Annotated in this window: 115 protein-coding genes and 1 tRNA gene (1 of these 116 cut by a window edge); 54 read left to right on the top strand and 62 right to left on the bottom strand. The window is 55.2% G+C overall.

Annotation, left to right across the window (positions count from 1 at the left end; genetic code table 11):
• Nucleotides 1-101 precede the first annotated feature (101 nt).
• Nucleotides 102-767, top strand: a complete 666-nt coding sequence (locus FAES_RS08640; protein WP_015330824.1) for a response regulator transcription factor — start codon at nt 102-104, stop codon at nt 765-767.
• A gap of 19 nt (nt 768-786) precedes the next feature.
• Here the strand turns inward: FAES_RS08640 and FAES_RS08645 are convergent, their stop codons facing one another.
• Nucleotides 787-2,754 (bottom strand): sensor histidine kinase, encoded by a 1,968-nt coding sequence (locus FAES_RS08645; RefSeq protein WP_015330825.1) that lies wholly within the window; start codon nt 2,752-2,754, stop codon nt 787-789.
• Nucleotides 2,755-2,875: 121 nt separating this feature from the next.
• Here FAES_RS08645 and FAES_RS08650 point away from each other — a divergent pair, with 121 nt between their 5' ends.
• The 4 genes from FAES_RS08650 (at nt 2,876) to FAES_RS28890 (ending at nt 6,033) form a co-directional block, all read left to right on the top strand.
• On the top strand, nt 2,876-3,412 hold the full coding sequence (locus FAES_RS08650; protein ID WP_015330826.1) for an outer membrane beta-barrel protein: 537 nt from the start codon (nt 2,876-2,878) through the stop codon (nt 3,410-3,412).
• Nucleotides 3,413-3,467: 55 nt separating this feature from the next.
• Complete coding sequence (locus tag FAES_RS08655; protein ID WP_015330827.1) at nt 3,468-4,046, top strand: porin family protein; 579 nt, start codon at nt 3,468-3,470, stop codon at nt 4,044-4,046.
• Between the two features lie 124 nt (nt 4,047-4,170).
• Nucleotides 4,171-5,115 (top strand): TolB family protein, encoded by a 945-nt coding sequence (locus FAES_RS08660; protein ID WP_229364452.1) that lies wholly within the window; start codon nt 4,171-4,173, stop codon nt 5,113-5,115.
• Between the two features lie 36 nt (nt 5,116-5,151).
• Nucleotides 5,152-6,033, top strand: coding sequence for a YfaP family protein (locus FAES_RS28890; protein ID WP_015330829.1), 882 nt, complete (start codon nt 5,152-5,154; stop codon nt 6,031-6,033).
• 77 nt (nt 6,034-6,110) lie between these two features.
• Here the strand turns inward: FAES_RS28890 and FAES_RS08670 are convergent, their stop codons facing one another.
• The 7 genes from FAES_RS08670 to FAES_RS08700 all read right to left on the bottom strand — a co-directional run bounded on the left by FAES_RS08670 (nt 6,111) and on the right by FAES_RS08700 (nt 13,629).
• Nucleotides 6,111-6,890, bottom strand: coding sequence for a glycoside hydrolase family 25 protein (locus tag FAES_RS08670; RefSeq protein ID WP_015330830.1), 780 nt, complete (start codon nt 6,888-6,890; stop codon nt 6,111-6,113).
• 154 nt (nt 6,891-7,044) lie between these two features.
• Entirely contained in the window at nt 7,045-7,284 is a 240-nt protein-coding gene (locus FAES_RS08675) for a hypothetical protein (protein WP_015330831.1), read from the bottom strand.
• 130 nt (nt 7,285-7,414) lie between these two features.
• Nucleotides 7,415-10,144 carry a family 78 glycoside hydrolase catalytic domain gene (locus tag FAES_RS08680; RefSeq protein WP_015330832.1) on the bottom strand — a complete coding sequence of 910 codons (2,730 nt, stop codon included), beginning with the start codon at nt 10,142-10,144 and terminating at the stop codon, nt 7,415-7,417.
• A gap of 99 nt (nt 10,145-10,243) precedes the next feature.
• Nucleotides 10,244-10,879, bottom strand: a complete 636-nt coding sequence (locus tag FAES_RS08685; protein WP_015330833.1) for a peroxiredoxin — start codon at nt 10,877-10,879, stop codon at nt 10,244-10,246.
• A 143-nt stretch (nt 10,880-11,022) separates the two neighbouring features.
• Nucleotides 11,023-11,556 carry a DUF4890 domain-containing protein gene (locus FAES_RS08690; RefSeq protein ID WP_015330835.1) on the bottom strand — a complete coding sequence of 178 codons (534 nt, stop codon included), beginning with the start codon at nt 11,554-11,556 and terminating at the stop codon, nt 11,023-11,025.
• 95 nt (nt 11,557-11,651) lie between these two features.
• Nucleotides 11,652-12,320 (bottom strand): response regulator transcription factor, encoded by a 669-nt coding sequence (locus FAES_RS08695; protein ID WP_015330836.1) that lies wholly within the window; start codon nt 12,318-12,320, stop codon nt 11,652-11,654.
• Nucleotides 12,298-13,629 (bottom strand): sensor histidine kinase, encoded by a 1,332-nt coding sequence (locus FAES_RS08700; RefSeq protein WP_229364559.1) that lies wholly within the window; start codon nt 13,627-13,629, stop codon nt 12,298-12,300. The genes FAES_RS08695 and FAES_RS08700 overlap by 23 nt, the downstream gene beginning before the upstream one ends.
• A 323-nt stretch (nt 13,630-13,952) precedes the next feature.
• Here FAES_RS08700 and FAES_RS08705 point away from each other — a divergent pair, with 323 nt between their 5' ends.
• Together FAES_RS08705 and FAES_RS08710 are read left to right on the top strand one after the other, a co-directional pair.
• The gene (locus FAES_RS08705) at nt 13,953-14,435 is read left to right on the top strand and encodes a hypothetical protein (protein ID WP_015330838.1); all 483 of its coding nucleotides are present in this window, start codon (nt 13,953-13,955) and stop codon (nt 14,433-14,435) included.
• Between the two features lie 74 nt (nt 14,436-14,509).
• Nucleotides 14,510-14,583: transfer RNA gene (locus FAES_RS08710), tRNA-Ala, on the top strand.
• A 359-nt stretch (nt 14,584-14,942) separates the two neighbouring features.
• Here FAES_RS08710 and FAES_RS08720 read toward each other — a convergent pair.
• Complete coding sequence (locus FAES_RS08720; protein WP_015330839.1) at nt 14,943-15,722, bottom strand: IS5 family transposase; 780 nt, start codon at nt 15,720-15,722, stop codon at nt 14,943-14,945.
• A 146-nt stretch (nt 15,723-15,868) separates the two neighbouring features.
• Between FAES_RS08720 and FAES_RS08725 the strand changes: the two genes are divergently transcribed.
• From FAES_RS08725 to FAES_RS08740, 4 genes are all read left to right on the top strand, one after another.
• Entirely contained in the window at nt 15,869-16,444 is a 576-nt protein-coding gene (locus FAES_RS08725; protein WP_015330840.1) for a site-specific integrase, read from the top strand.
• Nucleotides 16,445-16,484: 40 nt separating this feature from the next.
• Nucleotides 16,485-16,919 (top strand): hypothetical protein, encoded by a 435-nt coding sequence (locus tag FAES_RS08730; RefSeq protein WP_041257685.1) that lies wholly within the window; start codon nt 16,485-16,487, stop codon nt 16,917-16,919.
• A gap of 240 nt (nt 16,920-17,159) precedes the next feature.
• Nucleotides 17,160-17,963 carry a hypothetical protein gene (locus FAES_RS08735; protein ID WP_148289324.1) on the top strand — a complete coding sequence of 268 codons (804 nt, stop codon included), beginning with the start codon at nt 17,160-17,162 and terminating at the stop codon, nt 17,961-17,963.
• A 124-nt stretch (nt 17,964-18,087) separates the two neighbouring features.
• Nucleotides 18,088-18,408 (top strand): hypothetical protein, encoded by a 321-nt coding sequence (locus FAES_RS08740; RefSeq protein WP_148289325.1) that lies wholly within the window; start codon nt 18,088-18,090, stop codon nt 18,406-18,408.
• A 77-nt stretch (nt 18,409-18,485) separates the two neighbouring features.
• Here the strand turns inward: FAES_RS08740 and FAES_RS30325 are convergent, their stop codons facing one another.
• From FAES_RS30325 to FAES_RS08755, 4 genes are all read right to left on the bottom strand, one after another.
• The gene (locus tag FAES_RS30325) at nt 18,486-18,650 is read right to left on the bottom strand and encodes a hypothetical protein (protein ID WP_158408755.1); all 165 of its coding nucleotides are present in this window, start codon (nt 18,648-18,650) and stop codon (nt 18,486-18,488) included.
• 8 nt (nt 18,651-18,658) lie between these two features.
• Complete coding sequence (locus tag FAES_RS08745) at nt 18,659-19,504, bottom strand: hypothetical protein (RefSeq protein ID WP_148289326.1); 846 nt, start codon at nt 19,502-19,504, stop codon at nt 18,659-18,661.
• 197 nt (nt 19,505-19,701) lie between these two features.
• Nucleotides 19,702-20,301 (bottom strand): C40 family peptidase, encoded by a 600-nt coding sequence (locus tag FAES_RS29540; protein ID WP_015330842.1) that lies wholly within the window; start codon nt 20,299-20,301, stop codon nt 19,702-19,704.
• Nucleotides 20,302-20,430: 129 nt separating this feature from the next.
• Complete coding sequence (locus FAES_RS08755; protein WP_015330843.1) at nt 20,431-22,599, bottom strand: Tex family protein; 2,169 nt, start codon at nt 22,597-22,599, stop codon at nt 20,431-20,433.
• A gap of 782 nt (nt 22,600-23,381) precedes the next feature.
• On the opposite strand from FAES_RS08755, the gene FAES_RS30005 reads away from it, so the two are divergent.
• On the top strand, nt 23,382-23,795 hold the full coding sequence (locus FAES_RS30005; RefSeq protein WP_015330844.1) for a hypothetical protein: 414 nt from the start codon (nt 23,382-23,384) through the stop codon (nt 23,793-23,795).
• Here the strand turns inward: FAES_RS30005 and FAES_RS08760 are convergent.
• The 3 genes from FAES_RS08760 to hisG all read right to left on the bottom strand — a co-directional run bounded on the left by FAES_RS08760 (nt 23,728) and on the right by hisG (nt 27,544).
• Nucleotides 23,728-25,206, bottom strand: coding sequence for a hypothetical protein (locus FAES_RS08760; RefSeq protein WP_148289327.1), 1,479 nt, complete (start codon nt 25,204-25,206; stop codon nt 23,728-23,730). The two genes, FAES_RS30005 and FAES_RS08760, sit on opposite strands and share 68 nt — an antisense overlap.
• A gap of 85 nt (nt 25,207-25,291) precedes the next feature.
• Entirely contained in the window at nt 25,292-26,566 is a 1,275-nt protein-coding gene (gene hisD / locus FAES_RS08765) for a histidinol dehydrogenase (protein WP_015330846.1), read from the bottom strand.
• Nucleotides 26,567-26,683: 117 nt separating this feature from the next.
• Nucleotides 26,684-27,544: an ATP phosphoribosyltransferase gene (gene hisG / locus FAES_RS08770; protein WP_015330847.1), complete on the bottom strand. Its 861-nt coding sequence runs from the start codon at nt 27,542-27,544 to the stop codon at nt 26,684-26,686.
• A 208-nt stretch (nt 27,545-27,752) separates the two neighbouring features.
• Between hisG and FAES_RS08775 the strand changes: the two genes are divergently transcribed.
• Both FAES_RS08775 and FAES_RS08780 read left to right on the top strand, forming a co-directional pair.
• A complete protein-coding gene (locus FAES_RS08775) occupies nt 27,753-32,057 on the top strand; it encodes a T9SS type A sorting domain-containing protein (RefSeq protein ID WP_041257689.1) in 4,305 nt (1,434 codons plus the stop codon).
• Between the two features lie 305 nt (nt 32,058-32,362).
• Nucleotides 32,363-33,892, top strand: coding sequence for a DEAD/DEAH box helicase (locus tag FAES_RS08780; protein WP_085950708.1), 1,530 nt, complete (start codon nt 32,363-32,365; stop codon nt 33,890-33,892).
• A gap of 161 nt (nt 33,893-34,053) precedes the next feature.
• Here FAES_RS08780 and FAES_RS08785 read toward each other — a convergent pair whose 3' ends face one another.
• Nucleotides 34,054-34,521, bottom strand: coding sequence for a hypothetical protein (locus FAES_RS08785; RefSeq protein ID WP_015330850.1), 468 nt, complete (start codon nt 34,519-34,521; stop codon nt 34,054-34,056).
• A gap of 193 nt (nt 34,522-34,714) precedes the next feature.
• Nucleotides 34,715-35,821, bottom strand: coding sequence for a tetratricopeptide repeat protein (locus FAES_RS08790; RefSeq protein ID WP_015330851.1), 1,107 nt, complete (start codon nt 35,819-35,821; stop codon nt 34,715-34,717).
• A gap of 125 nt (nt 35,822-35,946) precedes the next feature.
• Between FAES_RS08790 and FAES_RS08795 the strand changes: the two genes are divergently transcribed.
• The 3 genes from FAES_RS08795 (at nt 35,947) to ispF (ending at nt 38,554) form a co-directional block, all read left to right on the top strand.
• On the top strand, nt 35,947-37,182 hold the full coding sequence (locus tag FAES_RS08795) for a M16 family metallopeptidase (protein WP_015330852.1): 1,236 nt from the start codon (nt 35,947-35,949) through the stop codon (nt 37,180-37,182).
• 151 nt (nt 37,183-37,333) lie between these two features.
• The gene (locus FAES_RS08800; RefSeq protein WP_015330853.1) at nt 37,334-38,014 is read left to right on the top strand and encodes a hypothetical protein; all 681 of its coding nucleotides are present in this window, start codon (nt 37,334-37,336) and stop codon (nt 38,012-38,014) included.
• 60 nt (nt 38,015-38,074) lie between these two features.
• Complete coding sequence (gene ispF, locus FAES_RS08805) at nt 38,075-38,554, top strand: 2-C-methyl-D-erythritol 2,4-cyclodiphosphate synthase (RefSeq protein WP_015330854.1); 480 nt, start codon at nt 38,075-38,077, stop codon at nt 38,552-38,554.
• 101 nt (nt 38,555-38,655) lie between these two features.
• Here ispF and FAES_RS08810 read toward each other — a convergent pair whose 3' ends face one another.
• Nucleotides 38,656-39,963 (bottom strand): amidohydrolase family protein, encoded by a 1,308-nt coding sequence (locus tag FAES_RS08810; protein ID WP_015330855.1) that lies wholly within the window; start codon nt 39,961-39,963, stop codon nt 38,656-38,658.
• Between the two features lie 154 nt (nt 39,964-40,117).
• Nucleotides 40,118-43,225 (bottom strand): amidohydrolase family protein, encoded by a 3,108-nt coding sequence (locus tag FAES_RS08815; RefSeq protein WP_015330856.1) that lies wholly within the window; start codon nt 43,223-43,225, stop codon nt 40,118-40,120.
• A gap of 594 nt (nt 43,226-43,819) precedes the next feature.
• On the opposite strand from FAES_RS08815, the gene FAES_RS08820 reads away from it, so the two are divergent.
• Nucleotides 43,820-44,566, top strand: coding sequence for a hypothetical protein (locus FAES_RS08820; RefSeq protein WP_015330857.1), 747 nt, complete (start codon nt 43,820-43,822; stop codon nt 44,564-44,566).
• Between the two features lie 104 nt (nt 44,567-44,670).
• Here the strand turns inward: FAES_RS08820 and FAES_RS08825 are convergent, their stop codons facing one another.
• From FAES_RS08825 to FAES_RS08860, 8 genes are all read right to left on the bottom strand, one after another.
• Nucleotides 44,671-45,264, bottom strand: coding sequence for a bifunctional nuclease family protein (locus tag FAES_RS08825; RefSeq protein WP_041257691.1), 594 nt, complete (start codon nt 45,262-45,264; stop codon nt 44,671-44,673).
• Nucleotides 45,265-45,392: 128 nt separating this feature from the next.
• Nucleotides 45,393-46,688 (bottom strand): DUF3570 domain-containing protein, encoded by a 1,296-nt coding sequence (locus FAES_RS08830; protein WP_015330859.1) that lies wholly within the window; start codon nt 46,686-46,688, stop codon nt 45,393-45,395.
• Nucleotides 46,689-46,716: 28 nt separating this feature from the next.
• On the bottom strand, nt 46,717-46,947 hold the full coding sequence (locus tag FAES_RS08835; RefSeq protein WP_015330860.1) for a DUF4266 domain-containing protein: 231 nt from the start codon (nt 46,945-46,947) through the stop codon (nt 46,717-46,719).
• Nucleotides 46,944-47,921 (bottom strand): FAD:protein FMN transferase, encoded by a 978-nt coding sequence (locus FAES_RS08840; protein ID WP_015330861.1) that lies wholly within the window; start codon nt 47,919-47,921, stop codon nt 46,944-46,946. Before FAES_RS08840 ends, FAES_RS08835 begins: the two co-directional genes overlap by 4 nt.
• The gene (locus tag FAES_RS08845; RefSeq protein WP_015330862.1) at nt 47,890-48,342 is read right to left on the bottom strand and encodes a thioredoxin family protein; all 453 of its coding nucleotides are present in this window, start codon (nt 48,340-48,342) and stop codon (nt 47,890-47,892) included. The genes FAES_RS08840 and FAES_RS08845 overlap by 32 nt, the downstream gene beginning before the upstream one ends.
• 6 nt (nt 48,343-48,348) lie before the next feature.
• Nucleotides 48,349-48,855, bottom strand: a complete 507-nt coding sequence (locus FAES_RS08850; RefSeq protein ID WP_015330863.1) for a (2Fe-2S)-binding protein — start codon at nt 48,853-48,855, stop codon at nt 48,349-48,351.
• 164 nt (nt 48,856-49,019) lie between these two features.
• On the bottom strand, nt 49,020-49,982 hold the full coding sequence (locus tag FAES_RS08855) for an electron transfer flavoprotein subunit alpha/FixB family protein (protein ID WP_015330864.1): 963 nt from the start codon (nt 49,980-49,982) through the stop codon (nt 49,020-49,022).
• A gap of 127 nt (nt 49,983-50,109) precedes the next feature.
• On the bottom strand, nt 50,110-50,847 hold the full coding sequence (locus FAES_RS08860) for an electron transfer flavoprotein subunit beta/FixA family protein (protein ID WP_015330865.1): 738 nt from the start codon (nt 50,845-50,847) through the stop codon (nt 50,110-50,112).
• 222 nt (nt 50,848-51,069) lie between these two features.
• Between FAES_RS08860 and FAES_RS08865 the strand changes: the two genes are divergently transcribed.
• The 3 genes from FAES_RS08865 (at nt 51,070) to FAES_RS08875 (ending at nt 53,251) form a co-directional block, all read left to right on the top strand.
• Entirely contained in the window at nt 51,070-51,399 is a 330-nt protein-coding gene (locus FAES_RS08865; protein WP_041257692.1) for a tetratricopeptide repeat protein, read from the top strand.
• A 107-nt stretch (nt 51,400-51,506) separates the two neighbouring features.
• The gene (locus FAES_RS08870; RefSeq protein ID WP_041257693.1) at nt 51,507-52,613 is read left to right on the top strand and encodes a mandelate racemase/muconate lactonizing enzyme family protein; all 1,107 of its coding nucleotides are present in this window, start codon (nt 51,507-51,509) and stop codon (nt 52,611-52,613) included.
• Between the two features lie 47 nt (nt 52,614-52,660).
• The gene (locus tag FAES_RS08875) at nt 52,661-53,251 is read left to right on the top strand and encodes a GNAT family N-acetyltransferase (protein ID WP_015330868.1); all 591 of its coding nucleotides are present in this window, start codon (nt 52,661-52,663) and stop codon (nt 53,249-53,251) included.
• Nucleotides 53,252-53,319: 68 nt separating this feature from the next.
• Here FAES_RS08875 and FAES_RS08880 read toward each other — a convergent pair whose 3' ends face one another.
• Nucleotides 53,320-54,225: an AraC family transcriptional regulator gene (locus FAES_RS08880; protein ID WP_015330869.1), complete on the bottom strand. Its 906-nt coding sequence runs from the start codon at nt 54,223-54,225 to the stop codon at nt 53,320-53,322.
• A 207-nt stretch (nt 54,226-54,432) separates the two neighbouring features.
• On the opposite strand from FAES_RS08880, the gene FAES_RS08885 reads away from it, so the two are divergent.
• From FAES_RS08885 to FAES_RS08895, 3 genes are all read left to right on the top strand, one after another.
• Nucleotides 54,433-55,317, top strand: a complete 885-nt coding sequence (locus tag FAES_RS08885) for a sugar phosphate isomerase/epimerase family protein (protein WP_015330870.1) — start codon at nt 54,433-54,435, stop codon at nt 55,315-55,317.
• Nucleotides 55,318-55,368: 51 nt separating this feature from the next.
• Nucleotides 55,369-56,484, top strand: a complete 1,116-nt coding sequence (locus FAES_RS08890) for a Gfo/Idh/MocA family protein (protein ID WP_015330871.1) — start codon at nt 55,369-55,371, stop codon at nt 56,482-56,484.
• 121 nt (nt 56,485-56,605) lie between these two features.
• A complete protein-coding gene (locus FAES_RS08895) occupies nt 56,606-60,433 on the top strand; it encodes a PVC-type heme-binding CxxCH protein (protein WP_041257694.1) in 3,828 nt (1,275 codons plus the stop codon).
• 2 nt (nt 60,434-60,435) lie between these two features.
• Here FAES_RS08895 and FAES_RS08900 read toward each other — a convergent pair whose 3' ends face one another.
• On the bottom strand, nt 60,436-64,596 hold the full coding sequence (locus FAES_RS08900) for a T9SS type A sorting domain-containing protein (protein ID WP_041257695.1): 4,161 nt from the start codon (nt 64,594-64,596) through the stop codon (nt 60,436-60,438).
• Between the two features lie 328 nt (nt 64,597-64,924).
• Between FAES_RS08900 and FAES_RS08905 the strand changes: the two genes are divergently transcribed.
• The gene (locus FAES_RS08905; protein ID WP_015330874.1) at nt 64,925-65,857 is read left to right on the top strand and encodes an alpha/beta fold hydrolase; all 933 of its coding nucleotides are present in this window, start codon (nt 64,925-64,927) and stop codon (nt 65,855-65,857) included.
• A gap of 73 nt (nt 65,858-65,930) precedes the next feature.
• Here the strand turns inward: FAES_RS08905 and FAES_RS08910 are convergent, their stop codons facing one another.
• The 7 genes from FAES_RS08910 to FAES_RS08940 all read right to left on the bottom strand — a co-directional run bounded on the left by FAES_RS08910 (nt 65,931) and on the right by FAES_RS08940 (nt 71,696).
• A complete protein-coding gene (locus FAES_RS08910) occupies nt 65,931-66,818 on the bottom strand; it encodes a sensor histidine kinase (protein ID WP_015330875.1) in 888 nt (295 codons plus the stop codon).
• 173 nt (nt 66,819-66,991) lie between these two features.
• Entirely contained in the window at nt 66,992-67,486 is a 495-nt protein-coding gene (locus FAES_RS08915) for a hypothetical protein (protein WP_015330876.1), read from the bottom strand.
• 63 nt (nt 67,487-67,549) lie between these two features.
• Complete coding sequence (locus FAES_RS08920) at nt 67,550-68,086, bottom strand: RNA methyltransferase (protein ID WP_015330877.1); 537 nt, start codon at nt 68,084-68,086, stop codon at nt 67,550-67,552.
• Nucleotides 68,087-68,182: 96 nt separating this feature from the next.
• Nucleotides 68,183-69,202 carry a response regulator gene (locus FAES_RS08925; protein ID WP_015330878.1) on the bottom strand — a complete coding sequence of 340 codons (1,020 nt, stop codon included), beginning with the start codon at nt 69,200-69,202 and terminating at the stop codon, nt 68,183-68,185.
• A gap of 11 nt (nt 69,203-69,213) precedes the next feature.
• A complete protein-coding gene (locus tag FAES_RS08930) occupies nt 69,214-70,512 on the bottom strand; it encodes a sensor histidine kinase (RefSeq protein ID WP_015330879.1) in 1,299 nt (432 codons plus the stop codon).
• An 11-nt stretch (nt 70,513-70,523) separates the two neighbouring features.
• Nucleotides 70,524-71,357 (bottom strand): universal stress protein, encoded by an 834-nt coding sequence (locus FAES_RS08935; protein WP_015330880.1) that lies wholly within the window; start codon nt 71,355-71,357, stop codon nt 70,524-70,526.
• 12 nt (nt 71,358-71,369) lie between these two features.
• Nucleotides 71,370-71,696 carry a hypothetical protein gene (locus FAES_RS08940; RefSeq protein WP_015330881.1) on the bottom strand — a complete coding sequence of 109 codons (327 nt, stop codon included), beginning with the start codon at nt 71,694-71,696 and terminating at the stop codon, nt 71,370-71,372.
• Nucleotides 71,697-71,725: 29 nt separating this feature from the next.
• Between FAES_RS08940 and FAES_RS30730 the strand changes: the two genes are divergently transcribed.
• From FAES_RS30730 to FAES_RS08955, 4 genes are all read left to right on the top strand, one after another.
• Nucleotides 71,726-71,860 carry a hypothetical protein gene (locus tag FAES_RS30730; protein ID WP_262493774.1) on the top strand — a complete coding sequence of 45 codons (135 nt, stop codon included), beginning with the start codon at nt 71,726-71,728 and terminating at the stop codon, nt 71,858-71,860.
• 57 nt (nt 71,861-71,917) lie between these two features.
• Nucleotides 71,918-74,596 carry a DNA mismatch repair protein MutS gene (mutS, locus tag FAES_RS08945; RefSeq protein ID WP_015330883.1) on the top strand — a complete coding sequence of 893 codons (2,679 nt, stop codon included), beginning with the start codon at nt 71,918-71,920 and terminating at the stop codon, nt 74,594-74,596.
• Between the two features lie 120 nt (nt 74,597-74,716).
• Complete coding sequence (locus tag FAES_RS08950) at nt 74,717-75,271, top strand: YMGG-like glycine zipper-containing protein (RefSeq protein WP_015330884.1); 555 nt, start codon at nt 74,717-74,719, stop codon at nt 75,269-75,271.
• A 76-nt stretch (nt 75,272-75,347) separates the two neighbouring features.
• Nucleotides 75,348-75,800, top strand: coding sequence for a YybH family protein (locus tag FAES_RS08955; RefSeq protein ID WP_015330885.1), 453 nt, complete (start codon nt 75,348-75,350; stop codon nt 75,798-75,800).
• An 85-nt stretch (nt 75,801-75,885) separates the two neighbouring features.
• Here FAES_RS08955 and FAES_RS08960 read toward each other — a convergent pair whose 3' ends face one another.
• The 5 genes from FAES_RS08960 to FAES_RS08980 all read right to left on the bottom strand — a co-directional run bounded on the left by FAES_RS08960 (nt 75,886) and on the right by FAES_RS08980 (nt 80,899).
• Nucleotides 75,886-76,701 carry a lytic transglycosylase domain-containing protein gene (locus tag FAES_RS08960; RefSeq protein WP_229364453.1) on the bottom strand — a complete coding sequence of 272 codons (816 nt, stop codon included), beginning with the start codon at nt 76,699-76,701 and terminating at the stop codon, nt 75,886-75,888.
• Between the two features lie 164 nt (nt 76,702-76,865).
• Nucleotides 76,866-77,585, bottom strand: a complete 720-nt coding sequence (locus FAES_RS28900; protein WP_051054050.1) for a hypothetical protein — start codon at nt 77,583-77,585, stop codon at nt 76,866-76,868.
• An 85-nt stretch (nt 77,586-77,670) separates the two neighbouring features.
• A complete protein-coding gene (locus FAES_RS08970) occupies nt 77,671-78,579 on the bottom strand; it encodes an SPFH domain-containing protein (RefSeq protein ID WP_015330888.1) in 909 nt (302 codons plus the stop codon).
• Nucleotides 78,580-78,751: 172 nt separating this feature from the next.
• Nucleotides 78,752-79,552 carry a hypothetical protein gene (locus FAES_RS08975; RefSeq protein WP_015330889.1) on the bottom strand — a complete coding sequence of 267 codons (801 nt, stop codon included), beginning with the start codon at nt 79,550-79,552 and terminating at the stop codon, nt 78,752-78,754.
• Between the two features lie 183 nt (nt 79,553-79,735).
• A complete protein-coding gene (locus FAES_RS08980) occupies nt 79,736-80,899 on the bottom strand; it encodes an acyl-CoA dehydrogenase family protein (RefSeq protein ID WP_015330890.1) in 1,164 nt (387 codons plus the stop codon).
• Nucleotides 80,900-81,273: 374 nt separating this feature from the next.
• Between FAES_RS08980 and FAES_RS08985 the strand changes: the two genes are divergently transcribed.
• Both FAES_RS08985 and FAES_RS08990 read left to right on the top strand, forming a co-directional pair.
• Nucleotides 81,274-82,587, top strand: coding sequence for a UDP-glucose dehydrogenase family protein (locus FAES_RS08985; protein WP_015330891.1), 1,314 nt, complete (start codon nt 81,274-81,276; stop codon nt 82,585-82,587).
• A gap of 111 nt (nt 82,588-82,698) precedes the next feature.
• Entirely contained in the window at nt 82,699-83,679 is a 981-nt protein-coding gene (locus FAES_RS08990; RefSeq protein ID WP_015330892.1) for a UDP-glucuronic acid decarboxylase family protein, read from the top strand.
• 205 nt (nt 83,680-83,884) lie between these two features.
• Here the strand turns inward: FAES_RS08990 and frr are convergent, their stop codons facing one another.
• From frr to FAES_RS09010, 4 genes are all read right to left on the bottom strand, one after another.
• Entirely contained in the window at nt 83,885-84,445 is a 561-nt protein-coding gene (gene frr / locus FAES_RS08995; RefSeq protein ID WP_015330893.1) for a ribosome recycling factor, read from the bottom strand.
• A gap of 116 nt (nt 84,446-84,561) precedes the next feature.
• On the bottom strand, nt 84,562-85,302 hold the full coding sequence (pyrH, locus tag FAES_RS09000; RefSeq protein ID WP_015330894.1) for a UMP kinase: 741 nt from the start codon (nt 85,300-85,302) through the stop codon (nt 84,562-84,564).
• 186 nt (nt 85,303-85,488) lie between these two features.
• Nucleotides 85,489-85,737 (bottom strand): hypothetical protein, encoded by a 249-nt coding sequence (locus FAES_RS09005; RefSeq protein ID WP_015330895.1) that lies wholly within the window; start codon nt 85,735-85,737, stop codon nt 85,489-85,491.
• A 22-nt stretch (nt 85,738-85,759) separates the two neighbouring features.
• A complete protein-coding gene (locus tag FAES_RS09010; protein WP_015330896.1) occupies nt 85,760-87,196 on the bottom strand; it encodes an NADP-dependent isocitrate dehydrogenase in 1,437 nt (478 codons plus the stop codon).
• Between the two features lie 94 nt (nt 87,197-87,290).
• Here FAES_RS09010 and FAES_RS09015 point away from each other — a divergent pair, with 94 nt between their 5' ends.
• Nucleotides 87,291-88,217 (top strand): LysR family transcriptional regulator, encoded by a 927-nt coding sequence (locus tag FAES_RS09015; protein ID WP_015330897.1) that lies wholly within the window; start codon nt 87,291-87,293, stop codon nt 88,215-88,217.
• Nucleotides 88,218-88,228: 11 nt separating this feature from the next.
• On the opposite strand, the gene FAES_RS09020 is transcribed toward FAES_RS09015, so the two are convergent.
• The 4 genes from FAES_RS09020 to dusB all read right to left on the bottom strand — a co-directional run bounded on the left by FAES_RS09020 (nt 88,229) and on the right by dusB (nt 92,058).
• Nucleotides 88,229-88,726: a biotin/lipoyl-containing protein gene (locus FAES_RS09020; protein ID WP_015330898.1), complete on the bottom strand. Its 498-nt coding sequence runs from the start codon at nt 88,724-88,726 to the stop codon at nt 88,229-88,231.
• Between the two features lie 100 nt (nt 88,727-88,826).
• Nucleotides 88,827-89,963 (bottom strand): hypothetical protein, encoded by a 1,137-nt coding sequence (locus tag FAES_RS09025; RefSeq protein WP_015330899.1) that lies wholly within the window; start codon nt 89,961-89,963, stop codon nt 88,827-88,829.
• 99 nt (nt 89,964-90,062) lie between these two features.
• The gene (locus tag FAES_RS09030) at nt 90,063-90,986 is read right to left on the bottom strand and encodes a DMT family transporter (RefSeq protein WP_015330900.1); all 924 of its coding nucleotides are present in this window, start codon (nt 90,984-90,986) and stop codon (nt 90,063-90,065) included.
• Nucleotides 90,987-91,065: 79 nt separating this feature from the next.
• Nucleotides 91,066-92,058 carry a tRNA dihydrouridine synthase DusB gene (gene dusB / locus FAES_RS09035; RefSeq protein WP_015330901.1) on the bottom strand — a complete coding sequence of 331 codons (993 nt, stop codon included), beginning with the start codon at nt 92,056-92,058 and terminating at the stop codon, nt 91,066-91,068.
• Nucleotides 92,059-92,258: 200 nt separating this feature from the next.
• Between dusB and FAES_RS09040 the strand changes: the two genes are divergently transcribed.
• The 3 genes from FAES_RS09040 (at nt 92,259) to FAES_RS09050 (ending at nt 94,324) form a co-directional block, all read left to right on the top strand.
• Complete coding sequence (locus FAES_RS09040) at nt 92,259-93,215, top strand: CPBP family intramembrane glutamic endopeptidase (protein ID WP_015330902.1); 957 nt, start codon at nt 92,259-92,261, stop codon at nt 93,213-93,215.
• An 82-nt stretch (nt 93,216-93,297) separates the two neighbouring features.
• The gene (locus tag FAES_RS09045; RefSeq protein WP_015330903.1) at nt 93,298-93,510 is read left to right on the top strand and encodes a hypothetical protein; all 213 of its coding nucleotides are present in this window, start codon (nt 93,298-93,300) and stop codon (nt 93,508-93,510) included.
• Nucleotides 93,491-94,324 carry a phosphatidate cytidylyltransferase gene (locus FAES_RS09050; RefSeq protein WP_015330904.1) on the top strand — a complete coding sequence of 278 codons (834 nt, stop codon included), beginning with the start codon at nt 93,491-93,493 and terminating at the stop codon, nt 94,322-94,324. Before FAES_RS09045 ends, FAES_RS09050 begins: the two co-directional genes overlap by 20 nt.
• A 2-nt stretch (nt 94,325-94,326) precedes the next feature.
• Here the strand turns inward: FAES_RS09050 and FAES_RS09055 are convergent, their stop codons facing one another.
• Together FAES_RS09055 and FAES_RS28905 are read right to left on the bottom strand one after the other, a co-directional pair.
• On the bottom strand, nt 94,327-95,673 hold the full coding sequence (locus FAES_RS09055; RefSeq protein WP_015330905.1) for a tyrosine-type recombinase/integrase: 1,347 nt from the start codon (nt 95,671-95,673) through the stop codon (nt 94,327-94,329).
• 7 nt (nt 95,674-95,680) lie between these two features.
• Nucleotides 95,681-96,676: a LexA family transcriptional regulator gene (locus FAES_RS28905; RefSeq protein WP_051054051.1), complete on the bottom strand. Its 996-nt coding sequence runs from the start codon at nt 96,674-96,676 to the stop codon at nt 95,681-95,683.
• 157 nt (nt 96,677-96,833) lie between these two features.
• On the opposite strand from FAES_RS28905, the gene FAES_RS09065 reads away from it, so the two are divergent.
• The 19 genes from FAES_RS09065 to FAES_RS28910 all read left to right on the top strand — a co-directional run bounded on the left by FAES_RS09065 (nt 96,834) and on the right by FAES_RS28910 (nt 106,633).
• On the top strand, nt 96,834-97,118 hold the full coding sequence (locus FAES_RS09065; RefSeq protein WP_015330907.1) for a transcriptional regulator: 285 nt from the start codon (nt 96,834-96,836) through the stop codon (nt 97,116-97,118).
• Nucleotides 97,119-97,233: 115 nt separating this feature from the next.
• The gene (locus FAES_RS09070; RefSeq protein ID WP_015330908.1) at nt 97,234-97,524 is read left to right on the top strand and encodes a hypothetical protein; all 291 of its coding nucleotides are present in this window, start codon (nt 97,234-97,236) and stop codon (nt 97,522-97,524) included.
• On the top strand, nt 97,521-97,826 hold the full coding sequence (locus FAES_RS09075; RefSeq protein WP_015330909.1) for a hypothetical protein: 306 nt from the start codon (nt 97,521-97,523) through the stop codon (nt 97,824-97,826). The genes FAES_RS09070 and FAES_RS09075 overlap by 4 nt, the downstream gene beginning before the upstream one ends.
• A gap of 4 nt (nt 97,827-97,830) precedes the next feature.
• Entirely contained in the window at nt 97,831-98,010 is a 180-nt protein-coding gene (locus FAES_RS09080) for a hypothetical protein (protein WP_015330910.1), read from the top strand.
• Nucleotides 98,007-98,219: a hypothetical protein gene (locus FAES_RS09085; protein WP_015330911.1), complete on the top strand. Its 213-nt coding sequence runs from the start codon at nt 98,007-98,009 to the stop codon at nt 98,217-98,219. Before FAES_RS09080 ends, FAES_RS09085 begins: the two co-directional genes overlap by 4 nt.
• Nucleotides 98,216-98,659 (top strand): hypothetical protein, encoded by a 444-nt coding sequence (locus FAES_RS09090; RefSeq protein WP_015330912.1) that lies wholly within the window; start codon nt 98,216-98,218, stop codon nt 98,657-98,659. The genes FAES_RS09085 and FAES_RS09090 overlap by 4 nt, the downstream gene beginning before the upstream one ends.
• Entirely contained in the window at nt 98,656-99,918 is a 1,263-nt protein-coding gene (locus tag FAES_RS09095) for a hypothetical protein (protein ID WP_015330913.1), read from the top strand. Before FAES_RS09090 ends, FAES_RS09095 begins: the two co-directional genes overlap by 4 nt.
• The gene (locus tag FAES_RS09100; protein WP_148289329.1) at nt 99,863-100,567 is read left to right on the top strand and encodes a hypothetical protein; all 705 of its coding nucleotides are present in this window, start codon (nt 99,863-99,865) and stop codon (nt 100,565-100,567) included. The genes FAES_RS09095 and FAES_RS09100 overlap by 56 nt, the downstream gene beginning before the upstream one ends.
• Complete coding sequence (locus FAES_RS09105; RefSeq protein ID WP_015330914.1) at nt 100,567-101,076, top strand: hypothetical protein; 510 nt, start codon at nt 100,567-100,569, stop codon at nt 101,074-101,076. The genes FAES_RS09100 and FAES_RS09105 overlap by 1 nt, the downstream gene beginning before the upstream one ends.
• A 32-nt stretch (nt 101,077-101,108) precedes the next feature.
• Nucleotides 101,109-101,726, top strand: coding sequence for a DUF4494 domain-containing protein (locus FAES_RS09110; RefSeq protein WP_015330915.1), 618 nt, complete (start codon nt 101,109-101,111; stop codon nt 101,724-101,726).
• 58 nt (nt 101,727-101,784) lie between these two features.
• Nucleotides 101,785-101,994 (top strand): hypothetical protein, encoded by a 210-nt coding sequence (locus FAES_RS09115; protein WP_015330916.1) that lies wholly within the window; start codon nt 101,785-101,787, stop codon nt 101,992-101,994.
• A 45-nt stretch (nt 101,995-102,039) separates the two neighbouring features.
• Nucleotides 102,040-102,432 carry a hypothetical protein gene (locus FAES_RS09120; RefSeq protein WP_015330917.1) on the top strand — a complete coding sequence of 131 codons (393 nt, stop codon included), beginning with the start codon at nt 102,040-102,042 and terminating at the stop codon, nt 102,430-102,432.
• A complete protein-coding gene (locus FAES_RS09125; RefSeq protein ID WP_015330918.1) occupies nt 102,429-102,650 on the top strand; it encodes a hypothetical protein in 222 nt (73 codons plus the stop codon). The genes FAES_RS09120 and FAES_RS09125 overlap by 4 nt, the downstream gene beginning before the upstream one ends.
• 4 nt (nt 102,651-102,654) lie before the next feature.
• On the top strand, nt 102,655-103,707 hold the full coding sequence (locus FAES_RS09130; RefSeq protein ID WP_015330919.1) for a DNA-methyltransferase: 1,053 nt from the start codon (nt 102,655-102,657) through the stop codon (nt 103,705-103,707).
• Nucleotides 103,708-104,100: 393 nt separating this feature from the next.
• Nucleotides 104,101-104,451, top strand: coding sequence for a hypothetical protein (locus FAES_RS09140; protein WP_015330920.1), 351 nt, complete (start codon nt 104,101-104,103; stop codon nt 104,449-104,451).
• A gap of 48 nt (nt 104,452-104,499) precedes the next feature.
• Nucleotides 104,500-104,904: a hypothetical protein gene (locus tag FAES_RS09145; RefSeq protein ID WP_015330921.1), complete on the top strand. Its 405-nt coding sequence runs from the start codon at nt 104,500-104,502 to the stop codon at nt 104,902-104,904.
• Between the two features lie 59 nt (nt 104,905-104,963).
• Complete coding sequence (locus FAES_RS09150) at nt 104,964-105,716, top strand: hypothetical protein (protein ID WP_015330922.1); 753 nt, start codon at nt 104,964-104,966, stop codon at nt 105,714-105,716.
• An 80-nt stretch (nt 105,717-105,796) separates the two neighbouring features.
• On the top strand, nt 105,797-106,021 hold the full coding sequence (locus FAES_RS09155; RefSeq protein ID WP_041257699.1) for a hypothetical protein: 225 nt from the start codon (nt 105,797-105,799) through the stop codon (nt 106,019-106,021).
• A gap of 42 nt (nt 106,022-106,063) precedes the next feature.
• Nucleotides 106,064-106,633: an NUMOD4 domain-containing protein gene (locus FAES_RS28910; protein ID WP_051054052.1), complete on the top strand. Its 570-nt coding sequence runs from the start codon at nt 106,064-106,066 to the stop codon at nt 106,631-106,633.
• Nucleotides 106,634-106,687: 54 nt separating this feature from the next.
• Here FAES_RS28910 and FAES_RS09165 read toward each other — a convergent pair whose 3' ends face one another.
• The 10 genes from FAES_RS09165 to FAES_RS09210 all read right to left on the bottom strand — a co-directional run.
• Nucleotides 106,688-107,167, bottom strand: coding sequence for a D-Ala-D-Ala carboxypeptidase family metallohydrolase (locus FAES_RS09165; protein ID WP_015330923.1), 480 nt, complete (start codon nt 107,165-107,167; stop codon nt 106,688-106,690).
• Nucleotides 107,168-107,172: 5 nt separating this feature from the next.
• Complete coding sequence (locus FAES_RS09170; protein ID WP_015330924.1) at nt 107,173-107,625, bottom strand: hypothetical protein; 453 nt, start codon at nt 107,623-107,625, stop codon at nt 107,173-107,175.
• Nucleotides 107,626-107,627: 2 nt separating this feature from the next.
• On the bottom strand, nt 107,628-108,107 hold the full coding sequence (locus FAES_RS09175) for a hypothetical protein (protein WP_015330925.1): 480 nt from the start codon (nt 108,105-108,107) through the stop codon (nt 107,628-107,630).
• 20 nt (nt 108,108-108,127) lie between these two features.
• Nucleotides 108,128-108,454 carry a hypothetical protein gene (locus tag FAES_RS09180; protein ID WP_015330926.1) on the bottom strand — a complete coding sequence of 109 codons (327 nt, stop codon included), beginning with the start codon at nt 108,452-108,454 and terminating at the stop codon, nt 108,128-108,130.
• A gap of 36 nt (nt 108,455-108,490) precedes the next feature.
• Nucleotides 108,491-109,927, bottom strand: coding sequence for a hypothetical protein (locus FAES_RS09185; protein ID WP_015330927.1), 1,437 nt, complete (start codon nt 109,925-109,927; stop codon nt 108,491-108,493).
• Nucleotides 109,914-110,711, bottom strand: a complete 798-nt coding sequence (locus tag FAES_RS09190; RefSeq protein ID WP_015330928.1) for a hypothetical protein — start codon at nt 110,709-110,711, stop codon at nt 109,914-109,916. Before FAES_RS09190 ends, FAES_RS09185 begins: the two co-directional genes overlap by 14 nt.
• 58 nt (nt 110,712-110,769) lie before the next feature.
• Nucleotides 110,770-111,915, bottom strand: coding sequence for a hypothetical protein (locus tag FAES_RS09195; RefSeq protein ID WP_015330929.1), 1,146 nt, complete (start codon nt 111,913-111,915; stop codon nt 110,770-110,772).
• Between the two features lie 62 nt (nt 111,916-111,977).
• Nucleotides 111,978-112,805: a hypothetical protein gene (locus FAES_RS09200; RefSeq protein ID WP_015330930.1), complete on the bottom strand. Its 828-nt coding sequence runs from the start codon at nt 112,803-112,805 to the stop codon at nt 111,978-111,980.
• Nucleotides 112,806-112,880: 75 nt separating this feature from the next.
• Nucleotides 112,881-113,231 (bottom strand): hypothetical protein, encoded by a 351-nt coding sequence (locus tag FAES_RS09205; RefSeq protein WP_015330931.1) that lies wholly within the window; start codon nt 113,229-113,231, stop codon nt 112,881-112,883.
• Between the two features lie 27 nt (nt 113,232-113,258).
• Nucleotides 113,259-113,731, bottom strand: partial view of a hypothetical protein gene (locus FAES_RS09210; RefSeq protein WP_015330932.1) — the 3' portion only. 1,492 nt of this gene lie beyond the right edge of the window; only the last 473 of its 1,965 coding nucleotides appear in the window; the start codon falls outside the window, past its right edge; its stop codon occupies nt 113,259-113,261.

Here is a 113,731-nt window from a genome sequence, read left to right on the forward strand (position 1 = left end):
TCCCACTCAGCGCTGAGTGGGACTTTCCTTTTTGTATATTGGTAGCTGTTTTGGTGAATAATAAATTCACTAAATGCTTCTATCCTAATCTACTCATAATCATGTACACGTATCCCGTCCGCGTCCTGCTGGTGGATGATCACCCCATTGTGCAGAGCGGGCTCAGTTATGAACTTGGCCGCTCTGCTGGCTTACAAATCGTTTGCGCAACACAGACCGTAGATGAATCACTGACGCAGCTTCGACAGGATGCTGTCGATGTCGTGCTCTCGGACCTCTATCTGGGCGATACAACTACGGGCATCCAATTGATGCTACAACTGCGTGAACTGGGCATCTCCTTACCGGTGCTAATCATGAGCTCCGATGAAAAACCCGCTACAATCAGGCAGGTATTGGGGGCTGGGGCTGCGGGTTTTTTGAGCAAGCGTAGCACCCCTGCTGACTTTGAACAGGCTATTCGCTGGGCTGCTAATGTCGATCGCCTGCCCGATCCGTACATTGCTCCCCACGACCTACGGCTGCGCATGCATCAGCTCACGACGCCCCCACGCCCCCAGCAAGCTACGCAGTTGCAGCCGCTAACCCGGAAGGAGGTGGAAACGCTACGGGCTTTTGGCCAGGGGCTCGAACCGAAGGAGATCGCTCATGAGCGGCGGGTGGCCGTAACCACCGTCTATTCTCAGCTTAACATGGCTCGCGAAAAGCTTCAGATTCATCACGATGTAGAGTTACGCAATTTTGCCATTCGTCATTTGCTTGAATAAGCCTGTACATCAATCTGGGTCATGACTGTCTTTCACTGTCCGGCCCGACAGGCAACTCAACGACGACCCGAGTGCCGCCGCCCGCTAGCAAACCGATCTGAAATTGACCCATAGCCTGCTCGACCCGCCGCCGAATAGTGGAGAAAGCACGGCTGTCGGTTAGTTTAGTTTTAGCCACTCCGATGCCGTTATCCTCCATCTTAAGCAGTACGAGCGTCGACGTAGGGCAACGTACCTGAAGGCTGGCCTGCGAAGCCTGTGCATGCCGCAACACGTTCTGTAGCAGCTCAAAAGCAATGTTGTAGAGGGCAAACTGGGTGTTAGGTGGTAATAGTTGAGCTTTAGGATCTACATAGAGCCCGAAGGATGTGGTCGATACCAGATTGAGTTCGTCAATAAATGATGTAAGCGCAGGAGCCAATCCGCCCTGGCGGCTAAACTCGTCGGGCATCAGATTGTGGGCAATTAACCGAAATCGTTGATGTGCCTGTAGCAACAGGTGTTGAACAGACTGAATATCATCGGTTGAGATCGCCGGTTGCCGGCTCAGCCCATCGAGCCGAAGTTGCAGGCTGAACAACATGCTGCCAAGGTTATCGTGGAGGTTGTCGGCCACAGTGCGACGCTCATCGATACGGGCCAGGAGGCGAGCTTCAGTCTCCTGGCGTTCCCGTTGCTGGCGTTCCTGTTGGTTAAGTAATGCCGCTTCTCGTTGCTGTGCCTGCGCAACGCGCCGTTCATGCCGTTCGCGTCGCGACTGCGCAGCAATGCCCAGCGTGAAACAACTGATTTCAAGCATGGTGCCGCCACTCAGTGCCATGGCGCTTAGGTTGCTGCTCATGGCTGTCAGTAAGCCAGAGCGGCTTAAAACAAGCAGTAGGCCACCCGATAGCAAAGCCCCCGTACCAACTACATAGTAGATAGCCCAACGCTGCCCTTGCCAGACAACATAGCAGCCCAACGCAAACATGGTCAACATAATGGGTGTACCCTGATAAACTAGCAGCGCCGCTCTTGGTACCCACCAGTCGGGGAGAGACAAGGCAAATAGCGTGATATTCAGCAGGCCTAACCCGATAAACACCCGATGCCAAATGGGGGCCGTCTGGCGAAGGGCAAACAGTTGATTGAAAAAATAGAGGTAAGCAAAAATCCACAGCGTGAAAAAAAGATTGATGCCATGGGAGAGCAGCCAAGGACGCTCAGGCCACAGATAGCGCATGCCCAGCCCTACTCCCCGGCTTGTCTCATAAAGCAGGTAACTGGCTACCATAAGCCCTACCAATAAATAGCGGCGTTCGCGGGTGAAGCCATATAGCAGCAAATGAAGTAGCAGTGCCAGCAGTGCAAAGCCCGAGTAGATGCCCCAGCCGTAATGAAGCAGGATCGTATAAGTATCGAAAGCAGCCTCGCGCCAGATCGTCAGGGGCAGGTATTGCAGCCCCATCTCGTTGCGGCTATGGACGTAGAGGGTGAGTGTCTGACCCGGACGTACCGGCATGGTAAACACGAAATGGGGATGAGGTACCTCCCGACGATCGCCCAGACTGCACGAGGTAGACCGATGCGTTTCCAACACTCGCCCTGTGCTGTCAAGAACAAATAGGTCTACAGAGGTAGCTATCGGAAATGCATTCTCTAAAAAGAGGATTTCACCCGGTTTTTGATTGGGACCCACCACGCGGATACGTACCCGTAACCAATAATCGTCGAGGGTGTAGCCCGCGTTAGGATACTGCGTATTCACGAGCCGAAAACGCGGACTCACGGCCGGGCTGATTACGTCGTGTAACGTCAGGCGGCGAGAAGAGTCGGCCAGCCACTCGGCCCAAAGTCCTGTCTCAACGTGCATCTGGCTGCTGTCGATGACCAACACTGGTTGAGCCGTCAGACGATGGGTCCATAACCCGCTGATGAACAGTAGGAACAGGCCCTTCCAGAAGGTAAATGACGACGGCATGGTGTGTGTGGCTAGGAGTGCAAACATAGGGCGCAGACTTACCCGAACCGCCGCAAAAGTCACTTAGTGTATCGTAATTATTACGATTTTTTGGTAACCATCTGGTGTGAACCTTTGAAGCGTTGTTAAACCGCTTCTATCTCATACCATGAAAAAAATAGTGTGTCTTACCGCCAGCTTGTTGGCGGCCCTGACGGGCTTTGCCCAGTCTGAAAACTACCGCGCTTTCAAGGTCGACATCACCACCGGCTACTCGAAATCAAGCCAGAGCGGAACCGGTAACAACGGAGGTATCAATTTCTCGATCGAGCCTAAGTACAACATCACCGACAACATTGCGGTGGGCGTGAAGGTAGAAGGCGCCGTGCTGGCGTCTGCCGAAAGCAGCGGGATCACAGCCCTGGCCATCGTGCGGGCTACTCAACTCACGGGTGAATATTATGTTGGCGAAAGCACCGTGCGGCCCTACGTTGGTCTTGGCCTGGGGCTTTACAAGGGCTACCTGTATCTGTCGGATAGCGACGAGTCGGAGCTGATCGCTGGCGAGACCAGTCAATTCGGTATTGCCCCACGGGCAGGTTTACAAATCGGGCACTTCCGGCTGGGGCTCGAATACAACCTTGTAAAAGACAGTAACTACTTCTCGTTAAAGATCGGCACAACTATCGGCGGCGGGCGCAAATAACGTATCTGGCCTGCGGTACTGTGCGTTTACAAGACCCTGATAACTACCTGATTTCATGAAAACGATACTACTCTCTTTTGTGCTCCTAATAAGCATGAGCACGCTGACGCATGCCCAAATTTCCAAACGCTTTGGGATAGTCGGTGGACTCCACTCGGCGTCGATCCGGTCCACGGGACTGGATAGTAAGTTCGGCTTCCATATTGGCGGGGTGGCTGAGCTCGCCATCAACGATAATGTCTTGATCCGCCCCCAACTGCTTTATAGCACCAAAGGGGCCAGCGTGAGCGCAGGTGGGCTCACCTACTCGATCAACCTGTCATACATCGAGATCCCTATCCATGCTGTGTACAAGGCCGAGGTTGGAACGGGTAAGCTCTTCGGCGGACTAGGGCCCTACATCGGTATTCTGGCTGGTGCCCGTGATTCCGATGGGGATGAAGTCGACGGCCTGAAAACAGTGGACGCGGGCCTTAGCTTGCTGGGTGGGTACGAACTGACTGAGCAAAAAATCAGCGTCAACCTGTTCTACAACACGGGCTTCACCAACATCGCTACCAATGCCCCCCGCACGGGCTCAAGCAACACCAACAGCACATTCGGCTTATCAGTCGCTTACTTCTTCGGTGAGTAACCTCCTCTTAATCAGTCGTATTCTGATAATTCTGTGAAGCATCCAGCGCCATCTGCACCGATCAGGTGGCACTGTTTTTCTTCTGAAAAAATGGCAATAGAGTCTTAATCAATCGAATCAGATGATGAAAATTTACACGTACAGCCTGCTCTTTTCCTGCCTGGCGACCGCTGCATTAGCCCAGAAAGGGCCGGTGGCCCCATCGGCAACGGGTAACGCCGAAGGCCTCATTCGCGAAACCGTCGATGCGGGTCAGGAATTTTACCCGCGCGTAAGCCCAGATGGCAAATCGCTGCTCTACAACAGTCTGGAAAAGACAACGTATTTCACGGTTTCAGAGACGGGCAGTCTGACGACCAAAACCGACAAGAAATTCAGAATTATTAAAAAGGAGATTGGATCGCCGGTGACAAACCCGCTTGTGGTTGATGCCGCCTATCCAACCTGGCTGCCTGATGGATCAGGTATTATTTTTTCCTACATCAAGCCCATGCGCCCCGTCATTGCGCGGTCGAATGGGGCCGGGGTTGGCCTGAACTATATCTCGCAGGGCGAAATGGGCGAAGATGATGCTGAGCCGGTCATCAACCGCGACATGAGCCAGATCTTCTTCACCACCTTCATGGGCAAGAGCCGGATGATCTGCTCGATGGATGCCAAAGGTGGCAACTTCACCGTCCTGACGGAAGGCGGGCACCTGGCGCTGAATCCCAATGATAACACGAAGATCATTTACAACGGCCGTGTGGGTAAGGTGGTACAGGTGTTTACGCTCGATTTGAAGACGGGCCAGAAAGCTCAACTCACCCAGGGCGATTACAACAATAAAGACGGGGCCTTTTCGCGGGATGGTAAGTACATCGCGTTTGTGAGCAATCGCGAAAATCCGAAGAAGAAGAACCATCACCTGTATATGATGAAGGCCGATGGGACTGAGTTGGTGCAGCTTACTCAGGGCGACACAGACGAGGGCGACCCCACGTTTGGCCCGGATGGTACGATCTACTTCTACTCCAACGCCGATCGGAACTACAACATCTGGAAGGTAAAGCCCCGCTCAACGCGCTAACTGACGCTACTAGTAGCCTATAACTACCCGCTAATTATGCAAACTCTCTCCACCTTCGGCAGTACCAATCGCTTCTGGGTGATACTATTCGCCATCTCGCTGGCCCTGCTGGCGGGCAGCTGTAAAAAGCCCGCCGACGTTTTGCCTGCCGAGATCGACCCGGCCAACGCATCCTTGTTGAGTCAGGTACTCATCATGCCTTCAGGAACGCAGACCCAGGCGGGCGACGCCCCTTCCCCAACAACTAGTAGCGGTACGCCCGTCGTGAACTCGCCCTACACCACGGTGATCTCATCCAACGGTAGTACGGCACCACTCACTTACACCTATCAGAACGTGAGTGGCAATTTGGCCGGTTGTTACGTACAGGTCGTGGGCGCCGATCGGTACTTCCGCATTCCCTACGGCAGTAATTCATCGGCCAGCGGTCGGTTGTCGTTGCCGGTAGGTATTCCGACCAACGTATTGGATGGCCAATTCACGCTGGCATTCTGTGTGTACGACGCAAATGGCCGGGTAAGTGCCCCGGTAACGGTAACTATCAACGTGCTACGTCTGGGCACTGGTGCCATTCAGGTGAGCTTGTCGTGGGATGACGACACCGATCAGGATTTATACGTAACGGACCCGGCCAATGAGATCATCTCGTATAGGAATACGTCGTCGTCATCGGGTGGGGCGCTTGATCGGGATGATACAAGCGGCTACGGTCCCGAGAATATTTTCTGGACCCAAAATGCGCCTGACGGCAGGTATCAGGTTCGAGTAAATGCCTACAGGGCCGCCACACAAACTAACTTCTACGTGACGGTTAGCTACCCCGGTGGGTCGAAGTCATTTACGGGTAATACCTCGTTCAACGTCCGAACGGTCAACGTGACCACGTTTACCAAGAGCGGTAGCACTATTACGTTTTAGGCTGTCGACGCTGCGGAAGCGGGTAAGTACCGTGTAAGGGGGCTTGAGCTGTCAGGGCTTGGCTCCCTTAAAACGGATCACAGCGTCAGCTCGTTGATCCGGTCGGGCTCCATCACGAAGGTATTGATGTCGACGAACCCGCGAATACCACGTACCCAGCCGTTTTTGTTATGCTGCCAGATGTACAGCTTATCGGCGTCATAGCGATTCAGGTCCGACTTGGAGTAATCGGCAATCCAGAGCGGATACACGTCGAAATGCTCTTTGATGAAGCGCTTATACAGGGTTGCGTTGGTGTAGATGATGGGCCGGATGTTGTATTCGGCTTCGATCGCATCCAGAAAAACCTGTAGGTCGGCGATGATCTTATCGTCAGGTACGTTGTTGGTCACTTCAAAATCGAGCACGGGCGCCAGATCGCCGGGTTTTAGCGAAACTCGTTTGATGAAGTTGTTGGCCTGTTTGATGGGGTCGCGGGTGGGGTGGTAGAAGTGATAAGCCCCCCGCTGCAATCCCACGCGCTTGGCTTCTTTCCAGTTTTTGGCAAAGGTGGGGTCGCCCAGCGTAGCGCCTTCGGTGGCTTTGATAAACACAAACTGAAGGCGAACACCGCCCGTGTTCATGGCGGCGACCCGGTCCCAATTGATGCGGCTGTTGTGCCGCGACACATCCAGCCCATGCACGGTGTAGCGCGTCGGGAATTTGATGCCGTAGGCCTCCACGAACTGCCATTGCATGGTATCGGCCGGCCGCGTGAGTCGCCAGATAAGCAGCCCGCTCACCAACAGCCCCAAACCAAGCCAGATAACGCGTTTGTAGTGATGGTAGATAAAGCGGAATAACGTGGATACCTTCATGCGGGGGATACTGGTCGGGCTTGAGGCGTCGAACTACCGGCGCGTCGGGCCTTACAAACATACGAAAAGCAACGGGCGCGGAGCGAAGGCCGGTGGGTAGTTGGCTACCCCGTGACCTTCACTCCGCGCCCGTTATACGTTGGGCCCGCTGTGGCTAGTCTGACCCTTCCAGTTTCACGACCTTGTTATACAGGCCCAGAATCAGGATGGGAGCCGCCCACTGACCAATCAGCAGCGCCTCATGACGTTTGCCGTTGGCGAAGCAGGCCGCCGCCGTTGCGAGTGCGCCCAGACCACCCCACAGAAAAACATCGGAGGGGAGCTTGGCGGTTTGCTGTTCGATAGCCTCCGCTACGGGGCCTTCATCGTGCTTGGGATTCAGGTTCTTTGGCATGACGTTGAGAAATTAGTGTACGTCTGCCTAACAGGGTGTGCTGGCAAATGTTTGAAAAACTACATGATCTATAGTCTAAAATTACTTTTCTATGGCCAACTCAGAATTACCCTCCCGCTGCCTTAATCCGTTACTTGCTCACGTCGAACCGATACGTACCTGAACCCACTTCAACCGTAACGTACCCAGCCGCTGTGTTGCGCACGGGCACCGACAAGGCCTGCCCATTCTCGCGAATCTGTGCGGCCGATTTAGCCGGAATCGATACGAGCGCGGTGGTGTTGGCGGGCACCTCCACGTTCATCACCACATTACCGTTGGTCGTCGTCCAGCCCGACTTCGCCTGTCCGTAGGGCGTTTGCAGGGTGGCTTCGGCCTGCGTCAGGCGGGGGTCGAGGTGCGGGCGGATGCGCAGCTGGCGATAACCCACCTGCTGCTCGTCGGTATCGAGGCCCGCTGCCACGCGGTACATCCAGTCGCCGATGGCCCCATAGGCGTAATGGTTGTAGGAGTTCATGCCCGGCGTCTGAAAGGTGCTGTCGGGCTTAATCCCGTCCCAGCGTTCCCAGATGGTGGTGGCGCCCATCTTCACCGGATACAGCCACGACGGGTACGTTTCCTGCAGCAACAGATCGTAGGCGACGCTGTCGTGCCCAAAGCGGCTCAGTACGTGGCACAGATAGGGCGTACCCAGGAAGCCCGTGGTCAGGTGGTTGCCATACGATTTGATGTTGTCGACCAGCCGTTGGGCGGTAGCGGCCCGCTGCGATTCGGGCAGCATATCAAACTGGAGCGCCAGCACATGTGCCGTCTGCGTATTCGAAAGCAAGCGGCCACTGGGCGTCACATACTCCTGCCGGAAGGCCGCCTTCACCCGATCGAGCAGGGCCTGGTATGTTTTTACGTCGTCGGTTTTGCCCAGCACCTGCGCCGTTTTTACCAGCAGCTGGGTCGAATGTGCGAAGAAGCACTGGGCGATCAGGTATTTGTCGGTTACGGCCGAGCGCCCATCATTGTCGTCGAACGGCCGGTAGAAAAGCCAGTCGCCGAAATGGAAGCCGCTGTTCCAGAGCGGTCGCCCGTTTTCGTCGGTTTTGCTTTGCTTGGTCATGTAATCGACCCAGGCTTTCATGCTGGGGTACTGTGTTGCCAGCAACTGCCGGTCGCCGTAGGCCAGGTACATATCCCAGGGTGTAATCGTGGCCACATCGGCCCAGCCCGCACTGCCCGAGGCCCCCGCGCCCAGCACGTTGGGCACCACAAACGGCACCGACCCATTGGGGAGCTGATCGGCCGCTACGTCGCGCAGCCATTTGCTGAAAAAGGCATTGACGCCAAAATTGAACGCCGCCGTGCGCGAGAAAGCCTGCGCGTCGCCTGTCCAGCCCAGCCGCTCGTCGCGTTGGGGACAGTCGGTGGGTACGTCGAGGAAATTGCCCCGTTGCCCCCACTGGATATTGTGCTGTAGCTGATTGAGCAGCGCGTTGGAGCTGGTGAACGTACCCGTGGGCGTCATGTCGGAATACAACGACACCGCCGTGAAACTGGCCGGATCGATCGTGGCGATGCTTTGGGCGTCGCCTTCGACGCGTACGTACCGGAAACCCTGCCAGGTGAAGTGGGGCTCAAACAGTTCAGGCTGGCCCGTACCGCCTAACACATACGTGTTCTCGCATTTGGCCGCCCGTAGGTTCTCGGTGTAAAAATTGCCCGCCTTATCGAGCACTTCGGCGTGCGTCAGCCGTACCTGACTACCGGCTTTGCCCGTGGCCCGCAGCATGACCCAGCCAACCAGATTCTGCCCAAAGTCGAGTACCTGTTCGCCTTTTGGCGTGCGAATCAGTTTGGGCATGGTGAAGGTTTCGTGTTTCCGAACCGGCTCGTTCACCGTCGTAACGAGGTGGTTTTTGGGGTAATCGGCCACCACGACCGGATGCCAGTCTGATGCGCTGTAGCCCGCTGTAGCCCAGTTGGGTTTGTCCATGCGGGCGTCGACGAGTTCGCCATGATACACCTCCGAGTGACGAACTGCCCCCGTCGATGACTGCCAGCTTCCATCGGAAATGACCGTATCGGTGCTGCCGTCGGTGTATGTAATTAGGAGTTGGAACAGCAGCGCAATGTCGGACCCGTAATGATTACGGGCGTTCGACCAGGCTAGATTGCCCCGATACCAGCCGCTGCCGAGCATGACGCCCACGGCATTCTGACCGCTCCGCAGCAGGTTCGTAACGTCGTAGGTCTGGTATTGCAGGCGTTTGTTGTAGCTTGTCCAGCCGGGGGTCAGGTAAGCGTTACCCACCCGCTGGCCGTTGATCTGCGCTTCATACATGCCGTGGGCAGTGATGAAGGCCGTTGCTGAGCGAATGGCTTTTTTGGCGGTAAAGGCTTTCCGAAGCAGCGGCGACGGCTGACCGGCCGTGTCGGCGGGGTTGGGGCCGATCCAGCGGGCTGTCCAGTCGGCGGGGCTGAGCAGGCCGACCTGGAACGTACCTGGCCCACTCCAGGCTGATGGCTTGCCGGTTTGGTCCCACACACGTACCTGCCACTGATACCGGCCGCCCGAGGTCAACGGTGCGCCTTTGTAGCCAACGTGCACCGACGAATCGGAGGCCACTCGCCCCGATTGCCAGGCAGCCCCTTTAGCCAACGAGGCCTCAGCCGGGCTGACCCGAATTTCGTAGGCCGTCTGTTTGGTGTTGCGGGTGGGGGAGGTCAGTTGCCAGCTTAGCCGGGGTTGCGGGGTCCCAATGCCCAGCGGATTCGTGAGGTTTTCAACCCGGAGCTGAGATACGGTGGATTGCGCGGCAACCAAGCCCGTCAAACCGGCACCGGCAAGGGTAAGTAAGAGCGTACGCATAGAAAAGAGTAGGGAGCAGTCTGACAAATGCCCGAAAGGTAGACAAGTCTATCTTCGTTTCGTCCTACTCCTTCCTACTCTTGAGGCCTAAAGCCAAACTTACTTATTCGGCTGCGGGGTTTTGCGCAGGTATGGTTTTACGAAGGTCACGCCCTTGGGAAATTTCTCCTCGAGCTGATCATTGGAGACGGCGGGCGTCACGATCACGTCTTCGCCTTCCTGCCAGTCGGCGGGGGTAGCAACCGAGTAAGTGGCCGTCAGTTGCAGCGAATCGATCACGCGCAGGATCTCGAAGAAATTCCGGCCCGTGCTGGCTGGGTACGTTAGTGTCAGCTTGATCTTCTTGTCGGGACCAATGATAAACACCGACCGAACCGTCGCTTTCTCGCTGGCATTGGGGTGGATCATGTCGTAAAGGGTAGCCACCTCGCGGTTTTCGTCGGCGATCAGCGGGAAGTTGACCGTCGTGTTGTTGACCTCGTTAATGTCCTTCACCCATTCGTGGTGCTGATCGATGGGGTCAACACTCACGGCAATCACCTTCACGCCGCGTTTGGCAAATTCATCGCTGAGCTGCGCCGTACGGCCCAACTCGGTGGTGCAGACAGGCGTAAAATCGGCGGGGTGCGAGAAAATCATCCCCCAGGAGTTGCCAAGCCATTCGTGGAAATGAATCGGGCCTTCGGTGGTGTTGGCCGTAAAATCAGGAGCAATGTCGCCTAATCGGAGTGACATGGTTAAATCTGTTTAGTGTTGTTATTCGATCAACTTAATAGGGTAAACTAGAAACGGAAAAACCGGTTGTTCACCGGCTTCCTATTTGTTGTAAACGTAACGAAGGGGTAAGGCGAAAGGGTTCCGAAACAGATCGCCACTGGCTAATTTGCCTTGGTACTGTCTTTCTTCGTGCGGAACTCGGGTGGTGCCGGGGGACGTATGCCGCCCACTTCGCGCTGCATGTCGTCTTTGCTGGTCTGATATAAGGCCCATTGTTCGGGCGTCAGAATCGGTTTCAGCTTCGTCTCTTTATCCTCGTTATACATCATCATGGCATCCCGGATCTGCTTATTCTGGGCTTCGCTGGGTTTACCGCTGCCGTTCAGGGCCACAATTTCCTTGATGGCTTCCTGCTGCTGCTTGCCGTATTCGTTGTTAAGGTCTTTTACGGCCTTAGCCTGCTCTTTGGTCAGGTTGAGCTTTTCCTTGAGCCATTTGGTTTCGCGGTTGGCCAGTTCGCCGGCAATGTTGGGTACGTTGGGTTTAAAATTGGCCTGCGATTGACCCATGCCCATGCCACCCATACCCCCACCCATGGGGCGGCCCATGCCTCCCCCATAATATTGAGCGAAGCCCGTGGCGGTGGCGGCGATAAACAGCCCGGCCGACAGGGCCAGTAAGCCGAAGATTTTCATAGAAGCTACGTTACGATTGTGGGTACGAAATAAGGTATTCCTTATGAAAAAGGCATAATAGCCGTAACCATCATGCCTTTTTCATAAGGAATACCTTATACTAGTTTGTCTTCAACGGCCATGCGCACCAATTCGGCGGCATTACGCACCTGAAGCCGACGCATCATGTTGGCGCGGTGGTTATCGACCGTCCGAACGCTGAGCTGCAGCTTTTCGGCAATGAGCCGGCTGCTAAGCCCCTCGATGAGGTAGCTAAGGATCTCTTTCTCTTTTTTCGAGAGCTTCGAACGGCGGGTTTTGCCAACCGTTGCGTTGGGATCTTTCCGCATCTGCTGCATGTAGCCGTTCAGGATAATGGTGGCTACCGGCGAGCTGAAGTACTTCTCGCCCGTGGCTACCGTCTTAATGGCTTTCATCATCTCATCGCTCGACGAATCCTTCAGGATGTAGCCGAGCGCGCCGGCCTCAACGGCCCGCAGGATGTAGTCCTCGTTGTTGTGCATCGACAACATCAGGATCTTCACGTTTTTATACGAACGGGCCACCTGTTGGGCCGTCTGGATACCCGACATACCGGGCATCGAAATGTCGAGTAACAGTACGTCGGGCAGAGTGCCGTCGGTCTGGTGCTTTTTGAGTTTTTCGAGTGCTTCTTCGCCGTCGTTGGCTTCGTCGATGATATCAATACCATCACCTTGTTCGAGCAATAAGCGAACCCCGTCGCGAACAATGGCGTGGTCGTCAACCAACATTAATTTGATCATAATCGTGAGCAATTAATTGTGAATGATACGGAATATTGACTGAGATTTTGGTGCCCTCTCCGGGCGTTGAGTGAATTACAAAGGTACCGTTGAGCAGTTTTATTCGTTCATGCATATTGTGCACACCCTGTCCGTGTGGTTCTTTAGTTAGACGTTGCGTTTTAAAGCCGAGGCCATCGTCCTCAATAGTAAACTGTATTTGTTGGTTCTGTTGTTGCAGGTGAAGGCGAATGTGGCGGGCTTTCCCGTGCCGGATTGCGTTGGTAATCGACTCCTGCGCAACCCGATAAAGGGTAATTTCAACGTTTTGGTCAAGCGGAAGCGGGGCACTGTCAAACTCCTTATCAACCGTATACTCAATCTGAGCCGATTCAGCTGATTTTTGTTCGGCCCGGTTATGGGATTCGGCCAGCCGCCGCAGGGCAACCGACAGGCCAAAATCACTCAACACGCTGGGCATCAGATTGTTTGAGATCGAACGGGTTTCCTGAATCGTTTGGGTGATCAGATTTTTTAGGGTTGCTAAATTCACTTCGTCGGCGCGGCCTTTCGACAGTTTAACTTCCAGCCCTTCGATCTGAAGTTTTATGGCCGTGAGCATCTGCCCTAATCCATCGTGTAGCTCGCGCGAAAGACGTTTACGCTCTTCTTCCTGACCAGTAATCAGGTAGGCCGTTCGGCTCTTCTGCGCGTCGGCCTGCTCCTGAAGTTGCCGCTGACTAGCTTCATAAAGCTGCTGCCGCGCCTTTTTTAACGATTTGTTAAGTGAACGGAGTTTTCGGTTAACATCAGCGGTACGTTTCTCGGCAATAATTAACCGTGATAGGGTCTGCCGGAGGCGGTCAACCGCAGGCCGGAAAACAAACCAGCCGATACCGGCCAGAGTCAGTAGGGTAAGTATGTGAAAAATAAGCTCAAGTCGTTGAAGGCGAGTTAGTTTATAACGAAGCTCGCCGGTATACTGCCGGATAACAGCGTCGATTTTTTCCAGAAATAACGACTCGTTAGCCAGCAATAAGGCAATACTGGCTTTCGCCTCGGGACTTTTCATTTGCGCCGGGCCGCTGATCTTAAGTAGCTGATTAAGACTGACTTGTAGAGCAATAAAGTGTGGGCTGACCGCTTTGTAAAGGCGATTGACGGTGTCGCTGTTGCTGATCGAGCGGGTTGACGTAACGCCGTCGGGGCCGAGTACGGTACCCTGTCGCCCCGCGATGTGGTATCGTTCGAAGGTTTTGAACAGGCTGCCCAGCTCATTACGGGCGCTGACAAAAAGCACGGAATCGTGCTGATTGGCCAACTGAAGCACTTTTTTGGCAATCTGCTGGCTTTGATTTCGCTGGAGAGCCGTGTAGCGAATCACCCATAGCTCGTCCTGGAACTTATCAATCTGCCACTGCGTAATCACTTCAGCAACTGTCAGCAACAGCGCCAGACTTAGCAACGTGGCTACGTACAACTTTGTTAATTGAACGGGTGTGGTCATCAGACCTTCATGTTAATCGTTGAGTAAAGCTGCTATTGCCAAATTCAATGTGTATTGGTTTCTTGTAAAACTAACAAATATTGTAGTTTTACTAATTCATTAGCTGAAAAACTTACTTACTCATTGTCTAAAAAACTTACTTAAGTATGATGCGTCTCATTGTCTTTCTGTTCATCGGCAGTCTTAGCTTGGTAGGTTTTCGCCCGGCCCCCATTGCAACCACAGTAACACCGTCTGCCGCTGATCCTGTCAAACTGTCATGGGAAGCCCTGCGCGACGTAACGTTCAAAAAGAAATGGTACGCCGAAGAGTCGGTATATATGCTTTACCCAACTTTTGGCCCAACAGTTCAGAAAATGAACGGAAAACCAGTGGAATTAACTGGTTATGTACTCCCCGTTGATCTGGAATCGAATGTGTATGTACTGTCGGCCTTTCCGTATTCAGCCTGCTTTTTTTGCGGCGGGGCTGGCCCAGAGTCGGTTGTTTCGCTCAAATTCAAGAAGCCGGGTCGCAAATTCAAGACCGATGAACGCCGCACATTCCGGGGTACGTTGAAACTGAACGCCGACAATATCTACGAACTGAATTACATTATCGCTGACGCTGAGATGGTTGACGCGTCGTAGGCCAGTTAGCCCCACTTTTTTTAGAAGAAGGGCTTGACTCATGCCGCCGAATCGCACATCTTTGCACCCGCAATGGGGGATTAGCTCAGTTGGCTAGAGCGCTTGCATGGCATGCAAGAGGTCATCGGTTCGAATCCGATATTCTCCACTAATAGCAGTATTTTAAGTCACAAGGCCCAAACCGAAAGGTTTGGGCCTTGTGCGTTTGTACTATTCCAACCACCGTAATTTTAACTCTAAAATGGCACTACTACCGACCATTATAGACGATCTAACAGAGTATCTTGAACGGAAACAGGCGTATCTAAGGCCCGACAGCTACAAAGTGTATAGATACTTTGGCGTAGAGTTTACCGCGTTCCTTCAACAAAGCGGCCTTACTGATCTACCAACCAAAAAGTTTAAACCGGCCAACTGCGAACAATACAAACAGTACATACTGAAACATCATAAAGACCCCTGTACGCGAAACAATAAAATTGGTATGCTTAAGAGCGTGTTGGGGAATTATGTTTGGTGTTGGACTTGAATGCGCTGCAACATAATCTGGATGTTGGCTAGATACAGCCAGTTGACCGAATAAGATACCGTGTATTCGTAATCTTTGACGATCCGGCGGAAAAAATTCGTCCAGCCAATGCTTCGCTCGACGACCCAGCGCCTGGCAACCGGCACAAAGCCCCGCGCCGATTCAGGCCGCGAGGCTTTCGCAAAGTCGATGCCCCACCCGGCTAGATTCTTAGCAAACACGCCGTTGTAGGCCTGATCGCCAAAGATCTTTTCTAACCGCTCCTCGCACCGCCACAACATGCTGACAATGAGTGGTACAGCTAGGGCGCCGTCGTGACCATTAGCGGCATCTGCATCAGCGACCCACAACCGCCCTTGTGTATCCACCACATAGGTACGCTTGCGGCCATTGACCAGTTTATGGCAGTCTTTTCCTCGGTGTTCAGCGATCATAGGGCTTAATTTAACTGACTGTGTGTCAATACACAGAACTGAAGGCAGTGGATCCCGACCCGCTTGCTGACGGTCGAGTTGATTGACTGCTGCGTTGATCCGCTCGAACAAATCCGCCTTCTTCCACTGGTCAAAGTAGTAGTAAACGGCTTGCCAATGCGGCCAAGTAGGCGGGAGATTACGCCACTGACAACCGGTCCGCAACAGCCAGAAAATGCAATCCAAAATCTGGCGCAGGTCATGTTTGCGCTTGCGTTGCAGGTTGAAAAAAGGCGAAATTGCCGCCCACTGGTAGTCAGTCAGTGGTGTCCACTGAGGAGTCATCGTTTGTAAGCTTGGTCGCTACAAAGTTGACCTGACTACCAGCCTTTTGCTATTTCCCAACACGCTCTAAAACGTTCTGCAACTTTCTGACAGACGAACCCGATTTTGAACGTTTCGACGTTAGCCCGGCCCGGCGTATTAAGTTCGTGCCAACTCAAGAAAGCAATTTGCACGAACCATACACCGACGAACAGGTGAGTTTGATCTTTGGGAAAGTTATTGAGCGGCAGGATTATTACCTGTTATTGTTTATCTACTTCATTCATTACACATTCAGTAGGCCGGGCAAAGAAGTAAGATTGATGAAGGTTGGAGACCTAAAACCTAACGCGGTGGTAATACCCGCCCAGCACTCCAAGAACAGGCGCGTTAAAAGCCCAACGCTAACCAAACCCATACAAGAACTGATTGACTTTTTAGGGGTTCGGAACTACGCTAACCACTTCTATATTTTTGGCTCGGAAGGAACGCCCGGCCTTATACCTGTGGGGAAAGGATGCTACTACCACCGACACAAAAAGATTCTTGACGAATTGGGCATAATTGGCAAATACACGCTCTACGGATGGAAACACAGCGGTAATATCAGAGCGATACAGCTAGGAGTAACAGATGCCAGTTTGCAACTACAGAACGGCTTTACAGAGCGCCGAACATTAGAGATTTACCGGCGCAAGCTGTCAGCTTATTATAACAATGAGATAGCTGAAAAATTTGTATAATTTATTTCTAACCTTTTTGTTAGTAAAAAAATCAACCACCATGAAACTAACAAAATCCCTTTTCTCCCTTGCCCTCATATCCCTTGCGGTAGCGGCTTGTAAATCGACTGACCCTGACCCGCGCACGCAATACGTAGGCACCTACAAAATGGCTTTTACAGATGTGCTACAGAACAGATCAAGCGGCGCAACAGCCAACTATCTAAGTACCGGCACCCTAAACGTAAAATTAGGCGCTACACAGGCCGAACTAATACTGACTGAACGTAGTACCTACCCTGTGCAGGTATCTGGCAACACATTCACGATTCCGGCCTTTATAGACATACAGAGCATTGCAGGTAGTAGCGTAGCGTTCACGGTCTCCGGCACTGGCAGTTTCAGCCCCAACGGCATAACGGTAACATATACCGGAATGTCAACTGTAAACAACCAAGCTATTCAGTTCAGCACAACCGGCACAGGAACCAAATGATTAACGGTTGAACGGTACTTACTAATAAATCGGTGGAAAGTTGTTATTGGTGTAGCCAATCTGTGTGAATAAATAATTTGTCGGAGATAAATACATCCAATTAAAAAATGATGCTTATTTGTAACCCTAAGATACAAATTGTGAACTGATTTTTATTTGTAAAGAGAAATGACTAACACCGACAAAAAGACAACTTTCCACTTGTTCAGATACCAAATAGTGCCAAAGAGTCAGCATAAAATGAATCTTTTTGATAGAACTTATACGCCAGAAGAATTAAAAGCGATTAAGAATAGAATATTTGCGGAAATTATAGCAACTAAACAATATTTTGCCAGCCTTACAAGAAAACAACTTTATCATAAATTTATTTATCTTGATGGTAAGGATGTTTTTGCATTTCAACTTGGAACTAGAAAAACTGTTGTTTTACAAAATGAAGAATTTAATATTAAGTATGAACAAAATCACCCCAATGTATTAATAATTATTGACAACAGGCCACACGTACAAAAGATTGCGATAAGTGTAAATGAAGAAGCTTTTTCATCTCCTCAAGTTGTAGCTAATATTTTGCAACTAAATTTTAATGTTTCACTAGATAAATACAGTTTACAGATTTCTGTCAATCCAATATTAGACCGAAGGGATTTCTGGCAACTAATAAAAAGCTATGAAGATAGAATAACGTCACTAAGGTTTGAGATTATTAAACCAAACATGACTAATATTTCTAATTCTCTATCAGAGGGATTAAAAGAATTGGTCACAGCAACAAACAGCTTTAAAACACGACTTGATTTAAATGCTCCTGAAAGAGCAACCTTAGAAAACCTAAATGAAAAAAACATAGCTTTAGCGGGTATTGCTGATTATTCTATCGAAGGCGGAAGCACAGAAATAAGTCTTAAAGTGAAAGGGCTAAGGAGTTATATAAAAACGGATGGAACTGTGCGTAAGGTTTCTATAGACGAAGCTGAAATAAAAGGAACGCCCGATAAAATTTCAACAATCTTTCAAAAAATACTTAGCAATGGAGATTAAGATTTACAAAATCGGAGCGTACATAGGCTTGTCCGTAATTCTAAATTTTATCTCAAACTATTTGGAAAGTGATTACCTTATAAATTTTTTGAAGGATAAAATTGTAGAACTGTTAATTACACTGATGGCAATTAACACCGCCACATCAAGTATTATTGTCTCAAAAATTGAAGAAATATCAAAAAAGTATAGGGTGAACTTAGACCCTTCAATAAAAGAGGTAAAGAGTTCTACAATACTTCAAATATGGCTCGTGGTTTTTGCAGTAATGACGCTTATACTATATAAAAGCAAAGTAATTATTGCACACTTTCCAGATACATACGAAAGTTGTCTCAATATCACGCTACTCACTATATTCATATCTGCCATAGACATACTAAGGGATACAGGGTTAGCAATTTTTATAATTAATGAAAAAACTTCAAAAAAAGAAAACGCTTGAACTTCATAAACATAAATATTACTCACAAAAAACCCCTACGGCAATGCCATAGGGGTTTTTAATTTCCAACCTGAAAATTAAGACTGTTGCCGTTCGCGGCGCTTTTCTTTGATGTGGTCTAACAGATCGTCAAAAAGATCATCTGCCAGATTGATAAGGAAATCAACCAGCTTGTTAAGAAACCAATGTTTGCGTTTCGCTGGCTGTGGTACTTCGTTCAAGATTTGTTCTTTGTTATGCATGGTGAACATTAGTTGAAGTGAATCAATAAACTACCGTCTGCCTGATTGACATAATCAGGACGCTTTCTTTCCTCGTTTAAATAGACCAACGCGGCCAACAAAACGAACCAACGGAACGCCCCTAATCCTAGCTTTTTAAGGCCTAATAGAACCACCAAAATAGCGCCAGCACCGAACAAAAAAATCTTTTCCGATACCAGCAAAGCGGCGCGGCTGATAGGGCTTATAAAGCCATTGTACAGATAGAATCGTATGCTTTGCCCGGCCCTATCATTGGCGCTCAATAAAGCGTCCGGCAAAACCAAATTATACCCATCTACAGCCAGCGGTAAAAAACTGTTGTGCCTGTCTGTGTCGCTAGTACGTTGAAAGAAATTAAGAGACTGTACATCATACAATGAATTACCTGATTGTACGGGGTGAGAATGCCAGCGCAAAGGAAAACCGCCGGAACGCAAGCAATCCTGTATTACCGCCCGGTAACGTTCGCCGTTTGGGCTATATGCCAGGTTAGCCCGTTCGGGTGGTAATTGGTTGGCAATTTCGACAACCTGAGAAACAATTAACAGGCGCTTTGTAGGGTCAGGATAGGCATACAAAAACCCGCCTGTTTCAGCCGATTTATTATACAGTGTAGCCAGCGTAGCTAACACGTTGCCCGTTATCAGAATATCTAAGGGCGTTTGTAGAATATAGGTTTCCCGGCCCTCTGTTACGATAGGCCGGAAAAAACCTAATTCGATTAGTTGCTTAACCATTTTTACGCTGCAAAAAAATGATTGCCAGCACTGCCAATACAACGAATACCCAAACCCGGTTTTGTGGGATTGGTGCCGCGTTGAAATTGGCTTCATCGGTTCTTATAATTAGGGCGTTACGCCCTTGCCGCTGTTAGTGAGAAATCCGATATTCTCCACAACAAAGCCGCCGATCGATCTGATCGGCGGCTTTTTCGTTGTTGACCGGTAGAGGGGATGTTTACTGAGCGGTAGCCAAAACTTGGCTCCTCATAAGTCGGATTTGGGTTGTATATGCCTGGGTGAGGCCGCCGTTAGAACGGACGCAAGGCCTTTACAAAACGGCCCTTGAAATAATTGGAGTACAGATTGTCCTCACGGACACCGCGCGATGACGAGGCGTGAATGAAGCGAATGTCGTTGGTCGCCCGCACTTCCGTAACGATGGCTACGTGCGATACGTACCCCTCTTTACCACTTTCCGGCACGAAGAAAACGAGGTCGCCCGGCCGGATGTCACTCACCTCAATCTCATACCCTACTTCCGACTGCTGCCACGAGATACGGGGCATCTTCAGCCCGACCGACGAAAACGCGGCGCAAACTAAGCCTGAACAGTCGATACCGTCGTAGCCATTGCCGCCCGAACGATAGGGGGTGCCCGTATAGGTTCGGGCCTGATTGATTACTTCGCTGACGTATCGGCTACCATACGTGCGGGAGTCGACTGTGCGGAGTGGGGCTGCCGTTTTGGTGGCTTTAGCCGTGGCGGTAGGTCGGACTGCCGGGCGGCGACTTGCCGTTGACGCCGTGTTGCGACTGGATGACGACGAGGAGGAGAAGAGCGGGCCGGTTGACGAGCAGGCAGTAGTGAACAGCAACAGGCCCGGCAACAGCCAGAAACGGTACGGCATAAGACGGGGGTAAGGGTGTAGGGCCGACCGTCGGTGGTAGACGTCCAGCCGCCGAACTAGGAGACAGAGGACGTTCACCACTGACGGGGAACCTGACTGGTTATTCGACAAAATCCAGCGGCTAACCTATCAAATTTTCATCGATAACGCAATGCGCTTCCGATTCGTATCGACTTCCAGCACTTTCACCCGAACGGTCTGGTGTACCCGGACCACCTGATTCGGGTCCGAAACGTACCGGTCGGCCAGTTGAGAAACGTGCACCAGGCCATCCTGCTTCACCCCGATATCAACGAACGCCCCGAAGGCGGTAATGTTGGTTACAACGCCCGGCAGTACCATGCCTTCGTGCAGGTCGGCAATGGTTTTAACTCGCTCATCATAGGCAAAGACGGTGAGTGCTTCCCGAGGGTCACGCCCCGGCTTATCGAGCTCCGCCAGTATATCGGTGAGCGTGGGTAGCCCCACGGTAGCGGATACGTACCTGTCGGGTTTGATTTGTTTGCGCAGGTCGGCTTTCTGCACCAGGTCGGCGACCGAGCAGCCCAGATCGGCCGCCATCCGACCTACCAGTTCGTAGCGCTCGGGGTGAACAGCCGAGTTGTCGAGCGGATTCTTGGCGTTGGCGATGCGCAGGAAGCCAGCCGCCTGTTCGTAGGCTTTGGGACCCAGCCGGGGTACCTTCTTGAGTTGTTCCCGCGAGTGGAAAGCGCCGTTCTGCGCGCGATACGTTACAATGTTCTGCGCCAGTTGCGGCCCCAGCCCCGATACGTACTGCAGCAGATACGCGCTCGCCGTGTTGAGTGACACGCCTACGGAGTTCACGCAACTTTCGACCACGTCATCGAGGCCTTTTTTGAGCGCGTTCTGGTCGACGTCGTGCTGGTATTGCCCAACCCCAATTGACTTAGGATCGATCTTAACCAGTTCGGCCAGGGGGTCCATCAGCCGCCGCCCAATACTGACGGCACCCCGCACGGTGACATCCTTATCGGGAAACTCCTGCCGGGCCACCTCAGACGCCGAATAGATGGATGCACCCTGCTCGCTAACCATCACCACCGGTTTACCGAGGTTCAGGCGCTGCACAAAGGCCTCTGTCTCGCGCCCGGCCGTGCCATTACCAATCGCGATGGCGTCGATCTGATGCGTCTGCACGAGCGTCTGCACGGTCTGGGCCGCGCGCTGCTTTTCGGCCTCTGACGCAAATAAATTCAGCACTGTTTCGGTCAGTAGGTTGCCCTGTGCGTCGAGGCAAACCGTTTTACAGCCCGTGCGGTAGCCGGGGTCGATGGCCATCACCCGTTTTTGACCCAGCGGCGCACTCAGCAGCAACTGCCGCAGGTTGGCGGCGAAGATGCGGATTGCCTCTTCGTCGGCTTTGTCTTTTGAGCGGTTGTCAAACTCCGTTTCCAGGGCAGGCCGCAGTAGTCGTTTGTAACTGTCTCTGATTGCCAATGCCACCTGGTCTTGGCTGGCTTTATTTCGGTCCGCTGTTTCGGCTCCGGCGTAATGCTGGCCTAGAAACTGCCGGTCGAGGCGATCGAGCGCTGCCTCTTCGTCGGGGGCAATACTGACGTTCAGGATACCTTCGGCCTCCCCACGGCGCAGTGCCAGCAGGCGATGGGAGGGAACGCGCCGCAGCGGTTCGGCAAAATCAAAGTAGTCTTTGTATTTCTGCCCATCGGTTTCCTTGCCTTTTTTCACCGTTGATCGGATAATGGCTTCGCGCTCAAATAGAAGCCGGATCCGCTGCCGGGCATCGGCATCGTCGCTGATTCGCTCGGCAATGATATCGCGGGCTCCTTGCAGGGCGTCGGCTACGGTGAGGGGAGCCTGTCCCGCTTTGGCGGGGTTATCGCTAATATAACGGCGGGCCGTCTGTTCCGGGTTGGGATCGCGAAGGCTAAAAATGCGGTCGGCAAGGGGTTCGAGGCCCCGTTCTATGGCCATCATCGCCCGGGTTTTTCGTTTTTGCTTGAAAGGCAGGTAAAGGTCTTCCAGTTGAGTAAGCGTGGTGGCGCCTTCCAGCTTCTGACGGAGGTCGGCGGTTAGTTTGCCCTGCTCGGTAATGCTGCTGAGAATGGCGTCGCGGCGTTTATCAAGGGCCAGTAAAGCCTGTGCCTGATCGCGGACGGCGGCAATCTGTACTTCATCGAAGCCGCCAGTGGCCTCTTTTCGATAACGGGCGATGAAAGGGACCGTTGCGCCGTCAGCTAACAACTGAAGGGTTTGGGTTACCGATCTGACAGGCAGATTAAGCCGGCCAGCAACTAGTGAATCGTAGGAAATAGGCATCGAACAGAGAACGTGTAGCTGCGAAAGGGGGGCAGCGTTCAAATGCCAAAATTAACCGGCCAGCCGTATTCAGAAGGGTCTGTTTCAAATTAGCGGCTTAGCTATCAAAAAATATGCCAACAGTAATTTATTCATCATATGAAGTAAATGGATGGGTCCAAGGCTGGTGATTAAGTACTAACTATCAAAAAGTCTATTTTTATTCACGAGCCATTCAAACGTTTTTAGCTGTATTTTCTTGATAATTTTTGTTTCCGGGTAACCGTCAGGATACAGTTAGACTGCGCTTAGTAGCTCGCTATAACTATGAATAGTTTAATGATAAATTAAATAAATTACATGAAAATTCAATCATTTAGCGATTTATACGTACTCAGGCTACTTTAATTTTCTGTCAATGGGGTGTTTACTATCTATGAGTAATTTCTGCTAAGTGTTCTGCTTTAAATGTAACTAGCTGATTACTATGTACATTGATGGCATATTATTTGACGAAGGATTTGTCATACATCCAACTTTATATCTATGAGAAGAGCCTATACGTGCAGCGAACGCCCTGTTCGTCTTTCCGCCGCCACTATGTCGCTACCAGCGAGCAGGCGATCCTAAGCAGCTACGCCAACGTCTGCTAATTCACTTCCCAGTTAACGGGTCAATCTCTTTCTGAAGGGTTTTGCGTGTAGCAAATCACTCAGATCCTTTGTGTTTCATTAAGTAGCTCTGCCGGGCTAATGGCGACGCTTTAATTAGGCGGAAGGGCTGCTCCATACCTTTATCTAACCATGACAGAACAACTAAAACAGTGCATTCTATCCTACCTGAATTTGCGTCGATCACTGCTCTGGACGCTTCGAGAAATTAACCATCAGCGCGCCGACTGGTACCATGATATTGGCCTGACAGCCGCGATCAAGCGCCAACGCGAACGGGATGCCAGTGGCTGGAACTTCGCTGAATTACAGCAAATTGCCGATTGGACCGGGGCGTCGAAACAGCCCATCATCTTATTAAAAAGCAAGCTGGTCGATGTGCCAGGTCTGGTCGCCCGGATGCCGGTACATGACCGGCAACGGTTTTATCAGAAGTGTAATATGGATTTGCAAAAGCTCAATGTTCGGGTCCACAATATCAACGCCTGGAAGCTGGATGAGCTGGAGCGGATTGTGAAATATATCGACGAGGTAGGTCAGCGTTAATAGCCGCCTGCAGCGCAATCAGGTCGGGCTCGGGTTTGTAAATCCGGGCCCGACATTTTTTTAGAATACGACCGGACGAAGTCTGAAGTTCGGACGACGTATATAAGGTGGCGGTTTCGTGTTTCAGCCAACTGATCAGGCCCGTTATTTTCTGCTTATGCTGCAAAGCCAATTGCTGAGGTTGATAATAGACCGTTAAGCAGAAGACAGCTAGTAGTCCCAGGCGACCAAAGGAAATAACCGCTCGAGACGTAGGCACGTCGCGCAACAAAAAGGTCGTGTAGAGCCCAATAGTGATCATGGCCGACAGCAACTGGTACCGAGAGTTGAAAGCCGTGTTGACACCGATGCGACAGCGAGAAAAAGCGATGAGCAGGTCGACCGCGAAGAACAGTGCAATGAAAGTATACACTAGTGGGTGCCGACGAGCGTACCCACTCAGCGTTAGATAGCCGAAGTAACCCCAGCTAACCAAACCGATGGCGTAGCAAATCGCCAGATTCAACTGCCAAAGTGTAGGGTTGGTCCAAGGCACCTGAAAGCTGGCTCCCGGAAAGGAAACGGCAAACCGCACAAATACGCTGCCATGATCGCGCAGCAAGGTAAGCGGCTGCTGGCTAAGGGTCGTTGGCTGATAACCGTGAAGGTAGGCGATCATAATTAGCGCGGCGCTTACCAGCCAAACCAGGCAGACATACCACCGCTGGTGTAACAGCAACAAGAGCAGACCACCCGCCCACGCCAGTGCACCGCATCCGAATGAAAAGGTGGCAATGACAGCGCAAGCAGTGCCTATCCCTAACCAACGTACCTGGCTCCAGCCGTTACCTCGTTGGAGTTGATGCAGGCTTATAAGCGTTAAGGTCATGCCGAGGAGCGCCGGGTAAGACTGAGACCCGCCTGATACAAACAGGTACGTCTCCCAGGTATTCAGGCTAAACAGCAGCAGTACGAGCGGTAGCAACCGTTGCGGACTTAGCCGGACACCGCATAAGCGAATAAACCACAAGACTGCCCAGAGCAGTCCGGCCAGGAAAAGACTTTGCCACAACAAGAGTTGACGGAAATTGGCCTCGCCCAGCAGGGAATAGTTCAGCAGTGCCAAGAGTCGGCTAACGACAATCCGGTGTTCGTTGTGCTGGCCCAGTAACAAATCGAACCGACGAGCTGGGTTGGCCTCATAGTCCAGCAGAAACTGGAGCGTGGCCTGATAATCATCGGATACAGGTACGTTGATCGCATATTGATTGAGTACCCAATAATAGCTAGTCAACGCTATGACAATCAGTACGATTGACAGTAGAGTCGTCCAGAAACTAGCTGTGTTTGGCCAGTGGATGCGAGCACGCCACGAAAGGCTTGATGGTGTTAGGATCAGCATCGTTATCTTGGTTAAGCAAGCATCAAACAAGCTATGAAAAATCGTGCCTGTATCTGCTTACACCTTATTTGGTAACGATGCTGATTAGTAAACGGTCGTAAAGGGCGTTTTATAGTTACATGAGCGAGGCCAGCCGGATGCTGACCGCCCGCTTGTGCGCGTCGAGCGATTCGGCCTCAGCCATGGCTTCAACTACCGGCCCCAGTCCCTGTAATCCCTGCGGCGTAATCGACTGAACGGTTATTTTCTTCACGAAGCTGTCGAGTGATACACCGCTGTAAGCGCGGGCAAAGCCGTTGGTCGGGAGGGTGTGGTTGGTCCCTGAGGCGTAGTCGCCCGCTGACTCCGGGGTGTAGTTGCCCAGGAAGATCGATCCGGCATTGGTGATCTGCTCGGCTACCGTTTCGGCCTCGGCGACGCTCAGGATCAGGTGCTCAGCGGCATACTGATTCAGTAGCTCGACCGCGTCGGCCGACGTATCAACCAGAATGGCTTTGCTGTTGCCAATGGCTTTAGCCGCCAGGTCGCGGCGGGGGAGACGGCTCAGTTGGGTATCAAGCACCAGATTGACCGCCGACAGGAGTTTCTTGCTGGTCGAAACGAGCAACACCTGGCTGTCGGCACCGTGCTCGGCCTGCGACAGCAGATCGGCGGCAACGAAAGCGGGCACGGCCGTATCGTCGGCGTAAATGGCTACTTCGCTCGGGCCGGCGGGCATGTCGATGGCCGTTCCTTCTTTCGCCACCAGCATCTTGGCCGCGGTAACAAACTGGTTGCCTGGCCCAAAAATTTTGTACACCTGCGGGACGCTCTCGGTGCCATAGGCCATGGCTGCAATGGCCTGCGCCCCACCGAGGCGGAAGACCTTCGTGACACCCACCAGTTTGGCCGCAAAGTAGATGGCGGGGTGGTTTGATGGCGAACACAGCACCACTTCGCGGCAACCCGCCAATTGCGCGGGCACCCCCAGCATCAGTACTGTGCTGAACAGCGGAGCCGTGCCGCCGGGGATATAGATGCCCACTTTGTCGATACCCACGCTGCGCCGCCAGCAGGTTACGCCCGGCATGGTTTCGATTTTCTCGATGGGTTGCTTCTGCGCTTCGTGAAACGTGCGGATATTCTGGTAGGCCTGCCGGATAGCTGCTTTCAGGTCGTCGCTCAACTGAGCTTCGGCCGCGTCGAGTTCATCCGCGGAAACGGCCAGTCCGGTTGCTGAGAGGTCAATCTGATCAAAGCGGGCAGCCAGTTCGATCAGGGCGACGTCGCCCCGCTCACGTACCTGCGCCAGAATGGGGGCCACAACGGGTTCGATCTGCGCGGATGACTGCGTTGGGCGAGCCAATAGACGCGGCCACTCGGCCCGGTCGGGAAAGGGAATGATTTGCATCTCGCTCTTACGAGAATGGACAATGTATAATGCACAATGTACAATGGGCTTGCTTTTGCAACGTACCTACGCAGTACGGGGCCATTGTACATTGTGTATTATACATTGTCCATTCAATTAATTGATCATTTTCTCAATCGGGACGACCAGAATGCCCTCGGCACCGGCGGCGCGGATGGCTTCGATGTTTTCCCAGAAGGCGTTTTCGTTGATGACCGAATGCACCGAGCTCCAGCCTTCCGTGGCCAGGGGCGTTACGGTGGGGGCCTTCATGCCGGGCAGCAACTTGGCAATGGACGGAATCGCGTGGTTGGGGGCATTCAGCACAATGTATTTATTGTTCTTGGCCGCCTGCACGGCGTTGATCCGGAACAGCAACTGATCGAGGAGCGTCTGCTTCTCGGCGGGCAGGGCCGGGTGCGCGATCATGATGGCCTCCGACCGGAAGATCGTTTCTACCTCTTTGAGCCCATTGCTCAACAGCGTGCTGCCCGAGCTGACAATGTCGCAAACGGCTTCGGCAAGCCCAATGCTCGGCGCGATCTCGACGGATCCGCTGATTTCATGAATCGCCGCGCTGACGCCCTGTTCGGCCAGGTACGTACCCAGCAGGCGCGGATACGACGTAGCGATGTTTTTGCCATCCAGGTCGCGGATATCGGTGTAGGCTTCGCCGCGCGGAATGGCGATCGACAGGCGGCATTTGGAAAACCCCAGCCGGTGAACGGTCGTTACGTGCCGGCCCGTTTCGACGGCTACGTTTTCGCCCACGATACCGAGGTCGGCCACGCCGTCCTCAACATACCCGGGGATGTCGTCGTCGCGCAGGAACAAAAATTCCGCCGCGAAATTAGACGAAACCGATTTGAGCTTGCCCGTACCGTAGTCAAAGCGAATACCGCAGGCTTTGAAGAGTTGATATGAATCTTCGCTCAGCCGCCCCGATTTCTGGAGCGCAATGCGAATAGGTGATGCCATTGGGTGAGGTGGTCAAATTTGCGGGTGCAAAGATAGCGGTAAAACCGGAGGAAGGTGAGGATAGAAGCCGCTTGAGCGCGCGAAAGCGTCGGCGACTGATTGGCTGTGTTCTGAGCCGTTACCTTTTCGGATGAGAACAGATGAAAGAAGACTTGCCCCGCGAGGTAACGTACCGGACTTTATTCAGCTTTCTACCAGTTCATCTGCGATGAAAACACGCTACTGTTTTCTGATTGTGTGGCTACTGTACCTGATGCCAACCTGGCTTTGGGCACAGTCGATAACGCTTACTAATCAACAGTTTATTAACGTGTGCGCCGGTTCAGCAGTGAGCGTATCTTTCGCCACCGCAGGTACGTTTGACGCTGGTAACACGTTTCGAGTGCAGCTGTCGAGCGATTACGATCAGCCGTTTGTTGACCTGCCAGCTACGTTCAGCACCAGTTCAGCCACGTTTACAGTGCCTGCTTCGGCTACGGCTGGCTCGAATTACCGGTATCGGATCGCGGCGAGCGCACCCAAGGTACAAAGCCCCGCCAGCGCCGTCACTTTTCGCGTCAGCCGGTTTGCTGAAGCTGTTCTAATGGCTGGTCCGGCGGATAGTTTGCTTCTGAACCCCTACACCGCCCGGTCTTTAGCCGTGCAATTTACGGGTGGTTCGGCTTATACACTGACTACGCAGAATGATGAGGTATTTGTTGGGAATTATGATCCTTTGCTGCCCAGTTCGTTACCGGTATTTCCAGCTCAGACGACTACCTACGCGCTGAAAAGCGTACGCAATGCCTGTGGGCTAGGGAAAGCTAGCGGTAGCGCGACTATCCGGGTCAACGCGGTGGCTATTCAGTCGATATACAGCCCCGACAGCCGATTGTGTGCTGACCAGCCAATTCCCATTTATTATTCGTCCGAAAAACCACTACCGCCCAACAGTACGTTTGAGGCGCGCCTCTACGATGCCCGCAACCCGAGCCAGTCCATACCCGTTTCGGTGAGCGAAACGGCCAGCCCGCTGATGGTGACCATACCACGGACGCTGCCCCCCGGTTGGTCGTCGAGCTACCGGATTTACCTGTATTCCAAGCTGGCTGGCGTAGCCTTTTGGTATCCCAATTCGGAACTGGATGAAATTGGACGAGAACCGGTTACCCCCCGGCTGTCGTTGTCTGGACCTGCCAGTGCGCCGTTTGCCGGGGAGACGTCGGTGGTGCTCAGCTACTCGACAGCACCGCTCGGAACCGTGATGCTGAGCGATGGGCGACAAGCTACTATCGCTGGCACAGGTTCACAGAAACTTACGATACAACCAACGCGCCCAACCGCCTACAGCATTGTTGACTTTACAAACACCTGCCGGGTGGAGCCTACCTACGGAAATCGAACGGTCGTTGTACAAACGGCTCCTGGTTTCCGGGTCGATTCGCTGTCGAGTTATACGGCCTGCGTTGGTCAGCCGATAACCCTCTATTACACGGCTTCGGCTGGTTATAATAAGCCACTACCGGCTCAGCTACGCATCAAAGCCGGCTATCTGGCGTGGACTACGGCTACGGTTACACGGCCCGGGCAGCTAACATTTACGGCGGCTCCCAGTGATTATTCGGCAGTCACCTCGCCAACATTACAACTGCGCGACGCCGCGACCGATAGCCTGATTATGGGGGCTGATCTGGGTCTTCTGGTCAAAACGAAACCTGTTTTTAGCTTGTCGTCCCGCTTTATTGTCGGCGAGGAAGAGCCGGGCCCGAACGTACTGTTGGGAACGGTGATGCGGGCGGGCAGCGAACTGATGACGATCTCCTTGTCGACGGGGAACCAGTATGTGGTGTCCAACAAATACAATGGCGTATCGCTTCCTGTGTTCGTAACAGAGACCACGACCTACTCGGTGGTCGCGACCAGTAACGAATGTGGCACCGACAGTACCCGATCGGCGTCTACGATCACCGTTCGCAGGGCTGCCCCGGCTACGCCCGCCCAGATCCGGCTGGAATCGGCGATGCTGACCGACCCAGCCAGCCGATCGTTTGCCAGCCGACCATCGCTTTGCCCCGGCAGCGTGTATCGCTTCAGCGGCTTTACAGCCGGTACGTTTGGTGCCGACAATCAGTTTCTGCTTGAGGTAGCCGATAGCACCGGCAACTTTACGGCACCGCCAGTTATGACGAGTTCGTCGGTGGCCTCGTTATCGATGGTGCTACCTAATCCGCTGAAACCAGTTCGGGTGCGCGTGTCGTCAACAAACCCGATTGTCAGGAGCAATGAGGTTGTTCCGCTCAATTACTACACGCCCCCCAACGCGGAGTTGACGTTTAGCCTCCGAAATGGAATTAGTCAGGCAAACTCCATAACCTTGGCGACGGGCCTGCCTATCGAGCTAACGTATAAGATCACGGGCGGAAACGCTCCCTTTCGCTACGAAGGGCTCGACGGTACCCAACGCCAGTCTTCCTTTTTCATCACGCTGACGAGCCGGCCTGACAGTAGCGGGGTATATGGTATCCGCCGGTTGACAGACGCCTGCGGAATCGATGTTCGCCGGGTGCCCACCGTGCAGGTAACGACGGAAGCCCCCGACCTACTGACCGGCAGCGTCGCACCTGTGTGCACCGGATGGCCCGTCCGTATCCCGTTTGTGTGGTTAGCGACGCCTCCCCAGTCGGTCACCTACACCGTGCAGGGGTCGATCGACCAGTTCACCTGGCACCCGTTGCCGACGACGAGCGAAGCCAATGCTGTGTTGACGCGTTTTCCGGCCGAATGGGGCAACCAGTATGTTTATTATCGGATTTTGGCTAGCAACAACGGCTCGACAGTGATCGGGTCAGTCAACACGGCTGTGGTGTATGGTGTGCCGACGGGCGTGCTGATGACCGGTCCTAACCAACTGACCAGCGTCAGCCTGGAAGTGGGTGACTACGCCTATGTTTCGTTTCAGAATCATTCGATAAACAATTTGCTTGATGAGCTTACGGTGCTTAATCAGTTGACTAACGAAGCGACGCTGATCAGGTTGGGTACGTTTAACCGGTATGGTATTACTACACCAGGCACTTATAGCCTTGTCTCAGCATCGAATCAGTGTGGATACGGATCGGGGAGCGGGGCCATTCGGGTTGTTCGGAAACCAACGTTAAGCCAGTTCGTCACTAATAAAACGGCTTACTGCGCGGGGGAAACCGTTGCGGTCACTTATGCGGCAGCCAACCTTACGCCCGACAATTCGCTGTCGTTGTACCTGACCGATGGCCGGGCTACCAAAACGCTGCTAACACAGACTACCGTGGCTTCAGGTATGTATTCGTTTTCGCTAAGCCCGACAATGACGCCCGGCTCGTATTCGCTGGTGTATGAATCGGCCCTACCGGTGGAGCCGTTGAAGCAGGTAGCGCCATTTACCATACAGAACCCGCTCAGTCTCACGCTGGGGCCAGCCCGTGCCGTAGTCTATGCCGACGCCGTCCCGACGTTACCGCTGGCGGTCAATGCCAACGCGGGGCCCTACAGCGTCACCCTCAGTGCACCCGGTGGAGTGTCGGCACTGGCGGGTACGTATACGTCGGTGCTGCCGTTGTCTCGGGTAGAGACAGGTACGTATACGTTGCTGGCAGCAGCAAATCAGTGTGGGGTGGGGCACGTAACAGGCTCGGTGTCGGTTACCGTTTTGCCATTGGCCACCGTGCGTATCGAGGTCGACCCAAAAGCGACTACTCCGTTTGGCCTGTTGTGTGTGGGCAGGACGTACACCTTACCCATTTCGACCAGCGGTACATTTGGGGCCAATAACGCCTTTACCGCCTACCTGACTGACTCGACGGGGGCAACCCGATTGACGCTGCCTACAACGAGTAAAGGCGACATGCTGACGATCACGGTGCCTGCCAATGCACCCGTAGGAGAGGGATATCTGCTGCGGGTAGGAAGCTCCGAACCGGCTCATGTAGGAGCCTCATTGCGTAACGTCGTTCAGGTTCGCGCTACGCCGACGGCTATACTGACGGGTGACAACACGATTATGAAAGGCGATTCGACGCGACTGTCGGTATCGATGACCGGGGTGGGTCCGTGGCAACTCACCATCGCGGATGCACAGGGTCCCCGCTCGTTCATTGCTACTCAGAGCCCGTACAGCCTGATAGTCCGGCCCGACACGACGAGCGGCTACCGACTGACTGAAGTGCGCAATAGCCAATGTGGGGTGGGTACAGCCAGTGGAACCGCCTTGATCACTGTCTCGCGGCTGCTGGCGACTGAGCCGTTGGCCGTGCAGATACGGGTGTGGCCTAACCCCACGGCTGGTACATTGCAGGTGGCGGGCGACGTACCCAACGATGGGGCGGTGCAGCTTTCGCTGCATACCCTGCTGGGTACGTTGGTGCAGACGGTTGGGGTGCCAGCCAGGAACCGTCAACTACGCCATACCGTCGACCTGAGTCAGTTGCCTAGTGGGCTCTACATCCTAACGGCCGAACAGCAGGGGCGCAGTAGTCAGTTTAAGATCGTAAAGCACTGATGCTAAATCGACAGCGGTGCGTCGGTAACGCGTTCTGACCCGGAGCAGGGTCAGATGCCAACATACGGAGATACCCACGGAGGATAATTAACAAGGTGGCATTGTATCTGTCGTTTTTCGGCTAAATTGCAGATAGACAGCCGGTAAAGGCGCCGGAACGGCTTTTGTGTTACCTTTGTTTCATAAGTAAGCGGTTAGCTGGCCGGGAAGAAGAAGGTCAGCGTACTCATAACTTTTTCAACGCTGCAACCTTGACATTCCAAGACTTTAACCTCCACGACGACCTGCGGGCGGGCGTGGATGCCATGAATTACAAGCAGGCCACCCCTATTCAGGAACAGGCCATCCCGCTCATTCTCGACGGCAAAGACCTGATAGCCTGCGCCCAGACCGGCACCGGCAAGACGGCGGCCTTCCTCATTCCGCTACTCGACCGGATTGCCCACGCCAACCACGACCATACCAGTACGCTCGTGTTGGTGCCTACGCGCGAACTGGCTAAACAGATCGACGATCAGGTGGAAGGGTTTAGCTACTTCGTATCGGCGACCAGCATCGCCATCTATGGCGGCGGGAAAGGCGACGAATGGGACAAGCAACGCCGCGCCCTTGAAACCGGGGCCGACATCATCATCGCCACCCCGGGACGTTTGCTGGCACACATGCAATTGGGCTACGTCAACTTCGACAAGCTCGATTACCTCGTGCTCGATGAAGCCGATAAAATGCTCGACATGGGCTTCTCCGACGATATTTTGAAGATCGTCAAGATTCTGCCCACGAAACGTCAGACGTTGCTGTTCTCGGCTACGATGCCCCCCAAGATTCGCTCGTTTGCCGATCGTATTCTGCAACAGCCCGAAGAAATTCGGCTGTCGGTGTCGAAGCCCGCGGCGGGTATCGATCAGCAGGTGTATCTGGCGAAAGATCACCAGAAACTACCGTTGCTCGAGCACCTCATGGGCCAGATGGACGTGAAGAGCATGGTCTTGTTTACCTCGCGCAAATCGGAAGTGAACGCCATCGTGCGGGCGCTGGCCAAACGGGGCTATCAGGCCAAAGGCATCAGTTCCGATCTGGAACAGGAAGAGCGCGAAATAGTGCTGCGTGAGTTTAAAAACAAGCAGCTTCAGATCATCGTCGCCACCGACGTGCTCTCGCGCGGGATCGATGTGGATAACATCACGCACGTGGTCAACTTCGACGTACCCCGCGACGCCGAAGATTACGTACACCGCATTGGCCGGACGGCCCGCGCTTCAACTACCGGCACGGCGATCACGTTTGTCAACGAGGCCGACATGAACAAACTGGGCCGGATTGAAAAGCTCATTGAGCGCAAACTCGACCGGCTGAGCGTGACCGAAGAACTAGGACTTGGCCCGGCACCCGTGGCGGGCGTCCGCGATGAACCAGGCCCTTTCAGCCGGAGTCGCGATGGTCGTGGTCGTCCAGGAGCGGGATCGGATCGCCGGGCAGGCGGTCGGGGTCGCGACGGTCGGCGATCTGGCGGCGAACGGTCGCCTCGTCTAGAAGCGTCGGTATCAAATGAGAGCGCCGTAAGCGCAACCCCCGAAGCCAACCCGACTGTAGACGCGACAACGCCAAACGAGCAACGTACCCGTAAGCGCAACAACCGCCGTCGGGGCCAACGCCCGGCGGGTGAGCCAACTGCCGCCCACGCTACCGAAGCCGGTGCAGACGCGACGGTGGAAGGAGCCGCTAACCGGCCCGAGGGCTCGACCAAGCCCCGCCGCAAAAAGCGCCGCCGTGGCCCTCGCCCCGAAGGCGCTACCGTGCCTGCGCCGTCTACCACCGAAGCGAACGCTGCGTAATTAGCGAAGTCAATTAAAAAAGCAGCTGGGTCAATCGAAGGTGTCAAACCCCGATTGACCCAGCTGCTTTTTTGATACACCCGTGTAACTGGCGAATGGCCGTCGACACCGTGTTGGGTTGGGCTGGACCAACTATTGCCAACACATTATTTCTCGATCATCTAGGCCATTCCCGACATCGTCGCTATGAAATAGTTTGACGCATACACACCGAGCATCACGAGCAATCTGTTCTGCGGTTTCTCCTCGTACGCGATGTCGTAGCTGTAGTCGAACCGACTCCAATTGAATTTTGGATCGAGCTGGAGCACCTGTTCTTCATTCTTGTTTTCGATAACGAACTTGTTGTAGAAGAGGCCTTTGGCTTTTAGCGCAAATTCCTCTCCATCCTGAAATGCAAAAATGATTTGGCCATGCCAGTTCATTTTTAAGTTGGCTACGTCTACCCCGGCTTTTGTTACAGTAATGGTGGTGCCGAAAAGCCCGGTGGGCTTAACAGCATATACATTAGCATCTGCCATCTTGATGTCAACGGCGAGCGAAAACAAATTGTCGTAAATCAGCTGCCCGATCAGCTCTCCATTTTCTGTGACCTGCACGGTCTTTCTATCTGTCGATGTTGCTTTCATTTGTCGAGCGAAATTGGCTGGTTAACTTCGTTAGATCCTTTGGTAATAGCCAGTAAATCAGCAGCATACAAACTAACTCTGTGCGTAGTTTATACTCGTTTACTCCTTGGAATTGGGATAGGCGGCGTCTGCACGACAACCACTGGCAACCATCGTCGTTTATAGGCGAACTTAAGCGGGCGTACGTATTCGGCTACCGATACGCCTTTGCCTCTCGAATCAGGAACTTGTATTCGGTTATGTCGAGCGTTTTTTTGTAGTAGGCTTTAGCCTGAGTGGGGTTGTTGGCACGGGCTGCAATCCGGGCAAGGCCTGCGTAGGCTAGGCCATGCTCCTCCTGCGTGAACGCAATGTTGACCGGCTGTTTCAGCGAAGCCTGATAGAACCTGGCCGCTTCGGCGTCGTTCTTTTCGGCTTTTTCGGCTAGCATACCCTCGAAGGTGTTGATGGCGGCGGGCAACAGCTTGTGCTGCATGGTTTTGAGCCGCTTCAGGGCCGAGTCGGCTTCAGGGTATCTGCCCGCCAACAGCAGCGCCTCCACGTACCTGAGCAGGAAGATGGGGTTCTTCGGGTAATGGTCGACCAAATAATCGAGGTGCTCGACGGCCTTTGGGAAATTGGTCTCGTGCTTCACGTAGATGTGCGCCAGATAGAGGTTGGCTTCGGGGCGGGTAAACAGGGCTCGTTTGGCTGCTGTTTCCATCTGCCGTAGTCCCAGCCCAATGTCGCCGTCCTTGAAAAACACCATGAAGGGCTTCACCACGGGATGGTCGATGGGGTACCGCTCGACGTAGTAGTTGTAGAGGCCCGTCGAGAAATAAAACTCCACGTTTTTGTCCATCAGCTTGAAGCCATCTTTCATGTAGACATACGCTTTCCGCGATTCGCCCACGGCCTTCAGGCTTTCGTTGTCGAAATTGTGCTTCATGGCCATGTAACCGTGGGCGGTCAGGCCAAGAAAGATGGCTTCGGGGTCGTTTTCGTCTTTTTCAATCAGCTTCTCCACCCCCTTGATGGCAGCATCGACCTGTTGCACATACTGATTCGTCATCGTGCGGCTTTCGCTGATGGGCAGGTGTTGCCAGTACAGAATCAGCGCCCGCAGCACCGGCACCACGGGGCTTTGCGGGTAGCGGGCCTGAAGCTGCCGCAGGTACGTACCCGCTTCGGTAAATTCGTAATTATAGGCGTTATCGAGTACTTTGGTAACGGTTTGCTGCGCGGCGGGGTCGTTCAGGATCTGGGCAGGCGCAAAAAATGGGGTAAGCAGGAGAAGAAAAAGTAGCGGCAGGTGTTTCATAAGTAAGTTTGACGGCTGAGGCCCGACGTTTACGGCTGGCTTGCGCCCATAAGCCTGTGTGTACCGGTTACCACCGAACGCTGAACCCCAACCGTCAAACTTACTTTTGTGATGAAACGTTTATTATGATTCGATACGATCAGTTTGTGCTCGACAATGGGCTGCGGGTGTTTGTGCACGAAGATGCCAGCACGCCAATGGCCGCCGTCAATATTTTGTACAATGTCGGCTCGCGCGACGAAGACCCCGAGCGCACCGGTTTCGCCCATCTCTTTGAGCACCTGATGTTTGGGGGCTCGCGGCATATTCCCGTCTACGACGAGCCGTTGCAGCGCGTTGGGGGCGAAAACAACGCCTTTACCAGCGCCGACATCACCAACTATTACATCACGCTCCCCTCGGCCAACCTCGAGACGGCCTTCTGGCTCGAATCAGACCGGATGCTGAGCCTGTCGTTCGATCAGCAGGTGCTCGACGTCCAGCAGAAAGTGGTGATCGAGGAGTTCAACCAACGCTACCTCAACCAGCCTTATGGCGATGTCTGGCTGAAGCTCCGCCCCGTAGCGTACCAGCAGCACCCTTACCGCTGGGCGACGATCGGCAAAGACATCAGCCATATCGAAAATGCCGTGCTCGACGACGTAAAGGCGTTTTTCTTCAAGTACTACGTACCCAACAACGCCATTCTGGTGGTGGCGGGCAACGTAACCACCGAGCAGGTAAAACAGCTGTGCAAAAAGTGGTTTGAGCCCATCCCGGCCGGTAAAGAGTACATCCGCAACCTGCCCGCTGAGCCCGCTCAGTCGGAAGCCCGCTTCATCGAAACCACGGCCGACGTACCCCTTAATGCGCTCTACAAAGCCTATCACATGCCGGGCCGGTTTGCCCCTGATTTCCAGACGGCCGATCTGCTCAGCGACGTGCTGGGGCGCAGCAAATCGTCGCGGCTGTACCGCAAGCTGCTGAAAGAAGAAGCCATTTTCAGCAACGTAGGCGCCTACATCACGGCCTCGCTCGATCCCGGCCTGCTGCTGGTACAAGGCAATCTCAACGAAGGCGTAACGCTCGAAGAAGCTGATGCCGCCGTGCAGAACGTGCTGCAGGAACTGATTGACAGCAACGTACCTGACGATGAGCTGATGAAGGTGAAAAACCAGGCCGAATCGACGATGGCGTTTTCGGAGGTGGAACTGCTGAACCGGGCCATGAACCTCGCCTTTGCTGCCAACGCCGGTGACCCCGAATGGGTAAACCAGGAGGCCGAAAAAATTCAGGCTGTCACGGCCGATGGCCTCCGGGACATGGCGCAACAGATTCTGCGCCCTGAAAACAGCTCGACGCTCTACTACCGCCGGGCCTAAGCCCATACCCGCCCTTTGTGTGGTCGCGCAGGCCCCACGAAGGGCGGGCCTACCACTGGATAACCGCTTACTGGATTGGCCAGGGATTGTGACTAGTTTACTTCACTAATCGCCTGATTAGTAGTCATAAAGCTAACCCATTCGTAAGTGTATGCACCGGTTGTATTCGTTTTTTCGACTTCTCTTTTTTTTCGGATTGCTCAGCGGATCGGTAGCCGCTAATTCCCGCGTATCCCGACCATTCAGTAGTACCTATACCACCGCGCAGGCAGGTGTCTGGAACAACGCAGCCACCTGGGTAGGGGGCCACGTACCGGCGCTTAATGACCTGGTTGTCATCAATCACGTGGTCACGATCGAAGCCAATCGGGTTGAGCAGGCCTTTGCGGTCCGATACGGAACCGGCGGGCGGCTGTTGTTTGGCGCCAATGCCCAGTTGCGGCTCGGTTCAGACCCGTGCACGCCCATCACCGCCGACCCGGTTACGATCCTGACGAGCGGTACGTGGCGGATCAACGAACACCGCTCCAATTTCGGCAACGTGCTGAATTACTATAAACGCGGTGCGCCCAACAACACCATCAATTTCGATAACTCGTACTACATGACGTTCAACGCCAACGGGACGGGTACGAATACCAACACCGGGACGCCTGCCTCGTTTACGTGGTCGTTTCAGGACCCCGAACGGACAAAGATCATTTTCGAGCAGCAAACGGTTTATACCTTCTGGGAGAACATCGTCTTTGCCCCCGGGGCGCTGGCTTTTACCGAATATTCAACCAATAATAACTTCACCTACTTGGCCCAGATTCGGCGGGGTTTGCCATGACAGGTACGTGGTCGTGCCGGAATGGGCTGTATGTTTGCGGTCATTCCGGTTTGATTGGTTATGAAAATACGCGTTGGACAGGGCTACGACGTCCATAAATTGGTAGCGGGGCACCCTTTCTGGTTGGGGGGTATCCAGATTCCGCATACGCACGGTGCTTACGGACATTCCGATGCCGACATTATCTGCCACGTGATCTGCGACGCGCTGCTGGGAGCCGCCAACATGCGGAATATTGGCTATCATTTTTCCGATAAAGACCCGCGTTGGAAAGGTGTCGACAGCAAAGAATTGCTGGCCGAGGTGATGCGGATGATCCGGGCCGAGGGCTGGGAAGTCGGCAACGTCGACGTAACGGTGGTGTTGCAGGAACCGAAATTAAACCCGCACATCCCGGCGATGCAGACCATTATCGCTCGCGTGATGAACGTACCTGAAGCCGACGTCGCCATCAAAGCGACCACCTCCGAGCATATGGGCTTCGTCGGCCGACAGGAAGGTATCGCCGGCTTCTGCGTGGCCCTAATCCAGAAAGACTAAAGGGGCTCAACGTCAAAAGTCCCCGGGTCAACGTTGATTCGCGCTGGTATCAGTTGAGCGCGAACTACCGTTGACCCGGGGACTTTTGACGTTGGATACGCTTACTTCTGCCCGTACTTGGTTTTGAACTTGTTGTAGAGGCGCTTATGCTTGTCGTCGAGGTTCACCTGGCGGCCCTGGATGAAAGCCTGCTCCACCACGTTGGTGCGCATGTCCAGAATGTCGCCTTTCGATACCACGATGGTGGCCTGCTTGCCTTTCTCCAACGTACCCACTTGCTGGTCGATACCCAGAATTTTAGCGGTGTTGGCCGTGATCATCTTCAGCGCCTCTTCGCGGTCAGACACGCCAAAGCCAGCGGCTGTACCGGCCAGAAACGGCAGGTTGCGGGTCCGCCACCACTCTTCGCCGTAGCTCAGGCCCACCAGCACGCCCGCTTTTTGCAGGATGCCTGGCATCCGGTAAGGGAGGTCAACGGCTTCGTCCTGCCGGTTGGGCAGGCGGTGCAGCGCGCTCAACAACACAGGTACGTTGTTTTCCTTCAGGAACGACGCGGCTTTGTCGGCCTCTTCGCCTCCGATGATCACCACCTTAGGTACGCCTGCTGCTTTGGCAAACCGCACTGCTTCGATGATGTCTTTGGCGTAATCGGCCCGCACATACAGGTTCTGGGTACCGTTGAACAGGCCACGCATCGCTTCGAAACGAAGGTTTACCGGCATGGGGGCAGGCGTCGTTTCGGCGTAGGCTTTGGCTTCGGCAAAGGTGGCCTGCAGGGAGCGTAGCGTCTCGTCGCGCTTGTCGTTTTTCTTGATGGAGGCTTCGAACGTCTCGAAGTCGAAGTTACGGGCGTAATAGCCGGGCCAGTTGAGCCACAGCCCGTCGTCTTTTTTCAGGACGGCATCTTCCCAGTTCCAGCCGTCGGTGTGCATGATCGACGAGGAGCCGGATACGGTACCCCCCAGCGGCATGGCCTGCGTGATGAGGATACCGTTGTTGCGGATGGTCGGGATGACTTCCGAATCGGTGTCGTAGGCGATCAACGCCCGTACGTTGGGGTTCAGCACGCCAATCTCGCGTGAGTCGACGGTGGCCCGGACCGACGCAATTTCCTGCAAACCCACCAGCGACGACGGCGAAATCAGGCCGGGGTAGATGTGCTTGCCCGCCACGTCGATCACCTGGTATTGATCGGTATTGAGGCGCACGGTCGTGGCGTCGCCCACGCCCTGAATCACGCCTTTATCAAAGGTGATATAGCCGTTTGGGATCACCTGCCCCGTGCCGGTATGGATGGTGCCGCCCAGCAGCGCGATGGGCCGCTCCTGCGGCCGTGCCGGGGCGGGGTTTTGCGCCAGCGCGCCCGTAAGCGCCGTCAGCGACAATATAGTTGTGAGAATGTGCTTCATTATTTGAGAGAAGATGGAACGCTGATAACACGAGTATAGCGGATACACGCTGCTTGACTTTTGCGGATCAATCCGATCAATGGTGTTGAGGCAACCGACAGATTCGTGACCATCCGTTCAATCCGTGCCATCCGTGTTCCATTGCATACGAATCTTACTTTTCTTCGCCTTCGGCCATAATGCCTTCAATGTCTTCGCAATGCCACATCCGCTGGCGGCGCATGGTGGGGCGTTGGGCCGTCTGGCCACCGGCTTTGGCCTGAATCATCTTCTGGATCAGGCGGGCGCGCTCGCGGTGCATCTGCTCCTGGACCTGCTCGTCGGCGGTGCGGCTGTAATACACGGCTCCGTCGATGATCGTCAGGTCGGGGCGGGCGTAGATCGACAGCGGGTGCGCGTTCCAAAGCACCAGGTCGGCGTCTTTACCGGCCCGGATACTGCCCATGTGGCTATCGAGGTGCAGCAACTTGGCCGGGTTCAGCGTCACCATTTTCCAGGCGTCTTCTTCAGGAATACCGCCGTACTCGACCGTCTTGGCCGCTTCCTGATTCAGGCGACGGGCCATCTCGGCGTCATCCGAGTTGATCGACACCAGTACCCCTTCGCGGCTCATCAGCGCGGCGTTGTACGGAATGGCGTCTTTCACCTCCATTTTGTAGGCCCACCAGTCTGAGAAGGTTGAGCCACCGACACCGTGCTTCGCCATTTTGTCAGCCACCTTGTAGCCTTCCAGAATGTGCGTAAACGTGTTCACCTTGAAGCCCAGCGAATCGGCTACTTTCATCAGCATGTTGATCTCCGACTGCACGTAACTGTGGCAGGTGATGAAGCGCTTTTTAGCCAGAATTTCGGCCAGCGCGTCAAGCTCGATGTCGCGGCGGGGCGCCATTAACGTACCTGTAGTAGCGGCCCCTTTTTTCTTCCCGGCCTTACCCTGCGCCTTGCTTTGTGCGTTGTAGTCGTCCCACGCTTTGGCGTATTCTTTGGCCCGCATGAAATGATCCATGTATACCTGCTCGACACCCATCCGCGTTTGCGGGAACCGCACCCGGTTGGCATCGCCCCAGTTAGCCTGCTTCACGTTCTCGCCGAGGGCAAATTTGATGAACCCGTCGGCCCCTTTGATGAGCATATTGTCGGCCGTTTCGCCCCATTTCAGCTTTACCAGCGCCGACTGCCCGCCGATGGCGTTGGCCGAGCCGTGCAGCAGTTGCGACGACGTAACGCCACCCGCCAGTTGCCGGTAGATGTTGATGTCTTCGGGGTTGAGCGCGTCCATCATCCGCACCTCAGCCGTGCTCGACTGAGAGCCTTCGTTGATCGAAAACAGGGCGATGTGCGAGTGTTCGTCGATGATGCCGTTGGTGAGGTGTTTACCCGTGCCATCTACCACCGACACGCCCGCGGGGGCCGTGAGGCCGCGACCTACCTGGGCGATCTTGCCGTTTTGCACCAGCACGTCGGCGTTGGTCAGAATGCCGTCCTTTTCGTTGGTCCAGACCGTCACGTTGCGGAATAGCATGGGCTGCGGTTGCGGGCGCTGGGCCGTTCCCATCCCGACAAAGGGATACAGCATTCCGCCCATCTCGGGCTTCTTTTTGGTGGCCGTGTCGGCTTTGGCAAGGCTGGCGCTGTACGGTTTGCTCAGCGTGGCCGACCAATTGATGCGTTTGCCGTCGGGCTGCTCGCCTTCCCCTTTATACGACGTGCCGTCGCGGTAGCCCGTCAGGCGGGTCAGGGCAGTGGGCTGGCGTTTGTCCAGCGCCACCCGCATCGAGATCAGGTTGAAATCAACCGATACCGTTGGTGTTAACTTGGTGGTATCGTTCTGGGTAATCTGGTACTCCGGCTTGTCGGGGTTATTGCCCGATACGATCAGTTTCAGACCGGGGTTGTTCTCAAGCTTGAGATCATACGTACCCCGCAGATCGGCGACGTTGCGGTTGGTCACCACATACTGCTTGCCGCGAATCCAGTTTTCGTAAATGACGTTGTCGGCGGCAAACAGGTTGCCCGACGTGATAAGGAAGTTGGCCACTTTGCCCACGGCCAACGTACCCAGCAGATCGTCGGCCTTGATGAGGCGGGCCGGGCCCGTGGTTAGGGCTTCGAGGGCCTGCTGTTCGGTCAGGCCGTTTTCGATCGCCTTCCGCACATTGGCCATGAAATCGGCCCGGTTTTTCAGGCCCGCGCTCGTCAGCACAAACGGAATCCCCGCCTGTGTGAGCATGGCCGCGTTGGCGGGCGCCATTTCCCAGTGCTTCATTTCGGCCAGCGATACGTTGTCGGCATCCCAAGGGTCCTCTACGTCGAAGGCCGTTGGGTACGTTACCGGCACAATGAGCGTGGCCCCGGTGGCTTTTACCTCGTCGATGCGCTGGTATTCGTCGCCCGCACCCCGGATGATGAACTGCATCCCGAATTCGTCGCCGATACGGTCGGCCCGAACGATGCCCATCTTATCGCCTGCCTCGAAGAACGAAGGCACGCCGGCCATCCGGTTGAACGCGTCGAGCGAGAGGTTCATCTGACCTTTGTTCCCGCCGTTTTTGTACCACTGCGCGTCGTAGAGCGCCTGCCGCAGCAAGGCTACCGAGCCCATGATGGAGTTGGGGTAATTCTGACCCGACGAGCCCCGGCTAAACGAGAAATGCTGGCTGAGACCGTTGCGGAGCACCAGCGCATTTTCGCGTTCGTCGGCCAGCGTCACAAGCGTACCGTTACCCCGGGCGATGCCGTCGTGGGCGTGGGTCAGCACGGCGCCGAACCCTACTTTGCGGTATTCATCGGCTTTGGCCGTAACCGCCTTGAAGAGCTGGCTCGCGTCGTTTTCGGGCTGGATGGCCTGGTTCCAGTAGTAGGGACCCTTCTTATTGGATTCGAGTTGTGGGGCACCAAAACCGCCGAAACCACCGCCTGTGGGCCGTTTCACCTCGGGCATACCATAGTCGGAGTCGAGGTCGATGAGGCCGGGGTAAATGCGCCGCCCGGCCAGGTTGGTAACCACCGCGCCCTTGGGTACGCTCACCGACGTACCGACGGCTTCAATGCGCCCATCGCGCACGACGAGCGTAGCGTTCTGGAGGGTGGTTTTGGGATCTACCACGATGGTAGCATTGGTAAAGGCGTATAGGTTGCTGCGTTCGTCACGAACACCATTCTGGGGGAAAGTCGTCTGCGACACGGACTGCGCCATTGTCTGCAAGTGACTCGCCTGCACCAACCCAATTGCCAAGAGAAGCGACAATAGTTGTTTTTGCATGAAGTGGGTAAACTAGGGTAGCTCGTCGTTGAGCCATGAAAACGCAAATAAACACTTTATTAACAGCGCTCCGGCAGACAAAAGATACTATTGCCAGATCACTGGTTAGCGAAACAAAAACGGTCTGTTTCTTCGCGGAATAGTACTACGTAGTGCCTTCGTGACCGTTGCCCGCTACAGCAGAGTGGATAACACGTACCTAATAAAAGCTCGGCTCAGCTTGTTGTGTCGGCCAATAGTTGATCAAACGAATTGTATTATTTGGGGAACTGCGCTTGTTCTTACTCAATACTATCAGTGGCGTTGGAAGGGCTACAGTTGCATTTGGAAACCGCTATTGAGCGGATCTACTCCCGGTAAAGTACGTTGCCGCAACGTCTTCTTAAGTCAGTATACGTCTTTGCTTTTTCGAAGAACTCAGTTATACGATTTGATATATAGCATATACTACTGTAATCTTTGTCAACCAAATCGGCCTCATCCGCATAGATCCGGGTAATTGGTTTGCCTGCTGGTCTATTGCTATGACAGAGGCAACCGACTAGCCCTTTGCGGATCGTTTCAGTTTGAAGTAACTTCCTCTAAAACACCTATATGCAGCGTTTTTTGCTTTTAGCTTCGTTGGTATCTGCCTGGTTTACCGCTCTCGGACAGACCCAATCCATTAATCAAACCACGAAGGACTGGATCAGCCTGTCGGGCGATCCGGTGCCTATGACGAGTGGTGTGATTTCCAGCTTCAACCATTACAACAAGCAACTGCTGGGTACGTCCTACGAAGACAGTACCTTTCAGGCGGGCAACATCCGGTTTTACGGCAAAGTCCCCGGCACCCGCCTCGACTCGCTGCTTGGCGTGCCGATGCGACATGATCTGCTCACGCAGCAGCTTGAGATTCTGGCGGGTCCCAACAACATTCGGGTGGCTCAGGCCCCGCAGGTAAGGCAGTTTACAATCAACAATCGAAAGTTACAGGCGGCTTCGTACTACGTCAACGTTCGGGAGTTTCGGGGCGAGGCCGATGTACTATTGGGCTTTTTTGAGGTACTGACCACGGGTCGGGCAACATTGCTGCGGTACCCGTCGGCCATCATCCGCAAGAGCGATTACAACGTAGCGCTCAGTGTCGGCAATAAAGACGATGCCCTGGAGCTGAAACAGGTCTGGTATGTGGCGAAGGGCCCCAAGGCCGTTGTGTTCTCGCCCAGCAAACGGGCCATTCTGAGCCTGTTTGCCGACAAAGAAGCCGATATGACAACGTACCTGAAAACGCAAAAGCCCGACCTGAAAAGTCGGGCGGGGTTAACGGCACTCGTGGCGTATTACAACTCGCTCGAATGACTACTGTACGATGAATAATGTACAATGGGGCGGTTCCAGGATGAGCCTGCGCCAGCGGTACGTGGCCAACTCCATTGTACATTGTTCATCGTACAGTAGTCATTCTAATTCCTCTTCGAAATTTCGTCGCGGATTTTGGCGGCGCGCTCATACTCTTCGTTGCCGAGCGCTTCGTCGAGCATGCGTTGCAGTTCATCGACGGTCATGTCTTTCAACTGCTCACCGAAGGCGCGTGGCGACCGGCTCGATGCGCGCACCAGCTCTTCCTGGTCTTCATCTTCTTCCTCAGACGTGGCCGTAATGCCCGCTTCTGACAGGATCGACTCGTAGGTATAGATCGACACCCCGAACCGGATACCGATGGCGATGGCATCCGACGGGCGGGCATCAACGACCGTCTCCTGCACGCCGTCTGAGCAGACGATGCGCGCAAAGAAGATGCCTTCCCGGAGGTCGGAGATAACGATTTCGCGCACCGTGAAGCCGAAATTTTTGGCGAATTGCTTGAAGAGATCGTGTGTCATCGGCCGGTTGGGCACAATTTTCTCGATCTCGATGGCGATAGCCTGCGCTTCAAACATACCGATGATGATGGGCAAGCGACGATTGCCATATTCTTCACCCAGTACCAACGCAAACGAACCCGACTGCGACTGGCTGGGCGACAAGCCTAATATTTCTAATTTAATCTTTTCCACGTCGCAAAATTAACCGTTGTGACGTTCGTTTGTTCACGGTAAAATAAGTTTGGCGCTTGATGTTTACCGTTTAATGTTGTCGCGTCAGGTACGAAGCAACGTCAAACAGGAACCACCAAACGCCAATCCTATTTCACCTTCACCAGCAGCGTTATAATATTGGCCGTCAGGCCGGTACTGCGGAGGTAATGGCCGTAACGCAGTTCGAGCGATTGCCAGGGCCGAACGCCCAACACGCCACCCGGCGGCGCCATTCGGATACCCGTTCCCACAAATTGGGTCGAGATGTTGCCGATGTCGTAATCGCTGGTGTGGTATGGCAACGTCGGGTTATGCTGTCCGTAGGGACGGAAATAGTCGACTGCCGTTTGGGTGTGGAACCGGTAGAACGGGCTGATCGACAGGAACGCCGTCAGCTTGATGGGCACTTCCACATTGGCCGTATGCGCTACCATGCCCCAATCATCGACATAGAACCGATAAAACGTTCGCAGAATGGCGTGATCGCCCTGGAAGTAGTTGGCGCGGAGGCTCACTGGGAACTTGAGGCGTGTGCCGGGCAGGCGTTCGGTGGTTTCGGTGCCATCGGTAAAATAAACGCGGTGAAATGGGGTGCTCAGCAACCCCTGCTGAAAGGACGGCTCCAACGTACCCAGCACCTGTAAGCGTTTGTTGATCACCTGCGATACCGACAACGCCAGATTGAACGTTTGCCGGGGTTTGCTGTCGACGCGTGTTCGGTCGCTGTGGGAGCCGGAACCGTAGTACGCTGGGCGTAGTTCGGCGGGTAAAATGGCGTCGTAGGTATCCAGAAAGGCGCTTCCCCGTACGCTCACTTCCCGATTGCGGTCGGCCGAGAGCTTGGCAAACTGCGCCGTAAACCCGTGCGACCGGTAATCGTACTCCGTCGAATACGCATAGCTGAAGCCTTTCGTTACACGCGTTACCGGGTTGAAGACCCGCCACGACACCGACGGATAGATGTGCACGTCGCTGCGTGAAGCCCCCGAAAAGACCGGGTCGATATTGTCCGACGAGGCCGAGGTGTAATAGTCGATGTTGGCGTCGATGTTGAGGTAATGCTGCCGCCCTTTCCGGTCTACCGCCGACAGCGTCAGATCGAACGAGTTGGCGATATCGGTCAGTTTCTCGGTGCCAATGCCACCCGTAATGGCCGAGTTATTGCCGTCCTGCTGGTAATAGCTCGACACGAAATTGATTTCTTCCAGCTTCAACCCCCGGCTTTCATACGGGCCTTTGGGGGGCGTAGCCGAGGCGGTTTGGCGTGGTGCCGTGCCGTTCGTCGGGCCAAGGCTTCTTTCGTAATAGACGGGGCTGCCTGATCGGGTTGTGTCGCGTTTGACTTGTGCCCGGCCTGCCGTAAAAGCCAGCAGGGTCGCTACGGTGAGTACGACTTTCTTCATGGTCGGTTATCAGGTACGTTGTCGTGGGCTAATTGCAGCCACAGCCCCCGCTGCTCTTGCCACCGCTGGCACCCGATGGTCCTTCCCGGTACAGATAAAAACTGCTTTCGAACTTCTCCGATTTGCGGTTGGTCAGTTCCATTTCCGAGTCGTTAAGCCGGTTTTTCTGGTATTCTTTCACCGTAACGCAGCTCGTAGCCGAGAGGCAAAGCGCCAGCCCAAACCCAAAGGCCAGCAGCCGATATGTGTTCCTGTTCATGCAGTTAGTCTGATGGTTTTTGACGTAAACAGCCGGTCGTGATCGTCGATCAGAATGCAGCCTATGTTGGGTAATTGGTTGATCAGATGCAGGCCAACTTGCGGCCCCATCACCATAATGGGCGTGGCCAGGGCGTCGGCTAGCTCGGCGTTGGGCGCGATTACGGTGACGCTCTTCAGGCCCAACACGGGGTAGCCCGTGCGCGGGTCGATGGTGTGGCTGTAGCGTTTGCCGCCGATGAGTACGTATTTCTCGTAATCGCCCGACGTCGCCACGGCATAACCGCTGATGCTGAGCCGGGAAAACGCCGTCTGGCGCGCATTGGGGTCGGCAATGCCGATGGTCCAGGGCTGGCCGTTGGGTTGGGTGCCCCAGGCCGTCAGGTCGCCTGCCGCGTTTACCACCCCCGACTGAATCCCAAGCTGCTGCATCACGTAACGGGCCCGCTCGGCGGCATAGCCTTTGCCGATGCCTCCGAAGCCTATGCGCATGCCCGCCTCGGCCAGCATTACGCTCCTGTCGGCCGGGTTGAGTTGCACTTTTCGGTAGTCGATCAACTGCACCGATTGCCGCACCTGCTCGGGGTCAGGTAGCGCGTCCATCGTCGTGTCGAAGTTCCAGAGGCGCTTGTCGATGCCGCCGTAGGTGATGTCAAACGCGCCCTGCGTCAGACCCGACAGTTTCAGCGACCGTTCGATCAGCGCAAACACCTCGGCATCGACCACCACCGGCACCACACCGGCCATAGCGTTAATCTGATTCGTCTGGCTGTCGGGCCGGAACGTCGTCAGCAGCGCCTCAATTCGGCTGACTTCGGCAATGGCCGCGTCGATAGCCGCCCCGGCGATGCCGGGCCCGTCAGGTACGTTGTCAGTAACGACGCTGATTTCGAGCCGGTTGCCCATGAGGCGCAGCACTTTTTTGTGCAGCCGCCCAGACCGGTCAGTGAGCAGCGGCGGCAGCGTCGATGTCATTGATGAGGGATTGGAGCGTCAGCGAAGCCGGATAGCCCGACCAGTTGCGCAGGACTTTTCCGTTGGCATCGAGCAGCACCGTCATTGGAAACTGCCCGTCGGGGTTGTAGCGCTCGGCCAAACTTTCATTGTGGGCGGTTTGCTCGGCGCTCAGCTGATTTTTCTTTGCTCGCGGAAAATCGGCCCGGACCAGAACCAGTTGTTTATCGGCGTAGGTCGTGAAGGCGTCCGATTCGTAAATCTCTTTTTTTAGCTTGATGCAGGGCCCACACCAGTCGGAACCCGAAAAGTACAGCAGGATCAGCTTGTGGCCCGCTTTGGCCTCGTTTTTAGCCTGCTCTAGGTTGGTCTGCCACAACGGCGCCAGTCGCGGTGCTGCCAGCAGGTTCAGAAAAAGTGTAAGTGCAAGTACGGTTTTCATAGTTGGTTAGCTGTAGATGATTAGCGTTTTGCCGTCGGTGAGGGTTTTGTAGGCGGTGATACCCCGGCCCGCCAGGCTGTTTTTGCCGGTGCCATCGAGGTTGAACCGAGCCCCGTGGGCGGTGCAATAGAACTCCGTGCTCCCGTTGAGGATGACCTGTTTCTTCGGCTCATGGCTACAGGTCTGGGTTACGGCGGCAAAAGCCGTGGACGAAATGCGGCCAACGGTGATGCCACTTCGCTGAATGTAGCCGCCTACTTTGGATAGCGCCGTTTCATTCGCCAACGTTAGCGTCAGGAGTGGGTTCTTCACACCAAGCACATCGGCGGTGCTGCCCGTCGAACTGGCGGGCGTTGTTACGGTTGTGCTGGTGCCGCCACCCACGGTCTGCCCGTCTTTAGTCAGCGTCAGGGCATCTACGTAGGTGTCTTCCTCTTTAACGCAGGAGGTTAGAATGGCCATCAGCGCTGCACCCCGAAATCCCATGTTCTTTAGAAACGTATATCGATTCATACTTACTAGACGTATAATCAATTATACGTAGGAAAGCGGCGGTCTGTTGCAGCGGGTGAGTATTAAATAAGAAGGCCACCGGGTATACCACGGTGGCCTTCTTGGTACTGAACCTTATCGGTTTTGGATGGCGTACCGACCCCGCCCTATAAGGTTTGAAACGACTAAAGGGCCTGCACGGCTTTGGTCAGGCGGGGCAGCACCTCGAACACGTCGCCGACGATACCGTAGTCGGCCGATTTGAAGAACGGCGCTTCGGGGTCTTTGTTGATCACCACGATCACCTTCGACGAGTTGACACCCGCCAGGTGCTGAATGGCCCCCGAGATACCCGCCGCGATGTAGAGATTCGGGCTGACTTTGATGCCCGTTTGGCCCACGTGCTCGTGGTGAGGGCGCCAATCGAGGTCAGAAACGGGCTTCGAGCAGGCGGTAGCGGCGTGTAGGGCCTTGGCCAAGTCTTCCACGATGCCCCAGTTTTCGGGCCCTTTCAGACCACGGCCGGCCGATACCACCAGATCGGCTTCGGGCAGCAAGATGTCGCCGGTAGCTTTCTCCGTATTGGTCACTTTCAGCACAAAATCACCGTCGTTCAGGGTAGGCGTGAAGGCGTCTACCTGCGCCGAGGCGTCGGTCTCTTCGGGCGTGATGGTGTTCTTCTTGATGGCCAGAATTTTCACGTCGGCTTTCAACTCATTGAAGGCAAACGCTTTGCCCGTATAAATACTCGTTTTTACGCGGAAGCCGTTGCTCAGGTCGGGCAGGTCGATCACGTTGGGCGCAAGGCCTGCTTTGAGCTTACCCGCCAGCCGGGCCGCCATGGCATCACCCAACGACGACTTGGCCAGCACCACGACTTTGGCGCCTTCCTGTTGCGCAGCGGCGGCCACCACCGAGGCGTAGGCCATACCGTTCACTTCGTTCAGCTTGCTGTCGGCAGCGTGCAGCACTTTGGTAGCGCCAAAGCGACCCGCCGTGGCCAGCTCGCCCTGATCGGCCGCGCCAATCACGACCGCCGTGGCCGATGTACCCAGCATCCCGGCTACCTTCGAGCCGTAAAAAATGGCCTCCTGTGAGGACTTCTTGAGCTTCCCTTCGTCGAGTTCAGCAAAGATTAAGACAGACATGTGTTTGCTTGAGAGTAGGTGTAGGAATGAACAATGTACATTGCATGATGTACAATGATTTGGTCTGCGCTAGAACGTCCCTCAGCGAAGCCATTATACATCGTGCATTATTCATTATACATTCAGTTTAGATCACTTTCGCTTCGGTGCGGAGGAGCTGAATGAGCTTCTCGGCTTCGTCGGCAGGAATCATTTTGACGGCACCACGTGGCGCGGGCAGTTCGTAGCTGGCCACGGCGGTGAGCGAGTCATTTCCGGCCGGCTGCACCACTTTCAGCGGCTTGGTCCGGGCCGTCATGATACCGCGCATGTTCGGGATTTTCCATTCGGCGATGGGCTCCTGGCAACCCAGTACCAGCGGCAGCTGCGCTTCGATGTCTTCCTTACCGCCTTCGATTTCGCGGGTCATCTTGGCGGTGGTACCCTCCAAGTCGAGCCGCATAACGGGCGAAATCGACGGGATACCAAGCATTTCACCCACGATGCCGTGTACCTGACCGCCGTTGTAGTCGATCGATTCACGACCCATCAGGATCAGATCGTATTGGGTTTCTTTGGCGGCAGCAGCAATTTGCTCGGCCACAAAATAGGCGTCGGTCGGCTCGGCGTTGACCCGGATAGCATCGTCGGCACCAATGGCGAGGCACTTCCGAATTACCGGCTCGGCATCGGCCTCCCCTACGTTGAACACCGTCACGGAAGCACCTAGCTTTTCTTTTAGCTCGACGGCCCGCGCCAGCGCGTAGTCGTCGTAGGGTCCGGTGATAAACTGTACCCCCGCCTTGTTGAACTTCGTGTTATTGTCAGTGAAGGTAATTTTGGTCGTCGTGTCGGGCACGCTCGTCACGCACACTAAGATTTTCATGCGGATTCTGGTTTTTTGTGTTGAGGTGATGGGAACGCAGAGGAAGCGGATTTTTCGGATGGTCGCAAATTTCAGACTGATGCGATGAATTCATCTGGCTCGTTTACGCCGCGACCATCCCGAAAATTCGTGTCATCTGCGTGCCAATCCACCTTTTGACTCGGCGAAATTAAACAGGTCTTTCAAATAATAGTATGCATGCATACTAATTTTTTAACAATTATGAATCAGGATCGGATCCAACAACTCCTTCAATTTGTACAGGAAGAACCCGGCGAACCCTTTAATGTTTACGCCCTGGGTATGGAATACCTCGCCGAGAACCCGGCGCAGGCCCAGCACTATTTCGAACGGCTACTGACCGACCACCCGCAGTATCTGCCCACGTACTACCACGCCGCCCAACTGTACGTCGATCTGGGTAACCGCCCCAAAGCCGCCGAACTGTATGATTTCGGCCTGATGCTGGCCAAACAACAGGGCGACCAGAAAACCTTCGACGAGCTGAACCGCGCCTACCGCAACTTCAAGGACGACGAAGAGGAGTTATAATGAGCAGACTAGTGAACGAGCGAAAGCGGCTGACGCATCTATTTTATCAGCGTCAGCCGCTTTCGCTCGTTCACTCAGTGACTCGTTCACTCTTTAACTTCGCCCGCATGAAGATCACCCGCATTACTCTTTATCAATACAACATCCCGCTCAAAGCGCCCATCGCTATTTCGCTGGGGATCATCGACGCGGCGCGGAACCTGCTGGTGCAGATCGACACCGACGAAGGCCTGACTGGCTGGGGCGAAGGCTCACCCTTCTGGATGATCGTGGGCGAAACGCAGGCATCGGGCTGGGCGGCGGCCGAGGATCTGTCGCGGCTGTTGGTAGGGCGCGATCCGCTCGATATAGAAGGTTGTTTGCAGGCTATGCTGCGGTATCTGCCCGGCCACCCCACCACACGCTCGGCCTTTGACATGGCGCTGTATGACCTTGCCGCCAAACGAGCCAACATGCCGCTCTACCAGTTCCTGGGCGGCAGTAACCGCCCGCTTGTTACCGACGAAACCATTTACATCAACGACCCCGATCGCATGGCCGACGATGCCCGCCGCATTGCGGCCAACGGTGCCGAAGCCATCAAGATCAAAGTGGGGACCACCGCCCAGGCCGACCTCGACCGACTGGCCGCTATCCGGCAGGTGATTCCCTACGAACTACCCATTCGCCTCGACGCCAATCAGGGTTGGGACGTACCCACCGCCCGCACCGTGCTGACTGCCGTTGGCGACTGGAACGTGCAATACTGTGAGCAACCCCTGCGCCGCACCGACATAGCGGGCCTGCGGCATCTGCGGCAGCGCGTGAACGTACCCATCATGGCCGACGAAGCCGTTTTCGACGCCACCGACGCCCTGCGGTTGGTGCGCGAAGAGGCTGTCGATTACCTCAATATCAAGCTGTCGAAAAGTGGCGGTATCTGGGAGGCGCTGAAGATCAACGCCATTGCTGAGGCGGCGGGCATGGCCTGCATGATCGGCTGCATGTCGGAGTCGCGGCTGGCGCTCTCGGCCAAAGCGCATGTGGCCGCCGCTCGCCAGAACATCCGTTTCTGCGACCTCGACGCCTGTTTTGAACACGCCGAAGATCCGGTGCAGGGCGGCATCGTCTACAACGGCTACCAGATCACCATCCCCGACGAACCTGGCATCGGTGCCGACGTCGATCCGGCGTTTCTAGCGAGATGTTTAAAGAGTGAAATAGCGAAAGTGTGAAAGAACTAACGCAAAACACGCATTCACTCGTTCGCTCTTTTTTACCTATGATCTCCATCACTACCACCCAAACCGACGACGATCTGCGGGGCTTGTTGGCGTTGCAACAGCGCAATCAGGTACGGAATGTGCCGATCGAGGTGCAGCGGGAGCAGGGCTTTGTAACGCTTGTCTACACCTTCGAGCAGATGAAACGGATGCACGAGGCCGCCCCCAGTGTCATTGCCAAAGATGGCGATGAGGTTGTTGGTTACGCTATCACGGCCGTGCCTCAGGTACGTCCATTTGTGCCCGAACTGGGTACGTTGTTCGACCTGATCGATAGCCTCGACTACGAGGGCAAACCGCTGGGTACGTACCCGTATTACGTGGTGGGGCAGGTGTGTGTGGCCAGTGACTACCGGGGGCAGGGCCTGTTCGACGCCATGTATACCCACCACAAAGCCCTATACCGCGACCGCTTCCAACTGTTTATTACCGACATCTCGGCTCGCAATGCCCGCTCGCTACGTGCCCACGAACGCGTGGGGTTCCGTTCCATTCACACCTTCCACGAACCCGCCGCCAACGAAACCTGGCACGTCGTGATGTGGGACTGGGGTAAAGAGTGCGGGCCGCGTTCGGCAAAGAGCGAATGAGCGAAAGAGTGAATTGGCTGACGCGTTCATTGTGTTTGCGCCAGCCGATTCACTCTTTCGCTCTTTATCTACGTGTAATTCGTGATCGACTTTACGTATTGCGAAGGGGTTTGGCCGGTGACGGTGCGGAACTGCCGGTTGAAGTTGGACAGTGTGCGGAAACCACTCTCGTAACAGATTTGTGAAATCGACAAATCGCTGTTAGTGAGTAGCTTGCAGGCGTGGCCGATGCGCACTTCCGACACGAAATCGACGAACGTTTTGTTGGTGCGGGTCTTGAAATAGCGGCAGAAAGCCGAGGGGGTCAGGCCCGCCACGTCGGCCACCTCTTCCAGTTTGATGGTGTCGTGGAAATGCGTGAGTACGTAGGTATGTACGGCCTGCATCCGCCGGTAGGCCAGCGTCGAGGCGCTGTTTTCGTCGGTGTCGGCGGGCTTCATCGGGTTCACGTAATTCGCATTCGTGATGAACTCCATGTCGTTGGCATGCGAGAGCGTGTCGAGCAGCGACAGAAACGACAGCACCCGCCGGAAATTGGCCGGCTGCTTTTGCAACGTCCGCATGGCGTCGGCGGTCTGATCGTGGGTAGCACCCGACCAGCAGATACCCCGGCGGCTATCGGTCAGCAGGCGCCGGAGCTGCACCATCTCGGGATGGTTGAAAAAGTCGGCGCCGAGGCAATCGTCGGTGAAATAAATGACCAGACCGCGCGTCCGCAGGCCCGACGTTGGGTCGAAATAGGGCTGATCGCTGCGCCATAAGTGGGGCAGGTCGGGGCCCAGCATCACCAGGTCGCCAGGACCGAAAGGGCGAATCGAATCACCAATGAATCGGGTACCGGTGCCTTCCTCCACCAGAAAGAGCTGGTAGTGCGGGTGGAAGTGCCAGTTGGGGTCGAAATGGGGTTCGACAAGCTCCTTCACGATGAATGAACCGATGGTCGATTCAAGATCTTTACGCAGGGCAGACTTCATAAGCAGAGCAAGCTACAACGGTAACGGAAAGGCCAAAAAAGACTCGATTTAAGCGCAAATTAGCCTAATCTGACGATCAAATTGGTAAGTAGCGGCGAAAATACAGTCAATATTAGCTAATCTGTACCTAACTGTCATCATCTTCAAGTAGTAGATTTGTGAAATCATTCCTTGAAAGAACAATACTTTCAGGAAAACACATTAACTATGAATCAGCTCGGCATGAACCTCTTCATCTGGACGATGACGATGGACGAGGACCTCTCCGATACGCTGGCGTTTCTGGCCGACACCGGCTTTGACTTCGTCGAAATGCCCGTTAGCACCACCCCCGGTGCACCACCCGATCTGGCCAAATGGCAACGGCTGGGCCAACAAGCCGCCCGCCTCGGGCTAGGCGTGCAAACCTGTTCGCTGCTGCCGCCCGACCTCTGCCTCATCAGCCCCGATGCGGCTAAGCGCCGGGCGGGAATAACGTACCTGAAGCAGGTTGTCGACTGTTCGGTGGCGGCCGGGTCGCGTATTCTGATGGGGCCACTGTTTGCCGGTTTCAAGGCTTTCGCCGGCCGGCCAGCCACGGCTGATGAGTGGGCCTGGTCGGTCGAAAGCATGCGGGCCGTGGCCGAACACGCGCAGGAGCAGGGGGTGACCCTGGCCATCGAATCGCTAAACCGGTTCGAAACGTACCTGCTCACCTGTGCGGCCGATACCCGCCGCTACATCGAGGCCGTTGATCACCCCGCCTGCCGGGCCGCGTTCGATACGTTCCATGCCAACATCGAAGAGAAAAGCCTGAGCGAGGCAATCCACACGCTGGCTCCGTATCTGGTCCACGTGCAGCTCTCCGAAAACGACCGCTCGACGCCGGGGCAGGGGCAGGTTGACTTCGGCAAGGTGCTGGGTACGTTGGCCGACATTGATTACGAAGGCCCGATTGCCATCGAAGCCTTTGGTCCCACCCCGCCCGAGCTGGCCGCCGCCACGCACATTTTCCGCCCCATGTTTACCTCGCCCGAACAGCTGGCGCGGGATGGGTACACCTTTTTACAGGAGGTGAAGAAACAGGAGAAAGAAAAAAGAAGCTTCGTGTAGAGCCCGCTGCCTTCTTCCTCCCGTCTTCTGCTTCCCTTTTTCCTTTTGTCTATGAAAATCAACATCGCCATTGTCGGCCTCGGATTTGGGGCCGAATTCATTCCCATCTATCAGCGGCACCCCAACGCCAACATGTATGCCATCTGCCAGCGTAACGTCGAGAACCTCAATAAAATCGGCGATCTGTTTGGCATTGAAAAGCGCTACAGCGATTACGACGAACTCCTGGCCGACCCCAACGTCGACGCGGTTCACATCAACTCGCCCATCCCGAACCATGCCGAGCAAAGCCTGAAAGCGTTGCGGGCGGGCAAACACGTAGCCTGCACGGTGCCGATGGCCACGAGTGTGGAAGAATGCCTGGAGATTGTAAAAACCACGCGCGAAACGGGCAAAAAATACATGATGATGGAGACCGTCGTGTATGCCCGCGAGTTCCTGTTCGTGAAAGAGTTGTATGAAAAAGGCGAACTCGGCAAGGTGCAGTTTCTGAAAGCCTCCCATCAGCAGGACATGGACGGCTGGCCCGACTATTGGCCTGGCCTGCCCCCGATGCACTACGCCACGCACTGCGTTGGTCCCGTGGCCGGGTTGCTACGCCTCGAAGCCGAATACGTCTCGTGCTTTGGCTCGGGCACCATCCGCCCCGAACTGGCGGCCATCCACAACTCGCCGTTTGCGGTGGAGTCGGCGCACATCAAGTTCAGAGACAGCGATTTGTCGGCCTATGTGTATCGGTCGCTGTTCGACGTGGCGCGGCAGTACCGCGAAAGCTTCGAAGTGTATGGCGACAAAAAGTCGTTTGAATGGCCGCTGATCGAAGACGAGCAGCCGGTGATTCATACGGCCAAAAAGCCCGAACCGGAGATCCCCGAACACGTAACGGTGCCCGACTACGCGCACCTGCTCCCCGAAGAAATTCAACGCTTCACGACCAAAGGCGTGTATGACGCCGACGAGAGCCAGCACCTGTCGTTTACGCAGGGCGGTGGCCACGGCGGGTCGCACCCGCACATGGTGCATGAGTTTCTGACGGCGCTCGTGGAAGACCGCGATCCGTTCCCCAACGCGGCCCAATCGGCCAACTGGACAAGCGTGGGGATTCTGGCCCACCAGTCGGCGCTGAAAGGCGGCGAGCTGATTCGCCTGCCCGATTTTAACGCCTAACCGGTCGCCGGGCCGGGGTGTCTGGCCCCCCGGCCCGGCACTGCTGGTGGCGGCTCGTTACCGACTGTGTACGCCTGCTCATAATGGCTCCTCTCTTACAGTAAAAACAATGACTACATCCATGAATCGTGCTCTGTTAGTGACGGCGTTGGTAACGCTGGCGCTGACGAATTGCCGCCGTACACCAACGCAGGTCATGCGGGATGTGGACGGCAAGACGACCACCAGCAAGGCCACTCGGCAGGCTGGGCCACGGCGTACGGAGATTCTGTTTCTGGGCGATAACGGCCACCATCGGCCCGCCGAACGGGTGCCACAACTGATGGCGGCGCTCGGCAACCGGGGGATCAACATCACCTATACCGACCAACTCAACGACCTCAATGCCGACAACCTGTCGAAGTACGATGGGCTGCTCATTTTCGCCAACTGGGACAGCATCCCGAAGCCGCAGGAGCAGGCACTGCTCGATTTTGTGGCGTCGGGCAAAGGGCTGATTCCGGTGCACTGCGCGTCGTTCTGTTTCCGCAACTCGGCCGAATACGTCGATAAAGTGGTGGGTGGGCAGTTCTGGCGGCATCGTATGGACACCATCCAGACACGAACGGTCGACGCCAACAGCGAGATCATGGCCGGTCTCCCGCCGATCAAAGCCTTCGACGAAACGTACCTGCACACCCACCTGCAGCCCGACAACCACGTGCTGGCGGTGCGCGACATCAAAGCCGATCAGGCGAAAGACAAGCCCGGTCAGAAAGAAGAACCCTACACCTGGACACGTACCTACGGCAAAGGGCGCGTCTTCTACACGGCCTACGGCCACGACGAACGTACCTGGAGCCAGCCCGGTTTTCAGCAACTGCTTGAGCGGGGTATTCTGTGGTCGGTTGGCGATGCGGTGAAAAAGCAGCACGACGACCTGAAACCGCAAGCGTTTGCCTACAAGGAAGCTCAACTGCCCAACTACGAAAAACGGCCCGGCGTGCAGCTGGAGCAGTTGCCGCTTTCGCCCGACGAATCGATGAAGCACATTCAGGTGCCGGCCGATTTCTCGCTGAGCCTGTTTGCCCATGAGCCCAACGTGATGCACCCCATCGCCATGACCTGGGACGACCGGGGGCGGCTCTACGTGCTCATCACCAAAGATTACCCCAACGAGCGCAAGCCGGAGGGTGGCTCCGATTCCATCGTGATGTGCGAAGACACCAACGGCGATGGCAAGGCCGATAAATTCACCAACTACGCCGACGGCCTGAGCATCCCGACGGGTATGGTGTGGGCCAACGGCGGCCTGATCGTTTCGCAGGCGCCGCACATGCTCTTCCTGCGCGATACCAACGGCGACGACCGCGTCGATGAAAAGAAAATCCTGTTTACGGGCTTCGGTACCTTCGATACCCACGCTGGCCCTAGCAACCTGCACTACGGCTTCGACAACTGGATCTGGGGGAGCGTTGGCTACTCGGGGTTCAAGGGGAAAGGCACGGCCGATAAAGACAGCCTTCAGTTTGGGCAGGCGCTGTTCCGCTTCCGCCCGGATGGCTCGCACGTGGAGTTCATGACCGGCACCTCCAACAACACCTGGGGCATGGGCTTCAACGAAACGGGCGACGTGTTCGGCTCAACGGCCAACAACTCGCACGGCTGGTATATGGCCATTCCGAACCGCAGCTACAATGCCCGGCAGGGTAGTGTACCGGGTGGCCGCAGCACCGATACGCACAAAGACATGAAGCCCATTACCGAGAAAGTACGGCAGGTCGACGTGTTCGGCGGCTTCACGGCCGCGGCGGGGCATAATTTCTATACGGCGCGGGCGTTCCCCAAAGCCTACTGGAACGAGATTGCCTTCGTGAGCGAGCCTACGGGCCACATCGTTCACATGAACCGGATGAAGCGGACCGGCACCGACTACGAAGACGTTGAACCCACGGCCGGGCAGGGCTTCAACCTGATGGCCGGGGCCGACGAGTGGTTTGCGCCCGTATTTGCACAGGTGGGTCCCGACGGCGCCGTTTGGGTCGCCGACTGGTACAGCTACATCATCCAGCATAATCCGGTGCCACAAGGCTTTAAAAACGGCTCAGGCAACGCCTACGAAACCGACCTGCGCGACTTCACCCACGGCCGTATCTATCGCGTTGGCTACAACAAAGCCCCTGCCGAGACGCAAAAAATCGTGTCGCTGAACCCCAACGATCCGGCGGGGCTGGTGGCGGCGCTATCCAACAGCAACCAGTTCTGGCGCATGAAGGCCCAGCGGCTGCTGGTGGAGCGGGGCAACAAAGACGTGGTACCCCAACTGTGGGCCGTTGCTAACAACCCGACCGTCGACGAAATCGGGATCAACGCCCCGGCGATTCATGCCCTCTGGACACTGCACGGACTGGGTGCCATCACCCCGTCTGATTTGGAGAAAGCCCTGAAACACCCCTGCGCTCACGTTCGGAAAACGGCCGTGCAGGTGATGCCCCGCGATGCGGCCGGTGCCAACATGCTGCTGGCCCGTAACACGCTGAACGACGGCGAGCCGCTGGTGGTGCTGCAATCATTGCTGGCCCTGAGCGAAGCCCCCGTTACGCCCGCTATCGACGAGGCCGTACTGACCCGCCTCCGCCAGACCACCGCCAACGACGACCGCTGGCTACCCGACGCCTTTGCCTGCGCCCTGAACCGCAACGGAGCGGCCTTGCTGCGCCAGTGGCTGAGCAGCATCAAAGAATCGGGCGGGACGCATACCCAGCAACACGACCATAGCGCAATGGCGCACAACCAGTCTAGTGCGTCAGGTCAAATGGCGTCGACGCAAAGTGGCCCAGCCTCAGTCGTCAGTACGAATACACCGAAGGTTGACGGAATCGATCTGGTCATTGATCGGGTGGCCATGCAGCCGACCTCGCCACTGGTGCGTGAAGGCGCGCGCACGACCATCTACGTTCGGAACCAGGGCAGCGTTGCCGTACCTAAAGGCACGGCTGTACCATTGTCGATGCGTTTTCAGGCCAAAGACGCGGCCAATAAGCAGAAGATCGATTACGTTAGCTACACCTTCACGGACGGAATTGCCCCCGGTGAAACCGTCGGTATCAATCGGGTTAACAATGGCCCCTGGGTCGGCGACCTGTCGCTGAGTGGCGAACGGGCTGGCGACTACACCCTGACGATTACCATCGATAAAGACCAGAAGCTGTCGGAAAGCAACGTCAGAAACAACACGCATACTGCTACCCTGACCGTGAAGGCACCGGCGCAGTTAAAGACGGTGGCGCTGGAGCGGGCTGCCCGTGCGTATGCATCGACAGCCTCGCCCGATTCGATCGCGGCCATGCTGACGAAAGCGACGACCCTTGGCGAAGACAATGCCAACGCGCTAGTGAAAGGCCTGTCGGAAGGCTACGACTACCGCCAGCGGCGGAAAGCAACTCCCGCCACAGGTACGTTGCTGGCTAGCGTAGCGGAAGGGATTCCGGCCGACGCCCGCCCTCGCATGAACCGCCTGCTCGAAGCCTGGGGCCTGCGCGACGCCAACGCCGACCTCGACCCCAACGCCCAGATCGTGCGGCTGAAAACCGTGCGCGAAGAAATGCGCTTCGACCAGACGAGCTTCACGGTAAAGGCGGGCAAGCAGGTGGTGATTGTACTGGAAAATCCCGACGCCATGCAGCATAACCTGGTCGTTGGTAAACCCAAGTCGCTGGAGCGCATCGGTAAACTGGCCGACGACATGATCACGGCCAAAGATGGTGCTGAGCGCAACTACGTACCCACTACCCCCGACGTGCTGGCTGCCACGGCGCTGGTGAATCCCTCGCAAACCGTTCGGCTGACGTTCAAAGCGCCCGACCAACCCGGCGAATATCCGTACCTCTGTACCTTCCCCGGTCACTGGCGCCTGATGAAAGGCATCATGAAAGTGGAAAAAGAAGGTACCGCGTCAGCCGCTAAGTAAGGTTATTGTTTGACTACCCTGAACTGGCCGCGTCGCTCACCCTGCCCAACGGTGAGGATGTAAACGCCGACTGGGAACTGGCTTAGATCAAGCCGGTGCGAGAGCCGCTTCTCAACGAGGCGGCTCTCTGCTTTTTGGAGGAGTTGGCCACTGAGCGTATATAGACTGGTGGTCACCAGTTCGTCGGAGGGGAGCGTGCCTTCAACCGCTAGGACTGTAGTTGTCGGATTGGGCCAGACACGTACCTGAATTGGCAGAGTGGGTTCGATGGCCAGCAGCTTTGTTACCGTGACTAGGGCCATACCGCTGGCTCCGCCCAGGCCACATTGGCTATTCCGAACGCTGGTGAGACGGTAACCACTGGTCGTGTCGGGTTTTACTGTGAGTATAAACGGCGATTGGCTGGCCGTGAAGTTCCGCGCCCCAAATAGGTCTGTTACGGTCAGTTGCCAGGGTGGTGTACCCGTCAAGGCAACGCTTAGGCTGGCCGACTCGCCCTTGCTGATAGTTGTATTGCCGGTAAGCGTACCCGACGCTGTTTGGTAAATGCCGAACGAATAGGTTGAACTGGCTCCCACATGCACGGGGTGCGTCGAGATAACCCTGAAACGGTGGCCCTGGCTGGCACTAGGCCAGTTGGCGGGTATCGTTACGGTCACCTGTGTGGGTGAGCTAGTTGTTGGAATCGACTGAAACTGATGTCCTGTTGAGTCGGAGAGCTGAACCGTAAACTGGTTGGCTGATTCAAACGGGCCAGTAGGGTCAATCCACAACGTAGCTGTCTGTCCACTGCATAGGATCTGAGTGGTGCCCGCCCGCACTCTTACTGCTGACGCCGGCAACACGGTAACTGATACACTGCCACTCAATTGCCCCACTCCACAGCTGTTCTCCGCGCGCACAACGGTGTAAGTGCTAGTTTGAGTCGGGCGTATGGACAGATTGGTTGTGCCGTCGAAATCCGGGCTGAACGATTGCCCGTCGGAGAGGGTAAACGAGTAAGGGCCGCTGCTGCCCGGCCAGACAGACGCTCCAATTGCTTCGCCGGGGTAGATACTAATCGCCGCCGAATTGAGTCGTCCACGCAGTACGTTCTGTACCTTCAGTTGCCCTGTTGTCAACGTCAACGAGGGCGATGTCGACTCGATTGTAAAAGTGTACGTTCCTGTAGGCCGGTTTGTGCCGGGCGGGATGGCCAGCACACCCGTTGGCGTCGCTGTTTCAACCAGCAGGGTCCGGCGGTTAAACGATCGCTCCACCAGATACACCCGGAATATATTACCCGAGTTAAAGTCGCCCTGCGCCTCATACCGGACGCGCGCCGTTTCTGTTTCGCAGATGAACGGTTTTTCGGCCTCAAGTCGCGTTAAACTCGGCCCACTGGTAATCCGCACCATGCCGAACGTCTGGCCGTAACCGCACCGGTTTGAGGTATTGATAAGGCTATACTCGCCGGGTTTCGATACGTAGATAAGACCCGTTCCGCTGATCATGCGCCCATCTGACAGCACACTAATCGGGGTCGTTACCGGATTGGCAGTGGTTTTGAGTGTTACGGAACTTGATAGATCCTGCGGGTACAGCGTCGTGCGGCCGTCTGCTGATAGCGTTACACTGGGTGGGGCATCGAGGGTAATGGTTTGGGGCAAACTAAAGTACATCGACTGATCAGTCAGTTTAGCAACCAGTCTGATCTGCCGATCGTACCCCGCCAGCGATGTAGGCATCGTGTAGGTTACGGGGCTGGTTGTGCCCGTAGTGGGTATCGCCTGGTAACTGGCTCCCCGATCTGTCGACACTTCGACCTGATACGCTGCAGCAGTGGGTACCTGACCGAGCCAGATAAAGGGCAGTTGCTGGGGTAGCGCAGCACAGACAGAGGCCCCCTGAATGCTGCCCATTCGAAGCTGAGTGGCTTCGATCCGAACGGTAGCACTATCGATGGGTGTGCTACTGAGGCATCCAGTGCTTAAACGGGTAACCTGAAAACGGGCCGGTTGCGTGACGCGGACGGGTAATTCAAGCAGATTGCTACTCGTTTGGCCCTGCTGGCCATCAGCGAGTGTATACGAAAAGGGAGAGGTGCCCTCGAAGCGATACTGTACCTGTACAAGTTCACCACTAGCTACCGTGAGCGATGTGGCATCCTGGGTATATAGACTGGATGCAGCGGGCAATTTCAGCACCACTTTAGCGGACGGTGGGGTAAATAGATAAGGCAGCGACAGCTCGTTGCTCTGTGTGATTGGGTTGGTCGAAACCAGCCGGACCTTGTAGCTGGCCTGTTCAGTCGGCAACCGAAACCGAACGCTGGCTCCTGTCAGGCTCACTGATTCGGTACGGCTGACGTATTGCCCGTTTACTGACGAATTGATCAACTCAAGCCTGAATTGATTGGATGGCTCAAACGTACCTGACAGGGTTACATTGAGGGTAAACTCGGCACCGGGGCAAACGAGTGGTGTTTCGGACTGCTCTTGGCGGGAGGCGCGAATGGCAATGCCGGTCACCGTCGTTGGCCGTTCCACAATCGCTTCAGTAAAACTGCTGTTCAATTCTTGCTGAACGCCACATTCATTTCGGGCGGCAATGACTGAAAAGGTCTGGGATTGGGTGAGGTAAATGGCCGGCAGGCGGGTATACGTACCCTGGTTGTCGCCAAGAACGTACCCACCGGTGAGGTGCACTACATGCCCCGAACTGAGGGTAAGCTCCGTTTGTCCACCGGCATAGAGCTGCCCCCATAGCTCCAGATTACCCGGCTGGGAGAGCGTGATTCGGGGCGTACCAAACACAAATCGCGGTATCTCTTTGATGGTTAGCGCCATCGGGGTGTTGGCACTGAGCGGCTGACGGGCCAGATCAACTACCTGAATCTGGCTTACCCTACTGGCGGAGGGAGGGACCGTCAGCGTAATCTCGCCAGGGCGGGTTACAGTGGCCCCTACCAGATTGCTTTGCAGGTTTACCTGCACGCGGCTGGGCATGGTAAAACCGGCCGGTGCCGAATAGTAGATTGTTAGAGGCTCACCCGCGCAGACATCCGTCTTCGACAGGCCGGTTAGCCGAATACCTGGCAGCACCGTCACGGGCGCCGTCCGGCTGGCGTACGAGACATCAGACAGGCATTCGCCCTGTAGGGGGGCTACAAAGCTGTAGGAAGTACTTGCCGTTGGCCTGACGCGTAACGCCGTCTGGCTGACCGTGTTGTTGTTATAGGCAAACTGAGTAACTACCGATCCGTCGCTTAGCAGCCAGCGCTGGTTGGCACTGTGGCTTGCACTAACGACTAGCGTAACCTCCCCATCGGGCAGTACAACATTAGGCGTAGCCGTAATCGAGAGGCGGGGCGGAGTCGTCATCAGGATCGGCTGAGTGGCCGCTAACCCTGCTTCTGCGGAGAATATACGCAGCAGGTGAACAGGATTACTGTTGCTGTACGGGTATGAAGCGGGTACCTCCAACAGCAGCGGACTAGTTGTGCCACTTACAGGGATGGCTACCGCCTGATTCCCGTTTTGCGGGTCGATGAGTTGCGCCGAAAAGCGGGTGTTGGGTGGTAAAGGGCCGGTAGTTGAAAAATAGATGGGTGTGGTACCGCCTATGCAGACGCGTGCCACCGTGCCATCAGTCGACGTGCGATTGATCAGTACAAAATCGACCGGGTTAACCTTTATGGACGCGCTTCCCGACACTTGACCATAGCCACAGGCGTTGCGAACACTTGCCAATGTGTAGGTGGTCGACTGCTTTGGATAGACTGTTAGTGCCTCCGTTGAGTACTCTTCACTATACGAGAATTTCGTACTATCGGTCAGGGTAAATACATACGGCCCCCGGCCGGTAGGCTCAATGCTGAGTCGTACCGGCGTATACGGATTGATTGGAAAATCACCCGCATTATGTCCCCGCAATCGGGCGGAGGGCTTATCCAGTACGCGCAATGTATACGTCGGCTGAGCGCTAACAACGGCAGGTTTTGTAGAGGCAACCCGGTAAGTATAGAATCCACTCAGAGATGGGGTGGCAGGTACCGTAAACGACGCCGGGCTGGCTGAAAAGGTATTTGGTAAGCTGACGAAGGTGTTGCCATCGGTCGACCACTGCACAACAAACTGGTTGCCTTCTCCGAACGTACCTGTTGTGACGAACGAGGCACTCATCGCGCCATTAAGACAGATGTCAGTGGGAGAATGGCCAACTAGCGAAATCGTTTGGGCATTAGCCAGACAGGAAGCGAGAAGACATAAAAACGCAACCGTATAACGTATAAGCATACAGGCGATAGATAGATTGAAGAGAGTCTGATTACTAAATCGCCAGCAAAGCTAGACGTGAGCATAAATCAACAAGCTCTCCAAAAGGTAATAGCCATATCGAACAGATAGGCTATGGTCCGTTCCCTAATTTCTACAATCCAAAGGAAGCCTATTGGCGTAATGTACATAGTTGCGCGACGCCTTGTCGTGTGGCTTAACTCAAACAAACGTTATGCCTTATATTCAGACCAATGATTCGCGCTTTGGCGAGCCGGTAAGCATTTTTTATCAAGATTGGGGTGGTGCCTCATCGACCTCAACTACGTCGGTGACAGGTACGTTGTCGGCCCCGACCAGTACACAACCGACGGTGTTGCTCATTCACGGCTGGCCCCTGAGCCACGAGATGTGGGACTACCAAATGACCGCCTTAGCCGAACAGGGAATTCGCGTGGTTGCTTATGACCGGCGTGGATTTGGCAAATCATCGAAGCCCTGGGGTGGGTATGACTACGATACACTGACCGACGACCTGAAGGCGGTGATCGATGAGCTAAACCTTGACAATGTCGTATTGGTCGGTTTCTCGATGGGCGGTGGCGAAGTGGTTCGTTACTTCAGCCGTCATGGTGGCGCTAAAGTGTCGAAAGCGGTACTCATCAGCGCTGTTACGCCGTTCCTGCTTCAGACCGACGATAACCCGGATGGCGTCGATAAAGATACGTTCGACACGATGGTGGAAAACCTGCGCGCCGACCGGGCCGATTTCCTCCAGACGTTTGGCAAGCAATTCTATGGCGTGGGCCTGCTGAGCAAGCCCGTCAGCCAGGCCCATCTGGACGGCGACTTTATGCGCACGTACCTGGCCTCACCCAAAGCGACGATCGAATGCGTACGCTCGTTCTCAGAAACCGATTTCCGCGACGAAATGCGGACCATCACGGTGCCCACGCTGATTATCCACGGGGATTCCGACAAAACGGTGCCCATCGAGTCGTCGGGCGAAAAGTCGGCCGAACTGCTGCCTACGGCTATCTATAAGGTGTATGACGGCGCTCCTCACGGGCTTTTCATTACCGACAAAGACATGCTCACGCAGGATCTGCTCTCGTTCGTTATGGAGTCGTCGTATCAGGCGGCTCCGGCCGGTGAGGTGACCTACTAGTCGCGAGCCGTTGCACATAAAAAAGGCCAGGATTCACGTGTGAGTCCTGGCCTTTTTGTATTGTATATGTTCGTTAGACGTTGCTCATCGTTTTGGCGCTGACCAGAGCGTTCTGCGGAAACCGGATTTTGAATTCACTGCCTTCGCCAACTTCGCTGGTAAGTTCAAGGCGCCAGTTGTGGGCCTCGATGATCCGTTGCACGTAGCTTAAGCCCAACCCGAACCCTTTGACGCTCAACTGGTGATGCTCGCCAACGCGGAAGAAGGGTTTAAATATTTTCTGCTGTAGATTTTTGGGAATGCCCACCCCCCGGTCGATCACCGACACCATCAGTCCGGTCGCGTCTGACTCGGTGTGAATCGTCAACTCGGGTTCGCCGGGGCTGTACTTGATGGCGTTGTCGAGCAGGTTGTGCAACACGTTGGTCAGGTGCAGGCGGTCGGCCATCAGCACGTGCTGGGCAGCCTGCAAGCTGATCTTCAGATAAGGACCGTGCCGTTCCGAAATGGACTGAATCAGCGTATGAATGTCGATCGTGTCGAGTGTCAGCGTAAGCCGGTTGCGGTCGGCCCGGGCGAGGCTCAGCATCACATCGACTTGTAGCTGCAATCGCTCGGTTTCTTCTTGAATGATGTGGACGTATTTGTCCATCCGCTCGGGCGACGATTTGCCAAACGGTGTCGCCAGAATATCGGCCGCCATTTTGATGGCCGAGATGGGCGTCTGGAATTCATGAACGATGGTATCCAGTACTTCTTTATGGATGTAGGGAACGTTGTGGTTATGGGCGTTGATCCAGACAAAATAGCCGAGGATGGTGATTGCCAGCGCTATAGGCGACCAAACAAGCCACCCCAGCCGGAAAGTGGCCGGACCGAAGCGGTCGAGCAGCAGAAAGGCCACAACGATCGCTAAGCCATAATACCAATTACGCTGGGCATAGGTAGCAACATTCTTCATAGGCAACCATACAATACGATAGCACGAATTGAATAAAGCGTGATAATCTGTTACGGGCGGCTGTGTCTGTAAAGGTATAGATAATTGCTACATACAAATTGGTGTACACAGGCTATACATAGAAAAAGCCCGCTGAAGCGGGCTAAAAATGCAAATATCGTCATTTATTTATCTTATGACGCTTCAGGCGTTGCCTCGACAGGCTTGGCTTCCGTTGACGGGGCCGGTTTTTTGGCGGCTGCCGAGCGGGTCGTGGTACCACCCGAGGGCTTCTTGGCCGGGGTTGCCGTCTTGGTGGATGTCGTGGCGGGTAGGGCTACTGCTTTGGGTGTAGTGGTTGGGGCCGACGCTGCTTTCTCGTCTTTTTTTGTCTGGCTACGATTGGCGTTTTTCGCGGCTTTGACAGCGTTTTTCTGCGCTTTACCTTCGTCTTTCTTAACCTTCTTGGCTACTTTTTTGTCGGCTTTTTTGGTCGCTTTAGCTTTGGCTTTTTCGGCTTTGCCCATCAGCTTGCCGAGGCGCTTGGCCAGCTTATCGGCCGATTTTTCAATGGCCTTTTTTACTTTCTTCGCCGCATCGCCCGTATCACCGAGGGTTGCTTCGAGTGCATGCATGATACCCTCAGCAATGGAGTGCTTCTGAGCTTGTTTTTCGCTATTTTTTGCCATGGTTGTGTGAGAAAAAAATCTACAAAGAAATACGCAGTTTTGGGCAGAAACAAAAGCCTAATGTTAAGTTTTTGTTATGCTTTCGACGAATCGATAGCAGATAATACCAGCTGTAACGGCGATATTGAGTGAGTGCTTCGTGCCATACTGTGGGATCTCCAGCACCAGATCGGCCTGTTGGATCACGCTGTCACGCACGCCCGTCACCTCGTTACCGAACACAAAGGCGTAGCGTTTGTTTGGCTCAGGGTTGAAATCGGGCAGGAGTACGCGTTGCTCGGCCTGCTCCACCGCGACTACGGTGTAACCCCTGGCCTGAAGGTCTACCACCAGCCCGTCCACATCCGGGGCGTGTTCCCAGGCCACCGATTCGGTGGCGCCCAAGGCCGTTTTTGTAATGTCGCGGTGAGGCGGGGTGCCGGTAATACCCGCCAGATACAGTTTCTCGGCCCGAAAGGCATCGGCCGTCCGAAATACCGACCCCACATTATTCAGGCTGCGGATGTCATCGAGGATGAGGCAATACGGAAATTTCTCGGTGGCTTTAAAGTCATCGACCGACAGCCGATTCAGTTCGTCGAGCGCTAGTTTACGAATCATGGGGGTAAAGATAGCACGGGGCGTGGGGCCGGGGGCATAGGGCTTGGTGCGAAGTGCCGCGAACCGAACGCCCTGCTCCTTGCCCCCCGCGCGAAGCTACCATACCGCCCGGCGGAAGGCTTCGGGGCGACGTACCCAGATGCCGGTGCCGTCCTGCTCGATCAGGCCATCCTGTTTAAATTCACTCAGCAGCCGGATGAGCGATTCGGTGGCCGTGCCCACTACCGCCGCCAGGTCATCGCGGGAGAGGCGAATGGGCTCTTTGGGGTGCTGATTCTGAAGGCGCAGCAGCGTGTCGGCCACGCGGCGGCGCAACGACCCGTAAGCCATACCCAGCAATTGTTCTTCCCGATCGCTGATACGCCCCGCCAACAGCCGGATCAGCTCCCGGCCCAGGTCGGGGCTGGTGAGCAGTAGCTGCCGAAACTCGTCGCTGGGTACGTAGATCAGTTCACTGTCTTCCAGCGTCACGGCCGAGTCGGTATAATCGGTTTCTTCGAGCAGGGCCACGTACCCGAAGAACTCGCCGGCCTGATAGAGCCCCGTAATCAATTCCTTGCCGTCGGGGTTGGTGCGGGTGGTTTTTACTTTGCCCGCTTTGAGGTAATACAGGCGCGTAGGGCCGTCGCCTTCGGCGTAGATGTATTGCCGCTTCCGAATCGGGTGGGTTTTCCGGTTGTTGATCAGGTCGTCGAGCCGGATGTGTTCGACGGGCGTATCGGCAGCCCCCGACGGAGCGCCCAGCGTGCGGAATCGGCTCAGGCGCCCTTCGATGGCGCGTAGCAGTTCCGATTCGTCGAACGGTTTGGTCAGGTAATCGTCGGCGCCCAGCTCCATGCCTTTCCGAAAATCGTTGCGTTCGGTTTTGGCCGTCAGAAAAATGAACGGAATGCCCGCCAATTGTGGGTTTTTGTTAAAAATCTGTAGGACGCCATACCCATCGAGCACGGGCATCATAATGTCGCAGATGACCAGGTCGGGGCGGGTGGCCAGGGCCGACTCCACGCCGATCTTGCCGTTTTCGGCGGCCAGCACCGTGTAGCCCGATAGGGTCAGTATCTCGGCCGTGTTGTCGCGAATAATGTCGTTATCCTCAATGAGCAGGATGGTTTCCATGGGGTTGAGGGCTAAAAAGAGGTTGGGAGCGGTTCGGAAGGGTGTGCTATGGGAATCGTAAGGGTAACGGTGGTGCCTTTGCCCAGTTCGCTATGGAGGCCAATCTGCCCACCCATCAGGTCGACGTATTTGCCAACGATATGCAGGCCCAAGCCCGTGCCAGGTACGTTCACGACATTTTTGGCGCGGAAAAACCGCTCGAACAGGTGCTCCTGATCGTCGGTTGGAATGCCCACGCCTTCGTCCTGTACCGTCAGCGTCAGGTAGCCTTCGGCGCACGTGGCTTCTACCTGCACGGTAGCCCCTTCGCCCGAATATTTCACGGCGTTGGAGAGGAGGTTAACCAGTATTTTCCGCAGCAGAGAAGGGTCAATCCAGATCGGGTTGGCACACCGGAGGGTCGCCTGGATGGTCTGCCCCGACTTGCGCAGGCCGTCGAGGCTGTTGATGGTTTCGTCGATCAGCACCGACAGGGCGACCTGCGCCGGGTGAGCTTCGATCTTCCCTTCTTCGAGCCGACCCAACGACAAAAATTCTTCGAGAATATCGTTGAGCTGATTGACCGACGCCCGGATGCGGTCGAGGTGCTTTTGGCGGTTGGCTTGCTGCGTGGTATCAGGGTACTTCTCGATCAGTGCCGCCGAGGTCAGCACGGCCGTCAGCGGCGTCCTGAACTCGTGCGAGGCCATCGACACGAAGCGCGACTTCAACTCGCCCAACTCACGTTCGGCCGCCAGCGCCGTAGCCAGTTCATCTTTCGACTGCTCCAACTGCGTGAGGGTGTCGAGCAGCGCCTGGGTACGTTCGGCCACGGTTTGTTCGAGGCTGGCATTGAGCCGTTCGATGCGGTTTTTCTGCTCGATCAGGGCGCGTTCGGCCTCCCGCTTGTAGGTGATGTCGATGATGTAAGCGACCGAATATAGCTCGTTTTCGAGCCGGAAATAGCTCAGGCTGATTTCGACGGGAAACACCGTGCCGTCGCGGCGGCGAGCGTGGAGGTCGCGGTTGTGGCCCATGGCCCGCACCGACGGATTCTCGTTGAACGAATGCCGCAGTTTTTCGTGATAATGGCTCACATCCCCCGGCACCAGCACCTCGATCAGCTGCCCAACCAGCGCCTCGCCGGGGTAGTCAAACAGCTGCCGAGCCAGGTCATTTACCGACACGATAACCCCCTGTTGGTTGGCCACGATAATCGCCACGGTGGCGTTGGTAAAAACGGCTTCGTAGCGTTGGCGGCTGTGCTGTAGGGCCAGTTCCGTTTGCTGTAAACGGTCGGCCAACGCGGGCGGGTTCGGGTCGGAATGCATCTACGGTTTGCTTAGACTACGGCCAGCAAAGGTAGCGTAGTTAACCGGGCCATCCGCTGCGTTTCGCCTTCAACAAACAAGTTTCGTAGCCAGCTATGCGGTTGCGGTAACATCATGAGCAGATCGGCCTGCCGGGCCTGTTCCGCGTACAATAGCGTCTCGTACAGTAACCGCCCTGACGTATCGGTATCAGGCAGTACAGTGAGGGTGTGCCCCTGTTGTTCCAGCAGCGTCCGTAACTGCTCAATGCGGTGCGCAACGGCGGGCGTATCGGTCTCGTCGTGTACGCACAGCCCGTGCACCATACAGCCAAAGCGGCGCGCCAGCGTCAGCGCCGTATTGAGCGACAGGGCGTCGGGTGGGGTGTCGATACTGATGGCCAGCGCGGCATTTTCGACGGTAGTAAAGAGTGTGTCGGGCGGGAGCAGCAACAGCGGCACCCGCGTTTCGGCCGCCATATCGGTCGCCACGCTGCCCATCAGCCGCGCACTTTGCGGGGCCGTACCCACGGTGGCCATCACCAGTAACTCGGCCTGTTCGGCGGTTGTAACGTCGTTGATGACCGTGCGGGTGTAGCCCTCGCGGGCGAGGCAGCGAATGGGCAGGTCGGGACTGATTTGCTCATGAAGGTGGTGGGCCAGCTCGCGCAGGGCATGCAGGCTGTTATCGTGCATCGCCTGGCTGCTCAACGGAAAATCGCCGGTTTCGGCCGGGTTGGTTGGCCAGAACCGGTAGGCGTTGAGCAGGATGAGTTCACGGTGCCACGATTGCGCCAGCCGGGCGGCGGTTTCTGCCGCCTGCTTCGCCGCGGGTGAAAAATCGGTTGCCAGTACGATGGGGTGCATGGGGCGGCTGTTTTACAACAGGTTGTAGGCAATCAGCGCAAGGTGAATGAGGAAGCTGACGGCAAACCCACCAAACACGTAACGTACGGGCAGCGCCGACAGAATGGGAATTAGCACGCCGAGGAAGCTCAGGAACGCGACCAGAAAGTGCCAGTCGGGCGCGCCGGTGGTCGAGATGATCAGCAGCAAGATGGGCGTGAGCAGGCAGCCCTGCACCAGCGCGGCCGTTGCCGACCAGCCAAAGCGGTTGAAATCAGCTTGTTCCAGAAACGCGTCGAGAGCCGATTGGGCGGGCGTTTCCAGGGTGGAAGAGGCGGTCAGGGGGGCTAACGATTCCATGATAACTAGGCGTTTTTGTGTTTGAATTGATGCCTCAAAACAAGCCCATTGCCCCGCCGTCTGAGCTGACGGTCCTCAGGTACGTGCCTGAGTTTCGTCAGGTACGTTGCGCCCTGTTGCGGCCCGGTACGTTACGCCGCCGGGCGCAGGATCGCGGTAACTAATCGCCCGAATCTGGGCTGAATTGGCTAAATTTGTGTAAACTACTTTAGTCGATCTTAGTGAAAACTGCCGCCTCTGCCAAGCCCGTAAAACCTGCCAAAGAAACCCCGCTCAACAAGCAGTACAACATCATCAAGGCCAAGTATCCCGGTGCGTTGCTACTCTTTCGGGTCGGTGATTTTTACGAAACGTTTGGCGAAGATGCCGTGAAAGCCAGCAAGATTCTGGGGATCACGCTCACCAAACGCAACAACGGCGGTTCCAACGAAGAACTGGCCGGTTTTCCGCATCATTCGCTCGACACACACCTGCCCAAACTGGTGCGGGCGGGCGAGCGCGTCGCCATCTGCGATCAACTCGAAGACCCGGCTATGGCCAAGGGGATCGTGAAGCGCGGCGTTACGGAGCTGGTCACGCCGGGCGTATCGTTCAACGACAACGTGCTCGACACCCGCCGCAACAACTACCTCGCCGCCGTGCATTTTGGCAAGGGCAGTGCCGGGCAGGCCGACGACGCCTTTGGTGTGGCCTTCCTGGATATTTCGACGGGCGAATTTCTGGCCTCGCAGGGCAATGCCGCCTACATCGACAAACTGCTGCAAAGCTTTAACCCGGCCGAGGTGCTGTATTGCAAGCGCAACCGCTCGGAGTTTGGCGCCCTGTTTGGCGATAAGTTTCATACCTACACGCTCGAAGACTGGGCCTTTACCTACGACTTCGCCTACAATTACCTGAAGCAGCATTTTCAGACCACGTCGCTCAAAGGGTTTGGCATCGAAGGGCTGCCCGACGGCATCGTGGCGGCGGGCGTAATTCTGCACTACCTCAACGAAACCGAACACAAGGACCTTCAGCACATTCAGCGGGTCACGCGCCTGGAAGAAGACCGTTACGTCTGGCTCGATCGGTTCACGATCCGCAACCTTGAGCTGGTCTCGTCGCAGCAGGAGGGTGGGGTGCCGCTGATTCAGATTCTCGACCAGACCGTCACGCCGATGGGCGCGCGCCTGCTGCGCAAATGGCTCATGCTGCCGCTGAAAGATCGCGCCCTCATCGACGAACGGCTCAATCTGGTGTCGCTGCTCCACGACGACCCCGACCTGCTTGAGGCCATGCTGACGCATCTGAAGCAGATTGGCGATCTGGAACGGCTGGTATCGAAAGTGGCGGTGCGGCGCATCAGCCCTCGCGAGATGGTGCAGCTGAAACGGTCGCTGCAACACGTGCTGCCGATTAAGGAAATGCTCATTACGGCGCTCAATCAGCCTGCCGATGCGCCTTCCCGGGAGGCCGTATCCCTAAAAAAATACGCCGATCAACTCAACCCGCTCTCGTTTCTGCTCGACCGCATCGAGGCCGAATTGCGCGACGACGCGCCGGTGCTGTCCACGCAGGGCAACATGATTCAGACGGGCGTTAACCCTGACCTCGACGAGTTGCATAAGCTGGCCTATTCGGGCAAGGAGTACCTGGCCAAGTTGCAGGATCGGGAAATCGAGCGCACGGGCATCAGCTCGCTCAAGATTTCGTACAATAAGGTGTTTGGCTATTACCTCGAGGTCACCAACGCCCACAAAAACCGTGTCCCCGACGACTGGATTCGGAAGCAGACGCTGGTGAATGCCGAACGCTACATTACGCCCGAGCTGAAGGAATACGAAGACAAGATTCTGACGGCCGAAGAACAGATTTTCAGCATCGAATCGCGGATGTTTGGTGAATTGGTCACCGCGACGAGCGAATACGTGGCGACCATTCAGCAGAATGCCCGCGTGATTTCGGTACTCGACGTGCTGTCGTCGTTTGCCAAAGTAGCCGTGAAGAACCGATACGTTCGGCCGCTGCTCAATGATGGAAAAGCCCTGTCGATCAAAGACGGTCGCCACGCCGTGATCGAGCAGCAACTGCCCCCTGGCGAACCCTACGTACCCAACGACGTGTACCTCGACGACGAAACGCAGCAGATCATCGTGATTACCGGACCCAACATGGCGGGTAAATCGGCCCTGTTGCGGCAGGTGGCGCTGATTGTGCTGATGGCGCAGGCCGGTAGCTTCGTGCCCGCCGCCTCGGCCGAATTGGGGATCGTCGATAAAATTTTTACGCGGGTGGGTGCGTCGGATAACCTCTCGCGGGGCGAAAGCACGTTCATGGTCGAAATGACCGAAACCGCCAGTATCCTCAACAACCTAAGCGAGCGTAGTCTGGTGCTGATGGACGAGATCGGGCGGGGCACCAGCACCTACGACGGCGTTTCCATCGCCTGGGCCATTACCGAATACCTGCACAGTACCGATTGTCGGCCCAAAACGCTGTTTGCCACCCACTACCACGAACTGAACGAACTCGCCGCCGATTTACCCCGCATCCGCAACTTCAACGTAGCGGTGAAAGAAGTAGGCAACAAGGTCATTTTCCTGCGAAAGCTGCGCGAGGGTGGCTCCGAGCACTCCTTCGGTATTCACGTAGCGCAGATGGCCGGTATGCCCGGCAGCGTGGTGAAACGGGCCGCCGTGATTCTGAAGCAACTGGAGGCGTCGCATCAGCGTGAAGACAACAAAGAAGCGATCCGCGAAGCGAGCCAGCCTACCGAACGCGAACTGGCGTTGCGCATCATCGAAGCCGGCGACCCCAAGTCGGAGGCCATTAAAGACAAACTCCGCACGATCGACGTCAACCGCCTCACGCCCATCGAGGCGCTGCTGAAACTGAACGAGTTGCTGAACCTGCTGGCGTAAACAACTTGCCGTTATGCTAAGTTGATTATAGGCAATGTTAAGTCGGTGGTTAAACCCTTGGCTTAACAGTCTGTCAAACCGACAAACAATCGCGTTTGACCGCGTATAAACAACATAGCCATGAAAACGAATCAACGTTTTGTCGCTTTTGCCCTGTTAGCGGCCTTTATGACCAGTTCATTTGCCAACGCACAGGAAAAACAGAGCCTATTCAAGCGTAAGTGGAATCCCGAAGCGAAAGGCACGGCCATTGGGGCTGGTGTCGGTGGGGTTGCCGGCGCCATTATTCATAAACGAGACCGTAAGGTAGGGGCCGGTGTAGGCCTCGCCGTTGGAGCCGCCGCCGGCTATGGCGTAGGTAAAATTATTAGCAACAAACAGAAACGCGCCGCCGAAGCCGCCCGTGCTGCCGAGCAGCGCGAATACGCCGCCCGCACGGCACCGGCTCGTCAGGTAAGCACTGGCGCGAGTTCGCGTTCGGTCGCTCGTAAGGCGGCCACGGTACCGGCTGCTGTTGCTGCGCCGGTCGCGTCGCAGCAGGCACTGGCCGAAGCCGAAATGACCCCCGCCGAAATGACGGCCAGCCTGACCCGCAACGGGTACTTGCTCAACACGTCGTTTGGCGAGCCCAATACGGCTTATCCGGAGTCGGAATACCGTCGCAAAAGCTGGTAATTGACCGGCCATAGTATTCTCCCGCAAGACCTGCGTGTCTTGCGGGCTATTTCCATCACCAATTCAACACACAGTTATGAAAACGATCATCCCCATGCTGGCCCTTGTGGCCACCCTTGCTTCTTGTGCCAAATCGGGCGAGCCCGCCAACGTGCAGGCACTTAACCAGCAGTTTGTACAAGCCTGGAACAGCAAAGAGACCGATAAAATTATTGGTATGCTCGACGACAACGTCCAGTTTGCGCAGGGCGAGACCCGTTTCTCGGGCAAATCGGAAGTGGGTGAAAAGTGGGTTCGGGCCACTATCAACACCATTAGCGACCTGCGCCTGAGCCCCCGCAGCAGCGTGGCCGACACGCAAATTGCCTATGAAGCCGGTACGTTCACGGTCGAGGTGTTACCCGAGGTCGCTGGTGAACCCCGTGGGATCGGTGAAGGCAACGTGATGTTGCTCTGGAAAAAAGCCGCCGACGAAAGCTGGAAACTCAGCTACGCCCAACTGGAAGACCTTCCGGTGCGCGTGAAATAAATTAGAGTACCATTCAATCAATGGCCCAGATTCAACGTAAAAGGCATCAGCGACGTTGAATCTGGGCCATTAGACGTTTAATGCATCAGGCCGCGCGCAAGCCAGTCCAGTTGCTTCCGAAACGGAAGGTGGTGAGCGGCAGGGGCGTGAAGAACGACGAATAGTCGTCGGGGCGGGAGAGCAACTCTTTATAGAGTAATACCCGGAACAGGTAATAACGCGTTTCCCGGGGAAGCTTCATCTGGTAATAGTCGCAGTGAGCCTGTTTTTGCAACTGCCGTTTCACGTACCCGGGCCCGACATTGTAGGCGGCGGCGACCAGCGACCACGAGCCAAACAAATCATACAGTTTACGGAGGTACTTACAGGCGGCGATGGTCGCCTTTTTTGGGTTGAAGCGTTCGTCGGTGCGGCCGCCCACCCGCAGGCCGAGCTCGCGCGCCGTACCGGGCATCAGTTGCCAATACCCACCAGCGCCTTTAGACGAAACGGCCCGCGCTTTCAAACCACTTTCGGCCAGCGGGATGTATCGGAAATCGGGCGGAATGTCGTAGGCCTTCAGCGTGGAATCGATCAGCGGAAAAAACGCATCAGCTCGCTCGCGCAAGTCGCCGAGGCTAGCCGTTTGGGGCCGGAACAGCGTGAGAACGTGTTTCCAGCGCGATAACACGTCGGCGTCGTCGAGCGGCATGGTTTCGCCGCAAAAATTCACGTCTAAAAGCGGAAACTCAACGTCGTTGGGGACTGTGGTCAACAGGACCGGTTGCAAAGCAGAAAGCCGTTCGGGCTGTTCGTTCTGAATCTTTTTCGGTGCCAGAGGGGCGTGGGTGATTTTCGTTGCCGCAATCGCTGCGGGGCGAATCATGGCCATCAACAGAGAGAAGCCAACTCGTTTAATCAAAGCATGTCAAACTTGGTGATAGAGGAATAACGCCTCATTCGCCCTGATTAGTGCGCTGATAATCAATTGACTGCTCTGTACGGAGCAGCGATCCGTACGAAAAAAGCCGCCAAAACGGCCCGTAAAGGCTGTCTGGCGGCTTTTTCGCCTATTGTTAAAAAATCTTATTGTTTCGGCTTTTCGAAGATCGATTCGTCGACGCTGGGGTTGGCTTCGAAGGCCGTCAGCTTCACGGTCGCGGCCTGCCCCATGGCTTCCGTCTTGGCCCGGTAGGGGAGGGTCAGCGCGCCGGCTTTCCGATAATCATCGTAGGCAATACTGGCGTCGATGGTCTGCCCCATTGCGCTCACTTTGCCTTTCCGGCCGGTGATCAGGTACGTTGTCGGGTCAATATACACCGTCGCCGGCTGCCCCTGCACCGTGGTCGTCAGGGCATATACCGATTGCCCGTCGACGGTTTCTTTGCCTTTAAGGTCAATCTTCTCGCCTTTGGCCGAGGCCGTCGCCAGCTCCAGGCCGGGCAGCATCATATTGTCGGTAACTATCTTTAGCTGCGCCGCCGGAATGTCTCTGGGCGCATCGGAGCCCTGCTTGACCCAGCCCGTTTCGCCCTTGGTCACGACCGTGATGTCGTTGCCCATCATGTTCATGTTGATGCGGGCTGCTTTGTCGAAAATAACCGTGGCCGTGGCATCGATGGTTTGGCCGGGCGCGATGGTCGACTGCGTATACTTGGCTGATTTAAACGCCTTAAGTGCATCCTGGCCACCCAGGGCCGCAATGTGTTTGCTTACGATTTCGCTTACTGTCTGGGCATACGTACCCACCGACAGCAGTACCGACCCTGTCAGAACAGCAGCCAGTGTGAACAAGTGTTTCTTCATGAAATTGGTTGGTTGGACGGCGGCGGTTGGCAAAGAGGCCATCCACAGCCGACGTCCAATAAGTAACGTTGGGTATTCTATGAAATTACTCGACTTTGCGCACAACCGTCATCGCCGAGGCCACAATGCTCGACAGGTCGCCGAAGTTGGCGGGTAAAATGAGGGTGTTGGTGGCCTTGGCCAGGTTACCAAACTGCGCCACCGCCTGCTCGGCCACGCGCAGTTGAACGGCGCTGGCACCGCCTTCCGTCTGAATGGCCAGCGCGATTTTCTGGATACTTTCGGCCGTAGCGTCGGCAACCGATTTGATGGCCTCAGCCTGCCCGGCGGCTTCGTTGATCTGCCGCAACCGCACACCTTCCGACTCCAGCACCACTTTCTGCTTCTGGCCCTCGGCCACGTTGATCGCCGATTGCTTTTGCCCTTCCGATTCCAGAATGACGGCCCGCTTTTCGCGTTCGGCCTGCATCTGTTTCTCCATCGCATTGAGCACCGTCTGGGGCGGGGTGATGTTCTTGATCTCGTAGCGCAGCACCTTTACGCCCCAGCCAATGGCGGCTTCATCGATGGAGGCCACCACGGCCTGATTGATGGTCGTGCGTTCCTCAAACGTCTTATCGAGTTCAATTTTGCCCATCTCGCTCCGCATGGTTGTCTGCGACAGCTGGCTCACGGCAAACCGGTAATCGCTGATGCCATACGAGGCTTTCTGCGGGTCGATGATCTGGATAAAAATGACGCCATCGACACGTACCTGCACGTTGTCGCGGGTGATACAAATCTGCTCAGGAATGTCGAGGGCGGTCTCTTTCAGGCTGTGCTTGTAGGCTACCCGATCCACGAACGGAATGATAAAATTGACGCCCGGCTGCAAAACGGCAAAGAATTTACCGAGCCGTTCGACCACGTAGGCATTTTGCTGCGGTACTACTTTAACCGTCGAAAACACAACGACAAGCGCCAGTACGACGAGGGTAACAAAAAAGTAGCTCATAGAAAGTTGTTTGTTTAGGTTGACACCACAAACATCAGTCGGCTAGCCTGCCCGCCCAAGATAAACCGGATAAGATGCCGCCCGGATTAACTAACGGTTGGCGGGGCGGAAGAATGGGGTAACGTACCTGAGCTTGGGTACGTTGCCCGACTAGTCGGCGCGACAAACGCCGTCAACTAAACACCGTCTTCAGCTTCTTTTCCAGATCGGTTTCCAGCTTGAGCAACCCTTCCTGATTGGGCAGGTACGTCAACGCGCGGTGGTGGCGCAGATCGAACGGAATATCAGACACCGACTGCGTAATCGGAATCACGATTTTACCCAGCGTGTGGGCCACGCCGGTTTCATAGAATACGTTGGGGTTCCGGTCGGTAAAGTCGGTAATGACGGCGTGCGAGGTGAAAATCAGGTCAAATACGTCCTGAATCAGAATGCTGTTCTCCCAGATATCGTCGGCGCGTTTGCACACGATTCGGAGCCGGTCGCACACGTTACGAATGGCCTGATACGTACCCGAGAAGCGCCCCTCAAACGGCATCATCACCGACAACACGTTGGCCTCGACGGGTTTGTCGGGGATCTGAAACACGTCGGGCACAAACCGGATGACCCGCTCGGGTATAGAGCGGCGGTGCGTGGAAACAAAATCCGTGACAACCTCGCGGGCTACCAGTTCGGCTTGCCGGATCGTGGGATGGACGGCCCGGGCTTTGCGGTCGGCCACGTATTCGTCGAGGGTGTCGAGGTGCTGCGGGTTCAGACTGATGAGTTTGAGCAGTACCTGTAGGCTGTTGCCGTCGTAGTCGTCATCGTCGAAATCGAGGCTACGCAGTAAACGCGGGTGATCTTCGATCAGATCAAGGGTGTCGGTGAGGTAGGCCAGTCTATACCAATCCATTTTGGTAAACTGCTCACGGACGAAATCGTGCAGGGCAAACAGGCGCTGCGTTTGTAGTTTCGTAGGTACAAACATACTGGGCTGGGTAAAGCTTTATATTTTACGTTTGATATATTTTGCAATTATATAATATAGTTGTGATATAATTAAAAAAGGTGTTTAAAGTTTAAGAGCCTACGACCAACGTTAATTGGCGCCTGGATAAGACGCATCAGTCAACGTTGGTCGTAGGCCCTTAAACTTTAAACACCTTGTGTTCTACAACTGCCTTGAAATCACAAGTTTCTGGATCTCGCTGGTGCCCTCACCGATGGTGCAGAGTTTGGCATCACGGTAGAATTTCTCGACGGGAAAATCTTTGATATACCCGTAACCGCCTAAAATCTGGACGGCTTCGTTGGCCACGCGTACGGCGGCTTCTGAGGCAAACAATTTGGCCATTGCCGACACTTTCGTGACCGACTGATGGTTGTTTTTCAACTCAGATGCCTGCTCGATTAAGAGGCGGCTTGCCTCAATATCGGTGGCCATATCGGCCAGTTTAAATGAGATCGCCTGATAATTGAAAATAGGCTGGCCAAACTGCTGCCGTTCGCGGGCATAGGCCAACGCCGCTTCGTAGGCGCCCTGCGCAATACCGAGGCTCAGCGCAGCAATGGAAATACGGCCACCATCCAGAATTTTCAGCGACTGCACAAACCCTTCGCCCACTTCGCCCAACCGTTGGCTGTCGGAAATCCGGCAGTCTTCGAAGATCATCTCGGCGGTTTCAGAAGCGCGCATGCCCAGCTTGTTTTCTTTTTTGCCGCCTCGGAAACCTGGCGTGCCGCGTTCAACCACGAAGGCCGTGGCATTGCGGGGCGTGTTGGGCTCACCGGTGCGGGCAATCACAACGGCTACGTCGCCCGACCGGCCGTGTGTAATGAAGTTTTTGGCCCCGTTGAGCAGCCAATCGCCATTATCGAGCCGGACGGCGCGGGTGCGCATGTTGCCAGCGTCGGAGCCGGTATTTGGCTCCGTCAGGCCCCAGGCGCCCAGGTGTTGGCCGGTGGCCAACTGAGGTAGGTACGTTGCCTTTTGCGCTTCGTTACCAAACATCAGAATGTGGTTGGTACAGAGCGAATTGTGAGCCGCCATTGAGAGCCCAACGGCGCCGTCGACTTTCGAGAGCTCGACAATGGCCGCCACATATTCGTGGTAACCGAGCCCCGCCCCGCCGTATTGCTCCGGCACGAGCATGCCCATCAGGCCCAGTTCGCCCAATTGATGGAACACATCAATGGGAAAATGCTGGCTTTCGTCCCATTCGCTCACGTGCGGGGCAATAGCGCGCTGGGCAAAATCACGGACCGATTCACGAATCAACTGAACAGTGTCGGATGAATCGGTGGCCAATTGGTTTTGATCAATTTCAGTGGTCATAGGGCTGGTTTCAAAAACCTAGTTATTGATGAAGAATCGGATAAGGTATATAGTATTAACGGAAATCAAAAGCCGTTGTTTTTGAGGGTCGTGCGGGAAAAAACAAGCCAGTCGGTCAAAAATCTATTGTTCAGAATTATATAGTTTATTCCTAGAAAAATTCCATATTTAGTATGCCTTAACGGATTTAAACCGATTGCAATCGGTTTCGTAAAAAAATGCTATAGGCCATTAAATCAGTGGCTTTTCTAGCCTAATAGGGCGATTCCGAAAAACGTCTATTTTTGCGACTGCTAAGTGGCCATAGCGAAAAAGTACAAAATCAGGTGTGGCCCCGACAGACATTGCAAGTCAATACGATATAATTCGTCTATATGAAAATAGCTGTAGTAGGTACGGGGTATGTGGGGCTGGTTACAGGCACCTGCTTCGCCGAAACCGGTAACCAGGTAACCTGCGTCGACATCGACGAACGTAAGGTTGAAAAACTCAACAATCGCATTATTCCCATTTATGAACCGGGTCTTGATGTGCTCTTCTACCGCAATGTGGAAGAAGGTCGTCTCAAGTTCACTACGAATCTGGCGGAGGGCATCAAGGGAGCCGAAGTGATTTTCCTGGCCCTGCCGACGCCTCCGGGTGAAGACGGCTCGGCCGACCTAAAATACATCCTGGGGGTTGCCAACGACCTTGGCCCTATCCTGGAGCAATACGCCGTTATCGTTGACAAGAGTACGGTGCCCGTTGGGACGGCCGAGAAAGTACATGCCGGGATTGCCAAGAATGCGAAGGTTGATTTCGACGTGGTGTCGAACCCCGAATTCCTGCGGGAAGGGGTAGCCGTGGAAGATTTCATGAAGCCCGACCGCGTGGTGATCGGTACGAAGTCAGACAAGGCAAAGGCGGTGATGAACCGGCTTTATGCGCCGCTGGTGCGGCAGGGTAACCCCGTGATTTTCATGGATGAGCGCTCGGCCGAGATGACCAAATACGCCGCCAACGCGTTTCTGGCCACCAAGATTACGTTCATGAACGAGATCGCCAACCTCTGCGAGAAAGTAGGGGCCAACGTCGACGATATCCGTAAAGGTATCGGTACCGACAGCCGCATCGGCAAACGTTTCCTGTTTGCCGGCATCGGGTATGGTGGTAGCTGCTTCCCCAAAGACGTGCAGGCGCTGGCCAAAACGGCGCAGGAGTACGACTATGATTTCCGCGTGTTGAAATCAGTAATGGACGTGAATGCCGGTCAGAAGAAACGGCTGTTGCCCGTGATCAAGCAGCATTTTGGGGGCGATCTGAAAGGCAAAACCATCGCGATCTGGGGGCTGGCCTTCAAACCCTACACCGATGATATTCGGGAGGCGCCCGCCCTCGATAACATTCGCGATCTCCTGGCCGAAGGCGCCAAAATCACGGCTTATGACCCCGAGGCGATGGAAAATGTGCGTAATATCCTGGGTAATCAGGTGACGTTCGCGCACACGTCGTACGCCGCCCTCGACGATGCCGACGCGCTGGTGATCATGACCGAATGGCCGATGTTCCGCACGCCGGAGTTCGAAAAAATGAATCTGTTGCTCAAAAACAAAGTCATCTTCGACGGGCGTAACGTCTACGAACTCGATCAGATGCGCGAACTGGGCTACACCTACTATTCGATTGGCCGCGAAGCGGTAACGCATTAATTGACAACGCAAAAGCGCGAAGGTTTCGCAACGATCGCGAGGTAAGATTAACGACTTATCTTAGCGACCTTTGCGCCATCCTTTGCGCTTTTGCGTTCAAAAAACAGAACCATGAAACGAGTTTTAATTACTGGCGGGGCGGGGTTCCTGGGGTCGCACCTGTGTGATCGCTTCATCAAAGAGGGGTACCACGTGATCGCGATGGACAACCTCATCACGGGCGACATGCGGAACATTGAACACCTGTTCAAGCTGCCCAACTTCGAGTTTTACCACCACGACGTATCGAAGTTCATTCACGTACCTGGCGAGCTCGACTACATCCTGCACTTTGCCTCACCTGCCAGCCCGATCGACTACCTGAAAATCCCGATTCAGACGCTGAAAGTGGGGTCATTGGGTATTCATAACTGCCTGGGTCTGGCGCGGGTAAAGAAAGCCCGTGTGCTGATCGCCTCCACCTCGGAAGTCTACGGTGATCCGAACGTGCACCCCCAAAACGAAGATTATTGGGGTAATGTAAACCCGGTTGGTCCGCGGGGCGTATACGACGAAGCCAAACGCTTTCAGGAAGCCATGACGATGGCCTACCATACGTACCACGGCCTGGAAACCCGTATCGTGCGGATCTTCAATACCTACGGCCCCCGGATGCGCCTCAACGACGGTCGGGTGTTGCCTGCCTTCATCGGACAGGCGTTGCGCGGCGAAGATCTGACAGTATTCGGTGATGGCTCACAGACGCGCTCGTTCTGCTACGTGGATGACCTCGTCGAGGGTATTTATCGGCTACTCCTGAGCGACTACGCCTACCCGGTCAACGTGGGGAACCCGGCCGAAATCACGATCAAAGAATTCGGCGAAGAGATTATCAAGCTCACTGGTACGTCGCAGAAGCTGGTGTTCAAACCCCTGCCGACCGACGATCCCAAACAACGCCGCCCCGACATCACGCGGGCGCAGGAGTTGTTGGGCTGGGAGCCTAAGGTATCGCGGGAAGAAGGGCTGAAGATCACGTATGACTTCTTCAAGAGCCTGCCCGAAGAAGAGTTGTACGCGGCAGCTTACAACCGGGAATTTGTAAAAAAATAAGTAGCTATTGCGCCGGTCTCTATCTTTACGGCCGGTAAGGTCTACACGGACGATCATCCGGTGAGCCTACCCTTTAGCTGTCTTTAAAAACCTGCAAGCCTCTCGTTTGCAGGTTTTTTGTTTGGTACAAAAAAGCATGGGGCTCGAAGCAGGGGTAGTTTAATTAGCTACCCCCGCTTTGAGCCCCACGTACTTTGCGTTATCACTACACCGCCAGGATGTCTTTTTCTTTGGCCACGAAGGTTTCGTCAACGCGGGCGATGAAGGCATCGGTGAGTTTCTGCACGCGCTCCTCACCCTGCTTCACGGCGTCTTCCGATACGCCTTCCTTTGTCAGCTTCCGAATGGCATCGTTGGTGTCTTTGCGGATGTTACGCACGTTGACCTTCGCCACTTCGATTTCCTGCTTTACACGCTTCACCAGATCCCGGCGGCGCTCTTCTGTCAGCGGCGGTACGCTCAACCGGATCAGTTCGCCGTCGTTCATGGGCGATAGGCCGATGCTGCTGTTGCGGATGGCTTTCTCGATTTCGCCGATCAGCTTTTTCTCGAACGGCTTGATGGCGATGGTGCGGGCGTCGGGTGTGGTAACCGAGGCCACGTTACCGATGGGCGACAGCACCCCGTAATATTCAACCTGAATGCCGCCAAGCATATCGGGCGACGCTTTCCCCGCCCGGATTTTGTTCAGTTCGATAGACAAATGCTTGAGCGCCTTTTCCATCGTCTCCTTCGCATCGTCAAGATATAACTCAATCTCTTCCATTTTTCTTTAAGTCTGGAACGTCTTCTTTAAGTCTGGAAAGTCGGTTTGAAATGAAGTCCATCGTCTGGAAAGTCCCATCAGTTATGAAACGACTTTCCAGACTACGGACTGCGCACTCAGGACGCCTGCTCGGGTAAATCGACGGTGATCAACGTACCTACGTCTTCGCCCTGCGCGAGCCGGAGCAGGCTGCCGGTTTCGTTCATGTTGAAGACAATGATGGGCAGGTTGTTTTCCTGGCAGAGCGTAAAGGCGGTGAGGTCCATCACGCTCAGTTTCTTTTCGTAAACATCCTGGAACGTGATGTGCGTGTAGCGGGTGGCCGTTTTATCTTTCACCGGGTCGGCGGTGTAAACACCATCGACTTTCGTCCCTTTCAGCACCACGTCGGCTTCAATCTCGTTGGCGCGCAGGGCGGCGGTGCTGTCGGTGGTGAAGTAGGGGTTACCCGTACCCGCCCCGAAAATGACGATACGCCCTTTCTCAAGGTGCCGGATGGCGCGCCGCCGCACGTAGGGTTCGCAGATTTGCTCCATTTTGATGGCCGACATCACGCGGGTGTACATGCCCTGCTTCTCGAAGGCACTTTGCAGCGCCATGGCGTTGATGACCGTCGCGAGCATACCCATATAGTCGCCTTGCACGCGGTCGATGCCTGAGCGCTCGCCCGATACGCCCCGGAAGATGTTACCACCCCCGATGACCACGGCGACCTGTACGCCCATATCAACAACCTGCTTGATTTCTTTGGCATACTGCTCCAGAATGAGGGGGTCGATGTTGTAGCCATTAGGGCCAGCGAGAGCCTCGCCACTCAGCTTGAGCAGAATGCGTTTATATTTTAGTGGATCAGCCATACGACGGGGTTATCCGTGAGGGAATTTTTTGCGGGGGCAAAGATAGAAGAAAGGCTTGAAAGCTGAGAGGCGGTTGGGCGCGGTCAGTAACAACCTGCGTAACCCTAAACAGCAAATGCCTGACAAAAGCAGCGGCTGAATGGCGCTACTCTCATCAGGCATTTGTCGAGACAGGTTGCTGTCCTATCAATCCGCCACCACCACGTCGGCCTCCAGCCGGACACCGTTTTGCTGATGCTGAGCAATGTATTGACGGGCCTCCTGCAGATCGCGCTGTAGATCTTTGATGCGCTTCTCCCGCCATTTTATGTCTTCTTCGTTATCCGAAGCACTGATCTGGCGTTCGTGGTACCCCACTTTGATCTGTGTCATTTTCGTGAGCATATCCAGCGCATCCTGCGCGGTGAAGTGCCCATTGAATAGTTGAAGCTTCATAGCTGGCTTTTGGTTAACTTACTTACTGGCCCTGACCCATCGAGAAGGCAGGCTTGCCATCGAAGGCGTACAGATTCTCGGTTTTGATGGTATCGACCCCGGAAGCCATCGCGTTGGTCAGCACGCTGATGATCTGTTGCTTGGCGATCGGCTGGCCGCCCGTCGGTAGAAACCGGCACCGCCAATGATCGGTGCAGAACGTTTCCTTGAAGCCATTGGGCCAAACTTTGATGCCCCGGTTGGTGATCATGCTCAGGGGCAGGTCTGGCGTAGCTAGCTGGCCAACGAGGGTCGCCAGTTCGTTGGGGTCATGGCCGGGCCACTGCACAAACACATCCACACCGAGCAGGTCCTTTTTCGCGGCGGGCTTGCGGCGATATGTGGGGAGTTGAAGGGCCGTCGTATTGGCGTAGGTAACTGGCTTGAGGGTCTCGGGCTGCTGGCCCAGCCGGGCAATAACGGCCTCGGCAAACTCGCGGGTGCCTACTTTCTGCTGGCTTACGCCCTCTTTGTAAATGTCGTAGGTGTGTATGCCGTCTTCAATGGTTTTGAGCCAGGCGTTCTGGATACGTTCGGCCACGTCTGACTGACCGATGTGGTTAAGCAACATGATGGCTCCCTGCAACAACCCCGACGGGTTGGCCAGGTTTTGCCCCGCCCGGCGTGGTGCCGACCCGTGGATGGCTTCGAACATAGCGCACTCCTCGCCAATATTAGCCGACCCCGCCAGCCCTACCGACCCCGCAATCTGCGCGGCGACGTCGGAGAGCACGTCACCGTAGAGGTTGGGCATCACAATGACGTCGAACGCTTCGGGCGTATCGGCGAGTTTGGCCGCGCCGATATCAACAATCCAATGTTCATGTTGCAGTTCTGGGTACGTTGGCGCGATCTCGTCGAACACCCGGTGAAACAGCCCGTCGGTCTGCTTCATGATGTTGTCCTTGGTGAAGCAGGTGATTTTTTGGCGCCCATACTGCCGGGCATACGTGAAGGCGTAGTGAACAATCTTTTCGCAGCCGGGGCGGCTGATCAGCTTCAGACACTGCACCACTTCGTCGGACTGTTGATGTTCGATGCCGGCGTAGAGATCTTCCTCATTCTCGCGGACGATAACCACGTCCATGCCGGGGTGTTTGGTATCGACAAACGGGTGCAGGCTCATGCAGGGACGCACGTTGGCGTAGAGCCCGAGCATCTTCCGGATGGTAACGTTGAGGCTCTTGTAACCGCCGCCCTGCGGGGTGGTGATGGGCGCTTTAAGAAACACCTTGTTCCGCCGGATTACCTCCCACGACTCGCTGGAGATGCCCGACATATTCCCGGCCAGATACACCTGTTCGCCTACGTCGATTTCGTCGATCTCGATGGCGGCTCCCGCTGCCCGCATAATGCTGAGTGTGGCGTCCATGATCTCCGGGCCAATTCCGTCTCCCTTTGCTACCGTAATTCGTGTCATTTGCTGTAGTAAGTGTGTAAATGCGCAGCAAAGGTCAGGTACGTATTGTATAAGTGAAAATTTATATATTTGATAGAAATCATAAATAGATTTTATGAACTATACCCTGCATCAGCTTCAGGTCTTTCTCAAGATATCGCAGACGCTGAGCATTACCCGAGCCGCCGAGGAACTCAACCTGACGCAGCCTGCCGTATCGATTCAGTTGAGAAACCTGCAGGATCAGTTCGATATTCCGCTGACCGAGGTAATTGGCCGTCGACTTTACCTGACGGATTTTGGGCGGGAGATTGCCCTCGCTGCCGAAAAAGTGCTCAATGAAGCCTATGCCATCAACCACCGGACACTCGCCCATAAAGGCCTGCTGTATGGTAAGTTGAAAGTCTCGGTCGTGTCGACGGGCAAGTACGTGATGCCTTACTTTCTCACGGAGTTCATGCGACAGCACGAGGGCATTGAACTGGTAATGGACGTGACCAACCGGCAAAAGGTAGTGGACAGTGTCGCCAACAACGAAGTTGATTTTGCGCTGGTGTCTATTTTGCCGCCTCACCTCAACGTAGCGCGCCTCGATTTGATGCCCAACAAACTCTACCTGGTGGGGGCAGGTCCGACTGGGCAACTACGCGAGGAGGCCGAGCCCGAACTGCTGAAAAAGCTGCCTCTGATTTATCGGGAAGCGGGCTCGGGGACGCGGCAGATGATGGAAAGTTTTCTGGCGGCGCATCAGATCGTGGTAAAAAAGCGGCTTGAGCTGACCTCCAACGAAGCTGTAAAGCAGGCTTTGCTGGCTGGGTTGGGCTACTCGGTCATGCCGCTGATTGGTTTGAAGAGTGAACTGCTCAACAACGACCTGCAAATTCTGCCCATGGCTGGCTTACCGCTCCAAACGGTCTGGATGCTGATCTGGCCCAAAGACAAACAGTTTTCGCCGGTAGCGCAGGCCTACCTAGCCTATATCCGGGATCATAAAGACGCGATTGTGCAGCAGCACTTCGGCTGGTATGAACGATTTCTGTGATTCAGGCTGGTCTAAAACAGCACCAGCACCTGGCCTTTCTCGACGCGGGCTCCTTTTTCGACCTTGATGGCCTGCACAGTGCCATCGCCGGGGGCTTTGATCACGTTTTCCATTTTCATCGCCTCCAGAATCAACACGGTGTCGCCTTTGCTGACGGTGTCGCCGGGTTGCACCGAGATACCCACGATAAGGCCGGGCATCGGGGCTTTGATGTCGTTGACCTTGCTGGCTGCGGCGTTGCTCATGCCCATTTTTTCGAGCAGCAGATCGAAGCGATCTTTCACCTGTACCTCATGCACGTTGCCGTTGATCTTGAGCCGAACGGTTTTCGTGGTGGCATCAATCGCCAGGACCTCGACCGAATACGACTGATGGTCGCGGATGATGTGGTAGGTACGTTCGCCCAGCTTCGACAAATCCCAGTTGACGGGTTCATCGTTAAGTGTGATACCCGCCGGGCTGAGGTTGATCCGAACCGGGTCGGCATTGTTGACGGAAGCAGTATACATGCGTTAGGGCGAGGTTCAGGGGCAAAGTTCAGGATTAAGGTTGCTAAGTAACGACGCGATTGGCAATGCAGCGCAACAGGGAACCGCGGTCGCTGTCTCTTTACTCGGTCTTTTTCTCGGTTAAGAACGTCCGCCACGGCTTGATAAAGACACCCGAGAGCGTCGATACATAGACGGTGTTGCGGAATTTCATGACCGAGGTGATCCGGTTGCCATACAAGCCTGCATCGTCCAACTCCTTGGTCGTCAAGGCGGTTGGGCCAATCGTTACTTGAAAAAGCTGGTTGTTATACATCGCAATGAGCTGATCGCCAACCTGTTTGTACTTCAGGAAACCGTACGAACTGCTAAGCTTTGAGGCAAGCGTGGTCCAGGTTATACCTGCATCTGTTGAAGTAACAAGCTTATAATCAGTACTACCGTCGCTGTATTCCTGCGTAATGCCATAAAGGACATTGTTGTAGGTAAACACGCGAAGCATGGGCCATGAATACGTCTTTTGGGAGGTGCCGTCGGGCGAAATCCGGTACACGCCATTGGTCGCTGACACGATGAAATAATCGCCAACGCTACCCAGGTTGAGCAAGAAGGAGCTGTTGATAGCGGGTAATGTTTGTATCTGTTTGGTTGACAGCACCGAGGGGGCAGCTGGTGACGTTTGCTCGACGGCCAACGAGACAAGGGCAAATTTCAGCTCTCCGCTCAAAACCGGCGTGTTGTACGAACGGTCGTAGGTGCGGTAGGGAATCAGCAACTGGTTGCGCTGGTTACTGACAAAAGACTCGCCAACAGCGTAGTTGATTAGCTCAAAGCTGGCAAAATCCTTATCCGCAGCGGCTAGGTAGACGTTCGTGCCGGTATATCCGTTGATGGGGTTGGCGGTAGCAATGAGTTTGATGAAATTGCTGTAGACAAAACCGATGTATCGGGGGTGTACCAGGGGTTGATACGTCGTGCTGCCATCTGGAGTGGCCTGCCCACCATAGTGCACGAATGTCGAGTCTGTGGCCGACTGCGCGTCGGAATCGGGGGCAACAGACGTGGTCAGGCTGCCCACCAGTATGCCCACTTTGTCATCGCCATAGCTGTTGAGCTGCACTTTCCGGTCAAACAGGAAGTCTGGATGGACTTGCCAGCTCTGGGCGGGATCGGGCTTGGGTTCGGGAACTTCGATCAGGCGCTCTTTGCAGGCCGTGACGAGCAGAGAAAGCAGAAGGAGGCAATAAAAACGGGGCATAAAGAGCAGTTGCGTTGAGCGATTACCCAAACTAACAACCCCTTGCTGGTAAAGTCAATCGCCAAGCGAACAGGTAGACAAAATAGATACGCTCTGCGGTTAAGACCGCTTGTTCACCAGGTAAATGCCCAGGAGGCTGATGGTGAGCCCCACGTATTGTTGCAGGGAAACCGCTTCGCCGTCGAAGAGGCCCCAGACAATCGCCACCACGGGGATCAGGTACGTTACCGAGGCGGCGAAGACGCCTGACGCCAATTGAATGACCCGGTTGAACAGGACCGACGACACACCCGACGCCATGCCACCCAGAAACAGGATAGCCCCCAGCGGGATGAACGTATTGGCCTGCTGAGCACGGCTCAGAAAATCGGTCGAGAATAGGCTGATTCCCGCCACCGGACCAATGAAGGCAAAGGTCCACGGGATGGCGACCAGTGCAGGCAAGTGAGCCAGGTACTTGGCAATGAGGTTGGTGTTGACGCCGTACATAACCGTAGCTAACATCACCAGCAGCGCGTAGCCGTTGATCGAAAAGGAGCCGCTTTCACCAAAAAACACCAGGATCATCGACCCGGTAAAGCCCAGCATGATTCCCCAAACCTGGTTGGCCCGAAACGTTTGCCCAAACACCAACGTACCCAGCAACAGCACAAACAACGGGCTAAGCGAATTGAGCGTACCCGACAGGGCACTCGGGATATGCGCGCCCGCTTCGGCAAACAGAAAGGCGGGCAGCAGATACCCCACCACGCCCGACACCAGCAGAGCTACCCATCGCTGGCGCAAGGCCTCGCGGACGTCGGGGCGCCGACTCTGATTCAGGATCAACGGCAGGAAAAACAGGAAGGCAAAGAAAATACGCCCCGAGGCGATCTGCTGTGCGCTAAACACCGCGAGCGCCTTCTTCATCAGGATAAACGAACTTCCCCAGATCAGCGCAATGGCCGTCAGTAACACCCACGCCAGCAACGGGCGCTTCTCGGTATTGATGACAGGCTCGTGAGTAGTGGTAGTAGCGGACATGGTTAGTAGCGGAATGATGTACAATGAATAATGGGCCTACGTCGCTCTATTGATGTGTAAACCCATTATTCATTGTACATCATACATTGTACATTTCTTCATAGGCCTCGCTTACTTCATGCAAAATGCTGAGTACTTCGTCGTGCGTGTCGACCAGCACCAGGCGGGTGCGGAAGGGTTTGAAATCGAGTAACCCTTTGAAATAATTGGCGTAGTGACGACGCATCTCCACGATCCCCACGCGCGGGCCTTTCCAGCGAACCGAGAAATCGAGGTGTTTGCGGCAGGCCTCGATCCGGTCTTGTACCGTTGGCGCGGGGCGATGCTCGCCGGTGGCGATGTAGTGTTTGATCTCGTTGAAAATCCAGGGGTAGCCGATGCTCGCCCGGCCGATCATGACGCCATCAACGCCGTAGCGGTTTTTGTACTCCACCGCTTTTTCGGGTGAATCGATATCGCCATTGCCGAAGATCGGGATGGTAATGCGCGGGTTCTCTTTCACCCGGCCGATCAGCGTCCAGTCGGCGTCGCCTTTGTAAAGCTGGGCGCGGGTACGTCCGTGGATGGTCAGGGCCTGAATGCCGATGTCCTGCAACCGCTCGGCGACCTCCAGAATATTCTTGGTGTTATCGTCCCAGCCAAGGCGGGTTTTTACCGTTACGGGCAGGTGCGTGGCATCAACGACGGCTTTCGTCATCTGCACCATTTTCGGAATATCCTGCAACAGCGCGGCCCCGGCACCCCGGCAGGCGACCTGCTTCACAGGACAGCCGTAGTTGATATCAATCAGGTCGGGGTTGGCACGCGTGGCAATCTTGGCGCATTCGCCCATCGTCTGCACGTCGGAGCCAAAGAGCTGAATGCCGATAGGCCGCTCATACTCGAAGATATCGAGTTTCTGCACGCTCTTTGCCGCATCCCGGATCAGTCCCTCCGACGAGATGAACTCGGTATACATCAAATCGGCGCCGTTTTCTTTACAAACCGCGCGGAAAGGTGGGTCGCTGACATCCTCCATGGGTGCCAGCAACAACGGAAAATCGCTTAGTTCAATTGGGCCAATCTTTACCATAAACGCTGAATGAACGATGAACAATGCACGATGTACAATGGCGTAACGCGAGATAGTTTCGTTGTGGCTAACTGGTCATTGTGCGTTGTACATCGTTCATTGTACATTAATTCCACGAAATTAGTTTTTGGACGATTCGTAGATCGAACGCCCTGTTTGGTTCGCCGTGTCGGAAACAGACTGTAAATTTACCGGATATTATGACTGACCTGAACGCTTCGTATCGACTAACTCCCGAGCCGCAACCCCTGCGGTCGTTGCTCTTACTCATTGGTTTTATCCTGTTGGGTGGCGCTGTTGGTGGCGTTTTGGCGGTGGCCATCCTAGGTATTGCCTCAGTTACGAGCGGCGGTGAGGTCACCATGATGGACGTTCTGCAGGCGCCTAATACCGTGCCCAACGGCTGGTGGTGGCTGATGGCTGTGCAGTCGGTAAGCCACGTTTGCACGTTTTTGCTGCCCGCGCTGCTTTACTGGAAAGTAATCGACCGGCGCACGTTGGGCGAATTAAGCTTTCGGCCGGCCGATCAGATCAGTTCGCTAAGCTGGCTGCTGGTAGTGCTGCTGGTGATCGCGTTTATGCCTTTCAACGGCCTGCTCATCGAATGGAATCAGCACATTAGCCTGCCCGACGCGCTGAAACCCCTGGAGCAGTGGATGCGCGAAAAAGAAGATCAGGCCGCCGAGCTGACCAAGTTCCTGACCGATTTCCGCACCGTACCCCAGCTTCTGCTGGCCGTGGTAGTAATTGGGCTGCTCCCGGCCATTGGCGAAGAAGTGCTGTTTCGGGGCTTGCTTCAACGCAAATTCATCGTCTGGACGGGCAACATTCACGTAGGCGTCTGGCTGGCGGCAGCGGTGTTCAGTGCCATTCACGTGCAGTTCTACGGCTTTGTGCCCCGCATGTTGCTGGGGGCTCTGTTTGGCTATCTGTTTGTGTGGTCGGGCAATTTGTGGGTGCCCATTCTGGCTCACTTCGTCAATAACGGCTTCACCGTGATCATGTACTTTCTGTACCAGAACAAATACACAAACCTCAACGTAGACGATACCGAGTCGGTACCGGCTGCAGCGGCGGTTGCCTCACTGTTGGTAACCGTAGTTTTGCTGGTGCTATTTCGAAAACAAAACGGCAGTCGGCAGCCAATTGAGTTATAGTCAGTAGGGAATCGGCAACGGGGCGCTTCCCCATACAATTGATCAGGACGCCAAGGCCAACTGACTCACACAAACCGTACGTATGAACAAAGACTGGGAAAAGGTACTAACGACCAAACTGCCACACCAGGCGGCGTTAGCCAAGGCGAAGCTGGCCGAGCAGGACATCGACGCGGTGATTATCAATAAGCAGAGTAGTGCGTACCCGATGTTCGGGATGCACGAAGTATACGTACCTGTAAAAAACGCCATCATCGCCCGCCTGATTATCGAGCATGAGACAACAAATAGCTAGCATGTCCAACCTTCAGCAGCGCGTCATTGCCGCGATTGTTGGAGTGGCCACCATCTTGTTTTGCCTGTATTACAGCGTCTACACGTTTGCGCTGCTTTTTCTGGTCATCAGCGCCCTGACGCAGATTGAATTCTACAAACTGCTTGGCCTCGACGGCAACCAACCGCTGACGTATTACGGCACGGTGGTGGGCTGCCTCATCAGCGTCCTGACGTTTCTGGTCGAAACGGGGATCGTGCAGGAGTCGGCTTATTACCTGATCAGCCCGGCCTCGTCGATGATCTTTCTGATCAAGCTGTACAAAAAGAAAGACATGAAGCCCTTCACCAACATCGGCTTTACTTTCCTGGGCATCATCTACGTGGGCGTGCCCTTCGCCCTGCTGAATGTCTTGGCGCTGCGTACAGGTACGTATCAGCCCAATGTGGTGCTGGGTTGTCTGCTGCTGCTGTGGGCGTCGGATATCGGGGCCTATTTCGCTGGTACCAAATTTGGCCGCCGCAAACTGTTCGAGCGGGTTTCACCCAAAAAATCGTGGGAGGGTAGCATCGGTGGAGCCGTTGCGGCGGGCATCGTCGCCCTCGGCCTGACGGTCTACGCCAATGACCTGCCCGCCTGGCAGTGGTATTGCATCGGCGCCATTATTGTCGTGACTGGTACGTACGGTGATCTGGTCGAATCGCTGTTTAAGCGCAGCATTGCCATCAAAGATTCGGGCACGAGCATCCCCGGCCATGGTGGTTTTCTCGACCGCTTCGACGGGCTTTTGCTGGCCGCTCCGTTTATCCTAACATTCCTTAAATTGTTCGCTTGATTTCAGCGCGTTTGAGGCCTGTTTTGGCTATTGGGGTCACGAGTGGGGTCATGACTGGCCCTGCGCCATGCTTCGGCTACCTGATGCACCATCATCGGCGCGTCGACCTTCGCGTACTTTTCAGTGGATGAAATCGAGGCGTGACCCATCAAGACCTGAAGCGTTCGGGTCGGCATACCGCCCGCCGTCATTAGCGTCGCAAACGTGCGCCGGGCCATGTGGGAGCGGACGGTTTCGTGAAGGGGCAAATCTTCCGACACGAGCTGACCTTTGTAATAGGAGCCCACCATCACCGAGCGCGTAAGTTCGGCCTGCTGGGCAATGGGCTTGAGTAGCTGATTATAATACAACACGCCCAGCGGCGCGGTTGTGGGCACCGGATTCTTTAATAAGTAGTAGGTGTCATCGTTCAGCGGTATAGCCGTGCGCTGCTTGGTTTTCTGCTGGGTGACTTCCACGCACGGCACACCCTCGATCGTGGTCAGGCGCGGCCGGATCAGTTGGTGCAGATCAGAGTGACGCAGCCCCGTACCCGCCGCAGCCAGAAAAAACCAGCGCGTTGTTTCCAGTGCGTCAAGGTATTTGACCGGAAAGCCGCCGGGCGGGATAGCTGGGCGTACCAATGTGGCATTGCGGAGCTGGCCTAATTCGCCTAATGTCAATTCGGGTTGGATCGTATCGCCCACGCGCCGGATCTCCATAAAGGTCCAGTCGGGCGGCAGGTCCATGCCTGAGCGCGTCGCGTGCTTACACAGGCCACGCAGTAGCCCGACGTAGGTTTCAAGCGTCGAATCAGACAGGTCTAACTCTTCCTGCATGTAGGTCATGAAGCCACCTAAGACCGTCAGCGTCAGGTCCGACAGCTTCACGCCTGGCCGGTAAGCGTTCAAATGCCCGCCGACTACGGCCACCGATTCACGCCACGACTCCGAGCGGCTGGCCTGCAATTCCCGGATGTAGCGGGCCGAAAATACCTCGATCGTGTTGGCATCGGTCAGGATCGGCGCGGGGGCGGGCTTTGGCTTGGCGATGACCTGGCCCAACTGCTCGGAGCGGATGCGCTCGATTTCGGCTCGTACGTCGGCTTCCGTGACCACCACGCCGTTATTCTCCCGCTCATAGAAATAGCTGTGCAACCCCGTATCGTAGGCCCGTAGCCGGGCGTTGATGTGGGAAGCAAACTGAGCGCGGGAGCGGACCTGCTGGGTTTTCGGGTTCCAGTCGTCGGGCTTTACTTTTTCGCTGCTGCTGAGCCGGACCTTATTGCCCTGCCAACATACCCGTAGGTGAATAGGCGCCCGGCCATCTTTGTCCAGCCGGTCGAGGCGCAACAGTATAGCCAGTTCCATAGCTGGCCTACTTGATCTTACCGCCTACGATTTCATCGACGCGGAAAATAGCGCGTATCTCCGAGCGGGGCACCGAGTTGGAGCCGCCCTTTGGGTTGTCAGAATGCAGGGTAACCGAGCCGGTTTCCGGTAATCGATTTTCAATAATACGTTTGATGACGAAGCGATCGCGGTACAACACGGCCACCACGCCGGTGGCGTAGTCCCAATCACCCGGATCGATCAAATACACTGTCACCCAATACCCTGGGTGCAGTAGTGGCTCCATGCTGTCGCCGTCTACTTCGGCCACATACATTTTATTTTTACGTGCCTTCTCGGTTTCAAAGCCAACCCGGATGGCATCGCGACGGATTGTTACCATATCATACTGCACAGATTCGTGTTCATCAGATAAAAAGGTTTCGGCAAAACCAGCCCGCGCACGGACTGGCAAAAACGGAACACTGACCAATTCGTCATCCTCGACGGGCGTCACAACGTGCGAAAACCCGCCTAAAATAGCCTGTAGCTCGGCTTCGCTCATCTGAAGCGCCGACGCCAGTTTGATCTTTGTTTTCCGCTCCAACTGCGCCGACTCTTCATACTGCGCAACCGATATACTTGCCGAACCGGCAGCCAATCCCAGTAATCTACCTAAAGCCGCTTTCGATAAACCCCTACTTTCCCGATATTTTTTTAAGGAACTTCCCTCGTGGTTGGTATTGGGTTTGATCGGCGCGGGTACGTCGTCAATCGCTCCTTCGCCGCGCAGCATCCAAGCGGCCGAAATGTTCAGCATTTTGGCGACCGTAAGGCAGAATTCGTCGGTAATCGTGCGCTTATTGAGATAATGCGAAACGGCGGTGGGATTGATACCAACTGCTTCGGCAAAGGCCGACTTTTTCTTATCGAACCGGGTATCAATCAGGCGTTGCAGACGGGTACGGCGGGCGGCTTGAATGTGTTGAGCCTCTGGCGTTTGACCACGGCCAGCGGGGCGTCCAACGGGATTAGGCGACATGGAAAAGTACGTTGAGGGGGATACTTGGTTCATGTTTTGATCGTCACTCATTTGATTTTACTTGACAAGTATTTATATTAGCACCGAATTATTGTCAAATGGGTTATCCAACGGTTGGAATCCTATCTAAATAACCGTCAAGTAAAATCGCACGAAAATGGCAAGACACAAAGGAAGCGGCCCCGCAGTAGACCTCACTGAGGCCCAATTCACGGCCCTGGTGGTCGACATCAAGCGGTTCGGCAACAACGTGGTAGCCCGAAAGGCGGGGCTCTCAAAGAACTATATTTCCATGATTATCAAGCGCAGATCGGGTATTTCGATCAATACGTTAGGGTTACTGCGCGACGCAATCAAGGATTTAAAAAAAATTAACAGCGGATCAGGCAATAGTGAGTCAACGGTCATTGACAAAGTGGCCTCGGTTACGTATGAAGCCTGATTATATGTCACGCTTTGGGCACCGTCCCGATTAATTGTCAATATTTTTTTGTCATTGTACTTGACAGATATTTATATTGATATTAATATTGTGCCAGTCAAACGCACAACGACCTATGGCAACGCTTCCAACTCCCGCCCTACAGATTGACCCCGCTACCCGCTGGGCTTTAGCCGTTCAGTACAGCGACGAAAACAACGTCACTTTCTGCGATGCCCTGCGCATCGTGGCCGCTGGCTCTGATCGGGCGTTGGTGGTCGCTAACATCGGGGATACCTACTCAGAACTAGCCAAAAACGGGGCTGGTGAGTGGGTTTGGGTTGAGCGTGTCGAGGCGGCTGACGACGAGGCCGACGACGATGGCTACTACGAGACAAAACGCTTTTTAGCTACCTGCGCCCTATGAATACCCAGATGGTTATCACGGTATCGCCTGACGAGCTACAGGCGATGCTCGACAAGTCCGTAGCACCGCTCAAAGCGGAAATCGCTACGCTTCGCACCCAGATTTCCACTAGTAAATATGCTTACACGCCCGATGAGGTTGGCGAAATGATCGGCTACAGCGCCGATTCGATCCGGCAATTCATTCGGGAAGGGCGAAAGGCCCGCGGTGGCAAGCTGGTCACGCTTAAAGCAACGGAAATCATACCGGGCTACTTCCGGGTACGTCCCGCCGATCTCAACCAGTTCCTAAACCAATTCTAACACGATGGTACGTCTCGCTCTCATTGCTGGATTTTTCCTCATGGTTCTGATTCTGCTCAGCCTGTCGGCTGGCCCTGGCTTTCTGATCCTGGCCCTGTCGTTTCCTGGCTCCATCGCTCTGTTGGTGGCCATTCCGGTTGGCCTTGCTTCGCTCTATTCACTTTGCAGCCGCCCTAAGCTATGAAGAACCAGTTTCGCGCCCGTCAAATCGGCCCGCTGTCCCCCGAAGAACCGGGCGACTACTACTTCAACGACGCGCTGAAGTTGCTGGCGAATCGTCAGCCCGAAATGGTGAAGGGCGTACCTGACACCGTTTGGCCGTTGGTCGGTTTTTGGATCGGCCTTGTCTTCGCCCTGCTTTCGGGCATTTACCTAATCGAGCTATTTCTATGAGCCGCCTACCCAACGACAACTTACACGTACTGGCCACCCAAACGGCCTTGTACGTCGGTCCGACACTACTTGGCCCACAGGGCGGCACCGATCGGGCGCTGCTGGCTGGCCTGACTGAAGCCTGCTTTGAACTGCTCGGTCAGATTGGCCGGAAGTTATGCCGATTAGATCGGGTACGTTTCATTGACATTCAGCGGGAAGGGCTTTGGCTGGCTGAGCAACTGACCAGCGGCTACATGCGCCCCGTTGCCGACCTGCTCGAAGTCGAAACCCAACACTACCTACGGGCCATGATCCTGCGCTCACTGCGCTGCATGCTGGTTGTGTCCGACGAACAGTTCGTCGTACTGAAAAGCATGATTCAGGATTGGGCGGGCATGCTGCATAACATGGTGAGTTTCACCGCCGCCTACGGTGGGCGTAAAGCACTGGTCGCATGAAGTACCTCATTCCAATCGACCAACGCGCAATCGTTGAAGGCGGCTTTGATCTTGATCTGGCCGAAGCGGCCATAATCGAGGCTTGCCGTTCATTCGCGGATTCGGCGTCCTGTTTGTCGAAAACGGATGAGGGTAAGGTATGGTACTGGCTTAGCCATAAGCATATCTGCCAGCAACTGCCTATTCTGGGACTTAAGCCCGATACGATGTACCGGCGCATGAAGGCGCTTTGCGACAAAGGGTTCTTCGTTGCTCACGCGACCAATAAACAGGCTAACGCGAGTTGGTATGCCTTCGGTGAACAGGCCGTCACCCTGGCTCAACGCATCGCAGCCAACAAGGCTGAATCTGCCGATAAGCTACCATCGGAAAATAATCCGATGGGTACGTCGACCACCATCGGAGATTTTTCCGAACCATCGGATAAAAGTCCGATGCCCATCGGATCAAAATCCGAACCATCGGAAAATAATCCGATGGTAGCCCCTCAACCCATCGGAAAACCATCCGAACCATCGGACGAAAATCCGATGCCCATCGGAAAATTATCCGATGGACCATCGGACGAAAATCCGATGTATAAGACTATTAATGATAATAGAATTAATTATAACTCTTATCCTACCTCTTTAACCCCTACCCCTGATTTTGTCGACGCTGACGCGCCGACTGGTCAAAGCGAAGAATCGGACGGGGAAGGGTTTTCTTACCCAGCTAAGAAAACCTCCGACGAGGAACCAACCTCAACGCCTGACCAAAACAACCCAGCACCGGGCGCGGCAACTAAGGCCATAGTTGTCAACAGTGCGCAGCCCGATGGGGATAAGCCAGCCCGAGCCCGCAAGCCCGCCGCCGAACACACGATCGGCCACAAGATTCACCTGATGCTCGAAGAGCGCACGCCCGGCATACCGTGGGGGCCGAAAGAGGGGGCAGCGGCCAAACAGATCGGGGAACGCATTCTCAACACGCTGAAGAAAAACGAGCAGCCCCACGACGACGACGACGTGCTGCAATTCCTGACCACGGTCATTGAGCTAACCTACCAACTGGCTCCCTTCTACCACTTCACCTCGATTACCGCCCTCAACAGCAAGTACAGCGACATCTATCAACAACTCGTAGACCGCAAAAGACGTGGAAACTTCTCTGCAACCACAGCCAACCCAAGCACTCGCCCCGTCCGGCAAACCGACGCCGAGTTTGCAGCAGACATTGATCGATTTGCTGAAATGCGCTACGGTCGGACAAGTGCTTAGCCAGCGCAACGACGAAGCGCGGATGGTGCTGGCCGAACTGCGCCGGGAATCGTCGGTCGAAAAGGCCTTTGAATCCAAGAAGATGTTCGTCGTCAAGCAAACCATCGGGGAAGCGACGCTGCATAAGCTGCTCTGCTTTCTGATCAAGACGTTTCAGGACTCGCTCAAGATTACCAACGTGGCCAACGAAATGTCGGCATCGGAAATCTTCGAAGCTGCCGACATGCTGATGGGCATGGGTAACGGTGAGTACGGCCGGGAATCGGTGTTCGATGTGATCGAGGCGTTTAAACACTTCAAGCTGCACCCCTTCGATCTCTACAACGCCTTCAACGATGCCCGGTTGCGTCAGATCATGACCAACTACCTCGAGCATAAGGCGGACTGGCTCGAACGGCACAACAGCCGCGGTCGGCGCGAAGCCGACCAGAAACCGCCGCTGAGTCTTGAGCAGGTCGTTTCGGATTACCACCTGTCGAACCTGGGCCAGCAAACGTCGGGCGAACGGGCCGCTCAGCAACTCAAAGAGGAATCGACCAAACGTAAGGTCGCTGCCATTCTGGAAAACTCCGAGCGTATCGCCAAAGCCTTTGAGGCTGAAGACGTGGCATCACAACCCATTCCCCAACCCGAAACCCAATCCGAGTAATGGCCTATCAACCTAAGTGCCGCTATGTGGCTGGCATTGATCCCGACATTGATAAATCGGGCCTGGTGATCTACGACCGCGACGAACGCCGCTGGCTGTGCCTGACGATTCCCGTTGCTGAGTTGCGCGAAAAGATCCTGGGCTTTTCGGCCCTCGACATTGAAATCATTGTCGAAGCGGGCTGGCTGGTGGGCGGCTTTCACCACATGGCCGGTATGCCCGCCAACCTGCGTAGCCGGGGCGTCAACGCCCAACTCGCTTACGTGGGCGAAGCCTGCACCCGCGTTGGTCAAAACTTTGGCGTGGGTAAAACGATCGTGGCGCTGCTACAGGCCGAAGGCTACGAGGTAAAGCTGGTCACCCCACCCAAGCCACCCCGGCGCAAACCGGGGGAGCCCAAAGTCAAGATGAAATGGGATGCCGAAAAATTCATGCACCTGACAGGCCTCGACTACGGCCATAACGAAGAAATCCGGGACGCTTGCCGGACCATGTACCCTTTCAAATAATCCGTTCAAACCAGTTAAAACCCCTTACAGTCATGTGGATTCAATCTAAAATCGGTTACGAAATGCTTGTCGACGGTGAGCCTAAACAGGTGACCGAGTCCTATTTACACGACGCGGTGTCATTTGCCGACGCCGAGCAGCAATGCTTTGAACACCTGAAGTCGCGCATTACCGAAATGGAAGTCAATGCGCTGAATAAACTGAAAATTGGTCGCTCGGATGTACTGTTTCACGCCCATCAGGAAGGCGATTCGTTCTGGAAGGTCAAGACCAAGTACCAGACCGAGACATTTACGGGCAAAGCCAAAACCGTGTACGAAACCTTTATCGTGCCCGCGATTGATGACCGCCAAGCCTCTGAGCGCGTTCGTGACAGCTTCCGTGATTCGCTAACGACCCGCGAGATCGTCAACGTCGACGTAACCACGATTCTGGCCGTGTACATGCCACACAGCCAGATTTGGGAGGGCGATTGGGCCAATCGCATGGATGACCTGTTGGCGCAGGGCAAAAAGTCATCGACCAGCAATCAAACGAGCTTGTTTGAAACGCCGCGTGACGAGTCGGTCGGCAATGCTGACGACGTGGTACTGACCTCGAAGAAAAAAGGCAAGCGTACCGCCGATTGGTCAGAGCCCGTCGGAGCCTAATCCATCCCTCACAAGCCCGCTGCTGGCAACGGCAGCGGGCGATTCAAGCAAGATCATTATGGCAAAGCAAATCACGCTCGAACAGGAAATCAAAGAACTGGAACGCGAACTGAGTATGCGTCGGTCGGTCTATCCGGAATGGAGCAAAGGGCCAAAGCCCCGGCTCAAGCCTGACACGGCAGACCACCGGATTGCCTGTCTCGAATCCACGTTGGCGCGGCTGAAGCGAATGGCGCCGGCCAAGCCCGAACAAGCCAGTATTTTCTAGCCCCCTCACCACGGGCTGCCCGATGGGGTGGCCCTAACCGATACGATGAACGAGCATAATATGTCAAATCTGAGCCGAATCAATACCTACACCTGTCCGAGCAACCATGTACTGGTTACCCGCGACATCGACAGCGGCGTAACGCCCATGTTTAAGAAATGCCCCACCTGTGGCGCCGATGCCCGGTCGGGCTTTTACAACAATGAGTTGCAGCGCCTGACGCCTACGCACGAGTGGTATAAGCCTGCTTACCCCGAACGCTATGCCCACCCCGGTTTGCGGGAACACTGCATGAAAGGCGGGCTGGCTTTTCGGGCTATTGGTGAGCCCGACGAAACCGAAGCAATGAAGCCACTGCGCGCTGATGGCCACCGGGTCAATACGTTTTCCGATTCGGTGATGTCACGACTGACCAACCGTAACCGGTTTCAAAAATGAGCCGCCAAATCCCGACTCCCCACCAACGCAGCCGCCGTCAGCGCCAACGCGTCCGACTACCCATCGGCAAATCGAAAGGCTTTTACGAGGGCGTGTTGGTGGAGATCGTGGCTGAAATCCCGTTTCGGGGCCGGGCTAAGCTGCGATTGGATGATGGGCGTATTCTCATGTGTAAGGTGGCCAACCTGCTGCCGATTGATAACCAAGTAACGCTGTAAGACGATGAAACGAAACCACATCTACCAAACTGACTGCCTGACCGGGCTTACGCAGTTTCCCGACAACTCGGTCGACTGCTGCGTAACGTCGCCACCCTATTACGGTCTACGCGACTATGGCTGCACCGGCCAGATTGGGCTGGAAGAAACACCCGACGAGTATATCAATCGATTGGTGGCCGTATTCCGCGAAGTACGCCGGGTGCTGAAGCCCGAAGGTACGTTGTGGGTGAACATTGGGGATAGCTACGCCAATGATGGTAAGTGGGGCGGCCATACAGGAGGCAAACATGCCAGCGTACTGCATGCCTCACCGATTGGCCGCAATAAACGCTATACCGGACTGAAGCCTAAAGACCTCATCGGCATTCCCTGGATGCTGGCCTTTGCCCTTCGTGCCGATGGGTGGTACTTGCGTCAGGACATTATTTGGCATAAGCCTAACCCGATGCCCGAAAGCGTGACAGATCGGTGTACCAAGTCGCATGAGTACGTGTTCCTGCTGTCCAAGTCTGAGCGGTATTACTACGACCATCAAGCCATCAAAGAACCCGTCACAGCTTCGACAATTGCCCGGCTCTCGCAAAACATCGAAGAGCAAAAGGGTAGTGATCGAGTGCCAGGCAAAACCAATGGCCCAATGAAAGCCGTAGGTGGGCGCGCAGCTGGCAATAAAACGCATAAATATGTTTCGGCCTACAATGAGTCAGAGTCGGAAGAATACCGTACAAAGGCTGGTTTGCTTAACGTTGCTGATGTGGCCTACGAAACCCGCAATAAGCGCAGCGTCTGGACGGTATCGACTAAGCCCTTTGCTGAGGCGCACTTTGCCACCTTTCCGCCTGATTTGATCGTGCCGTGCATCAAAGCGGGCTGCCCAGCTGGCGGCGTCGTGCTTGATCCGTTCATGGGCGCAGGTACAACGGCCATTGTTGCCCGCAACCTGCAACGCCATTACGTCGGCCTCGAGCTGAATCCTGAATACGTAGAGTTGGCCCGCCGGCGCATTGAACGCGAACTCGGGCCGCTGGATGTACTATTCGCGCGGCTGGCATGACCCCCGGCGACACCCTCACCGACTGCTGCGGCTCCCTCACGCTGCTGAGCGTCACTGATCGAGAGGTGATCTACCAGTTGGCAGGATCAACGTTCCGGTATCGGGTGGGCAGGGATAGGGCAGAGGTGTGGCTTGAGAAAGGATTTTGGAAACACGATAAAGACATTGGCAATGAACGAAACAGTATTTGTGAGCATGGGGTCTGACGACTTCGCCTGCCCGTTTTGTGGCGCACAGCACGACCACGATGATTGGTGGGATAAATACGATCGATTACAGAACAAAGGAGTTTTCGAACTAACGATGAACTGCCGGTCGTGTAAGCGCAAAATCTGTGTATCACCTAACATGATGGGGCAGGCCATTGCCTACGCTCCAGCATAGCACACCTATATGAGCGACTTATTAGGCAAAGTATATAAGCTACCCCGGCAATGCCCAATTTGTGGTAAAACGCTGGTAGCAACCGTCACGCAAATTGAACATGCGGGTGAAATCGAGATGGTTGATCAAATCGAAATGACCTGCATCACCGAGCCGCCAATGGGCAGCAAGCGGGCCGACGAGTTCTACGAAACGCACTTTAAAACGCCATACATAGACTGGGTGCCCATTCAGGATTCGGTCAAACTTGCTATCAATAAAAAGGTGATGGCAGCGCATGGCCTTGAGTACGATAGCGAGTTTGAGACATGGTTCGACCCAAAAGAGCCGAGTGACTCACCTTACAACATGCATTGGTAACCAACCCCCAACCCCACGCAGGCGGGTAGCCTGTGACGAGAACGAACGATGGAAACAGCAGATGAATTCTACTTGTGTTCAGCTACGGTCATTGAACACCTACAGCCCAAGATTGTGTCTAAGCCCTTTCGGTCAGGATATGACAGTGACAAGGACACGCGCTACTACGTAGCTCAATTCGATTATCAGGACGCCAAATCCTATTACAAAGGGGTTATTGAGCCATTCAACGAAAAGAGCCGCGTACACTGTAATTTCTGGTTTCGGACGTGTAGTCGCGGCCACATTGATGTGTCTCAGATCACGATGACTAACTGCCGACGGTTGGGATTATTTGTAGCAATTGAGCAAGCGGTTAATCTGACGCAGCCCCAAAACATCGCTATTGCCATTGGTGAGCTTGCTGACAAGTTCAATTGCTCACCCATTGAGTTTATCAACAAGATCGCCTAACCCCACCCCACACCCCAACGGCTCGCACACGTCGTTGGGGTAACACGTACCTTAGCACTATGCCAAAGCCACCAATTACCTTTCGCCACCTCAAAACCAGCAAACTCATAACCGGCGGCCGAACCATCCACCGCCACTGGTTTGCGTGGAGCGACCGCACGAGCAACGCGCTATTGACCGCGCACTTTGCTTTTCTCGATGCCGACGGCAACGAGCTAACCGCTGCCCGGTTTTCTATGCCCAAAGTCACGGTGACGGGGCGCGACGACGAGGGCAAGCCGATTTACAACATCAACAATTGGGTATCGATTGATGACGAGGGCGATAACCAGCCCACGCAGGTACGGTACTACGTAGTGTCGGGTCTGCTTAAAAAAGAGCGATGCCGTAACGATTCCGCTGGATGCCAAGCAGGAAGATTTAACGACATTAGGGGTATGAGCCACCAGATAACGTTTGATCTGCTGAAGGGGCTGCGAGATCGGCTCCAAGAGAACATACCAACGCTGGACGCGCCGCCGACCGGCTTTGATACCTGGGCTGACTTTTACATGCATGTAATGGCCAACATACCCGATGAAGCGCGCAATCTGTGGTGGATGACCTTAGCGCAGTCCGAGCCGCTGCCGGATGATATGCAGGCATTTGGTCTGACGTGCCGCTACATTCAGGAGCAAGTCGATTTAGAGAGGGCTGTCACGCAAAAACAGACCATCACGATAGGGTTTGACGAGCCAACCGAGATAGATATTACTGAGCTAACGCGGGGCTTCACAATGGGCATTAGATACCCTCGCAGGTTGAAGGAATAATTTGCGCCGTTTTCGGGGGATAATTTTGGCGTCAATTTGCAGAAAATAAGAAACCTCAACCTTTCAGCTACTTTTGTAAGATGGCACAGCAAGATTTAGACACAATGGTCATTGAGGCCACTTTTATTGGCCAAACAGATGCGAACTACGTCAACGGGAAAATCTATGAAGTGCAACTCAGGGATACCCCTGACACATTAGCCGTTGGCAAAGCCATTGGGCATTGGCGGTACTACAAAAACGTCTATGAACTGTTGGCGGAATGGGCGAATGTATCCCGATCCAATGAGCCTGATTGGTTGTAACGGCAACAAAAAGCCCGGCCACACAGTAGCCAACAAAAAAGCATGGTATTTTCCAATAAATACCATGCTTTTTTTGTATTTTTATATATGGAAGAACAAAATGAAATCTGGAAAGATATTGCCGGTTTTGAGGGGCTATATCAAATAAGCAACATGGGCAATGTTGCATCTTTAAGGTATGGGTTTAAGCTAAAAACGCTTCAGAGAAAAAAGGCAAACGATGCGCCAGGGTATTACTTACAAACTCAATTAGTTAAGCCAAATGAAAAGGTGAAGATGTATTTAGTTCACCGCTTAGTTGCTACACATTTTTTGCCAAACCCTAATAATAAGCCGCACGTCAATCATAAAAACGGAGTCAAGCACGACAATACAGTAGCTAACTTAGAGTGGGCTACTGCACGCGAGAATTCAATGCATGCTCACAAAAGTAATCTATCCAAACCTAGGCCCGCACGAAACCGGAAACTAACAGATGAGCAGGCCAATCAAATAAGGATGCTTTATAGTGCTGGAGTAGAGCTTAGTACACTTGGAAGGACTTTTGGCCTCAACCTCAATGGCATTAAAGGCATTGTAGACAATAAGATATATACTATACAAAAGCATTAAAGATTTGCCCGGCCACACAGTAGCCGGGCTTGTCCGTCCATCCCTTAACCTAATCTATTCAACTTCGTAAATCGTTTTGCCGTTCTGCGATACCGCTTTGAGCGCTCGTTTGCGGTTTTGTGTCGGTGACCGATAGCCGACATGCACCCAGCCCGGATTGCCGTCCGCGTCTGGGAACTCCTGGATCACCTGGTCGAACTCTAAATGGGTACGTACCCACTCGAACAACTCTTTGTTGGTGGGGTAGCCTTCACCCAGCCCGTCGCAGTCAATGTCGATCGCCCGGCCCTGTACGTGGTCGCTCGTCGCTGAGCCGCCAACCGCTTTATTCAGCGCAGGACAGCGAAAGAACGAACTAACGGGTAGTTTGCCGAAGCGTTCACAGATCGGCACGTACACGGCATTGTAGAGCCGTACCATGTTGTCGTATTCGCGCTGCGTCGGCATGTTGTTGATGCCTTTGCGGGTCGCGGTCTGCGATTTGATCGCTTCGGACAGCGTGAGCCATTTACCAAAATCAGGGAATTGAGTCATGCTGCTTACGGTTTAGTGAGTTCAACGAGTACCCGGTTCATCGCTTTGCGCCAACCCAAACCCAGAAACCGGTTACGGGTCGCTTCCTTCGCGGCCAGTTCACGCGCCGCCTGGTTGCGTTGGCTTTCTTTCTTAGTCCTATCACGCTCGATCCGGACTAGCACCTTGCACGAATCGCCAATCGCCTGCATCTGCTTTTTCAAATCGCCTATGTAGCGATTACCAGCCAGCCGCGTCGTGTTCAGCAAATCCACATTGTAGCGGTTGCGCCTGTTGAGGTTGGCCGTGTCGGCCTGTAGCCCCTCGACCTGCTTTTGCAGGGCTGTCGTTTGTCCGCAGCAGTCATCAACCACGTTCACCCGTAGCGGTGAATTGGGGAGCCGTTGGGCCGTGGCGAAACCGATGCCGATTAACAGCGCGGCCCCGATCAGCAGCAGGCAGATGAGTTTGTAGCGCATGACTATTGGGGCTTTTCCCGGCCGACGCTATCCCATTCGGTTTTTGATTGCTCCAGCGCGGGCGAGGTGGTGGGTAGTTCGACGGGTTGTTCGTCCTGCGCAGCGTCGGCCGACTTGATGGGGCCGATGCAACTGGCCACGATATAGCCAGCCAGCAGGATAATAGCCGCCCACGTAATGGGTTTGCGGCGGCGTATCCATTCGTCTGTTTCGGGTGGCACTTTGTCGCGGGCTTCCCGAAACGAAGAACGCTGTTTCATAATCTCGACCAGCGTGTGGGTAATCAGCAGGTAGGAGCCAATACAGAACAGCGCTTCCTGGGCTGGGAATAGCGGAATAGCAAAGCCGGCCACAAACCAGCCGAGCGCGGGCGATATTTTTAGAAACGATCGCTTCCAGCCGTGTTGAATAGCGGCGTCAGCGTAGATCATGGCCGCACATACAATGCAGAGGGCGCCGGCGGCAATTGAGAGAATGTTCATGGTTAATCGGAGTCTGGTGGTTAATCTTTTTCGTCGCCACCCGCGGCCCGGTTGGCTTTCGACCACCAGCCATCCCGCGAGTTGAAGACCTTATCCACGAACCAGTTGCCAGACAAGCCACAGAGGCCCGCGGCGGCAACCTGAATTCGTACGTGTAAATCGGGCCATTTGCCCGTAATCAGCATGAAGAAGACAAAGCCACCGAACACGCCGAAAGCCAGATTTTTCATGGCCTCAAAATGCGTGGGCGCCTTGATAAAAACGGCTACCAGCGCGGCCCCAACCGCCGTGATCAGCAGGCAGAGGAGGTCGAACTGCCAGCTTCCCGGCGTAAAGAGTTGGTTCATCGCGTTGGTTAGGTAATGTCGTGAATGGTGTGGTGGCTATTTCAGCCAGTAGAGTCGGGACGACCCCGAGGTGTGACGAAAGCTGACCTGCCCGATGGACGTAGCAACGTCATAGTCCCGGATCTGGCCGTACGTACCCGAAAAGTCCAGCACGAGCAAACAACCCTCGTTACCCCACCCGCCTTCCAGACACCACGGTTCATCTGCCTGATAGCGGTCAATGACGTAGGTCGGCTCGTTGCTGCACCACCGGTTGCTGGCTGAGCGTTTGGCCTTGCACCACCGGAAGTTTCCCCAACGTACCTGACTGATCCAGTTCACGGCCACGAGCGGCGCGTCCTGGTAGCCCAGCGGGTGCGGCGGGTAACCCGCTGTCATATCCGGCCGGTAGTAGCTCACCGCTTGGGCACGGTCTGGGTTGGCGGGGCCGTTGTATTTACCTCTGCCGCTGATGTCGAGAAAATCGGGGTAGAGAATGCGCGGATTGGGCCCAAACATCATGGTCGACTCCCAGCCAAACACGCCGTTGAGCAGCGCAAAGTCGCACAGCGCTGTTCCGACCTGTACGGGCATGGGGTAGCGCGGGGGCCGTGAATGTGTCGTGTAGCCGCCATCGGGGTAGGGCGTCTGGTACTCAATGTGCCACACATCCTGGTCCATTGTCTGAAACTCGCCGTACCAGCCAAAACCCAGCACCGTCCGATCGAGCGCGACCTTGCCCAACTCGCGCCGGGCGTTGAGTTGCAGTGTCGAATCGGTCAGGTGCCCAGCGAAGAACTTTTGCGGGTCGGTTTGTCCTGAGTAGTACGAAGAAATCAGCCCGTCGCGGTGCTTATAGCCTTCGTGCAAAAAGTCGTCGGCGGTTGTTTGGCGCAGGATGTCGAGCGCCGCCTTATTGTCGGTAAAGGCGGGGCGCAGGATGTCGACAGCCCGTTTGTCAAAGTCTTCGGTGATTGACCGGCAAAGAGCAAAGCCCCGGTACTGATCGAAGTAGTGATGGCCGTTTTCGCCCAGCACCGCCGCGAACCCTTCGGTAATCCAGCGCATTTGCGGCGAACCGTCCGGCAGCGCCCATTTGGCCCTGTCGTCGTAGGCTTCCCCTGCCTGCGAGGTCCAGTAGCGGTGTTGCTGTTTTTTATCGCTCAGCGCCATGCGAACGCAGGCCACACAGTCTTCGGGCGTCCACTCACGCAGCGGCTTGCCCTTCAACTCATGTTCCCCGTAAGCCTGGATAAACGCCACGTCGCCACAGACGCCACGCAATTCGGGGCCGATGGTTTGGTTTTTCCACTCTACCCCGCCGTTGACGTTGATCGCCGTCGCGCCCGCGGCCAAATACTCGTGTGGGTCACGGTTGAGCGGTGGCGTGTAGACCAGATGCTTACCGTCGGGCAGTTTGGCCCGTAGGGTGTGGCCTTCCGATAGCTGGCCGTAGCCTAACTCGGGATAGGGAAGTACTTCAGCGTTGGCCATTGGTCAGAAAAACGGTTAGCGATTGTTCGGCGTGAATGGTTGACTTGCTCCGTAGTACCCAACGGTCGGTCGCGTCGAGACCTTCGAACAGGTGAATCAGGATCGGCTCACCCGGCAGCGATTCCCACTCGTCCAGGCTACGGCGTAGCTGGCCGGTTTCGGCAATGCGAATGCCGCCGTTGACTTCGTAGATTAACGGATTGGGCGCCCCCGGATTGGCTTTGTTACGCAGCTTCACCACGCCGTTAACGAGCGTGGCTTCGACATCCAGCAGATTCGGATTCGAACGCCAGCCGTATTCCACCCGGTAGCCGGTCGGCGCGGGCTTATCGCCGTCGGTCACCGGCTTATCGTCAACCACCGGTACGTCAGGTACGGTATCAATCGGAGTAATGCTGCGCGGGTCCGTGTCAGCGAAGAGCGCGGCCTGTTCAGCCGTCAATCCGATTTGGGCCAGAAACCCCCGGTCACGGAACGTGTCAGCCCCGCCGCTGGTCGCGTACAAGACACCGTCTTTGTAGCGGGCTTTGATCGACTCGCCGTACCAGTTTTTGATTTCCTGTCCGTCCGCATACCCGCCCACCACCGGCTTTTCGTCGGCGGGTACGTCAGGAGTGACGGGTACGTCGACCACGGGCTTGTCCGGCTCGACAATGGCGGTTCCGCGTCCGGGCACGGCGGCCAGTTGCAGCGCGCAGAGCGCGACGAGAATGGCGTCGCGTTGGTCGGCTGGGTACGTGGCCAAGATCGCGTAGAGCGAGGCGGCGGCGGTTTGAGTCTGCATGACGAAGGGGAAAAGAAACGTACCTGCCGGAGTTGTCCAGCAGGTACGTTGGTGATCACTAGACGAGGCGGGCGCGTACGATACCCGTGTAGGTATCCCATCCGCCGTAGTCTTTGAAGTAGCCAGCCGGACGGGTGAAGATGCCGAACTGCGTTGAAGGCGTCACCGTCCATTTCGGATAGGCGGTATCGTACTCCTTCACGCGCAAATCCAGATCCATTGCGAACGTGTCGGCACCGTACTGCGCAACGGCTACAGCCGCTTTACCGTACGAGGTGTTGGCGACTTTCTTCTGCTTGATGATGTCTTCGTGTTCCATCACCGTTTCGAGGCAGGCCGCGCCCGGATCAAGTACCAGGATATGTCCAGCGCCTGACGCGGTATCAACCGCCGGATCGTAGTAGAACTCGAAGTCCAGCTCGTTGTACACCTTCGTGTAGTCGTAGCCGATTGACGACATGGACACGATGCCCTTCCGGTTCATCCAACCCAGCGCCTTGTTGCCGCCGATAATGATTGGCTTGCCAACCATCGCGTGTACCGTTTTCACGTTGTTGATCCACTCCCACAGATCGAGCTTGATGCTGTTGTCGGTGTTGTAGAGCGTGATGTCAGGTACAGCCGTGTTGGTGGGCGACGTTGCCCCCAATGTCAGGTTGCCGCCTACGGCCGCAATGACCGCCGACAGGGCCGCGCTGTTGACCGACTGCAACACCGATTCGAGGCGCGACACAATGGCTTCGCCCACGATGCCCATTGTTTTGTACTCGCCCGCCGTGCCGACGAACTTGCCCGCGTTGACCTGGTCGAGGTAGCGTTCGGCTTCCGCTTCCAGAATCATGAAGTCGACCGTTTCAAAGTCGGCATCCAGTTCGCGGTGCAGCGCATAATCTACGTTCAGCGTTACCGCGTCGTTGGGCCGGGCGCCCGATGCCACCGTGCGCGAGGTTTTGACCGTACCGGCCTTTTGGGGGCGGTAGGAGAGTTGAACCCGCGCCGTGGGCGTGGCCTGACCCTGAATGATGCTCAGCCGGTTTTCGTTCTGGGCATTTTTGGGGTTCATTTCCGCAATCAACGCGGCGAGTTGGGGCGACCGAAGCGCCTGCAACGTACCAATGTTGGTGAATTTGCGGTTGTTGTTCAGCGTGTGCATGATCGTCGCCATTGCGATGCGCGCGCCAGTCAGATTCCGATTTGAAGCCATGAGCTTGTCTTATCGTGGTTGTGTAGTCAGTGGCAGTAGTGACCCCGTGTCGCTACCGTAGGCTATTCGTCTTTGAGGTAGGACGCCATCTTAGCTTGCGCCGCCGAAGCCCCCTGCCCTCCTTTGTCATCGGCCGGCACCTCGACCGGATTGGTCGGGGCTGGATTCGATGCTTTGATGTACTTGCGCTCCTTGAGCGTATCGTCCAGTAGGCCGTCGACGGTAGCGGGCTTGTTGTTGATGAAGAGTTCGAGCGTTGGGTCTTCTTTCTTCATGATCTTGCCCGTATTCACGTCCAGAACCCCGCCGACGGCGCCCAGCTTCTTGTCAAGAGCTGTCAGCGCCAACAGGCCGTCTTCTTCTTTCGCCAGATCAACCACGTCCGCCCGGTTGACAATCTTGATTTTTAGCCGGTCGTAAAACCGATCCCGCGCAAAGCTGTCTTTCAGGGTCTGCAACTCGGTATCGTGCGTCGTTTTGATCTGAGCCAACTGGTTGTTTAGCTCGGTAATCGTTTTGGCGGCTTCGCTCGTATCGCCGCCTTTTTTCTGGGCTTTGAATTGCTCAAGCAGTTTAGCTACCCGTTTGTGGGTGGTCTTATTTTCAGCTTTGAAGGTTTTGGCCCCCTCTTCGCCAAGCAGTTCAACCAGCACCGGGTCGATCGTGGCGTCGACGCCGTTGAGCGCCAGGGCCGTGAACTTCCCTTTGATTTTCTCGTTGTTCTCAGCCGCTGACACCGTTAGCAGGTTTTCGCGGATGGGCTTTACGATCGTCTCGTCATCTGCTTCCGCGTCTTCGGGAATCTTGGCGGCGAGGGCAGTCAGGTTTGCGTCGTCGGCAGCGATACCCGCGTCAGAAGCCAGTTGCGTAAATAGGTCGCGTAATTTCATGGTTGGTTTGCGGCAGGTGCCGCCGGTTTACTCTTGGGTTTGATCCTATCGGATCGGGTAATGTGAGGCAATGGGTTACTCGACTGGTGGCGGGGGCGGAGTTGACTCCTCCTTTTCCTTGCTCAGCGGCACTGCTTTGTCCAGCACTTTGATTTTGCCGCCGGCAACCATCGGGTTGTCTTCGTCGCGGTATTTGGGCGTACCGATGATTTTTACCGTACGTCCGGCGATCTGCGACATGCCTGTTTCGGCGTCGTAGTCATCTTCGTTGCTGCTCAGTTCCTGAAAATGGGCGAAGGTGCTGACGGCCTCCTTTTCGGGTTCGACCTCGACCATGCGCCGTTTCCCGGCGTCGTATTCTTCACGGGCGCCGTAAGCCAGTACGACTTCATCCGTGGGCAGTAATTCGCTTAGCTTCTTTGCCATTGCGTGGGGTTGGTTTAAGTGAAAGTTTTAGTTGACCTGATTGGTGTTCTTAAAATCGACCGGCGGTTCCAACGTGATTTTGCCGTTGATGGGCTTGCCCGTGGCTGGATCAATGGGTAGTTCACTCATTGGGCCGACCCGCTTACGGGCTGATTCCATCATGCGCGTGTACTGCGCCTTGTTGTCGAGCAGCCAAAAGCCTGGGCCGCTGTCGCGTAGCTGCTCGTTGAGGATGGCTTCGAAGTAGGCTGACAGCATGACCTCTTCGATGGCGAGTTGCAACTGGGCCGATCCCGGTTTGTACAGCACCCGAATCGAGGCAGCCAGAAACAGCTTTTTCTCCAAATCGAGGTTTGGGTATGGGTCGAGCCGTTCGCGCAGTTCGTAGCGGCGGTACTCGTCCGAATCCGGCCCGGTCTGGTAGCTGATGAGCTTCTTTTCAAGGGGCTTGCGCAGGTTGGCGTCGAAGTTGTTTTTTACCGCGTCAATCAGCTCCTGCC

Source organism: Fibrella aestuarina BUZ 2 (assembly GCF_000331105.1).
Taxonomy (GTDB): domain Bacteria; phylum Bacteroidota; class Bacteroidia; order Cytophagales; family Spirosomataceae; genus Fibrella; species Fibrella aestuarina.

Coding starts and splice junctions, on each gene's coding strand:
- FAES_RS08640 (WP_015330824.1), top strand. CDS start 102: ATGTACACGTATCCCGTCCGCGTCCTGCTGGTGGATGATCACCCCATT.
- FAES_RS08645 (WP_015330825.1), bottom strand. CDS start 2,754: ATGTTTGCACTCCTAGCCACACACACCATGCCGTCGTCATTTACCTTC.
- FAES_RS08650 (WP_015330826.1), top strand. CDS start 2,876: ATGAAAAAAATAGTGTGTCTTACCGCCAGCTTGTTGGCGGCCCTGACG.
- FAES_RS08655 (WP_015330827.1), top strand. CDS start 3,468: ATGAAAACGATACTACTCTCTTTTGTGCTCCTAATAAGCATGAGCACG.
- FAES_RS08660 (WP_229364452.1), top strand. CDS start 4,171: ATGAAAATTTACACGTACAGCCTGCTCTTTTCCTGCCTGGCGACCGCT.
- FAES_RS28890 (WP_015330829.1), top strand. CDS start 5,152: ATGCAAACTCTCTCCACCTTCGGCAGTACCAATCGCTTCTGGGTGATA.
- FAES_RS08670 (WP_015330830.1), bottom strand. CDS start 6,890: ATGAAGGTATCCACGTTATTCCGCTTTATCTACCATCACTACAAACGC.
- FAES_RS08675 (WP_015330831.1), bottom strand. CDS start 7,284: ATGCCAAAGAACCTGAATCCCAAGCACGATGAAGGCCCCGTAGCGGAG.
- FAES_RS08680 (WP_015330832.1), bottom strand. CDS start 10,144: ATGCGTACGCTCTTACTTACCCTTGCCGGTGCCGGTTTGACGGGCTTG.
- FAES_RS08685 (WP_015330833.1), bottom strand. CDS start 10,879: ATGTCACTCCGATTAGGCGACATTGCTCCTGATTTTACGGCCAACACC.
- FAES_RS08690 (WP_015330835.1), bottom strand. CDS start 11,556: ATGAAAATCTTCGGCTTACTGGCCCTGTCGGCCGGGCTGTTTATCGCC.
- FAES_RS08695 (WP_015330836.1), bottom strand. CDS start 12,320: ATGATCAAATTAATGTTGGTTGACGACCACGCCATTGTTCGCGACGGG.
- FAES_RS08705 (WP_015330838.1), top strand. CDS start 13,953: ATGATGCGTCTCATTGTCTTTCTGTTCATCGGCAGTCTTAGCTTGGTA.
- FAES_RS08720 (WP_015330839.1), bottom strand. CDS start 15,722: ATGACTCCTCAGTGGACACCACTGACTGACTACCAGTGGGCGGCAATT.
- FAES_RS08730 (WP_041257685.1), top strand. CDS start 16,485: ATGAAACTAACAAAATCCCTTTTCTCCCTTGCCCTCATATCCCTTGCG.
- FAES_RS08735 (WP_148289324.1), top strand. CDS start 17,160: ATGAATCTTTTTGATAGAACTTATACGCCAGAAGAATTAAAAGCGATT.
- FAES_RS08740 (WP_148289325.1), top strand. CDS start 18,088: ATGGCAATTAACACCGCCACATCAAGTATTATTGTCTCAAAAATTGAA.
- FAES_RS30325 (WP_158408755.1), bottom strand. CDS start 18,650: ATGCATAACAAAGAACAAATCTTGAACGAAGTACCACAGCCAGCGAAA.
- FAES_RS08745 (WP_148289326.1), bottom strand. CDS start 19,504: ATGAAGCCAATTTCAACGCGGCACCAATCCCACAAAACCGGGTTTGGG.
- FAES_RS29540 (WP_015330842.1), bottom strand. CDS start 20,301: ATGCCGTACCGTTTCTGGCTGTTGCCGGGCCTGTTGCTGTTCACTACT.
- FAES_RS08755 (WP_015330843.1), bottom strand. CDS start 22,599: ATGCCTATTTCCTACGATTCACTAGTTGCTGGCCGGCTTAATCTGCCT.
- FAES_RS30005 (WP_015330844.1), top strand. CDS start 23,382: ATGACAGAACAACTAAAACAGTGCATTCTATCCTACCTGAATTTGCGT.
- hisD (WP_015330846.1), bottom strand. CDS start 26,566: ATGCAAATCATTCCCTTTCCCGACCGGGCCGAGTGGCCGCGTCTATTG.
- hisG (WP_015330847.1), bottom strand. CDS start 27,544: ATGGCATCACCTATTCGCATTGCGCTCCAGAAATCGGGGCGGCTGAGC.
- FAES_RS08775 (WP_041257689.1), top strand. CDS start 27,753: ATGAAAACACGCTACTGTTTTCTGATTGTGTGGCTACTGTACCTGATG.
- FAES_RS08780 (WP_085950708.1), top strand. CDS start 32,363: ATGAATTACAAGCAGGCCACCCCTATTCAGGAACAGGCCATCCCGCTC.
- FAES_RS08785 (WP_015330850.1), bottom strand. CDS start 34,521: ATGAAAGCAACATCGACAGATAGAAAGACCGTGCAGGTCACAGAAAAT.
- FAES_RS08790 (WP_015330851.1), bottom strand. CDS start 35,821: ATGAAACACCTGCCGCTACTTTTTCTTCTCCTGCTTACCCCATTTTTT.
- FAES_RS08795 (WP_015330852.1), top strand. CDS start 35,947: ATGATTCGATACGATCAGTTTGTGCTCGACAATGGGCTGCGGGTGTTT.
- FAES_RS08800 (WP_015330853.1), top strand. CDS start 37,334: ATGCACCGGTTGTATTCGTTTTTTCGACTTCTCTTTTTTTTCGGATTG.
- ispF (WP_015330854.1), top strand. CDS start 38,075: ATGAAAATACGCGTTGGACAGGGCTACGACGTCCATAAATTGGTAGCG.
- FAES_RS08810 (WP_015330855.1), bottom strand. CDS start 39,963: ATGAAGCACATTCTCACAACTATATTGTCGCTGACGGCGCTTACGGGC.
- FAES_RS08815 (WP_015330856.1), bottom strand. CDS start 43,225: ATGCAAAAACAACTATTGTCGCTTCTCTTGGCAATTGGGTTGGTGCAG.
- FAES_RS08820 (WP_015330857.1), top strand. CDS start 43,820: ATGCAGCGTTTTTTGCTTTTAGCTTCGTTGGTATCTGCCTGGTTTACC.
- FAES_RS08830 (WP_015330859.1), bottom strand. CDS start 46,688: ATGAAGAAAGTCGTACTCACCGTAGCGACCCTGCTGGCTTTTACGGCA.
- FAES_RS08835 (WP_015330860.1), bottom strand. CDS start 46,947: ATGAACAGGAACACATATCGGCTGCTGGCCTTTGGGTTTGGGCTGGCG.
- FAES_RS08840 (WP_015330861.1), bottom strand. CDS start 47,921: ATGACATCGACGCTGCCGCCGCTGCTCACTGACCGGTCTGGGCGGCTG.
- FAES_RS08845 (WP_015330862.1), bottom strand. CDS start 48,342: ATGAAAACCGTACTTGCACTTACACTTTTTCTGAACCTGCTGGCAGCA.
- FAES_RS08850 (WP_015330863.1), bottom strand. CDS start 48,855: ATGAATCGATATACGTTTCTAAAGAACATGGGATTTCGGGGTGCAGCG.
- FAES_RS08855 (WP_015330864.1), bottom strand. CDS start 49,982: ATGTCTGTCTTAATCTTTGCTGAACTCGACGAAGGGAAGCTCAAGAAG.
- FAES_RS08860 (WP_015330865.1), bottom strand. CDS start 50,847: ATGAAAATCTTAGTGTGCGTGACGAGCGTGCCCGACACGACGACCAAA.
- FAES_RS08865 (WP_041257692.1), top strand. CDS start 51,070: ATGAATCAGGATCGGATCCAACAACTCCTTCAATTTGTACAGGAAGAA.
- FAES_RS08870 (WP_041257693.1), top strand. CDS start 51,507: ATGAAGATCACCCGCATTACTCTTTATCAATACAACATCCCGCTCAAA.
- FAES_RS08875 (WP_015330868.1), top strand. CDS start 52,661: ATGATCTCCATCACTACCACCCAAACCGACGACGATCTGCGGGGCTTG.
- FAES_RS08880 (WP_015330869.1), bottom strand. CDS start 54,225: ATGAAGTCTGCCCTGCGTAAAGATCTTGAATCGACCATCGGTTCATTC.
- FAES_RS08885 (WP_015330870.1), top strand. CDS start 54,433: ATGAATCAGCTCGGCATGAACCTCTTCATCTGGACGATGACGATGGAC.
- FAES_RS08890 (WP_015330871.1), top strand. CDS start 55,369: ATGAAAATCAACATCGCCATTGTCGGCCTCGGATTTGGGGCCGAATTC.
- FAES_RS08895 (WP_041257694.1), top strand. CDS start 56,606: ATGAATCGTGCTCTGTTAGTGACGGCGTTGGTAACGCTGGCGCTGACG.
- FAES_RS08900 (WP_041257695.1), bottom strand. CDS start 64,596: ATGAGTGCCTCGTTCGTCACAACAGGTACGTTCGGAGAAGGCAACCAG.
- FAES_RS08905 (WP_015330874.1), top strand. CDS start 64,925: ATGCCTTATATTCAGACCAATGATTCGCGCTTTGGCGAGCCGGTAAGC.
- FAES_RS08910 (WP_015330875.1), bottom strand. CDS start 66,818: ATGAAGAATGTTGCTACCTATGCCCAGCGTAATTGGTATTATGGCTTA.
- FAES_RS08915 (WP_015330876.1), bottom strand. CDS start 67,486: ATGGCAAAAAATAGCGAAAAACAAGCTCAGAAGCACTCCATTGCTGAG.
- FAES_RS08920 (WP_015330877.1), bottom strand. CDS start 68,086: ATGATTCGTAAACTAGCGCTCGACGAACTGAATCGGCTGTCGGTCGAT.
- FAES_RS08925 (WP_015330878.1), bottom strand. CDS start 69,202: ATGGAAACCATCCTGCTCATTGAGGATAACGACATTATTCGCGACAAC.
- FAES_RS08930 (WP_015330879.1), bottom strand. CDS start 70,512: ATGCATTCCGACCCGAACCCGCCCGCGTTGGCCGACCGTTTACAGCAA.
- FAES_RS08935 (WP_015330880.1), bottom strand. CDS start 71,357: ATGCACCCCATCGTACTGGCAACCGATTTTTCACCCGCGGCGAAGCAG.
- FAES_RS08940 (WP_015330881.1), bottom strand. CDS start 71,696: ATGGAATCGTTAGCCCCCCTGACCGCCTCTTCCACCCTGGAAACGCCC.
- FAES_RS30730 (WP_262493774.1), top strand. CDS start 71,726: ATGCCTCAAAACAAGCCCATTGCCCCGCCGTCTGAGCTGACGGTCCTC.
- FAES_RS08950 (WP_015330884.1), top strand. CDS start 74,717: ATGAAAACGAATCAACGTTTTGTCGCTTTTGCCCTGTTAGCGGCCTTT.
- FAES_RS08955 (WP_015330885.1), top strand. CDS start 75,348: ATGAAAACGATCATCCCCATGCTGGCCCTTGTGGCCACCCTTGCTTCT.
- FAES_RS28900 (WP_051054050.1), bottom strand. CDS start 77,585: ATGAAGAAACACTTGTTCACACTGGCTGCTGTTCTGACAGGGTCGGTA.
- FAES_RS08970 (WP_015330888.1), bottom strand. CDS start 78,579: ATGAGCTACTTTTTTGTTACCCTCGTCGTACTGGCGCTTGTCGTTGTG.
- FAES_RS08975 (WP_015330889.1), bottom strand. CDS start 79,552: ATGTTTGTACCTACGAAACTACAAACGCAGCGCCTGTTTGCCCTGCAC.
- FAES_RS08980 (WP_015330890.1), bottom strand. CDS start 80,899: ATGACCACTGAAATTGATCAAAACCAATTGGCCACCGATTCATCCGAC.
- FAES_RS08985 (WP_015330891.1), top strand. CDS start 81,274: ATGAAAATAGCTGTAGTAGGTACGGGGTATGTGGGGCTGGTTACAGGC.
- FAES_RS08990 (WP_015330892.1), top strand. CDS start 82,699: ATGAAACGAGTTTTAATTACTGGCGGGGCGGGGTTCCTGGGGTCGCAC.
- frr (WP_015330893.1), bottom strand. CDS start 84,445: ATGGAAGAGATTGAGTTATATCTTGACGATGCGAAGGAGACGATGGAA.
- pyrH (WP_015330894.1), bottom strand. CDS start 85,302: ATGGCTGATCCACTAAAATATAAACGCATTCTGCTCAAGCTGAGTGGC.
- FAES_RS09005 (WP_015330895.1), bottom strand. CDS start 85,737: ATGAAGCTTCAACTATTCAATGGGCACTTCACCGCGCAGGATGCGCTG.
- FAES_RS09010 (WP_015330896.1), bottom strand. CDS start 87,196: ATGACACGAATTACGGTAGCAAAGGGAGACGGAATTGGCCCGGAGATC.
- FAES_RS09015 (WP_015330897.1), top strand. CDS start 87,291: ATGAACTATACCCTGCATCAGCTTCAGGTCTTTCTCAAGATATCGCAG.
- FAES_RS09020 (WP_015330898.1), bottom strand. CDS start 88,726: ATGTATACTGCTTCCGTCAACAATGCCGACCCGGTTCGGATCAACCTC.
- FAES_RS09025 (WP_015330899.1), bottom strand. CDS start 89,963: ATGCCCCGTTTTTATTGCCTCCTTCTGCTTTCTCTGCTCGTCACGGCC.
- FAES_RS09030 (WP_015330900.1), bottom strand. CDS start 90,986: ATGTCCGCTACTACCACTACTCACGAGCCTGTCATCAATACCGAGAAG.
- dusB (WP_015330901.1), bottom strand. CDS start 92,058: ATGGTAAAGATTGGCCCAATTGAACTAAGCGATTTTCCGTTGTTGCTG.
- FAES_RS09040 (WP_015330902.1), top strand. CDS start 92,259: ATGACTGACCTGAACGCTTCGTATCGACTAACTCCCGAGCCGCAACCC.
- FAES_RS09045 (WP_015330903.1), top strand. CDS start 93,298: ATGAACAAAGACTGGGAAAAGGTACTAACGACCAAACTGCCACACCAG.
- FAES_RS09050 (WP_015330904.1), top strand. CDS start 93,491: ATGAGACAACAAATAGCTAGCATGTCCAACCTTCAGCAGCGCGTCATT.
- FAES_RS09055 (WP_015330905.1), bottom strand. CDS start 95,673: ATGGAACTGGCTATACTGTTGCGCCTCGACCGGCTGGACAAAGATGGC.
- FAES_RS28905 (WP_051054051.1), bottom strand. CDS start 96,676: ATGTCGCCTAATCCCGTTGGACGCCCCGCTGGCCGTGGTCAAACGCCA.
- FAES_RS09065 (WP_015330907.1), top strand. CDS start 96,834: ATGGCAAGACACAAAGGAAGCGGCCCCGCAGTAGACCTCACTGAGGCC.
- FAES_RS09070 (WP_015330908.1), top strand. CDS start 97,234: ATGGCAACGCTTCCAACTCCCGCCCTACAGATTGACCCCGCTACCCGC.
- FAES_RS09075 (WP_015330909.1), top strand. CDS start 97,521: ATGAATACCCAGATGGTTATCACGGTATCGCCTGACGAGCTACAGGCG.
- FAES_RS09080 (WP_015330910.1), top strand. CDS start 97,831: ATGGTACGTCTCGCTCTCATTGCTGGATTTTTCCTCATGGTTCTGATT.
- FAES_RS09085 (WP_015330911.1), top strand. CDS start 98,007: ATGAAGAACCAGTTTCGCGCCCGTCAAATCGGCCCGCTGTCCCCCGAA.
- FAES_RS09090 (WP_015330912.1), top strand. CDS start 98,216: ATGAGCCGCCTACCCAACGACAACTTACACGTACTGGCCACCCAAACG.
- FAES_RS09095 (WP_015330913.1), top strand. CDS start 98,656: ATGAAGTACCTCATTCCAATCGACCAACGCGCAATCGTTGAAGGCGGC.
- FAES_RS09105 (WP_015330914.1), top strand. CDS start 100,567: ATGGCCTATCAACCTAAGTGCCGCTATGTGGCTGGCATTGATCCCGAC.
- FAES_RS09110 (WP_015330915.1), top strand. CDS start 101,109: ATGTGGATTCAATCTAAAATCGGTTACGAAATGCTTGTCGACGGTGAG.
- FAES_RS09115 (WP_015330916.1), top strand. CDS start 101,785: ATGGCAAAGCAAATCACGCTCGAACAGGAAATCAAAGAACTGGAACGC.
- FAES_RS09120 (WP_015330917.1), top strand. CDS start 102,040: ATGAACGAGCATAATATGTCAAATCTGAGCCGAATCAATACCTACACC.
- FAES_RS09125 (WP_015330918.1), top strand. CDS start 102,429: ATGAGCCGCCAAATCCCGACTCCCCACCAACGCAGCCGCCGTCAGCGC.
- FAES_RS09130 (WP_015330919.1), top strand. CDS start 102,655: ATGAAACGAAACCACATCTACCAAACTGACTGCCTGACCGGGCTTACG.
- FAES_RS09140 (WP_015330920.1), top strand. CDS start 104,101: ATGAGCGACTTATTAGGCAAAGTATATAAGCTACCCCGGCAATGCCCA.
- FAES_RS09145 (WP_015330921.1), top strand. CDS start 104,500: ATGGAAACAGCAGATGAATTCTACTTGTGTTCAGCTACGGTCATTGAA.
- FAES_RS09150 (WP_015330922.1), top strand. CDS start 104,964: ATGCCAAAGCCACCAATTACCTTTCGCCACCTCAAAACCAGCAAACTC.
- FAES_RS09155 (WP_041257699.1), top strand. CDS start 105,797: ATGGCACAGCAAGATTTAGACACAATGGTCATTGAGGCCACTTTTATT.
- FAES_RS28910 (WP_051054052.1), top strand. CDS start 106,064: ATGGTATTTTCCAATAAATACCATGCTTTTTTTGTATTTTTATATATG.
- FAES_RS09165 (WP_015330923.1), bottom strand. CDS start 107,167: ATGACTCAATTCCCTGATTTTGGTAAATGGCTCACGCTGTCCGAAGCG.
- FAES_RS09170 (WP_015330924.1), bottom strand. CDS start 107,625: ATGCGCTACAAACTCATCTGCCTGCTGCTGATCGGGGCCGCGCTGTTA.
- FAES_RS09175 (WP_015330925.1), bottom strand. CDS start 108,107: ATGAACATTCTCTCAATTGCCGCCGGCGCCCTCTGCATTGTATGTGCG.
- FAES_RS09180 (WP_015330926.1), bottom strand. CDS start 108,454: ATGAACCAACTCTTTACGCCGGGAAGCTGGCAGTTCGACCTCCTCTGC.
- FAES_RS09185 (WP_015330927.1), bottom strand. CDS start 109,927: ATGGCCAACGCTGAAGTACTTCCCTATCCCGAGTTAGGCTACGGCCAG.
- FAES_RS09190 (WP_015330928.1), bottom strand. CDS start 110,711: ATGCAGACTCAAACCGCCGCCGCCTCGCTCTACGCGATCTTGGCCACG.
- FAES_RS09195 (WP_015330929.1), bottom strand. CDS start 111,915: ATGGCTTCAAATCGGAATCTGACTGGCGCGCGCATCGCAATGGCGACG.
- FAES_RS09200 (WP_015330930.1), bottom strand. CDS start 112,805: ATGAAATTACGCGACCTATTTACGCAACTGGCTTCTGACGCGGGTATC.
- FAES_RS09205 (WP_015330931.1), bottom strand. CDS start 113,231: ATGGCAAAGAAGCTAAGCGAATTACTGCCCACGGATGAAGTCGTACTG.